The 110854-nt window shown below is 61.1% G+C and carries 116 protein-coding genes, 1 tRNA gene and 2 riboswitches (2 of these 119 cut by a window edge); of the genes, 53 read left to right on the top strand and 64 right to left on the bottom strand.

Translation table 11 applies throughout. From position 1 onward, the window contains the following. The 11 genes from sucD to sdhC all read right to left on the bottom strand — a co-directional run. A protein-coding gene (gene sucD / locus PYR65_RS03230) for a succinate--CoA ligase subunit alpha (RefSeq protein ID WP_060639017.1) crosses the window boundary here: on the bottom strand, positions 1-459 show its 5' portion. Its footprint begins 444 nt before the window's first position; 459 of the gene's 903 nt are visible here — the first part of the coding sequence; it begins with the start codon at positions 457-459; its stop codon lies off the left edge, out of view. A gap of 18 nt (positions 460-477) precedes the next feature. Further along, the gene (gene sucC, locus PYR65_RS03225) at positions 478-1671 is read right to left on the bottom strand and encodes an ADP-forming succinate--CoA ligase subunit beta (RefSeq protein ID WP_060502749.1); all 1194 of its coding nucleotides are present in this window, start codon (positions 1669-1671) and stop codon (positions 478-480) included. A 45-nt stretch (positions 1672-1716) separates the two neighbouring features. After that, complete coding sequence (gene mdh / locus PYR65_RS03220) at positions 1717-2679, bottom strand: malate dehydrogenase (protein WP_060639016.1); 963 nt, start codon at positions 2677-2679, stop codon at positions 1717-1719. A 194-nt stretch (positions 2680-2873) separates the two neighbouring features. Further along, positions 2874-3986 carry a cell division protein ZapE gene (gene zapE, locus PYR65_RS03215; RefSeq protein ID WP_407951300.1) on the bottom strand — a complete coding sequence of 371 codons (1113 nt, stop codon included), beginning with the start codon at positions 3984-3986 and terminating at the stop codon, positions 2874-2876. A 108-nt stretch (positions 3987-4094) separates the two neighbouring features. After that, on the bottom strand, positions 4095-4637 hold the full coding sequence (locus PYR65_RS03210; protein ID WP_276119877.1) for a protease inhibitor Inh/omp19 family protein: 543 nt from the start codon (positions 4635-4637) through the stop codon (positions 4095-4097). 360 nt (positions 4638-4997) lie between these two features. Further along, positions 4998-5777, bottom strand: a complete 780-nt coding sequence (locus tag PYR65_RS03205) for a succinate dehydrogenase iron-sulfur subunit (protein WP_037097354.1) — start codon at positions 5775-5777, stop codon at positions 4998-5000. Next, entirely contained in the window at positions 5770-6228 is a 459-nt protein-coding gene (locus PYR65_RS03200) for a type II toxin-antitoxin system VapC family toxin (RefSeq protein WP_276119876.1), read from the bottom strand. Before PYR65_RS03200 ends, PYR65_RS03205 begins: the two co-directional genes overlap by 8 nt. Beyond that, entirely contained in the window at positions 6225-6461 is a 237-nt protein-coding gene (locus tag PYR65_RS03195) for an Arc family DNA-binding protein (RefSeq protein WP_060639013.1), read from the bottom strand. The genes PYR65_RS03200 and PYR65_RS03195 overlap by 4 nt, the downstream gene beginning before the upstream one ends. A 52-nt stretch (positions 6462-6513) precedes the next feature. Further along, positions 6514-8358, bottom strand: a complete 1845-nt coding sequence (gene sdhA / locus PYR65_RS03190; protein WP_276119875.1) for a succinate dehydrogenase flavoprotein subunit — start codon at positions 8356-8358, stop codon at positions 6514-6516. Between the two features lie 6 nt (positions 8359-8364). Beyond that, on the bottom strand, positions 8365-8745 hold the full coding sequence (gene sdhD / locus PYR65_RS03185) for a succinate dehydrogenase, hydrophobic membrane anchor protein (protein ID WP_060639011.1): 381 nt from the start codon (positions 8743-8745) through the stop codon (positions 8365-8367). 15 nt (positions 8746-8760) lie between these two features. Beyond that, positions 8761-9153 (bottom strand): succinate dehydrogenase, cytochrome b556 subunit, encoded by a 393-nt coding sequence (gene sdhC, locus PYR65_RS03180; RefSeq protein WP_276119874.1) that lies wholly within the window; start codon positions 9151-9153, stop codon positions 8761-8763. A gap of 302 nt (positions 9154-9455) precedes the next feature. Between sdhC and PYR65_RS03175 the strand changes: the two genes are divergently transcribed. Continuing rightward, positions 9456-10112, top strand: a complete 657-nt coding sequence (locus PYR65_RS03175; RefSeq protein ID WP_276119873.1) for a hypothetical protein — start codon at positions 9456-9458, stop codon at positions 10110-10112. 41 nt (positions 10113-10153) lie between these two features. On the opposite strand, the gene PYR65_RS03170 is transcribed toward PYR65_RS03175, so the two are convergent. Further along, complete coding sequence (locus tag PYR65_RS03170) at positions 10154-10753, bottom strand: class I SAM-dependent methyltransferase (protein WP_276119872.1); 600 nt, start codon at positions 10751-10753, stop codon at positions 10154-10156. A gap of 166 nt (positions 10754-10919) precedes the next feature. On the opposite strand from PYR65_RS03170, the gene PYR65_RS03165 reads away from it, so the two are divergent. Further along, positions 10920-11945, top strand: coding sequence for an IS5 family transposase (locus PYR65_RS03165; protein WP_276118622.1), 1026 nt, complete (start codon positions 10920-10922; stop codon positions 11943-11945). 334 nt (positions 11946-12279) lie between these two features. Here the strand turns inward: PYR65_RS03165 and PYR65_RS03160 are convergent, their stop codons facing one another. The 4 genes from PYR65_RS03160 to tsaD are packed head-to-tail and all read right to left on the bottom strand — an operon-like array spanning position 12280 to position 15139. Further along, positions 12280-12711, bottom strand: coding sequence for an EVE domain-containing protein (locus PYR65_RS03160; RefSeq protein WP_276119871.1), 432 nt, complete (start codon positions 12709-12711; stop codon positions 12280-12282). Positions 12712-12713: 2 nt separating this feature from the next. After that, positions 12714-13007 carry a YciI-like protein gene (locus tag PYR65_RS03155; RefSeq protein WP_276119870.1) on the bottom strand — a complete coding sequence of 98 codons (294 nt, stop codon included), beginning with the start codon at positions 13005-13007 and terminating at the stop codon, positions 12714-12716. Positions 13008-13042: 35 nt separating this feature from the next. Further along, entirely contained in the window at positions 13043-14041 is a 999-nt protein-coding gene (locus PYR65_RS03150; protein ID WP_276119869.1) for an NAD(P)H-dependent glycerol-3-phosphate dehydrogenase, read from the bottom strand. Continuing rightward, the gene (gene tsaD, locus PYR65_RS03145; protein ID WP_276119868.1) at positions 14042-15139 is read right to left on the bottom strand and encodes a tRNA (adenosine(37)-N6)-threonylcarbamoyltransferase complex transferase subunit TsaD; all 1098 of its coding nucleotides are present in this window, start codon (positions 15137-15139) and stop codon (positions 14042-14044) included. Between the two features lie 76 nt (positions 15140-15215). Between tsaD and hemC the strand changes: the two genes are divergently transcribed. The 5 genes from hemC to PYR65_RS03120 all read left to right on the top strand — a co-directional run bounded on the left by hemC (position 15216) and on the right by PYR65_RS03120 (position 20558). Next, positions 15216-16145, top strand: a complete 930-nt coding sequence (gene hemC, locus PYR65_RS03140; RefSeq protein ID WP_276119867.1) for a hydroxymethylbilane synthase — start codon at positions 15216-15218, stop codon at positions 16143-16145. A 4-nt stretch (positions 16146-16149) separates the two neighbouring features. Beyond that, positions 16150-16884 (top strand): uroporphyrinogen-III synthase, encoded by a 735-nt coding sequence (locus PYR65_RS03135; protein ID WP_276119866.1) that lies wholly within the window; start codon positions 16150-16152, stop codon positions 16882-16884. A 140-nt stretch (positions 16885-17024) separates the two neighbouring features. Beyond that, on the top strand, positions 17025-18326 hold the full coding sequence (locus PYR65_RS03130; protein WP_276119865.1) for a COG4223 family protein: 1302 nt from the start codon (positions 17025-17027) through the stop codon (positions 18324-18326). A gap of 10 nt (positions 18327-18336) precedes the next feature. Beyond that, on the top strand, positions 18337-20046 hold the full coding sequence (locus PYR65_RS03125; protein WP_276119864.1) for a heme biosynthesis protein HemY: 1710 nt from the start codon (positions 18337-18339) through the stop codon (positions 20044-20046). 26 nt (positions 20047-20072) lie between these two features. Continuing rightward, positions 20073-20558: a tellurite resistance TerB family protein gene (locus PYR65_RS03120; protein ID WP_276119863.1), complete on the top strand. Its 486-nt coding sequence runs from the start codon at positions 20073-20075 to the stop codon at positions 20556-20558. Between the two features lie 148 nt (positions 20559-20706). Here PYR65_RS03120 and PYR65_RS03115 read toward each other — a convergent pair whose 3' ends face one another. Next, positions 20707-21954, bottom strand: a complete 1248-nt coding sequence (locus PYR65_RS03115) for an MFS transporter (RefSeq protein ID WP_276119862.1) — start codon at positions 21952-21954, stop codon at positions 20707-20709. A 130-nt stretch (positions 21955-22084) separates the two neighbouring features. Between PYR65_RS03115 and PYR65_RS03110 the strand changes: the two genes are divergently transcribed. After that, positions 22085-22378 (top strand): YggT family protein, encoded by a 294-nt coding sequence (locus tag PYR65_RS03110; RefSeq protein ID WP_113241811.1) that lies wholly within the window; start codon positions 22085-22087, stop codon positions 22376-22378. A gap of 221 nt (positions 22379-22599) precedes the next feature. Here the strand turns inward: PYR65_RS03110 and ppa are convergent, their stop codons facing one another. Continuing rightward, a complete protein-coding gene (gene ppa / locus PYR65_RS03105; protein WP_060638997.1) occupies positions 22600-23133 on the bottom strand; it encodes an inorganic diphosphatase in 534 nt (177 codons plus the stop codon). 154 nt (positions 23134-23287) lie between these two features. Here ppa and PYR65_RS03100 point away from each other — a divergent pair, with 154 nt between their 5' ends. Next, positions 23288-23902 carry a hypothetical protein gene (locus tag PYR65_RS03100; RefSeq protein ID WP_276119861.1) on the top strand — a complete coding sequence of 205 codons (615 nt, stop codon included), beginning with the start codon at positions 23288-23290 and terminating at the stop codon, positions 23900-23902. Between the two features lie 15 nt (positions 23903-23917). Here the strand turns inward: PYR65_RS03100 and PYR65_RS03095 are convergent, their stop codons facing one another. Beyond that, positions 23918-24424 (bottom strand): GNAT family N-acetyltransferase, encoded by a 507-nt coding sequence (locus PYR65_RS03095; protein ID WP_060638995.1) that lies wholly within the window; start codon positions 24422-24424, stop codon positions 23918-23920. Positions 24425-24943: 519 nt separating this feature from the next. Here PYR65_RS03095 and PYR65_RS03090 point away from each other — a divergent pair. The 3 genes from PYR65_RS03090 (at position 24944) to PYR65_RS03080 (ending at position 28764) form a co-directional block, all read left to right on the top strand. Beyond that, on the top strand, positions 24944-25810 hold the full coding sequence (locus PYR65_RS03090; RefSeq protein ID WP_060638993.1) for an RNA polymerase factor sigma-32: 867 nt from the start codon (positions 24944-24946) through the stop codon (positions 25808-25810). A 482-nt stretch (positions 25811-26292) separates the two neighbouring features. Then, positions 26293-27765: a sensor domain-containing diguanylate cyclase gene (locus tag PYR65_RS03085; RefSeq protein ID WP_276119860.1), complete on the top strand. Its 1473-nt coding sequence runs from the start codon at positions 26293-26295 to the stop codon at positions 27763-27765. Between the two features lie 198 nt (positions 27766-27963). Beyond that, a complete protein-coding gene (locus tag PYR65_RS03080) occupies positions 27964-28764 on the top strand; it encodes an APH(3'') family aminoglycoside O-phosphotransferase (protein ID WP_276119859.1) in 801 nt (266 codons plus the stop codon). A gap of 4 nt (positions 28765-28768) precedes the next feature. Here the strand turns inward: PYR65_RS03080 and PYR65_RS03075 are convergent, their stop codons facing one another. The 5 genes from PYR65_RS03075 to PYR65_RS03055 form a co-directional block, all read right to left on the bottom strand. Then, positions 28769-30280, bottom strand: coding sequence for a M48 family metalloprotease (locus PYR65_RS03075; RefSeq protein ID WP_456238689.1), 1512 nt, complete (start codon positions 30278-30280; stop codon positions 28769-28771). 283 nt (positions 30281-30563) lie between these two features. Then, positions 30564-31286 (bottom strand): thiamine ABC transporter ATP-binding protein, encoded by a 723-nt coding sequence (locus tag PYR65_RS03070; protein WP_276119858.1) that lies wholly within the window; start codon positions 31284-31286, stop codon positions 30564-30566. Further along, positions 31273-32910: a thiamine/thiamine pyrophosphate ABC transporter permease ThiP gene (thiP, locus tag PYR65_RS03065; protein ID WP_276120949.1), complete on the bottom strand. Its 1638-nt coding sequence runs from the start codon at positions 32908-32910 to the stop codon at positions 31273-31275. Before thiP ends, PYR65_RS03070 begins: the two co-directional genes overlap by 14 nt. Positions 32911-33133: 223 nt before the next feature. Beyond that, the gene (thiB, locus tag PYR65_RS03060) at positions 33134-34144 is read right to left on the bottom strand and encodes a thiamine ABC transporter substrate binding subunit (RefSeq protein WP_276119857.1); all 1011 of its coding nucleotides are present in this window, start codon (positions 34142-34144) and stop codon (positions 33134-33136) included. A 40-nt stretch (positions 34145-34184) separates the two neighbouring features. Beyond that, positions 34185-34305: riboswitch (TPP riboswitch) on the bottom strand. A 124-nt stretch (positions 34306-34429) separates the two neighbouring features. Next, a complete protein-coding gene (locus tag PYR65_RS03055) occupies positions 34430-35326 on the bottom strand; it encodes a DMT family transporter (protein WP_276119856.1) in 897 nt (298 codons plus the stop codon). Between the two features lie 160 nt (positions 35327-35486). On the opposite strand from PYR65_RS03055, the gene PYR65_RS03050 reads away from it, so the two are divergent. Beyond that, positions 35487-36374, top strand: coding sequence for a LysR family transcriptional regulator (locus tag PYR65_RS03050; RefSeq protein ID WP_276119855.1), 888 nt, complete (start codon positions 35487-35489; stop codon positions 36372-36374). 39 nt (positions 36375-36413) lie between these two features. Here PYR65_RS03050 and PYR65_RS03045 read toward each other — a convergent pair whose 3' ends face one another. Beyond that, positions 36414-37913: an MDR family MFS transporter gene (locus PYR65_RS03045; RefSeq protein WP_276119854.1), complete on the bottom strand. Its 1500-nt coding sequence runs from the start codon at positions 37911-37913 to the stop codon at positions 36414-36416. Positions 37914-38033: 120 nt separating this feature from the next. On the opposite strand from PYR65_RS03045, the gene PYR65_RS03040 reads away from it, so the two are divergent. From PYR65_RS03040 to PYR65_RS03030, 3 genes are all read left to right on the top strand, one after another. Next, complete coding sequence (locus tag PYR65_RS03040) at positions 38034-38558, top strand: MarR family winged helix-turn-helix transcriptional regulator (RefSeq protein ID WP_276119853.1); 525 nt, start codon at positions 38034-38036, stop codon at positions 38556-38558. 215 nt (positions 38559-38773) lie between these two features. After that, positions 38774-39424 (top strand): thiamine diphosphokinase, encoded by a 651-nt coding sequence (locus tag PYR65_RS03035; RefSeq protein ID WP_276119852.1) that lies wholly within the window; start codon positions 38774-38776, stop codon positions 39422-39424. Between the two features lie 2 nt (positions 39425-39426). Further along, positions 39427-41253 (top strand): ABC-F family ATP-binding cassette domain-containing protein, encoded by a 1827-nt coding sequence (locus PYR65_RS03030; protein ID WP_276119851.1) that lies wholly within the window; start codon positions 39427-39429, stop codon positions 41251-41253. Between the two features lie 191 nt (positions 41254-41444). Here PYR65_RS03030 and PYR65_RS03025 read toward each other — a convergent pair whose 3' ends face one another. From PYR65_RS03025 to PYR65_RS03015, 3 genes are read right to left on the bottom strand one after another with little or no spacing between them, the layout of a single operon-like run. Continuing rightward, positions 41445-42527, bottom strand: coding sequence for a beta family protein (locus tag PYR65_RS03025; RefSeq protein WP_276119850.1), 1083 nt, complete (start codon positions 42525-42527; stop codon positions 41445-41447). A 23-nt stretch (positions 42528-42550) separates the two neighbouring features. Further along, complete coding sequence (locus PYR65_RS03020; protein ID WP_276119849.1) at positions 42551-43054, bottom strand: ImmA/IrrE family metallo-endopeptidase; 504 nt, start codon at positions 43052-43054, stop codon at positions 42551-42553. A 24-nt stretch (positions 43055-43078) separates the two neighbouring features. Beyond that, complete coding sequence (locus tag PYR65_RS03015; RefSeq protein WP_276119848.1) at positions 43079-43480, bottom strand: hypothetical protein; 402 nt, start codon at positions 43478-43480, stop codon at positions 43079-43081. 706 nt (positions 43481-44186) lie between these two features. Between PYR65_RS03015 and PYR65_RS03010 the strand changes: the two genes are divergently transcribed. Further along, complete coding sequence (locus PYR65_RS03010; protein ID WP_276119847.1) at positions 44187-45377, top strand: GGDEF domain-containing protein; 1191 nt, start codon at positions 44187-44189, stop codon at positions 45375-45377. 145 nt (positions 45378-45522) lie between these two features. Here PYR65_RS03010 and PYR65_RS03005 read toward each other — a convergent pair whose 3' ends face one another. Then, positions 45523-45954: a DUF4345 domain-containing protein gene (locus PYR65_RS03005; protein ID WP_276119846.1), complete on the bottom strand. Its 432-nt coding sequence runs from the start codon at positions 45952-45954 to the stop codon at positions 45523-45525. Between the two features lie 143 nt (positions 45955-46097). Further along, a riboswitch (SAM riboswitch) is annotated at positions 46098-46175 on the top strand. A 78-nt stretch (positions 46176-46253) separates the two neighbouring features. On the opposite strand from PYR65_RS03005, the gene metA reads away from it, so the two are divergent. From metA to PYR65_RS02980, 5 genes are all read left to right on the top strand, one after another. Next, on the top strand, positions 46254-47180 hold the full coding sequence (gene metA / locus PYR65_RS03000; RefSeq protein WP_276119845.1) for a homoserine O-acetyltransferase MetA: 927 nt from the start codon (positions 46254-46256) through the stop codon (positions 47178-47180). Beyond that, a complete protein-coding gene (locus tag PYR65_RS02995; RefSeq protein ID WP_276120948.1) occupies positions 47177-47629 on the top strand; it encodes a GNAT family N-acetyltransferase in 453 nt (150 codons plus the stop codon). The genes metA and PYR65_RS02995 overlap by 4 nt, the downstream gene beginning before the upstream one ends. Before the next feature lie 171 nt (positions 47630-47800). Beyond that, on the top strand, positions 47801-48787 hold the full coding sequence (locus PYR65_RS02990; protein WP_456238694.1) for an aldose epimerase family protein: 987 nt from the start codon (positions 47801-47803) through the stop codon (positions 48785-48787). A 144-nt stretch (positions 48788-48931) separates the two neighbouring features. After that, positions 48932-49699: an SDR family oxidoreductase gene (locus PYR65_RS02985; protein ID WP_276119843.1), complete on the top strand. Its 768-nt coding sequence runs from the start codon at positions 48932-48934 to the stop codon at positions 49697-49699. A gap of 78 nt (positions 49700-49777) precedes the next feature. Continuing rightward, a complete protein-coding gene (locus PYR65_RS02980; protein ID WP_276119842.1) occupies positions 49778-50359 on the top strand; it encodes a dioxygenase family protein in 582 nt (193 codons plus the stop codon). Between the two features lie 29 nt (positions 50360-50388). On the opposite strand, the gene PYR65_RS02975 is transcribed toward PYR65_RS02980, so the two are convergent. Beyond that, positions 50389-50463, bottom strand: a tRNA-Gly gene (locus PYR65_RS02975). A gap of 253 nt (positions 50464-50716) precedes the next feature. Here PYR65_RS02975 and PYR65_RS02970 point away from each other — a divergent pair. The 4 genes from PYR65_RS02970 (at position 50717) to PYR65_RS02955 (ending at position 53328) form a co-directional block, all read left to right on the top strand. Continuing rightward, complete coding sequence (locus PYR65_RS02970; RefSeq protein WP_276119841.1) at positions 50717-51226, top strand: prolyl-tRNA synthetase associated domain-containing protein; 510 nt, start codon at positions 50717-50719, stop codon at positions 51224-51226. Between the two features lie 58 nt (positions 51227-51284). Next, positions 51285-52286, top strand: coding sequence for a thioredoxin (gene trxA / locus PYR65_RS02965; protein WP_276119840.1), 1002 nt, complete (start codon positions 51285-51287; stop codon positions 52284-52286). Positions 52287-52446: 160 nt separating this feature from the next. Then, complete coding sequence (locus PYR65_RS02960; RefSeq protein ID WP_276119839.1) at positions 52447-53130, top strand: LON peptidase substrate-binding domain-containing protein; 684 nt, start codon at positions 52447-52449, stop codon at positions 53128-53130. Between the two features lie 9 nt (positions 53131-53139). Further along, the gene (locus tag PYR65_RS02955; protein ID WP_060638452.1) at positions 53140-53328 is read left to right on the top strand and encodes a Trm112 family protein; all 189 of its coding nucleotides are present in this window, start codon (positions 53140-53142) and stop codon (positions 53326-53328) included. A 214-nt stretch (positions 53329-53542) separates the two neighbouring features. On the opposite strand, the gene PYR65_RS02950 is transcribed toward PYR65_RS02955, so the two are convergent. Continuing rightward, the gene (locus PYR65_RS02950) at positions 53543-54757 is read right to left on the bottom strand and encodes a ubiquinone biosynthesis hydroxylase (RefSeq protein WP_276119838.1); all 1215 of its coding nucleotides are present in this window, start codon (positions 54755-54757) and stop codon (positions 53543-53545) included. A 102-nt stretch (positions 54758-54859) separates the two neighbouring features. Between PYR65_RS02950 and tesB the strand changes: the two genes are divergently transcribed. From tesB to PYR65_RS02920, 6 genes are all read left to right on the top strand, one after another. Beyond that, positions 54860-55744: an acyl-CoA thioesterase II gene (gene tesB, locus PYR65_RS02945; protein WP_060638450.1), complete on the top strand. Its 885-nt coding sequence runs from the start codon at positions 54860-54862 to the stop codon at positions 55742-55744. 224 nt (positions 55745-55968) lie between these two features. Next, positions 55969-56319, top strand: a complete 351-nt coding sequence (locus PYR65_RS02940) for a P-II family nitrogen regulator (protein ID WP_060638449.1) — start codon at positions 55969-55971, stop codon at positions 56317-56319. A gap of 29 nt (positions 56320-56348) precedes the next feature. After that, positions 56349-57713, top strand: coding sequence for an ammonium transporter (locus tag PYR65_RS02935; RefSeq protein WP_276119837.1), 1365 nt, complete (start codon positions 56349-56351; stop codon positions 57711-57713). Between the two features lie 277 nt (positions 57714-57990). After that, positions 57991-60666: a DNA translocase FtsK gene (locus PYR65_RS02930; RefSeq protein ID WP_276119836.1), complete on the top strand. Its 2676-nt coding sequence runs from the start codon at positions 57991-57993 to the stop codon at positions 60664-60666. A 149-nt stretch (positions 60667-60815) separates the two neighbouring features. Continuing rightward, the gene (locus tag PYR65_RS02925) at positions 60816-61466 is read left to right on the top strand and encodes an outer membrane lipoprotein carrier protein LolA (protein WP_276119835.1); all 651 of its coding nucleotides are present in this window, start codon (positions 60816-60818) and stop codon (positions 61464-61466) included. 371 nt (positions 61467-61837) lie between these two features. Continuing rightward, positions 61838-62644, top strand: a complete 807-nt coding sequence (locus PYR65_RS02920) for an exodeoxyribonuclease III (RefSeq protein WP_276119834.1) — start codon at positions 61838-61840, stop codon at positions 62642-62644. 77 nt (positions 62645-62721) lie between these two features. On the opposite strand, the gene PYR65_RS02915 is transcribed toward PYR65_RS02920, so the two are convergent. From PYR65_RS02915 to PYR65_RS02905, 3 genes are all read right to left on the bottom strand, one after another. Continuing rightward, positions 62722-63744, bottom strand: a complete 1023-nt coding sequence (locus PYR65_RS02915; RefSeq protein ID WP_276119833.1) for an LLM class flavin-dependent oxidoreductase — start codon at positions 63742-63744, stop codon at positions 62722-62724. A gap of 142 nt (positions 63745-63886) precedes the next feature. After that, complete coding sequence (locus PYR65_RS02910; RefSeq protein WP_060638445.1) at positions 63887-64342, bottom strand: cyclic nucleotide-binding domain-containing protein; 456 nt, start codon at positions 64340-64342, stop codon at positions 63887-63889. Positions 64343-64393: 51 nt separating this feature from the next. Further along, entirely contained in the window at positions 64394-65077 is a 684-nt protein-coding gene (locus PYR65_RS02905; RefSeq protein WP_060638444.1) for a response regulator transcription factor, read from the bottom strand. A gap of 142 nt (positions 65078-65219) precedes the next feature. On the opposite strand from PYR65_RS02905, the gene PYR65_RS02900 reads away from it, so the two are divergent. After that, a complete protein-coding gene (locus PYR65_RS02900; RefSeq protein WP_276119832.1) occupies positions 65220-65768 on the top strand; it encodes a L,D-transpeptidase family protein in 549 nt (182 codons plus the stop codon). Between the two features lie 11 nt (positions 65769-65779). Here PYR65_RS02900 and PYR65_RS02895 read toward each other — a convergent pair whose 3' ends face one another. The 8 genes from PYR65_RS02895 to rplS form a co-directional block, all read right to left on the bottom strand. After that, complete coding sequence (locus PYR65_RS02895; protein ID WP_276119831.1) at positions 65780-66310, bottom strand: SixA phosphatase family protein; 531 nt, start codon at positions 66308-66310, stop codon at positions 65780-65782. Positions 66311-66456: 146 nt separating this feature from the next. Beyond that, a complete protein-coding gene (leuC, locus tag PYR65_RS02890) occupies positions 66457-67866 on the bottom strand; it encodes a 3-isopropylmalate dehydratase large subunit (RefSeq protein WP_276119830.1) in 1410 nt (469 codons plus the stop codon). Between the two features lie 438 nt (positions 67867-68304). After that, entirely contained in the window at positions 68305-69120 is an 816-nt protein-coding gene (locus tag PYR65_RS02885) for an amino acid ABC transporter permease (protein WP_276119829.1), read from the bottom strand. A gap of 10 nt (positions 69121-69130) precedes the next feature. Continuing rightward, positions 69131-69928 (bottom strand): basic amino acid ABC transporter substrate-binding protein, encoded by a 798-nt coding sequence (locus PYR65_RS02880; RefSeq protein WP_276119828.1) that lies wholly within the window; start codon positions 69926-69928, stop codon positions 69131-69133. Positions 69929-70003: 75 nt separating this feature from the next. Then, a complete protein-coding gene (locus tag PYR65_RS02875; protein ID WP_276119827.1) occupies positions 70004-70312 on the bottom strand; it encodes a HigA family addiction module antitoxin in 309 nt (102 codons plus the stop codon). Further along, positions 70312-70626: a type II toxin-antitoxin system RelE/ParE family toxin gene (locus PYR65_RS02870; protein WP_244490161.1), complete on the bottom strand. Its 315-nt coding sequence runs from the start codon at positions 70624-70626 to the stop codon at positions 70312-70314. The genes PYR65_RS02875 and PYR65_RS02870 overlap by 1 nt, the downstream gene beginning before the upstream one ends. A gap of 24 nt (positions 70627-70650) precedes the next feature. Further along, positions 70651-71475: a class I SAM-dependent methyltransferase gene (locus PYR65_RS02865; RefSeq protein ID WP_276119826.1), complete on the bottom strand. Its 825-nt coding sequence runs from the start codon at positions 71473-71475 to the stop codon at positions 70651-70653. Positions 71476-71550: 75 nt separating this feature from the next. Next, positions 71551-72111 (bottom strand): 50S ribosomal protein L19, encoded by a 561-nt coding sequence (rplS, locus tag PYR65_RS02860; protein WP_276119825.1) that lies wholly within the window; start codon positions 72109-72111, stop codon positions 71551-71553. Between the two features lie 306 nt (positions 72112-72417). On the opposite strand from rplS, the gene PYR65_RS02855 reads away from it, so the two are divergent. After that, the gene (locus PYR65_RS02855) at positions 72418-73164 is read left to right on the top strand and encodes a sulfite exporter TauE/SafE family protein (RefSeq protein ID WP_276119824.1); all 747 of its coding nucleotides are present in this window, start codon (positions 72418-72420) and stop codon (positions 73162-73164) included. Between the two features lie 17 nt (positions 73165-73181). Here PYR65_RS02855 and PYR65_RS02850 read toward each other — a convergent pair whose 3' ends face one another. Then, positions 73182-73748 carry a TetR/AcrR family transcriptional regulator gene (locus PYR65_RS02850; RefSeq protein ID WP_276120947.1) on the bottom strand — a complete coding sequence of 189 codons (567 nt, stop codon included), beginning with the start codon at positions 73746-73748 and terminating at the stop codon, positions 73182-73184. A 164-nt stretch (positions 73749-73912) separates the two neighbouring features. Here PYR65_RS02850 and PYR65_RS02845 point away from each other — a divergent pair, with 164 nt between their 5' ends. Continuing rightward, positions 73913-75136, top strand: coding sequence for an MFS transporter (locus PYR65_RS02845; protein WP_276119823.1), 1224 nt, complete (start codon positions 73913-73915; stop codon positions 75134-75136). A 47-nt stretch (positions 75137-75183) separates the two neighbouring features. On the opposite strand, the gene PYR65_RS02840 is transcribed toward PYR65_RS02845, so the two are convergent. The 7 genes from PYR65_RS02840 to PYR65_RS02810 all read right to left on the bottom strand — a co-directional run bounded on the left by PYR65_RS02840 (position 75184) and on the right by PYR65_RS02810 (position 81684). Beyond that, positions 75184-77073 carry a diguanylate cyclase gene (locus PYR65_RS02840; RefSeq protein ID WP_276119822.1) on the bottom strand — a complete coding sequence of 630 codons (1890 nt, stop codon included), beginning with the start codon at positions 77071-77073 and terminating at the stop codon, positions 75184-75186. 127 nt (positions 77074-77200) lie between these two features. Then, positions 77201-77881 (bottom strand): tRNA (guanosine(37)-N1)-methyltransferase TrmD, encoded by a 681-nt coding sequence (gene trmD / locus PYR65_RS02835; protein WP_276119821.1) that lies wholly within the window; start codon positions 77879-77881, stop codon positions 77201-77203. A gap of 3 nt (positions 77882-77884) precedes the next feature. Continuing rightward, the gene (rimM, locus tag PYR65_RS02830; protein WP_276119820.1) at positions 77885-78460 is read right to left on the bottom strand and encodes a ribosome maturation factor RimM; all 576 of its coding nucleotides are present in this window, start codon (positions 78458-78460) and stop codon (positions 77885-77887) included. 323 nt (positions 78461-78783) lie between these two features. Next, positions 78784-79146 carry a 30S ribosomal protein S16 gene (gene rpsP, locus PYR65_RS02825; protein ID WP_060638478.1) on the bottom strand — a complete coding sequence of 121 codons (363 nt, stop codon included), beginning with the start codon at positions 79144-79146 and terminating at the stop codon, positions 78784-78786. A gap of 65 nt (positions 79147-79211) precedes the next feature. Next, the gene (locus PYR65_RS02820) at positions 79212-79514 is read right to left on the bottom strand and encodes a chorismate mutase (RefSeq protein ID WP_037097220.1); all 303 of its coding nucleotides are present in this window, start codon (positions 79512-79514) and stop codon (positions 79212-79214) included. Between the two features lie 13 nt (positions 79515-79527). Next, positions 79528-81090: a signal recognition particle protein gene (gene ffh, locus PYR65_RS02815; RefSeq protein ID WP_276119819.1), complete on the bottom strand. Its 1563-nt coding sequence runs from the start codon at positions 81088-81090 to the stop codon at positions 79528-79530. Positions 81091-81354: 264 nt separating this feature from the next. Beyond that, a complete protein-coding gene (locus PYR65_RS02810; protein WP_276119818.1) occupies positions 81355-81684 on the bottom strand; it encodes a nuclear transport factor 2 family protein in 330 nt (109 codons plus the stop codon). A gap of 147 nt (positions 81685-81831) precedes the next feature. On the opposite strand from PYR65_RS02810, the gene PYR65_RS02805 reads away from it, so the two are divergent. Further along, positions 81832-82833 carry an MBL fold metallo-hydrolase gene (locus PYR65_RS02805; protein WP_407951270.1) on the top strand — a complete coding sequence of 334 codons (1002 nt, stop codon included), beginning with the start codon at positions 81832-81834 and terminating at the stop codon, positions 82831-82833. Positions 82834-82918: 85 nt separating this feature from the next. Here PYR65_RS02805 and PYR65_RS02800 read toward each other — a convergent pair whose 3' ends face one another. From PYR65_RS02800 to ccmA, 5 genes are all read right to left on the bottom strand, one after another. Next, positions 82919-83521, bottom strand: coding sequence for a DsbE family thiol:disulfide interchange protein (locus tag PYR65_RS02800; protein ID WP_276120946.1), 603 nt, complete (start codon positions 83519-83521; stop codon positions 82919-82921). A 2-nt stretch (positions 83522-83523) separates the two neighbouring features. Then, a complete protein-coding gene (ccmD, locus tag PYR65_RS02795) occupies positions 83524-83694 on the bottom strand; it encodes a heme exporter protein CcmD (RefSeq protein ID WP_276119816.1) in 171 nt (56 codons plus the stop codon). A gap of 4 nt (positions 83695-83698) precedes the next feature. Next, positions 83699-84460, bottom strand: coding sequence for a heme ABC transporter permease (locus PYR65_RS02790; RefSeq protein ID WP_276119815.1), 762 nt, complete (start codon positions 84458-84460; stop codon positions 83699-83701). A 110-nt stretch (positions 84461-84570) separates the two neighbouring features. After that, positions 84571-85230 (bottom strand): heme exporter protein CcmB, encoded by a 660-nt coding sequence (ccmB, locus tag PYR65_RS02785; protein WP_276119814.1) that lies wholly within the window; start codon positions 85228-85230, stop codon positions 84571-84573. Positions 85231-85465: 235 nt separating this feature from the next. Then, a complete protein-coding gene (ccmA, locus tag PYR65_RS02780) occupies positions 85466-86107 on the bottom strand; it encodes a heme ABC exporter ATP-binding protein CcmA (protein WP_276120945.1) in 642 nt (213 codons plus the stop codon). Positions 86108-86376: 269 nt separating this feature from the next. On the opposite strand from ccmA, the gene acnA reads away from it, so the two are divergent. The 3 genes from acnA to PYR65_RS02765 all read left to right on the top strand — a co-directional run bounded on the left by acnA (position 86377) and on the right by PYR65_RS02765 (position 90842). Further along, positions 86377-89067, top strand: coding sequence for an aconitate hydratase AcnA (gene acnA / locus PYR65_RS02775; protein ID WP_060638484.1), 2691 nt, complete (start codon positions 86377-86379; stop codon positions 89065-89067). Between the two features lie 206 nt (positions 89068-89273). Further along, positions 89274-90032 carry a DUF1223 domain-containing protein gene (locus PYR65_RS02770; RefSeq protein WP_276119813.1) on the top strand — a complete coding sequence of 253 codons (759 nt, stop codon included), beginning with the start codon at positions 89274-89276 and terminating at the stop codon, positions 90030-90032. Positions 90033-90434: 402 nt separating this feature from the next. Then, a complete protein-coding gene (locus tag PYR65_RS02765) occupies positions 90435-90842 on the top strand; it encodes a DUF2794 domain-containing protein (protein WP_060638485.1) in 408 nt (135 codons plus the stop codon). Here the strand turns inward: PYR65_RS02765 and PYR65_RS02760 are convergent, their stop codons facing one another. The 4 genes from PYR65_RS02760 to PYR65_RS02745 all read right to left on the bottom strand — a co-directional run bounded on the left by PYR65_RS02760 (position 90843) and on the right by PYR65_RS02745 (position 95777). Further along, positions 90843-91400: a GNAT family N-acetyltransferase gene (locus PYR65_RS02760; RefSeq protein WP_276119812.1), complete on the bottom strand. Its 558-nt coding sequence runs from the start codon at positions 91398-91400 to the stop codon at positions 90843-90845. A gap of 130 nt (positions 91401-91530) precedes the next feature. Continuing rightward, positions 91531-92274, bottom strand: a complete 744-nt coding sequence (locus PYR65_RS02755; RefSeq protein WP_276119811.1) for a Bax inhibitor-1/YccA family protein — start codon at positions 92272-92274, stop codon at positions 91531-91533. A 228-nt stretch (positions 92275-92502) separates the two neighbouring features. After that, positions 92503-95055 carry an ABC transporter permease gene (locus tag PYR65_RS02750; RefSeq protein WP_276119810.1) on the bottom strand — a complete coding sequence of 851 codons (2553 nt, stop codon included), beginning with the start codon at positions 95053-95055 and terminating at the stop codon, positions 92503-92505. After that, positions 95052-95777: an ABC transporter ATP-binding protein gene (locus tag PYR65_RS02745; RefSeq protein WP_276119809.1), complete on the bottom strand. Its 726-nt coding sequence runs from the start codon at positions 95775-95777 to the stop codon at positions 95052-95054. Before PYR65_RS02745 ends, PYR65_RS02750 begins: the two co-directional genes overlap by 4 nt. A gap of 72 nt (positions 95778-95849) precedes the next feature. Here PYR65_RS02745 and PYR65_RS02740 point away from each other — a divergent pair, with 72 nt between their 5' ends. After that, positions 95850-96491, top strand: coding sequence for an arylesterase (locus tag PYR65_RS02740; protein WP_407951269.1), 642 nt, complete (start codon positions 95850-95852; stop codon positions 96489-96491). A gap of 133 nt (positions 96492-96624) precedes the next feature. After that, positions 96625-97212, top strand: a complete 588-nt coding sequence (gene thpR / locus PYR65_RS02735; RefSeq protein ID WP_060638652.1) for an RNA 2',3'-cyclic phosphodiesterase — start codon at positions 96625-96627, stop codon at positions 97210-97212. Here the strand turns inward: thpR and PYR65_RS02730 are convergent. Beyond that, positions 97152-97613 carry a low molecular weight protein-tyrosine-phosphatase gene (locus PYR65_RS02730; protein WP_276119807.1) on the bottom strand — a complete coding sequence of 154 codons (462 nt, stop codon included), beginning with the start codon at positions 97611-97613 and terminating at the stop codon, positions 97152-97154. The genes thpR and PYR65_RS02730 overlap by 61 nt on opposite strands. Positions 97614-97731: 118 nt before the next feature. Between PYR65_RS02730 and PYR65_RS02725 the strand changes: the two genes are divergently transcribed. After that, entirely contained in the window at positions 97732-98049 is a 318-nt protein-coding gene (locus tag PYR65_RS02725; protein ID WP_276119806.1) for a 4a-hydroxytetrahydrobiopterin dehydratase, read from the top strand. An 89-nt stretch (positions 98050-98138) separates the two neighbouring features. Next, positions 98139-98516: a YkvA family protein gene (locus tag PYR65_RS02720; protein ID WP_276119805.1), complete on the top strand. Its 378-nt coding sequence runs from the start codon at positions 98139-98141 to the stop codon at positions 98514-98516. 9 nt (positions 98517-98525) lie between these two features. On the opposite strand, the gene PYR65_RS02715 is transcribed toward PYR65_RS02720, so the two are convergent. After that, positions 98526-99098, bottom strand: coding sequence for a sigma-70 family RNA polymerase sigma factor (locus tag PYR65_RS02715; protein ID WP_276119804.1), 573 nt, complete (start codon positions 99096-99098; stop codon positions 98526-98528). Between the two features lie 444 nt (positions 99099-99542). Here PYR65_RS02715 and PYR65_RS02710 point away from each other — a divergent pair, with 444 nt between their 5' ends. From PYR65_RS02710 to PYR65_RS02690, 5 genes are all read left to right on the top strand, one after another. Next, a complete protein-coding gene (locus PYR65_RS02710; RefSeq protein ID WP_060638493.1) occupies positions 99543-100046 on the top strand; it encodes an invasion associated locus B family protein in 504 nt (167 codons plus the stop codon). 287 nt (positions 100047-100333) lie between these two features. After that, a complete protein-coding gene (gene rlmN, locus PYR65_RS02705) occupies positions 100334-101566 on the top strand; it encodes a 23S rRNA (adenine(2503)-C(2))-methyltransferase RlmN (protein ID WP_276119803.1) in 1233 nt (410 codons plus the stop codon). A 93-nt stretch (positions 101567-101659) separates the two neighbouring features. After that, positions 101660-102613, top strand: coding sequence for an ABC transporter substrate-binding protein (locus tag PYR65_RS02700; protein ID WP_060638495.1), 954 nt, complete (start codon positions 101660-101662; stop codon positions 102611-102613). A gap of 165 nt (positions 102614-102778) precedes the next feature. Continuing rightward, positions 102779-103657 (top strand): ABC transporter permease, encoded by an 879-nt coding sequence (locus PYR65_RS02695; protein ID WP_060638496.1) that lies wholly within the window; start codon positions 102779-102781, stop codon positions 103655-103657. After that, positions 103654-104448: an ABC transporter ATP-binding protein gene (locus tag PYR65_RS02690; RefSeq protein ID WP_276119802.1), complete on the top strand. Its 795-nt coding sequence runs from the start codon at positions 103654-103656 to the stop codon at positions 104446-104448. Before PYR65_RS02695 ends, PYR65_RS02690 begins: the two co-directional genes overlap by 4 nt. A 6-nt stretch (positions 104449-104454) precedes the next feature. On the opposite strand, the gene PYR65_RS02685 is transcribed toward PYR65_RS02690, so the two are convergent. Continuing rightward, a complete protein-coding gene (locus PYR65_RS02685; RefSeq protein ID WP_060638498.1) occupies positions 104455-105096 on the bottom strand; it encodes a LysE family translocator in 642 nt (213 codons plus the stop codon). Between the two features lie 195 nt (positions 105097-105291). Here PYR65_RS02685 and PYR65_RS02680 point away from each other — a divergent pair, with 195 nt between their 5' ends. Both PYR65_RS02680 and PYR65_RS02675 read left to right on the top strand, forming a co-directional pair. Then, complete coding sequence (locus tag PYR65_RS02680; protein WP_060638499.1) at positions 105292-105741, top strand: BA14K family protein; 450 nt, start codon at positions 105292-105294, stop codon at positions 105739-105741. Positions 105742-105998: 257 nt separating this feature from the next. Continuing rightward, the gene (locus tag PYR65_RS02675) at positions 105999-107216 is read left to right on the top strand and encodes an argininosuccinate synthase (RefSeq protein ID WP_060638654.1); all 1218 of its coding nucleotides are present in this window, start codon (positions 105999-106001) and stop codon (positions 107214-107216) included. A gap of 216 nt (positions 107217-107432) precedes the next feature. On the opposite strand, the gene PYR65_RS02670 is transcribed toward PYR65_RS02675, so the two are convergent. Continuing rightward, on the bottom strand, positions 107433-108638 hold the full coding sequence (locus PYR65_RS02670) for a multidrug effflux MFS transporter (RefSeq protein WP_276119801.1): 1206 nt from the start codon (positions 108636-108638) through the stop codon (positions 107433-107435). A gap of 8 nt (positions 108639-108646) precedes the next feature. Further along, positions 108647-109126, bottom strand: coding sequence for a MarR family winged helix-turn-helix transcriptional regulator (locus tag PYR65_RS02665; protein ID WP_276119800.1), 480 nt, complete (start codon positions 109124-109126; stop codon positions 108647-108649). Between the two features lie 244 nt (positions 109127-109370). Between PYR65_RS02665 and PYR65_RS02660 the strand changes: the two genes are divergently transcribed. From PYR65_RS02660 to PYR65_RS02650, 3 genes are all read left to right on the top strand, one after another. Further along, positions 109371-109634, top strand: coding sequence for a hypothetical protein (locus tag PYR65_RS02660; RefSeq protein ID WP_276119799.1), 264 nt, complete (start codon positions 109371-109373; stop codon positions 109632-109634). Positions 109635-109752: 118 nt separating this feature from the next. Then, entirely contained in the window at positions 109753-110394 is a 642-nt protein-coding gene (locus PYR65_RS02655; RefSeq protein ID WP_276119798.1) for a LysE family translocator, read from the top strand. Positions 110395-110508: 114 nt separating this feature from the next. Next, a protein-coding gene (locus tag PYR65_RS02650) for a M3 family metallopeptidase (protein WP_276119797.1) crosses the window boundary here: on the top strand, positions 110509-110854 show its 5' portion. The gene runs 1742 nt beyond the window's last position; 346 of the gene's 2088 nt are visible here — the first part of the coding sequence; the start codon lies at positions 110509-110511; its stop codon lies off the right edge, out of view.

Raw genomic sequence — 110854 nt, 5'->3', positions numbered from 1 at the left:
CGAACCCTTGCGGAAGATCGAGCCCGGCATGATGCCGATCTTGCATTCTTCCGGCGTCAGGATGCCCGGGCAGTTGGGGCCGAGCAGGCGCGACTTGGAACGGTCGAGGCGGGCCTTGACGCGAACCATGTCCATGACCGGAATGCCTTCGGTGATGCAGGTGATGAACGGGATCTCGGCTTCGATCGCCTCGATGATCGCGTCTGCGGCACCCGCCGGCGGAACGTAGATCACGGACGCGTCGGCGCCGGTGCGTTCCTTGGCTTCGGCAACCGTTGCAAAGATCGGCAGGCTTTCGCCCTTCGAACCCGTCCAGGTTTCGCCACCCTTCTTGGGGTGGATACCGCCGACCATCTGCGTGCCGTAATAGGCAAGCGCCTGCTCGGTGTGGAAAGTGCCGGTCTTGCCGGTCAGGCCCTGAACCAGGACCTTTGTGTCTTTATTGACGAGAATAGACATACGTTCGGGTCCTTCAAATTAGGCGTTGATCGCAGCGACGATCTTCTTGGCCGCATCGTCCAAGTCGTCTGCCGCCGTGATCGCGAGACCCGATTCATTCAGGATCTTCTTGCCGAGCTCGACATTGGTGCCTTCAAGCCGCACGACGAGCGGAACCTTGAGGCCGACTTCCTGCACGGCAGCGACGACGCCTTCGGCAATGACGTCACATTTCATGATGCCGCCGAAGATGTTGACGAGAATGCCTTCGACCTTGGGGTCGGCCGTGATGATCTTGAAGGCCGCAGCCACCTTCTCCTTGCCGGCGCCACCGCCGACGTCGCAGAAGTTTGCCGGCTCCTTGCCGTAAAGCTTGATGATGTCCATCGTCGCCATGGCAAGACCTGCGCCATTGACCATGCAGCCGATATTGCCATCGAGCGCCACATAGGCGAGATCCCACTTCGAGGCCTCGATTTCCTTGGCATCCTCTTCGGTCTCGTCGCGCAGCGCCTTGACGTCGTCGTGACGGAAGATCGCATTGCCGTCGAACGACATCTTGGCATCGAGAACACGCAGATGATCGTTCTTCATGACGATCAGCGGGTTGACCTCGAGCAGCGCCATGTCCTTCTCGTTGAAGGCCTTGTAGAGGATCGGGAACAGCGACTTGGCATCTTCGGCAGCAGCGCCCGAAAGCTCCAGAGCCTTGGAGATCGCGGCAACGTCCGCATCCGTCACGCCCGTTTCCGGATCGATGGCGATGGTGTGGATCTTCTCGGGCGTGTCATGGGCGACAGCCTCGATGTCCATGCCGCCTTCGGTGGACACCACGAAGGCAACGCGGCCGACCGAGCGGTCGACGAGCAGCGAGAGGTAAAGCTCGCGGGCAATGTCGGCGCCGTCTTCAATATAGAGACGGTTGACCTGCTTGCCGGCTTCGCCGGTCTGCGCTGTCACCAGCGTGTTGCCCATCATTTCCTTGGCATGCGCCTTGGCTTCGTCGATGGAAAACGCCAGGCGAACGCCGCCCTTGGCATCCGGGCCGAGTTCCTTGAACTTGCCCTTGCCGCGGCCGCCCGCATGGATCTGGCTCTTGACCACGTAGAGCGGGCCTGGAAGCGACTTTGCAGCCGCTTCTGCTTCATCCGCCGAGAAGATGGCGACACCTTCCGCAACCGGTGCGCCAAAGGTCTTCAACAGAGCCTTGGCTTGATATTCATGAATGTTCATCGGGAAATTTCCTGTTTCGGCCTGATGGCAATACCGGGAGCGCTCTTACTTGAGGCTCGGAGCGATGGCGACGCAGGCTTCGCAAAGGCTTGCCACCGAAGCGACCGACTTTTCGAAGGCTTCCTGCTCGGCCTTGTTGAATTCGACTTCGATGATGCGCTCGATGCCGCCGGCACCGATGATCGTCGGAACGCCGACATACATGTCCTTGACGCCGTACTGGCCCGACAGATAGGCGGCCGCCGGAAGCACGCGCTTCTTGTCCTTGAGGAAGGATTCAGCCATTTCGATCGCCGATGCGGCCGGAGCGTAGTAGGCCGAACCGGTCTTCAGGAGACCGACGATTTCTGCGCCGCCGTCGCGGGTGCGCTGGATGATCTCTTCCAGGCGCTCCTTGGTGACCCAGCCCATCTTGACCAGATCGGTCAACGGAATGCCGCCAACGGTCGAGTAACGGGCGAGCGGCACCATCGTGTCGCCATGGCCGCCGAGAACAAAGGCAGTCACGTCCTGGACGGACACGTTGAATTCTTGGCTCAGGAACAGGCGGAAACGCGAGCTATCGAGCACGCCGGCCATGCCGACGACCATATTCTTCGGCAGGCCGGAGAACTTCTGCAGCGCCCAGACCATCGCGTCGAGCGGGTTGGTGATGCAGATGACGAAGGCGTTCGGGGCATATTTCTTGATACCGGCGCCGACCTGTTCCATGACCTTGAGGTTGATGCCGAGCAGATCGTCGCGGCTCATGCCGGGCTTGCGGGCAACGCCGGCGGTGACGATGCAGACATCCGCACCTTCGATTGCGGAATAGTCGCTGGCACCCGTGAGATTGGCATTGAAGCCTTCGACGGGAGAGGACTGAGCGATATCGAGACCCTTGCCCTGCGGAATGCCGTCGGCAATGTCGAACAGGACGATGTCGCCCAGTTCTTTCAGGCCGGCGAGATGCGCCAGCGTGCCACCAATCATTCCAGAACCAATAAGTGCGATCTTGTTGCGCGCCATGAAAGTGCTTCCTTTGCGATCCAAATCTGACAAGGCCTGACGTGGCGCCTCGAGCGCGAGCTATGGCAAACCTTCGGCGCAAGGAATTAAACTTCAAAAATTCAAATATCAACCGATACTTTTGCGTAGAGCAATTTCAATCGGTTAGATCATAAAATTCTTACGTAAACGTAATATAATGCGTCGTCAATGTGTCACAAAACAGCAGAATTGCCGTCATGGTTTGCGGCATATTCCTTGCTCTGAAGCTCGATCAGGCGCGATACCGTGCGGTCAAACTCGAACCCTTCGGTGCCTTTTTTTGCCGTCAGCAGATCGACCGGCGCCGCCGCTGCGGAGGCAAATAGCCGCGCGCTGTGATCGTAGATCGTGTCGATCAGCATGATGAAGCGCTTGGTCTCATTGCGCCGCTCCGGCCCCAGATGCGGGATATGCTCGACAAAGATCGTCCGGTACTGCGAGAGAATGGCGAGATAATCCGCAGCCCCGAGCGGCTTTTCGCAGAGATCGGCAAAGGAAAACCGCGCGCATTCGCCGGCAGCCTTGGGAACGACGATCTTTCGGCCCTTGAAGGCAACTTCAGCGGAATTGACCGTCAGCCCGGCCGTTGCCAGCTTCCAGGCATTGTCGAGCTCGGCGTCAGCCTGCGGCCCGAGCGGCGAAGACCAGACCGGCAGGCCCTCGATCTTCGCCAGCCGGTAATCCGTCGCCGTATCCAGCGGCACGATGTTCGCATGCGCCTTCAAAAGGTCGATGAACGGTAGGAACAACCCGCGATTAAGCCCATCCTTGTAGAGATTGCCCGGCTCGACATTGGATGTCGCCACCAGCACGCAGCCCTTGGAAAACAGCTCACCGAACAGCCGCGACAGGATCATCGCATCGGCGATGTCGGTGACAGAGAATTCGTCGAAGCACAGAAGACGGGCCTCCGACAGGATTTCCGCCGCCACGGGTGGCATCGGATCGGCCTGGCGCGTTTCGCCGTTCTTCAACTTCTGCCGGTGCTTGAAGATGCGCTCGTGCACATCGGCCATGAATTCATGGAAATGCGCCCGCCGCTTGCGCTGGATCGGCACCGTCTCGAAAAACAGGTCCATCAGCATGGTCTTGCCACGCCCGACGCCGCCATAGAGATAAAGCCCCTTCAGCGGCGGCTGCTCGGTCTTGCGCGAGGCGAACAGCCAGCCGAGCGCATTCGACTTGCGCTGGGCGCGGCTGGCGGCCAGTTCCGAGGAGAGGTGATCGAGCCGCTTGGCGATGACGAGTTGCGCCGGGTCACGGGTCAGCGTTCCCGCCGCGATCATGGCTTCGAGTTTTCGCGAAATACTGTCTTGTGGATTGGGCACGCGCTTTACCGGTTCTACGTCGGAAACGACGGCAAGAAAAAGCCCGGCTGGAGCCGGGCTGCTGTATTAACGGCTGAGGCTGACCGGCTGGCCGCCATTCGTCGAGCCGTCAAAGCGGGCATCGGCCGTCTTGAACAGGCGGGCGAGCGGATTGCCGTTGCGGTCCTTCAGCACGACCTGCTTGCCGGCCACTTCCCAGGAGCCCATTGCCGTCAGTTCGCCAGCGCAACCGCGCGTGCCGCCGCGCGAGCCGCTGCCGAGATTGGTGAGCGTCAGGAACATGTCGCAGGAACTGCCGCCGTTCGCCACACGCCAGTTGCCGACCATCGATTCCTTGGTCACATCAAGCGCATTGGTCGCCGCTGCAACCTCGGTGCCGCCAGGTGTCGTAACACCACCGACCGCAGCCGTGCCGCTGACGGGCGCTGCCGGAAACTGCGATGTATCGCCGGGTGCAGCCAGCTGGCCCGACGACACCGTCGGCACGGGCTGCGCCTGCAGGGGAGCCGGCGAAACGGGGTTTCCACCGAAATCGCTCGTGGACGTTCTCTGACATCCAGCCAGCGCCAGCACCACGGCCAGTCCCGCCACCGCATGTATTGTCCGCATGTTTTTGCTCCCGATCATCTCTGCTATCGCTTTGTCCAGGGGAATATAGGCGGAATTAGCTTAAAACTAACTTTAAAATCAAGATGCGGCGGAATCTTTGAGACCTGTGGCATGATTGAAACGGTTGGAACCGTGCGTCGCGAGGTTGCCGGATGGAGCGGACGCTTGGAGCGCGCTTTGAGCGTCCAGTGCACGGTTAGCGTATGCGGCCATCCCCCTTTGTCGGCGACGCCGACATTTCCTCCTCAAGGGGCAAGCCCGGGAAAAGAACAATCTCCCCCCTTGCGGGGGAGATGTCACGCAGTGACAGAGGGGGGTGGAAGCCCAGCCCGCATCGCCTCAGTTAAGCAACAACCAAAACTAAACCCGCCGTTCCACCATCATCTTCTTGATTTCCCCGATCGCCTTGGCCGGGTTCAAACCTTTTGGACAGGTCTGGGCGCAATTCATGATCGTATGGCAGCGATAAAGACGGAAAGGATCTTCCAGATTGTCGAGACGCTCGCCCTTGGCCTCGTCACGGCTGTCGATCAGCCAGCGATAGGCCTGCAGCAGCACGGCCGGACCGAGATAGCGGTCGCCGTTCCACCAATAGCTCGGGCACGAGGCGGAACAGCAGGCGCACAGAATGCACTCGTAGAGACCGTCAAGCTTCTGGCGGTCCTCATGGCTCTGCTTCCATTCCTTGGCCGGCGTCGGCGAGACCGTCTTCAGCCAGGGCTCGATCGAGCGGTGCTGGGCGTAGAAATTGGTAAGATCCGGCACCAGGTCCTTGACGACAGGCATATGCGGCAGCGGGTAGACCTTCACCGTACCCTTCACCTCGTCCATGCCCTTGGTGCAGGCCAGCGTATTGGTGCCGTCGATATTCATGGCGCAGGACCCGCAAATGCCTTCACGGCAGGAGCGGCGCAATGTCAGCGTCGGGTCGATCTTGTTCTTGATGTAGAGTAGCGCATCCAGAACCATCGGGCCGCAATCATCGACATCGATATAGAACGTATCGATCGACGGGTTCTTGCCGTCGTCCGGGCTCCAGCGATAGATGCGGAACTCGCGGGTATTGGTGGCACCGGCCGGCTTCGGCCAAACCTTGCCTTCGGTCATCGTCGAATTCTTGGGGAGAGCGAGTTCAACCATTATCGTTTTCCTGTGACGTCGTGACGAGCGCGTAAGCTGCGTCCAAATTCAAAATTTTCTCGCCGTACCCGGCAGCGGTGGCCTTGGCTCTGAACTTTTCATCCACCGTGACCAGCTTTCCATCCGGCTGCACCATCGCGCAGGCCAGATAAAGCGCGTCGTAAACCGAATGATCGAGCTGCGATGCCATGGAAAAGGCATTGTCGATCAAATCCGCACACGGCACGATTCGCCTGAAAGCATCCGGAAGTCTCTGCACCGCCATCGATGCCTGGGTTTCCGATATCAGGCCCTGCCGCACTTTCCGTCTAAGAACATTGCCGACCTCGGGAAAGATAAGGTCAGGGGTAATCAAGATGTTCCCATGTTCGGCAAGCGCCAAAGCTTTGTCGTGCCCCATTTCCTTAATGAACCACATCACGGCCACGGAGGCATCAACCACGAGGATCACCGATCGCGATCCTCTCTGAGCATCTCCAGGCTGCCGGTTTGCGGCACATCCTTCGGCGTCATGGCAGCGATCCTTCGCGCTATGTCGGCAAAGCTCTCCTGGCGGCGCTCATAGTTGACGGCTTTTGTCAGAAGATCGGAAATTTCCGCGTTGAGCGAACGTGCATTGCTCTTCGCCAAATCTTCTATCTTCGTGCGCAGTTCGTCCTCAATTCTGATATTCATTTCACCCATATCAGGGTCCTTCGCGGATCTGGTCCTTGTTTTTATCCTGCCACAAACACCCTCAATACACACGCGCCTTCGGTTCGATCTTTTTCGGATCGATGCCCTCGGCCAGAAGCTCGGTATGAACCGGTCGGTAGTCGAGCCTGACTTCGCCGGCCTCGTTCACCCAGGACAGGGTATGCTTGCGCCAGTTGATATCGTCGCGGCCGCCGAACGGGCCATCGACGAAATCCTCGCGTGCGTGGCTGCCGCGGCTTTCCTTGCGGGCTTCGGCGCCATAAACGGTGACGATGGCATTGGCCATCAGGTTTTCCAGTTCCAGCGTTTCCACCAGGTCGGAATTCCAGATCATCGAGCGGTCGGTGACCTTGACGTCGCTCAGTTCCTGCCAGATGGCGCTCATCCGCTGGCAGCCGCTTTCCAGCGATTCCTGCGTGCGGAACACGGCGGCGTCGTCCTGCATGGTGCGCTGCATCTTTTCACGCAGCACCGCTGTTGGCGTCGAGCCATTTGCAAAACGCAGCTTGTCGAAGCGCGTCATGATCTTTTCGCAGGCTTTTTCGTTGATCGCCGGAATGGGAGCCGCCCGGTCGATGACTTCACCGGCGCGGATTGCGGCGGCGCGGCCGAAGACCACCAGGTCGATCAGCGAATTGGAGCCGAGGCGGTTTGCCCCGTGCACGGAGGCGCAGCCGGCTTCACCGACGGCCATCAGGCCGGGCAGGATGCGCTCGGGATTTTCCCCGTCGGCATTCAGCACTTCACCCCAATAATTGGTCGGAATGCCGCCCATATTGTAGTGAACGGTCGGCAGGACCGGGATCGGCTCGCGCGTGACATCGACACCGGCAAAGATCTTGGCGCTCTCGGAAATGCCCGGCAAACGCTCGTGCAGAACGGCCGGGTCGAGATGGTCGAGATGCAGGTAGATATGGTCCTTGTTCTTGCCGACGCCGCGGCCTTCGCGGATTTCCAGCGTCATGCAGCGCGACACGACGTCACGCGAGGCCAGATCCTTGGCCGACGGCGCATAGCGCTCCATGAAGCGCTCGCCTTCGGAATTGACGAGATAGCCGCCTTCGCCGCGCGCACCTTCGGTGATCAGGCAGCCTGAGCCGTAAATGCCGGTCGGGTGGAACTGGACGAATTCCATGTCCTGCAGCGGAAGACCCGCGCGCGCCACCATGCCGCCACCGTCGCCGGTGCAGGTATGGGCAGAGGTTGCCGAGAAATAGGAACGGCCATAGCCGCCGGTCGCCAGAACGACCATCTTGGCCGAGAAGCGATGGATCGTGCCGTCGTCAAGATTCCAGGCGACGACGCCGGTGCAGCGGCTGCCGTCATCCGACATGATCAGGTCGAGCGCGAAATATTCGATGAAGAATTCGGCATTGTTCTTCAGCGACTGACCATAGAGCGTGTGCAGAATGGCGTGGCCGGTGCGGTCGGCAACGGCGCAGGTGCGCTGTACCGGCGGGCCTTCGCCGTAATTCTGCATGTGGCCGCCGAACGGCCGCTGGTAGATCTTGCCCTCGGCATTGCGCGAGAACGGAACGCCGTAATGTTCGAGCTCATAGACGGCCTTTGGCGCTTCCATGGTCAGGTATTGCATGGCATCGACATCGCCGAGCCAGTCGGAACCCTTGACCGTATCGTAGAGATGCCACTGCCAGCTATCCGGCGTCATATTGGTCAGCGATGCGGCGATACCGCCCTGGGCCGCAACCGTGTGCGAGCGCGTCGGGAAAACCTTGGTGATGCAGGCCGTCTTGAAGCCCTGTTCGGCCATGCCGAGCGTGGCGCGCAATCCGGCGCCGCCGGCGCCGACGACGATCACGTCATAGGCATGATCGACATAATCATAGGCGTGGCCGTTGATAACAGGCGATGAGGTGGGTGCCATTTTGAATTACCCTGCAAACGCGATCTTCAGGATGGCGAAAAGACAGAGCCCGCCAACTGCGATCGCAAAAAATGTATTGAGCATGACGAGGACGACCTTGGCGCCTTCGCCGTGGACATAGTCCTCGATGACGACCTGCATGCCGAGCTTCATATGGATCAGGCCGGAGAGGACGACCAGACCCATGACCACCGCCACGAAGGGATTCGACAAGGCAACGACAACCTCGGCATAGGGCGCGCCTGCATATTTGATCAGGAAGAGCACGAAGAAGATGATCAGCGGCACGTTGGCAACGGCGGTCAGCCGCTGGCGCCAGAAATGATCGGTGCCTTCCTTGGCCGAACCGAGGCCGCGAACCTTGCCGAGGGGAGTACGCATATCCATGGAATTCTTGTCCTCTCAGCGAACCACGTAGCCGACGATCCAGATCAGCGCGGTCACCGCGACCGAGCCGATCAGATTGGCAATGGCAAGCTTGGTCGCAAAATGCTTTTCGTACCCGTAACCGAGATCCCAGACGAAGTGCCGCAGACCCCCGAACAGATGATGCACCAGCGCCCAGGTATAACCAAACAGAATGAGCTGGCCGATGATCGTACCGAAGGCCCACATGGCCCAGTCATAATATTCCGGCCCGCTGGCAGCGGCGATCAGCCACCAGGCGACAAGCACCGTGCCGAAGTACAGGGCACAACCGGTGATGCGGTGCACAATGGACATGACCATGGTCGGAATGGGCTTATAGATTTGTAAATGCGGCGAAAGCGGCCGGCTTTTGGTGACATTCGTCATCTGAACCTCACGGAAGACCCGGAAAGATGCCCAAAAACTGGACTATTTTCATCCGGTATTGCACCTGATTGTGCGCAATTCAGTCAGCCGACGTTTAATCACCATATTGATGAACGACAAGTGTGTTTGCACTGCAAAATCAATTTAATCGATTAGGCGAAAACAGGACGGCCTGGCGGGTGCCTCTGGCCGCCGCGTTAACGATAAGCCGTGAAAATTCAAGGCAATCCGTGACTTTCTCCGGCACCTGCCCCACATTGGTTCTTAAGGATTTGTTAAGAACCATCCGGAGGGCTGCAGGAATGCGTGCAATCATCATGCAGAATGCGACAAAAGTCGTGATTGCGGCGCTCGCCGTGATCCTCTCGTTCGCCAATTTTACCGAAGCGCGTGATCGCAACGGCGAGAGACACCATGTCCGCCGGCCGCATGTCGAACGATCGCATGACCATCGCCCCAACCGCAGCCGCCACGAAGCCATTTCCGGCGTGACTGCCGATCATCATTTCGACCGCCGCGACCGCAGAGCGCGCTGGGATCGCTCCGATCGCCGCCATGACCGGTTCCGGTTCGACCGGCGCCACTCCAATCGCGGTCATTTTGCACCACGCTATGGACGCGACCGCTACGACCCCACCATTCCCGTGCGCGACTACAGAGTGCGAAACGATCGCGTGCGCAACGATCGCAGCCAGCGCCGGAACGGTTGGGACCATTCCTATGGCGAGGACGGTTTCCCGTCGCATGCCAATGGCGGCACCTATTTCGGCGGCCTTTCCGCCTGGACCGATCCCGGCAACGGCACCTATTTCCGCTCGGAGCGCAACGGTTACGGCTATTATTCCGATGATACCGGCATGACCTATCCTGCCGCACGCCCAAAAATCATCCGCGTCACCCCCTCGACCGCCGGCCGCGCCTGCTCCTGGGAATCCGGCGTCTGCGTCATCCGCAGGTGACGGACGGTCAGGATCAGCCGGTGCCGCAGTCTCCGGCACCCCTATAGAAACCGCCAGACCGTGGTCTTCTTGACTTCGCTGTCCTCCAGCGCCCGGGTCACCGGCACCTGGTAGGTCGCCAGCATCTGCATCTGGTCGCGCGGGCAATAGGCGCGGCCGGGATCGCCGACGAGAACATCGGCACCGCTTTTTGCCAGCGCGCTCAGCCAGGGCACGATCCGGTCAGCAAAAGCCTTGTCGTAGAAGACATCGCCCGCCAGATAGACATCCGCATCGCGCCCGGTGCCGATCATGTCCAGTCCCGCCGAGGAAACATCAACGCCGTTCAGTCCGGCATTGAGCCGGATCGCCGTTTCGGTCCACGGATCGATATCGACGGCCAGCACGGACGCCGCCCCCGCCTTCATCGCCGCGATTGCCACGAGACCCGAGCCGGAGGCAAAGTCGATCACATGCTTATCCGCAACCAGGTCCGGATGATCGAGAACATGCCGCGCCAGCCCCTGCCCGCCCGCCCAGGCAAACGCCCAGAACGGCGGCGGCAAACCGATCTCCTCCAGCTCCTCCTCCGTCTTCAGCCACAGATCATGGGCTTCGCTCGCCAGATGCAACCGGATTTCCGGCACATGCGGCGGCGCCATGATGTCCGTATTGTCACGGATGAAGGTTTCGGGATCGGTTTTCGCGCGTGATCAGTCTTCCGGTTGATTGGCCGATGGGGTGACGGTCCCTCTTCTCCCCAGCGGGAACCGTTGCAAAATTCTGTGGTTGTGATTCTCTGTTGTTACGAGCAGCGGAGATGGTGCGATGTCGGTTCGGAATGGTGGCCAGTTCAGTTTTGTGGATGCGCTGATGCCGCAAGGCAAGGGTGCCGGTCGTCTGGAGCGGCTGTCGTCGCTGGTGAAGTGGTATCGTTTCGAGAAGCATCTCAACCGTCTGCGTGACGACAAGAGCGCCGGCCGTCCGGCCTACAAGCCGATTGTGATGTTCAAGGCGCTTTTGCTGCAGTCGCTTTACGGATTGTCCGACATGGAACTTGAGGAAGCGCTGTGCGACCGGCTGTCGTTCAAGCGTTTCGTCGGCCTTGCGCTGGATGAGACGGTTCCCGATCATTCGACGCTTTGCCGCTTCCGCAACCTTTTGGTCAGCCAAGCGCTGCTCGACACGCTGTTTGCCGAACTCGACCGGCAACTGGATGCCGCCGGCCTGATCCTGCGGCGCGGCACGATGCTGGATGCGACCGTTATCGAAACGACGGCGGCAAGGCCGCCCGAAGGCCGCAATCGCGACTTCGATGCCGCGATCTCCGGCATGGACCGCGACGATCCTACCGGCCGGTTGAAGCGTGCGGCGCCGAGCGATCCGGATGCCCGCTTCACCCTGCGCAAGGGCAAGGCCGGTTCGGCCTATGGCTACAAGGCCCATGTCGGCGTCGATGAAGGTTCCGGCCTGATCCGCAGGATTGTCACCACGCCGGCCAATGTCAACGACACCATCGTCGCTGACCGCCTGATCATCGGCGACGAGGCCTGCGTGATGGCCGACAGCGCCTATCATACCCATACCCGCGAACAGACCTTGAAGGACAAGGGCATCAAGCCACGGCTGATGCGCCGGCCCAACCGTCACCATCGCGCTCTGCCGCCGCGGCTTGAACAGTTCAACCGGCTGATATCGCGGCGGCGGGCGGCCGTCGAGACGACGTTCGCCACGCTCAAGCATCGCATGGGTCTTGGCCTGATCCGCTATCGTGGCCTTGCCAAGGCGGAAGCGCAGGTGCTGATGGCCGCCATCGCCTTCAACATGCGCCGCTGGGTGACAATGGCCACCTGACCAAGGCCGCACCGCGCCCAGAAACTGAAAAAACCACCCCTAACCGGCCCAGAACCTGCTCAGGCGACCGAGCCAGGGCAAAAGAACTCGCTTATCCTGCGGCCACATCAGTCAATTCGACGATTATGCAACGGTCCCCAGCGGGGAGAAGGTGGCCCAACGGGCCGGATGAGGGGGGCCGAAGGCCACCTCCATAGGCTTCTGAGTTTGCCGAAACGCCCCCTCATCGCCTCGCTACGCTCGGCACTTCTCCCCGCTGGGGAGAAGAGGAAATCGCCGGCTTTCCCCGTCCATAGGGAATCCTGTCCCAGCCATCATAGCCGATCGCAAAAAGTCACCGCGGCGGATTATCCAGCCCGCCCAGCCGGCAGATCTCCAGATATTCCTCCTCGGTGACCGGCTGGACCGACAGCCGCATCGACGTCACCAGAGCCATCTTTTCGAATTTCGGATTGGCCTTGATGTCCTTGAGCGAAATCGGGGTCGGCAGGTCGCAGACGGCGCGGATATCGACGCAGTCCCATTTCGGATCGCCCTCGGCGGTCGAATCGGGATGCGACAGCGCGCAGACTTCGGTGATCCCGACGATCTCCAGCCCCTCGTTGGAGTGGTAGAAGAAGCCCTTGTCGCCGATCTGCATCGCCCGCATGTTGTTGCGTGCGAGATAGTTGCGCACGCCGGTCCATTCGGTCCCCTTGGCGCCCGCGTCCTTCTGCATCGCCCAGGACCATTTGAACGGTTCGGACTTGTAGAGCCAGTAACCCACGCTCAAGCCTCCGGCTTGTTGAAGACCCAGTTCCAGGGCTTGATATCGACATTGGCAAACAGGCCGGCCTTGGCATAGGGGTCGGCGTCCGCGATTGCCCGCGCATCGTCGATCGTCTCGGCCTGGATAACCACCAGGCTGCCGTTCGGCTTGCCGGCATCGTCGAGGAATGGTCCGGCAAAGGCGAGTTCGCCCCTGGCGTTGAGATCGTTCAGAAACGCGACGTGCTCGGGACGGGCGTCCATCCGCACCTGCAGGGCATTCGGCTTGTCCGTGCACAGAACCGCAAACAGCATGGTCTTCTCCTTGGTTGTCCGTTTTTGAGAGGTGATTATTCCTGGGTGATTGGCCGCGACATCAGCTGTTCCAGCGCCGTCCTCACATCCATCTTTCCATCGATGATATCGGCAACCGCCCCGGTCACCGGCATATCGACGCCGAGACTGCGGGCGACATCGGCGGCGACCGAGGCGGCAAACGCGCCCTCGACCAGCTCTCCCGAATGCCCTTTGGCGCTGCCGCTTTGCCCGAGCGCGATGCCGTAGCGCAGATTGCGCGACTGATGGCTGGTGGCCGTCAGCACGAGATCGCCGAGCCCGGAAAGACCTCGCACCGTACCGGCCTCGCCGCCACGCGCCGCCACGAAGCGCGACATTTCAGCGAGCCCTCGCGCAATCAGCGCCGCCCGGGCCGAATCCCCAAGGCCTGCGCCTTCCACAATGCCGCAGGCGATTGCCAGCACGTTCTTCAACGCGCCGCCAAGCTGCACGCCGATGCGGTCAGCGGACGGATAAAGCCGGAATGTCGCGCCCGACAGCGCTTCGGCCAGAACTGCGGCCCGCTCGATCGTGCCGGCCGCAATCACCATCGCGGTGGGCAGACCCTTGGCGATATCGGCGGCAAAACCCGGCCCGGACAGCACGGCGACATTCTGCAGATGCAATTCTTCCTCGACGACATCGGTGAGCAACCGGCCGCTGGCACGCTCCATGCCCTTGGCGCAGATCACCACATCGGCACCCTTGCCGATGAAACCATGCAGCGAACGCCCGGCCTCACGCTGCGCCTGCGATGGCATAGCGAAGAGCACGATACCGGCACCCTCCAGCACCACCGGATCGTCGGAAACATCGAGCGTGCCCGGCAGGTCGATGCCCGGCAGGGCGCTGTCGTTGCGGCCGGTTTGCCTGAAATCCTCGACAATGCTTTCGCGGCGGGTCAGCAGCGTCACAGGCACCTTGCCGGATGCGGCAGCAACCGCCGCCAGCGCAGTTCCGAACGCGCCGGAACCGACGACGACGATACGATCTGTCCGCGCAAGGTCCGCCATCTAAGCCTTTGCTCCCCGCTTGCCGAAACCGATCAGGGCCTTTGCATCCGCATCCAGCGGCCAGCGCGAGCGCGGCGCCACATCGAGATCATCGGCCGGCAATCCCGCCGCCATGCGCTCGGCGCCCGCCCAGGCGATCATCGCCGCATTGTCGGTGCACAGCTGCAAGGGCGGCGCGATGAAGCGGAAGCCGTTCGTGTCGCAGAGTTCCTGCAGCGTGGATCGCAGCGCCTGGTTGGCGGCGACCCCGCCTGCGACCACAAGTGCGGGATGCGCCACAGTCCCGGAAAACTGCTCCTTGAAGCGCGCAAGCCCCCGGCCGATCCGGTCCTTCAGCGTGCGCGAAATCGCCTTCTGGAAAGAGGCGCAGATATCGGCGATGTCCTGCTCGCTCACCGGCGCGATCGACTGCGCGGCCTGGCGAACGGCGGTCTTCAGGCCGGAAAACGAAAAGTCGAGCCGCGCCTCGCCGACCAGCGGGCGCGGAAAGGAAAACCGGTCCGGATTGCCACTTTTTGCCGCACGTTCGACCGCCGGTCCGCCCGGATAGGGCAAGCCGAGAAGCTTTGCCGTCTTGTCGAAGGCCTCGCCCAGCGCATCGTCGATCGTCGTGCCCCAGCGCTCGTAGGAGCCGACATCCTTCACCAGGATCAGCTGCGTATGGCCGCCGGAAACCAGAAGCATCAGATAGGGAAAGGCCAACCCGTCGGTCAGCCGCGCCGTCAGCGCATGGCCCTCCAGATGGTTGACGGCATAGAGCGGCTTTCCCGAAGCGCGCGCCATCGCCTTGCCCGTCATCAGGCCGACCAGCAGCCCGCCGATCAGGCCGGGCCCGCTTGTGGCGGCAATCGCATCGATATCCGAAAGCGTGACGCCGGCGCGCAACAGCGCCTCCTCGATCAGCGTATCCAGCGCCTCGACATGGGCGCGCGCGGCGATCTCGGGCACGACGCCGCCATAGGCGCTATGCTCTTCCAGCTGGCTCAAAACCACGTCACCCAGGATTTCGCCATGGCCGTTTTCATCGCGCGATACGACGGAAGCGGCGGTTTCGTCGCAGCTTGTTTCGATACCGAGAATGCGCAAGGGGGCGGGCATGGGCGATGGGACTCGAATATTGCGGTCACGGGGAAAGGCGGTTACACGGAACTCCGGTAACAACGGATCGCAGTGGATGCAAACAAAACCTTTCCGGATCGGCACGCGGGGCAGCCCGCTGGCGCTGGCGCAGGCCCATGAAACACGGGACCGGCTGATGGCGGCGCATGGCCTTCCCGCTTTAATGTTCGAGATCGTCGTGCTCTCGACCATGGGCGACCGGATCACCGACCGCTCGCTGTCGGAAATCGGTGGCAAGGGCCTTTTCACCCAGGAACTGGAGGATATGCTCATCTCCGGCGGGCTGGATTTTGCCGTGCATTCCTCCAAGGACATGCCGACCAAACTTCCAACAGGCCTGTTCCTCTCCGCCTACCTGCCGCGCGAAGATGCCCGCGATGCCTTTGTCGGCCGCACCGCCGCTAAGCTGCTCGACCTGCCTGAGGGCGCCACCATCGGTTCCTCGTCGCTGCGCCGCCAGGCTTTGATCAAGCGCCTGCGCCCGGATATCAACGTCATCACCTATCGCGGCCTGGTCGATACCCGGCTAAGGAAACTGGCAGAAGGCCAGGTGGATGCGACGCTGCTTGCGTTTGCCGGGCTGAAAAGGCTTGGCAAGGAAGACGTGCCGACCGAACTGCTCGATCCCGAAAGCTTCCCGCCTGCCCCGGCGCAGGGCGCCATCTGTATTGAGAGCCGCATCGGCGACGCCGCCATCAATGCGCTGCTCGAACCGGTCAACCACCTGAGAACCCACGAAGCCGTCACTTGCGAACGGGCATTTCTGGCGACGCTTGACGGCTCCTGCCGCACGCCGATCGCCGGTTACGCGGTCTCGGACGGCGAATACATCCGCTTTTCCGGCATGGTCTTGACCCCGGACGGGCGCGAATATTTCCGCGTGTCCACCGAAGGCAAGGCGTCGGATGCCGAACAGCTCGGCGCCAAGGCCGGGGACGATATCCGCATCGATGCGGGACCGGATTTCTTTTCGAGCTGGGCCTGAGCCCATGCCTGTCGCCGCACCGGGTCCCTTGCGCATTCTCGTCACCCGGCCGCAGCCGGCGGCAGCGGTGACGGCGGCAAGGCTGGAAGCAATGGGCCACACCGCCATTCTCCTGCCGGTCATGGAAGCCACCCATCAGCCCCTGGCCGCGCTGGAGGCGCTCAGCCATCCCCACAGCGCCATCGCGATCACCAGCGCCGAAGCCTGCCGGGCACTGGCACCCTATCGTGACCGTGTCGCGCCGCATGGTGAAACACCGGTCTATTGTGTCGGCAAGGCGACGGCGCTGGCGGCGCAGCGCCTGGGCTTCCGGCAGGTGATCACCGGCGATGGAACCGGAGTGTCGCTGGCAGGCATCGCCGCCGGTGCATCGGCAAGCCTTCCCGCCGGCCTGGTCTATCTCGCCGGATGGCCGCGCTCTCCAGCGTTCGAAGAAGGCTTGGAGGCCGCAGGCATTACCTGCCGCACAGCCGAAACCTACCGCATGTCAGCCATCGCCCACCCGCCTGAAATGGTCGGAAAGGTGCTGCGTCCGCCCGTACCGGATCTGGCTTTGCTCTATTCGCATGAAACCGCGCGGCATTTTTTCGCGCTGCTGTCTCCGCAAACGGCAGCCACGCTGTCCAGCATGCGGCTGATCTGCCTCAGTCAGCATGTGGCAGACGCTGTACCGCCCGGTTTCGGCCCGGTTGCCGTCGCCTCGCAACCCTCCGAAGACGCCCTTCTCGCCCTGCTCTGATTGCGTCAGCACCAAGCGGTCTGCGGCGCGTTACCACAGTCCGGTCAAGGAATTGTCGCTTGGGGGCTTTCCCTATCCATGCCGCGTGTCTAGGTTTAAGACAGTACGCCAAGTTCATGCGATAACGGAAAGAGATCATCATGGGACCGGAAAATCCTCCGCGCCGCTCGAAGTCCGGGCAGGAGCCGTTGACGATCGACCTCGATGCCACCGCTGTGCCACCGGAAGGATCCGATGACAGCAACGCAGCCGCAGAGCGCGAAGCGGCCGCAACGGACATTCATCCCGCTGAGATAAAGGACGAACCGGATCACGCCCAGACCGCTCTCGGCGAAACCGCTGCGCCGGTGCGCGAAGATATTCTGGATGCCGCAACTGCGAGAGCCGAAGCGGAACAGGAAGAAGCCCGCGCCGAAGCCGCTGCGGCCGCCTTTGCCGAGGAACCGGCACCGGCTGCAACCGCAACGCAACACTCCGCAGGCCCGGCCTATTCCGAGCCGCGCCGCGTGTCGAATTCCGGTGCGCTTGCTGCCGGCATTCTCGGCGGCCTGATCACGCTTCTGGGTGCTGGCGGCCTGCAATATGCCGGCATCCTGCCCTCGCTTGGGCCGGGCAATAGCGCCGTCGAACAGAGCCTTGTCGGCGATATCGAGGCGCTGAAGGCGCAGCTGGCATCCGCCCCGGCAGCGACGGCCGATCTCGGCCCGCTGGAAACCCGCATCACCGACCTGGAAAAGAAAACAGCCGAAGCCGGCAATGGCGCGGCCGCCGATGTCTCCGGCCTGGATGCCCAGATCACCAACCTGACGGGCGAGATCGCTACGCTGAAATCGGCGCTTGCCGATGCGCAGCAATCGACGCAAGCCGCTAAATCCGAGCTTTCGACCCGCCTCGATGCAGCCGAAAAGAAGATCGACGAACCGGCAAGCGACGTGCAGCTCGCGCGCGCCATCGCCGTCACCGCGCTGAAGACGGCGATAGACCGCGGCGGACCGTTCTTGGCCGAACTCGATGCACTGAAGAGCATTGCCGCCACAGACGCAGCCGTCACGGGCCTTGCCGAGGATGCCAAAACCGGGGTCGTGCCGCGCGCCGATCTGGTCCGCGATTTCCCGGATGTTGCCGATGCGATGCTTGAGGCGACCCGTCACACCGATCCCAACCAGGGCGTTTTTTCCCGCCTAATGGACAGCGCCTCTTCGGCCATCCGCGTCCGCCCGGTCGGCAGCGTCGAGGGCGAAGGCCCCGAGGCCGTCGTCGCCCGGATCGAGGACAGGCTCACCAATGGCGATCTCAAGGGCGCGAGCCTGGAATGGGATACCCTGCCGGAGCCTGCCAAGGCCGCCGGTGCCGATTTCAAGACCAAGCTGGACCAGCGCATCCGCGTCGAGGGTCTGATCGACGCCACCGTTGCCGGCGCGATGACGGCCAACCAGGGCTAAGGAAGAGTTCATGATCCGTATTCTGTTCTATGTTCTCATCGTCCTTGCCCTTGGCGCAGGCTTCGCCTGGCTTGCCGACCGTCCCGGCGAACTGTCGCTGATCTGGCAGGGTCAACGCATCGAAATGAGCCTGATGGTGGCGGCAACGCTGCTTGCCTCGCTGATCGCAGCCATCCTGATTGCGGTCTGGCTCGTGCGCGTCGTCTGGCTCTCGCCCCATTCCATCTCCCGCTATTTCCGCGCCCGCAAGCGCGACCGTGGCTATCAGGCGCTCTCGTCCGGCCTGATTGCCGCCGGCGCCGGCGATAGCGCCCTTGCCCGCAAGATGACCGCCCGCACGCGCGGACTGTTGAGCGCCGACCAGGAACCGCTGATCCATCTGCTCGAAGCCCAGACCGCGTTGATCGAAGGCAAATATGACGACGCCCGCAAGAAATTCGAGCTGATGGCCGACGATCCGGAAACCCGGGAACTCGGCCTGCGCGGTCTCTATCTCGAAGCCAAGCGGCTGGGCGCCAACGAGGCGGCCCGCCAATATGCCGAGCGCGCCGCCGACAAGGCGCCGCACCTGCCCTGGGCAACGCTGGCTGCGCTCGATTACCGCAGCCAGACCGGCCAGTGGGATGAGGCCATCCGCCTGCTCGACCAGAGCCGCACGGCGCATGTCATCGAACGCAAGGAGGCCGACCGCAAGAAAGCCGTGCTGCTGACCGCGCGCGCCTCTGAAAAGCTGGAGGCCGATCCGAAGGGGGCCCGCGACGATGCGCAGGCCGCCTTGAAGCTGGCCGAGGATCTGGTCCCCGCCGGCCTCATCGCCGCCAAGGCGCTGTTTCGCGAGGACAACCTGCGCAAGGGCGCCGGCATTCTGGAAAAGCTCTGGAAGCAGGACCCGCATCCGGACGTGGCCAAGCTCTATGTCCGCGCCCGCAGCGGCGATTCCGCCACCGACCGGCTGAAGCGCGCCAGCAAGCTGGAGGCGCTGCGCCCCAACAACGCGGTTGCGCTGGCAGCCGTTGCCGAAAGCGCGCTCGAGGCCCGCCAGCTGCCGCTTGCCCGCTCCAAGGCGGAAGCCGCAGCCCGGATCCAGCCGAGCGAAAGCATCTTTCTGCTGCTCGCCGATATCGAGGAGGCCGATACCAATGATGACGGCCGGATCCGCCACTGGATGAACCAGGCACTGAAAAGCCCGCGTGACCCCGCCTGGACCGCAGATGGCGTCACCGCACCCGAATGGCTGCCGGTCTCGCCCGTCAGCGGCCGCCTCGATGCGTTCGAATGGAAACAGCCGGTCGCCCAGATTGCCGGTCCGATCGAGGACGGCACGCCGGATGCCGCCGATGAGGCGATCCGCAGCCTGCCGCCGGTGGCCATCGTCCATCATCGCCCGGAACCAAAGGACGAGCCGCAGCCGGAACAGGACGTGACCTCCGCCTTACCCAGCGACGCCCCCCGCCACGTTATCGAAGTCGAGGAAAAACCGGAGGAGCCGGTGGTCAAGACCATCGCCGTTCCGGCCCCGAGCGAATCGGTCATCGTGCCGCAGACGGTGAAGACGGAGCCAAAACCGGTCCCGGCCAAGGTTAGCGACGGCAAGACGACTGCAGATGGCAAGCCGGTGGAGACGGTCGTCGAGCCCTTCTTCGGCCGCCCGCCGGATGATCCCGGCGTGCGCGAAGACGCCAGCAAGCCTTTGGAAAAGACCACATTTCGCCTGTTTTGAGAAACCCCGATCTTTAACGGAAAACCATGTTTGAACGTTTTCGAACTTTCCTCGACGGCCTGACCGGCAGTGGAACGCCTGTTATCGAGCCCGGTGATCCCCGCATTGCCATCGCCGCCCTCTGCATCCAGGTGATGGAGGCCGATGGCGAGGTCCATGAGAAGGAGCGCAAGAAAATACGCTCGATGGTCAAGGACCACTATCAGCTGGACGATGCGTCGCTCGACGCCCTGATTGCCGCCGGCGAGACCGCCGAAAGCCAGGCCATCGATTTCTTCCGCTTCACCTCCGACATCAAGCGGCATTTTTCCGAGGAGCAGCGGATAGACCTGATCGGTATGCTGTGGGAGATTGTCTATGCCGATGGCAAGCGCAGCGAGATGGAGGATCATGTGGTCTGGCGGATCGCTGACCTGCTCGGCGTATCCGGCAGGGACCGGATCATCAAGCGGCAGGAGGTGGCCGCCAAGCTCGACGTCGTGGAGGAGGCAACCGCGCACGAGGAAAAGTGACATGCTTTTCGACGACAGGACCTATGATCGGCGCACCATCGCGGCGGCCTGACCGGTCATAAAAGCGTGCCGCCACTCTCCGCCCTTGCGGTGGAGATGCCGGCAGTGCCGGCAGAGGGGGTGCCAACCACGCACGCAAACGCGATGATCACCCCGAAACAGAACGATCCGGCGCATCCAGCGAATCGATCTTGCGCAGTCGCGGAAAGCCGAGCGCCCAGATCACCGCGACCGCCAGCGTACCGGCACCGCCGATGACGACGGCCGGGACAGCCCCGATGAAATGCGCCATCGTACCGGCGCGGAATTCGCCCAGTTCGTTCGACGCGCCGACAAACACCATGTTGACCGCATTGACCCGGCCGCGCACCGCATCCGGCGTCCACAGCGCGATCAGCGTTTCGCGCACATAGACGGAAATCATGTCCGCCCCGCCCATCAGCATCAGCGCCATGATCGACAGCCAGGCAACCTGTGACAGGCCGAAGATCACCGTGCCGAGACCAAACAGCGCCACTCCGGCAAACATCAGCCGGCCGGCATGGTGGCGGATCGGGTAGGCTGCGAGCGTCACCGCCACGAGGATCGCGCCGATGCCGGGCGCCGCCCGCAACAGGCCAAGACCGAGAGGCCCGAGGATCAGGATTTCGCTGGCAAAGACCGGCATCAGCGCCACGGCACCGCCCAGAAGCACCGCAAACAGGTCGAGCGAGATCGCCCCCAGCACGATCTTTTCCGAGCGGATGAACCTGAACCCGGCCAGAACCGAGGTCCAGTCGCGCGGTTCGCTGAGACTATGCTGCGCCGGCTTCTCGATCATGAAGACGAGGACGGCCGACAGGACGAGGAAGGCAAGCGCTACGGAATAGGCGACTAGCGCGCTCAGCCCATACAGCAGGCCCCCGGCGACGGGGCCGAGAATGGCAGCCGTCTGCCAGGAAGAGGAATTCCAGGCGATGGCGTTGGCGAGATCCCGGGCTGGAACAAGGTTGGGCGCCAGCGACTGCACGGCGGGCGCCATGAAGGCGCGCTCGATCCCGAAGACGATCAGGATGGCAAAGACCGGCCAGGGCGAAAACGCATCCGCGATGGTCAGCCCCAGCAGCGCCGCCGCGCAGAGTGCGCTGATGATTATGCAGATGGAGACAATCATGCGCCGCGAATGCCGGTCGGCCACCGATCCGGTGATCAGGATCAACAGCAGCGACGGCAGGAACTGAAAAAGGCCGATCAGGCCGAGATAGAGCGTGTTCTGTGTCTGCTCGTACATCTGCCAGCCCACCGAGACGCTGATGATCTGGATGGCGAAGGATGCAAGGAAGCGGGCGAAGAAGAAACGGGCGTAGGAGACATGCCGGAACGCGGCGAACCGGTCAGCACCCTGAAGGACGGACATGCGGCGATCTTTCCGAACAACGGCAGGCTATCCCGCCGTATTAAACATGTTTGGCCCATAGCGAAAGCACGGACTTGCCGGTTTAGTCGTCAATGTCTACATGTCTGTCAACAACGAATTGGAGACCGGCATGCTTGCTGTCATTGCGACCCTGAATTTCATCATCAACATTGCGTGGTTCCTGGTCATCGCCTCGGCGATTTTTTCCTGGCTCTATGCCTTCAACGTCATCAACGTGAACAACAACGCCATCAACATGATCGGCCGCTCGCTCTATCAGCTGACGGAACCGCTCTACCGGCCGATCCGCAACGTGCTGCCCAATATGGGCGGCGTCGATCTCTCGCCGCTGGTCGTCTTGGTCATCCTTTATTTCCTCTGGTATTTCCTCAACACCACCGTTGCTGCCGCCCTGCTCAGCTAACCGTTCCCAAGCCTTCGAACCCAAGCTTGAACCCCTAACAACAAAAAACCTCCGGATCACCCAATCCGGAGGTTTTCTTTTACGGAGCGGCGGCCACCCCACCCTCCCTCTTCTCCCCACCGGGGAGAAGGTGGCCCGCAGGGCCGGATGAGGGGGCCACGCGCCCAAAACTCACAAAAAGCCCCTCTTAAACGAAAGAGGCCGCATTCCCAGCAGGGTTGTTACTTCTCGCCCTTGGCGCGCTCGACAGCTTCGAGGATCAGCTGTTGGGCAACGGTGACATCCTTCCAGCCATAGATCTTCACCCACTTGCCGGGCTCCAGGTCCTTGTAGTGCTCGAAGAAATGCTCGATCTGCTGCAGGGTGATTTCCGGAAGGTCCGTATAGTCCTTCACCTTGTCGTAGCGCTTGGTCAGCTGGTAGTTCGGCACGGCGACGATCTTTTCGTCCTTGCCGGAATTGTCTTCCATCATCAAGACGCCGATCGGGCGCACGTTGATGACGCAGCCGGGAACCAGCGGACGGGTGGATGCGATCAGCACATCGATCGGATCGCCGTCTTCCGACAGCGTGTGCGGCACGAAACCGTAATTTCCCGGATAGGTCATCGGCGTGTAGAGGAAACGGTCGACCACCAGCGTACCGGCTTCCTTGTCCATTTCATACTTGATCGGATGCCCGCCAACCGGAACCTCGACGATCACGTTGATATCTTCAGGCGGATTCTTTCCAATCGAAATTGCATCAATACGCATGAGTTTTCCCCCACGGGCCAGTTTTTCGGATGGCAAGTCCGATAACGGGAAACATGACGCGGCGCAACATGACTTTCGTTTTCGTCCGAAAAATGCGACGTTTCAGCGGATATTCGTGCCGGATATGAAGGATCGGTGAACAGGAGCATCCAGGATGAAGCATGTCTGCATTCTCGCATCGCTGGCCCTGATCATCGCCGTGCCGCAGGCTGCCCGCGCCAATGAGAGCGTCTACACGACACTCGATACCGATCACTGCAAACAGCTGTCGGGCGACGACGAACCGGGCGGCGCCATCATGCTGATGTGCAAAGGTTACACCGATTATCCCGTCTATTATACGGAGGTCGAACTGCGCCAGGCCATTCTTTACGGCAAGGTGGCTCAAGCCTTTATCAAAGGCACGTTCGAGACCTTTGGCGCCTACAACTATACGGGACGGACGATCGAATGGCGGTTGAACGTTAGCGGACTGCCGGTGGCAGCCATCCAGCGCTGGTTCATCTCCAATTCCGGCGTCATGCAGCCTGGCCCCGCCCCCGCCGATACCGGCCAGGTTCTCGTCATTTCGAAAGTTGCTGCAAGCGATGGCAAGGGCTGTGTCGTCGGCTATGTCGATGCGCTGTCAAATCCGGAGCCGAACCTGCTGGCCCGTCAGGTCGCCGATGCAAATGCTGCGGGTTTTGTTTGCGCTAAAGATAAGGCGGTTTTTCATGGGGTGCGCGGCGCGCTCGCAACCGATCCCAGCCATTCCTTCCGAAATCCCTGAAGACCGGCAAAAATATCAATCCCAGATATAGCCGATCTTTTTCAGGTTCTTCTCGCCGAAATCCTCCATGCCCTCGCAGATATCGCGGCCACCGGCCATGCGGAAGAAACGGTCGGCATGGTGGCTGTCTTCCAGGCACCAGACGACCAGCCCCTGGCAGCCCAGCGATTTCAACAGGCTTTTGGCTTCGCCGAACAGGATGCGGCCAAGGCCGATGCCCTGATATTCCGGCCGCAGGTAAATCTCGTAGACCTCGCCTTCCTGCGGCAGCGAGCGGGAACGGTTGAGGCCCAAGGTCGCATAACCGGCGATGACGCCGGCCACTTCGACGACCAGCAGCGTCGAGGGTCCGCGCGTCGCCTTGCGCCACCATGCATGGTCGCGCCGATGCACCATCTGGGTCAGCGGCTTGTGTGGAATGAGGCCGCCATAGGCTTGCAGCCACGAGACGCGGTGCACGTCCGATATGGACATGGCGTCCCTCGGCTCGCCCGGGCGCACCTCGATGGATAGTGTTTTCATAACGCGACTCTAGACCCGTGCCGGACAAACAGGAATCCCGTCCAAGCCCTGTCTTTAACTAACTCACAGGCAACTTATGGGGACAACCATCAAAAGTTAACGCTTTTTTAACTTTTCCGGCAAGCAGCAATCATCACGTCACACAAGATTTGCCCGCCATGCTGAGGCTAAATGCAGGACGGATTTCACTTTTTGCTTCTCAAGGTGATTCGAGCGGACCAGGCAACGCGCGCTGGTTGTGCTGTTCGCCGCGAACACAGCCACGCAGCAAAAAAATGCCCGCCGCCGCAAAAATACGGCAGCGCAGCAGGGAACCTTTTCGTCAGGTCGCGCGTTTGAAAGCGTCCGGATTATGTGCCTTGCGCAAATCCGGGCAGCCGCGGCCACTCTCTCCGGCCTCGGATCTTAACGGGAAGTAGGGCGGTTCGAATTCTGGTCAAGCACCAGGCGTTGGAAATCCCGAATTACCTATCGACCTATCGTTCAGCGGCACGCCTCGTGCCCGTCATGGAGTAGCCGATGAAAAATCTCTCAGCAGACCGGCGGATGATCAAGATCGCCATGGCGGCACCCTATCTCGCACGGGATGAGGAACATGCGTTGGCCTTGGCCTGGAAAGACCACCAGGACCAGGATGCCCGCAACAAGATCGCCATGGCGCATATGCGCCTGGTGATTTCCATGGCCTCCAAGTTCCGCAATTTCGGCCTGCCGATGAGCGATCTCGTCCAAGAAGGCCATATCGGCCTTCTGGAAGCCGCAGCCCGGTTCGAGCCGAGCCGCGACGTCCGCTTCTCCACCTATGCCAGCTGGTGGATCCGTGCCTCGATGCAGGATTATGTGCTGCGCAACTGGTCGATCGTGCGCGGCGGCACCTCGTCGGCGCAAAAAGCCCTGTTCTTCAATCTGCGCCGCCTGCGCGCCAAGCTCGCCCAGGGCGACCGCCAGCTAACGGCGCGCGCCGTGCATGAGGAAATCGCCGTGGCGCTCGGCGTCAGCCTTGCTGATGTGCAGACCATGGACGCGCGCCTCTCCGGCAATGACGCATCGCTGCAGGCGCCGATTTCATCCTCTGGTGAATCCGACGGCGGCGAGCGCCTCGACCTTCTCGCCTGCGACGCCCCCCTGCCCGACGAGCAGGTCTCCGACATGATCGACAGCGAGCGCCGCCGCACCTGGCTCAGCCACGCGCTTTGCCAGCTGAACGAGCGCGAGATGAAGATCATCAGCGCCAGGCGTCTCTGCGAAGACAGCGCCACGCTGGAAGAACTCGGCGCCGACCTCGGCATCTCCAAGGAACGCGTCCGCCAGATCGAAACCCGCGCCCTGGAAAAGCTGAAAGTAGCCCTGGTCGCCGAAGCCCCGGTGCTGGCCATGCGCCACTAGACAACGCGGCGCTCACCGCCAAGAGACAAAGCGGCGCTCACCGCCAAGCGTGAGCGCACCTACGGCGCGGTGAAAGCTCCCCACCCTCCGTCATCCTCGCCCCTGTGGCGGGGATACAGTGATCCGACGTCCGTCGGGTCAAAAGACTATTTCAGATCAATGACTTGGCTGGCTTGAGTCTAGTTGTGAGCTTGCCCTGGATCCAAGGGGAGAAGGAAAGGGAGAATTTAGCAAACCGTTCAGTTTCCAGCATAAGCTGCAGGAAAGTTAGAAAATAGCCTTTCGGTAATCTCAACCCCTCCTCTGCCGGGTAAGGCTATTCAACCCGAGCTGTAAGGGCCAAATTCGGCCACAACGCACTCCCACCCTCAAATGTTGTGATGCAGCAATCAAGACGCGGTTTACCTTTCGCGGGTAAGACTGTGGATACGCATATCTCTGCCGGTTGCACATCTTTAACCGGCTCGCTTTCAGGTGGCACAATGCAAGACACATTCGAGTCCAGCGTCTTCAATCTTGCGCCGATTGCCATGTGGATTGAGGATTTCAGCGAGGTCAAATCGCTGTTCGATATCTGGCGATCACAGGGGATCACCGATATCCGTACCTTCCTGCGCGACGACGTTTCGCGTATCGCGCAATGCTCCACGCTGATCTGCGTTATCGATGTCAACCGGAAGACGCTCGAGCTCTTCGAGGCCGATGACGTCGATCATCTTCGCGCCGGTGTGGCGCAGATCTTCCGCGACGACATGCTCGAAACCCATATCAACGAACTGGCCGACCTCTTCGACGGAAAGCTGGCGTTTTCCAGCACCACCGTCAACTACACGCTTTCAGGCCGCCGGCTCGATATTCAGCTTCGTGGCGCCGTCATGCCGGGCCATGAGGGCTCGCTTGCCAAGATATTGCTGACCACCGAAGACATTACCGCGCGCGAAGATGCGCGCCGGGCCGAGATCACACAGAGGCTCTATGCCGAAGGCATTTTCGAGCATTCGCCGGTCTCGCTGTGGATCGAGGATTTCAGCCGCATCAAGACGTTGATCGAGGATATCCGCGCCCGCGGCATCGTCGATTTCCGCACCTTCATGGATGTCCATCCGGAATTCGTCACGCAGTGCATGAGCGAAATCCGCGTCATCGACGTCAACCAGGCCACGCTCGACCTCTTCTGCGCATCAGACCGCATGACGCTGCTGCAGCGGCTCAGCGACATCTTCCGGGGCGACATGGAAAAGCCGTTCCGCGAGCAGCTGATCGAACTTTGGAACGGCAACCTATTCCACCACCGCGAAGTCATCAACTATGCGCTGGATGGGTCGGAGCGGCACATTCTGCTGCATTTTTCGGTCTTCCCCGGCCGCGAACACGACTGGGCCCGCGTCCAGGTCGCGCTCACCGATATCACCGCGCGCAAGAAGGCCGAGGCCTATCTCGAATATCTCGGCAAGCACGATGTGCTCACCAAGCTCTACAACCGCGCCTTCTATGCCGAGGAGATCAACCGGCTGGAGCGCAAGTCGCTGCGCCCGATTTCGGCGATCATCATCGATCTCAACGGGCTGAAAGAAGCCAATGATCAGCTCGGCCATGATGCCGGCGATGCCCTGTTGCGCCGGTTCGGCGAAATCCTCAATGGCGCGGTGTCACAGCCCAACCATGCAGCCCGCATCGGCGGCGACGAATTCGCCGTCCTCTTGCCGGGCGCTGACAACAAGGCAGCGGCCGCGATCATGGACACGATCAACGAGCTCCTGAAGATCAACAACCAGTTCTACTCGAGCGCGCCGCTCACCATGTCCTTCGGCGTCGCCACCAGCGAACAGGGCGAATCCATGGAATCCCTCGTCCAGCGCGCCGACACGCTGATGTACGAGCACAAGCGTGCATTTTACGCCGCCAGGGGCACCTTGAGCGCAAGCGGCAGCCGCATTGCACGCCGGACCTCATAACCGCAATACTCCGGCATCTCGAAGGCAAACGTTAACAAAGACCCAAGCTCCGGGTCTCAGCTTTAAATGTAGATAACAGCATTCCCCCTCTCGCCCGCAGCCTGTCGCACGGCTTTGCACGCATGGCATTGATCCTCAAACGGAGCATTCCTAAATCAAAGACCTTCCTCGGAAGCCTTCGCTCAGGACATTCCCGCCATGCCGCTTCACCTCCCGTCTTTCCTGCCTTCAAGCGCCGGATGGCAGCCCGTCAGCCATGGTGAATCCGGCGATGCCGTTTTTCGCAGCGATGATGCAAACCGTTATGCGAAAATTGCCGGCCCCGCCCGCCGGAAAGCGCTGGCGCAAGAGCGGCGGCGGGTCGAATGGCTGTCAAAGACCAACATTGGCGCGCCGCGCGTGCTGGACTGGATCGAAAACGACGATGGCGCAGCCCTTATCCTCTCGGCGGTTCCCGGTATTCCCGCAAGCGCGCTTCCGGCAGCAGACCTGTTGAAAGCCTGGCCATCGATGGCCGAAACGTTGAAAGCCCTGCACGGCCTGCCGGTAGCGTCCTGCCCCTTTTCCCGCCGCCTTGCTGACATGGTGGCGACCGCGCGCGATGTTGTCGGCCGTAATGCCGTCAATCCGGAGTTCCTCTCCCCGCAAGACAAAGGCCGTCCGCCTGCAGGACTTCTCGCCGAGATCGAGACGGAGGCGCCGCAGCGGCTTGAGCAGGAAAAGGCTGATCTCGTGATCTGCCACGGCGACGCCTGTATGCCGAATTTCATGGTCGATCCTGAGACCCTGCGATGCACCGGCCTCATCGATCTCGGCCGTCTCGGCCTTGCCGATCGCCATGCCGACTTTGCGCTGATGCTGGCCAATGCGCGGGAAAGCTGGGAGACCAGAGAGCAGGCCGAAAGCGCCCGGCAGATCCTGTTCGGCATTAACGGCCTGACGGAGGACGACGGCCGCCTCGGCTTCTATCTCCGGCTCGACCCGCTGACCTGGGGCTGAGCCCTCATTCCGAAATGATCTTCACCCTGTCGCCGGGCTTCACCGTCGAGGTCACCTGCATGGCATTGATCAGGCGGAAGAGGTCGAGCTTGCGGTCGGTGCCCATCATCCGGGCCGACAGCGTTGCCAGCGTATCGCCGGGCCGTGCGGTGACGACACGGATACGCAACGGTTTCAACGCCGCCGCTTCCTGTGGTGTCATGCGGCGGAAGGAGGTTCGCAGCACGTTGGCGGTTGGCTCCAAACTCGGTGCGCCCTTCGGCACGGCGGTGAGGAAACGGTAGATCTGCGTGTCGATGCGGATCACGGTCACGTCGAAATCCCAGCGCTCGGCCGATGCCCGCGCCGTTGCCGCCTCCAGCCCGTTGATCTCCACGGCGCGGATCGTGTCCGGTTGCAGGCCGGTTACCCAGCCGCTGGCAATATAATCGGTCAGGCTGCGCTTCTGGCCATCGGCCACGCCGTCGAACCGGACCGCCGTCTCATCCGGCCCGGTCGCCAGCACCGCTTCCGCCTTGTTGTCGATCTGGAAGCCTGCGGGCACGTCAAAGCGGATGCCGAGCTTGCCATGCAGGAATGTCTGGCCGCGCACATAGCCTTCCTGCGGGCTGTCGCCATAGAGCAGGCCGTCGATACCGGCGAGATAATAGTCACGGCCCCGGTCGCCCACGGCCCCTTCCGCCCCAAAGGCGCGGGCATGGCGGCGGGCGAGATCGACGCGCTGCGGCGCGCTCGGATGGCTCGACAGGAAGTCCAGGCTCTGGTCGCTGTCGGGATCGACCGAGGAGAAACGGCTATAGGCCGCCATCGAATCCAGGAAACGCGCCGCCGCATAGGGGTCGTAGCCGGCTTCGCCGAGCATGCGCACGCCGATCACATCAGCCTGCAATTCCTGATTGCGCGAAAAGGCCGCCAGCCGCAGTTTGCCGCGCGCCAAGGCCTGCTTGCCCGCCAGATCGCTCGACAGAACTTCGGACACGACGCGGCTGGCAATGACCTCCGCCTCTTCACGCTGCTGGCGCTCGATGCCGTGGTTGGCGGTGACATGCGCCATTTCATGGGAGAGCACGGCAGCCACTTCCGAAGCATCATTGGCGAGCGCCAGGAGACCGCGCGTCACGTAGAGATAGCCGCCCGGCAGCGCAAAGGCGTTGATGGCGGGGGAATTGAGGATGGTGATCCGGTAGGACTGGTTCGGATTTTCCGAAACCGCCGTCAGCGCGCCGGTGATACGGGCAACCAGGCGCTCGGTCTTTTCATCCTGATATTCGCCGCCATAGCTTGCGACGATGCGCGGATGTTCGCGCGCGCCGACCTGCGCACGCGGGTCGTTCTTCTGCACTTCCTCGACGATTTGCGGATTGGAGGATGGCGAAACCTTGGGCTCGTAGGTCTGTTCGATCACCGATTGGCAGGACGACAGCAGCATGCAACCCAGGAGCGCTGCGACGGCGCGTGAAGACACGCCGGCGCCTGCGCGCGTTACCCGCCTTTGCGTGCCTGTCGTTGTGCTCATCGCCTCAGCTCATTTCCAGTCTTCAAGCCAGCCGTGCAAACCGTTCAGGCCCTCGCACGCGTGCAAATTCAGTATTCATTACAGCCGTATAAATAGGTCCGGCGGCCGCTACGGCAATGACCTGCTGTAGCCTTTCGCGCCATATATGCCTAGCTTACCAGCACAGAAATAGTTTCCCCGTGATATCCCGGCCACGCCGCCCATAACAGGGTGGCGCGGGACATCGAAATCGCCGTCGCACAGGCTATCGTTCAAATTGTGGCAAGAGCATCGCAGGCGATGCTCACCGTCCGAGAAAGCGGTCGACAGCCGCAAGGCCGGAATGCGCCAGAAACTGCGCCTTCGGCTCGTGCAGAATGATGCGGCCCTTGTCGAGAAAGAGCACGCTGTCGGCCATCATCCGGACATCGTCGGGATGATGGGTAATGACCAGGATCGTGTGGCCTTCCTGCCGGTGCAGATCGAGAAGCAGATCGATCATCCCGGCGCGCAAGCCGGGATCGAGCGCTGCAAACGGCTCGTCGAGCAGAAGCACCGGCTTGCGGCGCACCAGAGCGCGCGCAAGCGCCACGCGCTGGCGCTCGCCCCCCGATAATGTCGGCGGCAAACGCTTGCCGAAACCGTCGAGCCCGACGCGGATGAGCGCGCTCGCGATCTTTGCCTTTTCCTTGAGGCCAAGCTTCAGCGCCGGATCGATGCCGAGACCGATATTGGTAGCGACGTCGAGATGGGCAAACAGGTTATGCTCCTGGAAGATCACCGAGACCGGCCGCTCCGCCGGATCGCGCCCGTCCACATCTTCTCCTAGAATATCAACCCTGCCCGCATCCGGCGTCTCGAACCCGGCAATCACATTGAGCAGCGTCGATTTGCCGGACCCGGATGCGCCGGTAACGGCCACGATCTCACCCTTGCCGATAGCGCAATCGAACTGCAACTGCGTTGCCCCGAACCGCACCCGCACATCGCTGAGGCGAACCGCAATAGTCGTATCAGGCGGCGGCATTTTTTCTCCTGTCAGCATCGGCGCGCGGCGTCCCGGCGATCGTCAGCACCAGGCAGACGAGGCCGAGAAACAGCGCCAGCCCGGCCGCATCGGTCGAGCGGTATCCGGCCATACGGCTATAGAGCAGCCAGGGCAAGGTCACCATATCCTGCGAGCCAAACAGCGCCACCGCGCCAAGATCGCCCAGCGACAGAGCGCAGGCAAAGGACAGGGCCATCATCAGCGGCCTGCGCAAGCCCGGCCAGTCGATCAGCCGCAAACGGTGCCAGCTGCCAAGGCCGAGGCTGACGGCAAGCCTGCCGGTGCGCGCCGCATGGGTGGCCATGGCCGGCTCCAGCACGCGGTAGACGAAAGGTAGCGCCATCAGCGCATTGATCAGGATAACCAGGAGCGGCGCAAACCGGGCGACATCGCCGAGCGGCCGCAACAGGAGGAACCAGCCGGCCCCCAGAACCACGGGCGGCACCAGAAGCACCAGCGACGAACTGGCAAAGATGCCGGCCGCCAGCCCGCGTTGCACCAAGGCAGGCCGCCGTGGCGACAGCGCTGCCTGCCGCGCCCGGATCATCACGGCCGCCGACAGGACGCAAAGCAGGCCGGAGGTGAGCGCGATGACGACGCTGGTAAGCAAGGCCCGCTGCACCATCGGATCGCTGGCAAGCCGGACAAGGTCGGAGCGCAGACCCGAGGCGACAACGGACCCAAGCGGCAGGACGAGGAACAGGACAGCCAGCGCGATCACCAGTCCGTCGGCCACCCGCTGAAACCCGCGGCGCCCATCGAACCGGCGCACCCGGCGCCCGCCGCCATGGCCGTCATCAACAGCCGGCGTCATCAGCCGTATTGCAACCAGAAGCGTTGCGGTCACCGAAATCTGCAGCAGCGACAGGGCGATGGCGCGCGGCGGATCGAAATCGAACCGCAGCGCCTGGTAGATCGCCACCTCGATCGTGCTGGCCGCAGGCCCGCCGCCAAGCGTCAGGACCAGGGTAAAGCTGGTGGCGCAGAGCATGAAGATCAGCCCGGCGATCCCCGGCAACAGTCCCCGGATCGCCGGCCATTCGATGAAACGGAAAATCGACAGCGGCCGCATACCGAGATTGGCCCCGGCAAGCCAATATTCGCCGGGAATACGCTCCAGCCCGCCCAGCATCAGCCGCGCGGCCAAGGGCATGTTGAAGAAGACATGCGCAACGAGAATGCCCGACAGGCCATAGATGCTGACGGGTTGATCAAGCCCCAAAGCCACCAGCCCCGTGTTCAAAACCCCCTGCCGCCCCCAGATCCCGATCAGCCCGAGCGCCGCCACCAGCGCCGGCAACCCAAGCGGCAGCGCCATCAGCCGGATGATCCAGACCCGGCCGGGAAAATCCACCTGCCGGGCCAACGCAAGCGCCACGGGAATGGCAAAGGCAATGGAAAGCACCGTGGACAGCGTCGCCTGCAACAGCGTGAACCGGGCCACACGCCAGACATAGGCATCAAACAGCGCCCCATCACGGGCGGATCCCGGCTCGTCAAACGCCAGAAGCGCAGCCGCCGCCAGGCAAACGAACAGCACGATGCCCCCAAGGCAAAGCGCCCCGGCGGTCAATGTCCATCGACGTTCAATACGGCCGATCATCATGGCTTTATATCGTTTACAGCCGGCGCCTCGCTCCCTCTTCTCCCCAGCGGGGAGAAGGTGGCCCGCAGGGCCGGATGAGGGGGCCGAAGGCACCATTGTCTCGCTCCGGCTTCGCCGGAGCCCCCCTCATCGCCTCGCATCCGCTCGGCACTTCTCCCCGCTGGGGAGAAGAGGAAACCCTTTCCGTGCGGCCACGATCCAGCGATCATCTCTGGCGCTGTCAATTCCGGCTCATCGCCGCCAGCCACTCATCGATCCAAGCCTTGCGATTGGCCGCCACCGCGTCCGAAGACATCAAAAACGTCTTTTCCGGCGTCACCAGCTTGCCGAAAGCCTCCGGCAACGGCTCCCTGGTGGCGGCAACAGGCATCATCCAATTGGTCGTCGGGATGATCGACTGGAACTCTGGCCCCGTAACAAAGGAGAGGAACTGTTTGGCGAGCGCCGGATCCTTGGCAGCCTTGGTGATGCCAGCCACTTCGATCTGGATGTAATGCCCCTCGGAAAACGCGGCCGCCTGATAGCGGTCGGTGTTTTCGGCCACCATGTGATAGGCCGGCGAGGTCGTATAGGACAGGACCATCGGCGCCTCGCCCTTGGTGAACAGGCCGTAGGCTTCCGACCAGCCGGGGGTGACGGTCAGCACGCGGTTCTTGAGTTTCGCCCAGGCGGCAGGCGCCTCCGCACCATAGACTGACTTTACCCACAACAGCAGTCCGAGGCCCGGCGTCGAAGTGCGCGGGTCCTCGATGACGATCTTCTGGTCCGGATCGCCCTCGACCAGCTCCTTCAGGCTCTTGGGCGGCTGTTTCATCACCTGCGTGTCGTAGATCACGGCGAAATGGCCGTAGTCATAGGGCACGAACGTATCGTCGGAAAACCCGCCGGGCACCTTGATGGCGGAGGTATCGATGCCATGCGGCGCAAAGAAGCCGGTCGCCTTGGCCTCGGAGACCAGATTGGTATCGAGCCCGAGCACGATATCCGCCTTGGAAGAGGCGCCCTCGAGCTTCAGCCGGGTTAGAAGCTCGACGCCATCGGCAACGCTGACATAGGAAAGCTTGCAGCCGCAGGTCTTCTCGAACGCTTCCGCCACCTTGGCGCCGGGGCCCCATTCGCTGGTGAAGCTCTCATAGGTATAGACCGTTAGCACCTTGTCTTGCGAAAGCGCCGGAAACGGCGCAGCAAACACAGCCAAAGCCCCGATAAATGAAATGATCGCCTTGCGCATCCGCGCCTCCTTATAAATCCAAAAATTGGGAATAGGGCGCTGGAATGTGCCGTCTAATCCCTCCGCCGGTACAAACCGGATCAGGTTCTTCGGGTTGGCTTTGAAAAAGCCTCTCAGCCAAACGTTCTCATAAAGAACGGCCGGCACCCCGTTAGAGCAGGAGGAGGTTTAGCCCTGCGTGAAATGCTTGGCAAGGGGGCAGCATTGGGAGCGCGGCGTCATCGAAGGGCTCAAAGCAGATATACGCAGCCTCGGCGGTTCGTCAAAACCACAGACTTCACGTCGTCACCCGCGCGATGTCATCCACACGCCGGCCAGCGTCACCGCCAACCCGGCAAACATTGCAGCCGTCAGGGGTTCTGAAAACAGCATCCAGGCCCAGAGCATCGTCACGGGCGGGCTGAGATAGATCGCCGCGCTGACTTTCGCCACCGGAAACAGCCGCAGACTGGTATAGTAGACGGCATAGGCGAGGAATGTCGAAATCAGAACCAGCCAGATCATCCCGATTGCGAAATCGCGGCTCATCGGTGGCGCCAGGCTGCCCTGCGTCCACGCACACAGGCCGAAGAGAACCGACCCCATCAGGGTCTGGATGCAGAGGCTCTGATGAACCGGCATATGCTGCGTCCTGCGGCGCCGGTGCAAAACCGAGGCGACGGCGAATATCAGCATGGAACCGGCGGTCAGCCCGTAGGCCCAGGCTGGAGCCGTGCCGAAACTGAGGCTGTCGAAAGACACGATTAAGACACCAATGACGGCAATCGCCGTGCCCAGCCATTGCCGCCGCGTCAGCCGTTCGCCGAGAACCGGTTGGGACAGGGCGGCGATCGCCAGTGGCAACAGGTCGGCGATCAGCGCGACCAGCCCCGTTGGCACCTTCTGCTCAATGGCGAGTGCAAAGCCGCCGAGATACAGGAATACGGACATGATGCCGAACAGGGCCTGATCTCTGATCGCACGCCAGGATAGTCGGGGACCGATCGCCAGGGCGAAAGGCAGAAGGATCAGCCCGGAAAGCAGCGTCCGCCAGAACAGCAGAAGCATGACGCTTGCCTCCTGGTTTGCATACCGGATGCCCACGAAACCCGAACTCCATCCGATGATCAGCAACGTGGCGAGCAATGGCCATAGCAAAGGGTGGCGATTGACGGTGACGGAAGACGGGGAGATGCCGGACATGAGATGCTCTGCTGCGAGAAAGATGACTGATCCATAGGGGGATCGAGCAAAACCTGCACATGACAAATTTCGATGACAATATGACTTTACGCATATTCATGTCATGCGCCGCATCTTTTGTGATAGACCGTTTGTGGAAGTGATGAGAACGGAGATGGCCATGAACGAACTCAACAGCCGCCGGCTGGAGATCGACGCATTGCGGGCGCTTGCCGCGATCCGCCAACATGGCGGCATTACCCGGGCAGCCGCCGCTCTGGGGCTCTCGCAATCTGCCGTCAGCCACAAGATCAAGAGGCTGGAAATCAGTCTCGACTGCGAGTTGCTGTGCCGCAAGTCCACAGGTCCGGCGTTCACGGCGGCGGGCGATGACCTGCTCGACTATGCCAGCCGTATCCTCGGCCTGCACGACGAGGCTTTGCTCAGCCTGTCGAAGACCCCGCTGGCGGGGCGGCTTGCCCTCGGCCTCACCGAAGACACGGCGTGTACGGACCTTGCCCGGATTCTCGGGCGGTTTCGCCGTCTGCATCCGAATGTTGCGGTGCGCACCAAGGTGCGCATGAGCCTTGTCCTGCGTGCCATGCTTGAGCGTGGCGAACTCGATGCGGCCATCATCCAGGTCTTCGACCACGAGGTACGATCCGCCGACGTCGTGCTCTACCGTGAAGGGCTGCACTGGGTGAAGCATCCGGATCTGGCGCTCCCGCAGGACGGCCCGATCCCGTTTCTCTCGTTTGATGACGAGTGCTTCTACCGGCAGTGGGCGCTCGACATCGGTCAGGACGATGCTGTTCTCGAAACCATCTTCGAATGTTCCAGTGCTGCCGGGATCGTCTCGGCCGTCAACGCGGCCATGGGGGTGGCCCTGTTGAGTGACCGCCATATCAGGGGAGAGATGCATATCGTCACTGAGCGGCTTCCCCGGCCGCCATCCCTGACCTATGTCGTGCGCCGCGCACGGAAATCACGAAACCCGGCGCTCGACAGTCTGGTCGGCGAAATCGAACGGGACACCACCCGCCACGGAGGCCTTGCCCTCGCCGGCTGACGGCAATTCCCGTTTCTGTCCAGGAATCGCCTTCCGCCGTCAAACCGGCTTTTGCGGCAGCCGCACTGCCTTCAGGCTGATCGCCGCAATCAGCGCGATCAACGCGATGCCGCCAGCCGTCAAGAACAGCGGCAGGAAAGCGGCCGTATAGCTCTCAGCCACCAGCTGGCGCGTTGCCTCCGGCAGCGTCGAAATCACCAGCGGCGTCAGTTTCTCGATGTCCTCGATCCCTGGGATCGCGGTCGTTCCCCGCGCCAGGCCCGCTGCGATGATGGCGCCATAGATCGAGATGGCGATCGAGGCGCCGCCCATGCGCGACAGGGTGACGGCGCCGGTGGCCGCCCCGACATCGCCACGCGCGGCAATATTCTGCACCGCGACGATCGGCACCTGCTGGCCAAAGCCGATGCCGATGCCATGCAGCGCCATGATCGCGCAGATGATGTAGAGCGGCGTGCCCGGCTGGATCTGCGTGAAGATCAGGAGCGACATGACGGTCAGGCTGGCGCTGAGGATGGCAAACGGCTTGTAACGGCCCGAGCGTGAAATCAGCCGTCCCGCCGTCAGCGAACCGCACACGATGCCGCCGGTCAGCATGATGAACAGCATGCCGGCGATCGACGGCGTCAATCCGGTCGTCGTCTGCAGGTACAGCGCGAAATAATTGACCATGCCGATGCCGACGGCGCCGCTCGCCAGCGAAATCACCAGCATGAGACTGAAGGTCGGGTTGCGGAACAGCGTCAGCGGCACGATCGGCTCCGGCGCGCGGCGCTCGACGAACACCCAGGTCGCCGCGCACACCGCGCCCAGCACAACAATCGCCAGGCTGCCCAATGAAAACAGCGATCCGAACAGCTCGGCGCCATCGCCGAGAAGCACGACGCAGGTCACGGCGGCAGCCAGAAGCAGCGCCCCGGCATAATCGATGGTCGGACGGCGCGTCGGGCGGCGATAGGGCAAGAAGAAGAACAGGCCGGTCAGCACCGCAATGCCGATCGGAATATTGATGAGAAAGATCGAACGCCAGCCGAACAAGTCGCTCATCGTGCCGCCAAGCACCGGGCCGACGGCGCCCGACGCCATCAGCACCAGGCTGGAATAGCTCTGGTAGCGCGCCCGCTCGCGCGGCTCGAACAGGTCGGCATTGATCGAGAAGATCGACACCATGATGCCGCCGCCGCCGAGCCCCTGCAGCACGCGCGCCGCAATCAGCGTGTTCATCGACACCGCAAGCCCGCAGGCGATCGAGCCCAGCGTGAAGATCGTCACCGCAGCCAGCATCACATATTTGCGGCCAAAGAGGTCGCCGAGCTTGCCATAGAGCGGCATGACGGCGCAGGTGGCCAGAAGATAGGCCGAGCCGATCCAGCCGAACCGCTCCATCTGCCCGAACTCGCCGACAATGGTCGGCAGCGCCGTCGCCACGATCTGGTTGTCCAGGGTCGCCATGAACAAAGCCGTCATCAGGAAGAAGAAAAGCGTCAGGCGAAGGGCCGGGTTCGAGACCAGCGGCGCCGGGGTGACATGCATGTCCATGAGGGATATCCGGTTGCGTTGGGCAATTTATGTGCTGTTAGCATATAATTGTCAACAGCACATTTGTGCCATTAGCATATTCATGCTTTATGAAGCACGCGTGTTTTGCTAGGATGAGCCATGGATCACGGACATTTACCCTTGGAATGCACCGCTGAGACCGGAGACCCGGAGACCAGCCGCCTGCGGATCAGCCAATCGATGGGGCGCTGGCGCACCATGATCGGACGGCGGGTGCTTGCGCGCCTTGCCATCAGCAATGTCGCCCCGAGCCTTGAAATCACCCATCTCGACGTCCTCGACAGCATCCGGCGGGCCGAGCCGGAGGGCGAGGTGACCGTCGGGATCATCGCCGAGATGATGCGCATCGACCCCTCGCGCGCCAGCCGCATCGTCGGCGAAATGGTCACCCGTGGCGCGCTCCGCCGCGAAGCCTCTCAGGCCGACGCCCGCCGGATCATCGTCGTCATGACCGACACGGGACAACAGCTGATGGCCGAAATCCAGTCCGTCAAACGCAGCGTCATCGACAGCGTGCTGGCAGACTGGCCCGAAGACGACGTCGCCACCTTCTCCCACCTCTTCGACCGCTTCGTCACCTCCTTCGAACAGGTCTGCACCACCCGCGAAAAGAATACGGTTTAATTCCCGTCACGCCCCGCGCACTCCCCCTTCTCCCCCCGGGGAGAAGTGCCGAGCAAAGCGAGGCGATGAGGGGGCGGCAAGGCACATTCGGATCCGTCGCCCCCTCATCCAACACCTTGCGCCACCGTCTCCCCGCCGGGAGAAGGGAACCATCGCCACCAAATCCACGCCCGCCCCTTCCCCTCCTCCCCCTGTTTACGCTATGGCCTTGCGCCATGAGCAAACAGGCTTTCGTAATCTTGATGGGCGGCCCGCTGACGCCGACGGGCAGGCTGGCAGCCCAGCTATCCGGCGCCCGCGTGATTGCGGCCGATGGCGGCATGCGCCATGCGAGCGCGCTTGGCCTGACGCCCGAACTCTGGGTCGGCGATTTCGATTCCACGCCGCAATCCCTGATCGACGCATGGCCGGAGGTTGCCCGCGAGCCCTATCCCGCCGCCAAGAATGAGACCGACGGTGAAATCGCCGTCGCCACCGCCCTGGAACGCGGCGCGCAAAAACTCGTGCTGGCCGGTGCGCTCGGCGGCGAGCGCAGCGACCATGCCTTCATGCACCTGCTTTATGCGGCGAGACTTGCCGAGGACGGCATCGAGGTGCTGCTGACGTCGGGCGAGGAGGAAGCCTATCCGCTCTTGCCCGGCAGCGTCGAGATCGGCCTGCCGAAGGGCAGCCTGTTTTCCATCCTCGGGCTCGATACGCTGACCGGCCTCTCCATTACCGGTGCCCGCTATCCGCTCACCGATTTCCATCTGCCGTTCGGCTCCTCGCGCACCGTTTCCAACGTCGCCGAAGGCACCGTCCGCGTCACCCTTTCCTCCGGCCGGGCGCTGATCCTTGCCCGTCCCCAAGACTTTTCGGGAGCCTGACCATGGCACCACCCATTTTGAAACTCGACAATATCTTCCTGTCCTTCGGCGGCACGCCGCTGCTTGCCGGCGCCAATCTGCAGGTGGAGCCGGGCGACCGCATCTGCCTGGTCGGCCGCAACGGCTCGGGCAAATCGACCCTGATGAAGATGGCGGCCGGCCTTGCCGAACCTCAGTCCGGCGATATCTTCCGCCATCCCTCCACCACCATCCGCTATCTGCACCAGGCGCCCGATTTCGACGGTTTCGACAGCGTGCGCGCCTATGCCGAGGCCGGCCTTGGCCCCAGCGACGATCCCTACCGCGTCGCCTATCTCCTGGAACATCTCGGCCTCACCGGCGACGAGGACCCCGCGCAGCTGTCGGGCGGCGAATCCCGCCGCGCGGCGCTCGCCCGCGTCATGGCGCCCGAGCCCGATATCCTGCTTCTCGACGAGCCGACAAACCATCTCGATCTTCCCACCATCGAGTGGCTGGAAGGCGAGCTGATCAAGAGCCGCTCGGCGCTTGTGGTCATCTCGCATGACCGGCGCTTCCTCGAAAAGGTTTCCAATTCCACCGTCTGGCTCGATCGCGGCCAGTCGCGCCGCCTCAACCAGGGCTTTGCCTTCTTCGAGGCCTGGCGCGATAAGGTGCTGGAGGAAGAAGAGATCGAACAGCACAAGCTCGGCAAGGAGATCGAGCGCGAGGAACATTGGCTGCGCTATGGCGTGACGGCACGGCGCAAGCGCAACATGCGCCGCCTCGGCGCGCTGCAGGACCTGCGCGCCAAGCATCGCGGCCATAACGGCCCGCAAGGCTCGGTCCAGGCGACCGTGTCGGACGCCCGCGAATCCGGCAAGCTGGTGATCGAGGCCGACCAGATCACCAAGACCTATGGCGAGCGCACCATCGTCGCCCCCTTCTCGATCCGCGTCCATCGCAGCGATTGCATCGGCCTCGTCGGCCCGAACGGTGCCGGCAAGACCACGCTCTTGAAGATGCTCACCGGCCAGATCAAGCCCGACAGCGGCTGGGTCAAGCTCGGAACCAACCTCGAGATCGCCACGCTCGACCAGCGCCGCGAGGACCTGAACCTTGAGGACACGCTGGCGCATTACCTTACCGACGGGCGCGGCGACAACCTGCTCGTCAATGGCGAGCAGCGCCATGTCACCGGCTATATGAAGGAATTCCTGTTCCAGCCCGAACAGGCGCGCACCCCGATCAAAAACCTCTCCGGCGGCGAGCGCGCCCGCCTGATGCTCGCCCGCATCCTGTCGCGCCCGACCAACCTCCTGATCCTCGACGAACCGACCAACGACCTCGATATCGAGACGCTCGACCTGCTCCAGGAAATCGTTGCGGGCTTTCCCGGCACTGTCATCCTGGTCTCCCACGACCGCGACTTCCTCGACCGTACCGTCACCTCGACCATCGCACCCGCCAATCCCGACGCCCCCGACGGCCGCTGGATCGAATATGCCGGCGGCTATTCCGACATGATGGCGCAGCGCAAGGGTGCTGCCGACGAAAAGAAGCGCGCCGACAAAGCCGAAAAAGCCAGATCCGCACCCGAGAACGGCACGTCCTCCGCGCCCAGAACCGGCAAGGGCAAACTCTCCTTCAAACAGAAATTCGCCCTCGAAAACCTGCCAAAGGAGATGGAAAAAGCCGAAGCTCAGATCGGCAAACACGAACAGGAAATGGCCGACCCGAACCTGTTTGCAAAAAACCCCTCCCGGTTTTCCGCGCTCGCCTCCGAGCTGGAGAAACTGCGGGCCTCGATTGCAAAGATGGAAGAGGAATGGCTGGAGCTGGAGATGCTGCGGGAGGAGATTGAGGGGTAGGCTTTGCGATAACGGAGACCGCTTTGTGGCGGTAGAAGACGGGCACTTAAGACGGTGATAATCTTAGGGCTAAAAGTCTCTTGCTGGAGTTGCATGCGATGAGAGCGGAGAAACAAACATTGTGGCCATTTTCCAGCATCGTCTCAGAGCAGCGTTTTACCGTTCACAAAAATTCGCTCGCAGGAGACACATTAGTCTTCCCACTGTTCGTCAAGGTTAATACCTCGAATATCGCCATCGTTGTAGAATCCCTGAATATGCAGATGCAAATTCACCCTGACCGAAACGTTCTTTTGCGGAGAGTTTATTCCTAACGACGGGCTGATAGCTGTTTGGCGAATCATAAATTCGCCCCAAACCCCTAGACCAGCTACCTGCTCCCACTGCTGAGAATTCATCACCACTTGCGCAGCATCATCAAAATCCCAGTCTTCAGACTTGTTTCGGGCAGATAGCCACCCACTACGCAATGCAAGATCGATACGAGGTTTTGGACGGCTCGCCATGCCATGTTCACGGGGCCTGGTGCTGCCCCAGTCACCGTAGGTAATGCGCTGCCGGTTCGTAAGATGACCGAGTTCCGCGAGAAATTCACGATTGTCGAAGGCCGTGAAGTCAGCTCCCTCGACCTCAGCGAACCCCTTTGGAATGGTTGTATAGGAGACAACAAATGGGATCTGGGCATCAACACCGCTAAGCTGTGTTGTAATAAGATTAGCAATACGCAGGCGAGAGGGCTGCGTATCAGCGATCCAGCCGCCATCGACGATTACCACGTAATCGGCGGAACCAACCTCATTGAGGGCCGCTATAGCTTCGCTGAGATTTGAAGGAAACCTCTGAAGTTCAATTCGGAGAGCATATGTCCTCCCCATTTCTTGGAAAGCTATAATTTGGTTCACAATCTCTGCGCGGCTCAAACCTGTGATCTGCAAGCAAGGGCTGGCGTTCGGTACGGTTTCGATGAATCGCACCCAGTTCGCAAAACAATTTGCAGGGTCCTGAAGCTCAAGCCATTGCTGCTGGCTCAAAACCTCGATGTTCGTGATTTGATAGTCTCGATCGATATCCAAGAAGAAGGAACGTGCTGGAAATGCCTTGTTAATGCGATCGATAGACCGCATTAACTCGGTGGCGTTGGGCCATGGGGCCAGTAGGAAGTTTGGCTGAAGTCGATCTTTCGAAGCCGAAGGCAGCCTCTCTAAGCCGTTCATTTCGCTCGATCGCACCGCGAGCGTTGGGACATAATTCAGATTAGACACTTCAACTGCCATCGCCCATCATCACCCTTTAACCGCTAAGCTGCCATGCGAATTTCCATTGCGGCTTTCGACACCCCAAACTCTTCTGCCAAGAGTTCAACCGCGCTCTCACTAATGTTTTCGCCAAATCTCGAATATGCCGCTCTCAAGGCATGCTCGGGCATGACAATCTGGGACGCTAGGCGGTTTGCCTCGTATTCAATACTTTCAGACGCGCCGGACCTGTAAAGCACGCTGTCCGTAAGTGTCCCACCCATCCGCTCTATGACGTCCCGGTGGATGAGGAAATGAGCAATCTCGTGCGCTAGTGTAAAGCGTTGACGTTGGCGGCTTTCATGCCTATTGATTTTAATCTCAAATCCAGTCGGCGTTTTTGCAATTTGCCCTGAAACGTTAAGCGGGAGAGACGAAAGCTTTACATCTATCCCTAAGTCTTTTGCTAGGGCCCCAAGCTTTACCGGCAGCTCATTCAGATGCTTCGCCACGGTTTCCCGATCTGCCTGTTTAATTTTTTGCCACTCTTTTGTTACCGCTGTCATTTTGTGACCCCTTACTTTCTTTATTTAGGAGGCTGATTTTCCTCCATCATCCTCCTCCGAGCCACCAGAGTACAGCGCTCGTTCCAACGCGCTGGTGAGTTGGCCGTTTTTTTCCATCCGCCCGAGCTCGCGTTTCAGTATCTCCGGCATCTCTTCCAAGACGCGCTTTTCCGCGTTTGACACGGACTCCGCGCGGATGATCTGGAAACCGAATATGGCAACAACCCCGACGATTAAAGCTACAGCGCCTAATACCACTGTGGCCACGGTCAAGTTGATTGCGGCTAGGTCGGCATAGCTCATGCCAATCGTCTGTACCGCAGCTCCGCTGTTAAATAGGTGGAGATTTACATTGAGAAATACCACAAGACCCGCGCCGACGACAACGCCAATCACGATTTTAAGCAGCTCGTATAGCTTCCGCATAGTGAACCCGTTCCCATAGGTTGAGTAATACGATTCTCGCCTTAACACCTAGGGTTTTTATTTCCTCCCGAAAAGGTGGAGTTTCTATTTGTAAATGTGTTCTCGAAATCCGCTTCGGCTGATCTCCCAACCAAAAAAATTTCATCCCCAAAATCCCCGCTCCCCAAAACCCGTGCCATACTCACTTCGTCCCATCACGGATACACCGGTTTGCGTTGCCGGCGAGGTGGGGCCGGTGCCCGGACGGTTTTGCGGAACGCGCGCAAGATCCCCGGGGCTGCGTGAAAGGTGGTTCTCCTCCGGTTCGCCAATGAACCGGGCGTGCCGGGTTCGTCACGCCGTCTTATGACAGCCCAGGGCGAAACCCCGCCACATTGAAAAGCCTGGCGGATAAGCGGCCGGGCTGGGGCATTGGAGGCCTCTCGGTCAAACGGGAGGCGCAGAAGAACCTGAGAAGCGCGGCAAAAGACACCGAAACGGGGCACATCGTGTGTCGCCTACACTAAACTCTCTGAGGCACCCGATGTGCCCCGGCCGACCCTGCCGTACTTAAAAGCCGGCAGACATTGCAGATGAGACAAACCACGGGCGAAAACCGCGCCGCGTGAAGGCCGCGCCATGGCCGCAATCAGAGCTGCCACCCGAATATACGGGAGATGAAATCTTAGGAGACGCCAGCTATAGTGCCGCACAAAAGGGGAACGGGATGGCCAAAGCCATACATCGGTTTCAAAGCGGGACGGATGTGCTCGCGCTGCAGATGGACGCGCTTTACAAGGCTGCACCGGCATCGGTGCTGACCATCTTCGGCGGCTTGATCGCGATATCAGCCTATTGGTCGCCGCAGGCGAAAACAGGGCTGTTGATCTGGTTTTTCTGCATCTGCGCCCCGGCTGCCGCCTATGCCGTCGGCGCCATGGCCCGTCGAAGCGGCCATCCCAAAGGCTGGGGGCCGGTCGCGTGGTCGCATATCAGCAAAGCTATTTTCCTCATCTCCGGTTTGGCCTGGGGCATCGGCGGCGCCTGGATGCTCAGCATCGGCGACCACAGCCAGACGCTGGTGATCTGCTGCGTGGTCATGGGCGCGATCACCTGCACCTTTCCCAATGTCGTCTATGAGCCGGCTCACTTTCTTTTCCAGGTGCCGATCCTGGCGACTTTCACCATCACGCTTGCCGCCAGCGATGTCGAATTCGGTGGCCTGCTCGCGATCGCCGCAGCCCTTCTGTGCCTTGCCCTGGTGGTGATGGCGCGGGCCGTGGGATCGCAGCTGACGCTCGCCCTGCATCTATCGCTGGAAAACAAACAGCTCGCGGAGGATCTGGCCGAACGCGGCGCCGCCCTGGAGCGGGCCAACCGGCAGCTCTCCGTCGAAGCGCTGACCGATCCGCTGACGGGCATGGCCAACCGCCGCCAATTGATGAATTTCATCCGCACCAATGCCGGCCGCACGGCACTTTTGATCGCCGATATCGACCATTTCAAATCCTATAATGACAGCTTCGGCCATGTCGATGGTGATATCTGCCTGGTGCTGGTGGCGGGCGCCCTGCAAAACGCCATCCGGCCCGGAAAGGACCTTGCCGCCCGCCTCGGCGGCGAGGAATTCGCCGTCATCCTCAGCGATCTCTCGCAGGACGAAGCGATCGCCGTGGCCGAGCGGGTCCGCGGCAATGTCCAGGCGCTCATCGATGCACATCCGCGCCAGATCCGCCGCCCGGTGACGATCAGCATCGGCCTTGCCTATCGCAGCAGCGAGCGGGACAAAACCCATGCGAACCTGATGGAGGAAGCCGATACCGCCCTCTATGAGGCCAAGAATTCCGGCCGCAACCGCGTCTCCGCCCACGCTTCGCCATCAGGCGATCTGCCCGGTGCAGCCCCGGCCCGCGCATGATCGGACGTAAAAGGAACGAATTGGGAAAGCTCTACCATGCGGCAAAGGGTGAGACGGCCCTCCCAGCCACGCCTAGGACCGCCCCACCCGCCGCTTGCGGCAATCGCCTCCACCCGTTTCAGATGAAGGACGCCGCGCGACCTTTTCAGCCCCGGCCCTGGCTCAAGGCCGAAACGCGGCCGTGCCAGAAGACCAGGCAGGGCACGACCACAAGCTCCATGCCGAGCCCCAAAAGATGCCCCGCCGAAGGCACGCCATCTGCAATCAGCGATACGAGCCGCGCCAGCCCGCCGGCAAAAGTCAGGATCGCCAGAAGCCGGATCCGCGCCGCTTTCGTCTCGATTGCGGGAATGCAGCTGTACCAGGCAATTCCAAAGGCGAAGAAAAGCCCGGAGAGGAACCGCACATGGCTGCTGAGATCCACAGGCGGCATCTTTTCCCCGAGAAATGCCGGTCCCATCACCAAGCCGCCCAGTCCTGCAAACACCGGCAGCATCGCAAGTATGGCGATGGTCGCCTGCAACAGGCGCCGCTGGCGGAAATCGGCCGGGCTGATCTGATAGGCAAGACTGGGCATCGCGCATCCTCCTGTAATCGTGAGGGTTACGGATGAAAGAGCGGCCAAGTTTCAAAAACGCCGGACACAACAGCGTGAAAAAGCGCGCGGCGCACCTGCCGCAGAGGCACTGCATATTGATTCGCAGCCGCACAGGCGCTATTTAGGAAGCTCGTGGTGATTTGGCCGGCCGGCTTGCAGCCACGTTAAATAAGTCGCTAAAGGGCCGTGCGAGCGCAAGCAAGCGGGCCCGGTAGCGATTCTGTCGTTGCCGGTTTTTTTATGCCGGCCCCGCGAGTTCGTAGATCCGAGTGTTGTCCATGCCGATCAAGATTCCCGATACGCTGCCCGCCTATGAGACCCTCGTCAAAGAGGGGGTGCGGGTGATGACCGAAACTGCGGCGATCCGTCAGGATATCCGGCCGCTGCAGATCGGCCTGCTCAATCTCATGCCCAACAAGATCAAGACCGAAGTGCAGATGGCGCGCCTTGTCGGCGCCTCGCCGCTGCAGGTCGAGTTCTCGCTGATCAGGCTCGGCGGCCACAAGCCCAAGAACACGCCGGAGGAACATCTGCTTGCCTTTTACCAGACCTGGGACGAGGTGAGGCACCGCACGTTCGACGGCCTGATCATCACCGGCGCCCCGGTCGAGACGCTGGATTATGAGGACGTCACCTATTGGAACGAGATGAGCGACATCCTCGACTGGACCCATACCAATGTCCATTCGACGCTCAACATCTGCTGGGGCGCGATGGCGGCGATCTACCATTTCCATGGCGTGCCGAAATATACGCTGAAGGAAAAGGCTTTCGGCGTCTATCGCCACCACAATCTCAACCCGTCCTCGCCTTATCTCAGTGGCTTCTCGGATGATTTCCAGATCCCCGTCTCGCGCTGGACCGAGGTGCGCCGCGCCGATATCGAGAAAAATCCGGCGCTGGAAATCCTGATGGAATCGGAGGAAATGGGCGTCTGCTTCGTACACGAAAAGGCTGGCAACCGGCTCTATGTCTTCAACCATGTCGAATATGATTCGACCTCGCTCTCGGACGAATATTTCCGCGACGTCGATGCCGGCGTGCCGATCAAGATGCCGCACAACCATTTTCCCCATAATGATCCGACGCTGACGCCGCAGAACCGCTGGCGCAGCCACGCCCACCTGTTGTTCGGCAACTGGATCAACGATATCTATCAGACGACATCCTTTGATCTCGCCGATATCGGGAAGGACAGACGCTGACCGCAGATCTCATCATCCGCCCCATCGAACCCGGCGACGAACAGGATTGGCGCCGCCTGTGGAAGGCCTATCTCGCCTTTTACGAAACCAGCCTGCCGGAGGAGATCTACGTTCTCACCTTTTCACGGCTGCTGACGGGTGCGGCCCATGAATATGCGGGATTTCTGGCCGTTCTCGATGGCAGGCCGGTCGGCCTTGCGCATTATCTCTTTCACAGATCGTGCTGGCACGAGAATTCCATCTGCTACCTGCAGGACCTGTTTGCCGATCCGGATGTGCGCGGACAGGGGATCGGCCGGGCGCTGATCGAGGCTGTCTATGCGAAAGCCAACGCGCAAAAAGCGGATGAAGTCTACTGGATGACCCAGGATTTCAATGGAAATGCCCGCAAGCTCTATGACCGGATCGCCGAAAAGACGCCCTTCATCATCTATCAGAAGACGTTTTGAAACGAATCTGCTGTGGTCACGGCCACGCGATGCGCTGGAACGGAAAAGGCCGGCGGATCGGCGTAATTTGTATGACTTTTCGGTTGCCGCCATCGGCGAAATGACGCAGTTTGCGGCCGGATGAGTGGAGGAAGAAAATCCGTGCAGACAGAGACTGAAGTGTTCGGCCATATGCCATCCGGCGAGCCCGTGCATCGCATCGTGATCAAGGGCGGTGGACTGACCGCGCATATCCTCACCTGGGGCGCAGTCATCCAGGACCTGCGCCTGAACGGCCACGCCGCGCCTTTGGTGCTCGGCTTTGAGAATTTTTCCGATTATCTCGCCCATTCTCCCTATTTTGGCGCGACACCCGGCCGCAACGCCAACCGGATCGGCGGCGGACACTTTGACATCGACGGCGTTTCCTATCAGCTGGAATGCAACGAAAAAGGCGTGACACACCTGCACGGCGGCAGCGACGGTATTGCCAAGCGCCTGTGGAGACTGGTCGAGACGGCGCAGGACCGCGTCGTGCTTGAGATCACCGATCCTGATGGCCGCGCCGGCTACCCCGGCAACTGCACCATCACCTGCACCTATACAGTCAGCGATGGCGGCGTGCTCAATGTTCTCTACGAGAGCACGACCGACCGGGCAACGATCTGCAATGTTTGCCAGCACAGCTATTTCAACCTCGACGGCACCGCCGATGCGCTCAGTCATGACGCGATGATCGCCGCCAACAGCTATCTTCCGACCAACGATCTGCAGGTTCCGACCGGCGAAATCCGCGCCGTTGAAAACACCGCCTTCGACCTGCGCGCCATGACCCCGCTTCGCCGCCAGCTGGACGGCGAAAAAATCGGCTATGACCATAATTTCTGCCTGGCCGAGAGGCGCGGTCCAAAACAGCCGGTCGCTCTGGTCCGCAGCATCAATTCCGGCATTTCGCTGGAAGTCCGCACCACGGAGCCCGGCGTGCAATTCTACACCGGCTTCAAGATGAACATTCCCGTGCCCGGCCTCGAAGGCCGCCAGTACGGCCCCTTCGCCGGTTTCTGCCTGGAAACCCAGATCTGGCCGGATGCGGTCAATCACGCCAATTTTCCAGAAGCCATCCTGCGGCCAGGCGAAACATTGCGGCAGGAAACAGACTACGTCTTTACCTGGACCTGATTGGCTCTCCCGGCCCCCTTCGTCCAGGCTTGCACAACACGTCCCAGCATCACGCTGCGATATGCAACACCAACCCACTGGGCTTTTGCGGCAAAACCGGTTTTGATGTCCCTGCCGATGATGCGGCAGGAGAAGGACGTGGCCATGGCTGAAGCGAGTGTATCCAAGATTGCCCTGGTCACGGGCGGCGGCACCGGGATCGGCCGCGTCATTGCTCTCGCGCTGCTGAAAAACGCCTATACGGTCGTCATTTCCGGACGCCGCCCTGATGTTCTGCAAAGGGCGGCAAACCAACTGTCCGCTGAGACGGGCGGCGCGGCACACGCCTTTGCCGCCGATGTCGGCGATCCGCAGGCGGTCTCCGCATTGTTTTCCACCATCCGCCGGGATTTCGGCCGTCTCGACCTGCTCGTCAACAATGCCGGCATGGGTCTTCCCGCCGTGCCGATGGAGGACATCACCTTCGAACAGTGGAACGCCATCGTCAGCGCCAACCTGACCGGCGCCTTCCTCTGTACCCAGCAGGCGATGAAGCTGATGAAGGCGCAGACACCGCGCGGCGGCCGGATCATCAACAACGGCTCGAATTCCGCCTCCACACCCCGCCCGATGTCGGCTCCCTACACGGCCACCAAACATGCGATCGCCGGCCTCACCAAATCGACCGCTCTCGACGGCCGCCTGTTCGACATCGCCTGCGGCCAGATCGATATCGGCAATGCCTCGACGGACATGACGGCAAAGATGAGCGGCGGCGTCCTGCAAGCCAATGGCGAAATCGCCCCCGAACCCACCATCCCGGCCAACCTGGTGGCCGACGCGGTCATCTACATGGCGGGACTGCCGCTCGACGCAAACGTGCTGACGATGACCGTAATGGCGACGCAGATGCCGTATGTGGGGAGGGGTTGATGGGGCAAGAATATCGCCTCACTTCCGCCTTATGAAGCCGCAAGGATTTTGATATCCACAAAGGGGAGATACAGCGCAATGCCCACCCGGCGACATTTCCTGATCGGCTTCGCTGCCGCCCCGATTGCGCTGCCGGGACTAGCTCAGGCAAGCGATGCGCCGGCACAACTGTCGCTGACACCAACGTGCAGTGACGATGACGATCTGACGCAAAGGCAAACGGAGGGCCCGTATTTCTCCCTGGAAAGCCCCGAAAAACAGGACTTCGCGAACGACGCACCCGACGGTGAAAGGATGACACTCGCCGGGTACGTGTTGACCCAGAACTGCCGGCCCGTTTCAAAAGCGCTGATCGAGTTATGGCATGCCGACGAAAAGGGGCGCTACGACAACAGCGGCTACAAACTCCGCGGACATCAATTCACCGATGCTGAAGGAAAATGGTGGTTCGAGACGATCGTTCCAGGCCTATATCCTGGCCGCACCCGGCATTACCACCTGAAAGTCCAGCGGCCCGGCGGGAGCGTGCTGACGACGCAACTCTACTTTCCAAACGAGCCACTCAACGAGCGCGACCGGATATTCAACGAAACTCTGTTGCTCGATGTCAGCCCGACTGACGACGGCAAATTCGGCCGCTACGACTTCATCGTCGCGTAATGCAAAGTTCTGCTGATCTTAGAAGAAAATGGAGCGGGTGAAGCGATTCGAACGCTCGACCCCAACCTTGGCAAGGTTGTGCTCTACCCCTGAGCTACACCCGCTCATCAGCCTCGGTCCGGGGGTAGTCGGTGGACCGTGGCGCCGCTGCGTTGTTGTTTGCTGCGACGACGGCTATATGGCCCAGACGATTTTTAAATGCAACAGGGAAATGACGGCCGATCCAAAAAAATTTCATGCGCATGTCGCAAGCCCCTGAAAACAAGACGTTTTACAGCCTGCTTTCTGTGGAAGATTGCGATTTTTTGCCCTTCGGCGTAAACAGGACCGCCATTTTCAAGCCAGAAGGATGCCGCCATGAGTGAAATGCAGCCGAAAACGCCGGACGAATTATTCCAGTTTCTCGACAGCCTCGGCATCGCGCATCAGACCCTGCGGCACGAGCCGGTTTTCACCGTCGCCGAATCGGTGGCGCTGCGCGACGCCATTGCCGGCGGCCACACCAAAAACCTGTTCGTGAAGGACAAGAAGGACAATTATTTCCTGCTCACCGTCGAGGAAAACGCCACCGTGGACTTAAAGACGGTGCACACGATCATCGGTGGCGCCAGCAAGGTTTCGTTCGGGCGGCCGGAAAAGCTGATGGAATATCTGGGCGTCATTCCCGGCGCCGTCACCGCCTTCGGTGTGATCAATGATACCGACCGGAACGTGAAGATCATCATCGACGAAGAGCTGATGAAGGACGAGATCGTCAACTGCCATCCGCTTTCCAACGATGCGACGACATCGATCGCGTCAAAGGACCTCCTGCGCTTTATCGAGGCGACGGGACATGAAGCCCTTGTCTTGAAAGTGACGTCCTGACATACGATCTCTGACGGGAAGACAGTCAGACGGACGAGGATGTCCGCGAGGAGACATGATGAGCGGCAACGACAATCCCTATGCAGCATCCTACGGCAACCAGATGACGGCAACGGCGAGCTATGGCGGCGCCCCGGCACAGACGCCCGTGACGGCGCCAGCGGCCACAGCCGCACCGGCCGGCGAGCTAATCAAGGAGACGACGACCGCCAACTTCACCCGCGACGTGCTGGAAGCCTCCCGTGAGCAGCCGGTGCTCGTCGATTTCTGGGCGCCCTGGTGCGGCCCGTGCAAGCAGCTGACCCCGGTGATCGAAAAGGTGGTGACCGAAGCCCAGGGCCGCGTCCGGCTGGTCAAGATGAATATCGACGATCATCCCTCGGTTGCGGGCCAGCTCGGCATCCAGTCGATCCCGGCCGTTATCGCCTTTGTCGGCGGCCGGCCGGTCGATGGTTTCATGGGTGCCGTTCCCGAAAGCCAGATCCGCGAATTCATCGACAAGGTTGCCGGCCCGATGATCGATGACCAGCAGGCGGGGATCGATGCGGCGCTCGCAGACGCCAAAGCCTTTGCCGAACAGGGCGACCTTGAGAATGCCGCTGGCCTCTTTGGCGCCGTGCTGCAGGCCGATCCCGAAAATGCCGTGGCGCTTGCGGGGCTTGCCAATTGCCTTGTTACCGCTGGCGAAGTGGAACAGGCGCGCGAGGTTCTGTCTGATCTCAGCGACGAGCTTGCCAAGGATGCCGGCATCGCCGCTGTCGTGAAAAAGCTCGACCAGATCGAGGAAGCGCGCAAGCTCGGCGATCCGGATGCACTGGAACAGATCCTCGCTGCCGATCCCGACGATCACGGCGCGCGCATCAAGCTTGCCAAGATCCGCAATGTCGAAGGCGACCGCGAGGCGGCGGCAGACCACTTGCTCAAGGTGATGAAGCGCGACCGCACGTTCGAAGATGATGGCGCGCGGCGCGAGCTGTTGCAGTTCTTCGACGTCTGGGGGCCGATGGATCCTGCAACCCTTTCGGCACGCCGCAAACTGTCCTCGATCCTGTTTTCATAATCACTTTTCAAGGGAAGTCTTTATCGTTACGGCTTGGTGACGATCTCCCTTGAGATTTGAGTTTGGCGCCCCATTTCTTGTCTTTAAGCGGCACGGCCCCCCTGGCCATCACAAAGTGGGCCGTCATAAGAGCGCTGACAGCGACGGGGTGAATTGAGACATGCAAGTTGGTAACGCACGTTATCTGAGGCCTCAGGACCTACCGGAGATGCTTCCGGTATTCCCGCTGACGGGCGTGCTCCTGCTTCCCGGCTCGCAGCTGCCGCTCAATATCTTCGAACCGCGCTATCTTGCCATGTTTGACGATGCACTGGCCGGAAACCGCCTGATCGGCATGATCCAGCCCTCCTTCGGTGAAATTCGCGACGAGGCGGGCCAAGCGCATGTTCAGGCGCTCTGCCAGGTCGGCTGCGTCGGCCGGATCACGTCCTTTGCCGAGATGGAAGACGGCCGTTATATTGCCTCGCTTACCGGCATCTGCCGGTTCCGGCTGTTCGACGAGGTGCCCCTGTCGAAAAAGGGCTATCGTAACTTCAAGATCGTTCCCTTCGCCACAGACCTCACCGAACCCGATGACGAAGCGCAGGTCGATCGCGATGCGCTGCTGGCCGCCTTCAAGGCCTATCTGGATGCCAACAAGCTGGAAGCGGACTGGGAGAGCGTCGAGCGCGCCAGCAACGTGACGCTCGTCAATTCCATGGCGATGATGTCGCCCTATGGCCCGGCCGAAAAGCAGGCGCTGCTGGAGGCCCCGGATCTCAAGACCCGCGCCGAAACGCTGATTGCCATCACCGAGATCGTGCTCGCCCGAACTTTCGGCGACATCGAAACCATGCTGCAATAGGCCGATCAGATGGAAGACAGGACCAGCCGGGTCGATCCCAAACTGCTTGAACTTCTGGTCTGCCCGCTGACCAAGGGCCGTCTCAGCTACCACGCTGCTGACAACGAGCTGATTTCGGAAAAGGCAAGACTTGCCTACCCGATCCGCGACGGCATCCCGATCATGCTGATTTCCGAGGCACGCAAGATCGAGGATTGAGGCGACCTCCGCACTTCCGCGCAGGCTGGCGAGATCGGCGAGACACCCCCCTCTGTCGGCTACGCCGACATCTCCCCCTCAAGGGGGAGATGTCCATTGGCTTTGGGCACAAGGAAAAAGAACGATCTCCTCCCTTGAGGGTAGATGTCACGATAGTGACAGAGGGGGTAAGTTTCCACACGCTCTGACAATGCGACGAGGACCGGCGCCCCGTTCAAATCGCTTGCCCACCCAGCATCTTCGGTTCGGTCTGCCCGCCGAGCCCCGACGCCTGGCGGATGAAGAACGATTTGACCGATGGCATGCGATCAACCAGCCCCAGCCCGAAATCGCGCAGGGCGCGCACCGGCGTGACATCGTTGGAAAACAGCCGGTTCAGCACGTCGGTGGTGACGCCCATGCGGAATGTGTCGAAGCGGCGCCAGCTCTGGTAGCGTTCGAGCACGGCGAGCGAGCCGATATCGAGACCGAGGCGGTCGGCATCGACGATGGTTTCGGCAAGGGCTGCCACGTCCTTGAAGCCGAGATTGAGGCCCTGGCCCGAAATCGGGTGAATGCCATGGGCGGCATCGCCGGCAAGGGCAAAGCGCGGCGCGATGAAATCGCGTGCCAGCGTCAGCCCCAGCGGAAAGGCGCGGCGTCCGCCGACGACCTTCAGCGTGCCGAGCTTGTGGCCGAAGCGGCGCTCCAGCTCTTCCTCGAACACCAGGTCGTCGCTGGCGATCAGCCGGTCGGCATCGCGCGTCCGCTCGGTCCAGACCAGCGAGGAACGGTTGTTCTTGAGCGGCAGCGTCGCGAAGGGGCCGGCGGGCAGGAAATGCTCTTCCGCTGTGCCCTCATGCGGCCGCTCGTGCTCGACTGTCGTGACGATACCAGACTGGCCATAATCGAAATCGACGGTCTTGATGCCGGCGGCATCGCGCAGTTTTGAGCGCACGCCATCGCAGGCCACCAGCAGCCGCGCTTCGATCGCCCCGCCCTTCGCAAGGTCGATGGAAACCGAGTGATCGCCGCTCTTGAAGCCTGTAGCCGCCGTCGATTGCCGGATCTCGACGCCGAGCTCCAGGGCAGCCCTGCGCAATGCGCCGACCAGGGCGACATTCGGCACCATATGGGCAAAGGGCCGGCCCTCGACCTTTTCGTCCTCGAAGGTCAGGAAGACCGGGCGGACCGGATCGGCGGTCTTTGAATCGGTAATGACCATGCGCCGGATCGGTTCGGCCTCCGGCTCGATCTCGCTCCAGACACCGAGCACGTCGAGCATCTGCGAAGCCGCCGCGATGATCGCCGAGGCGCGCTCGTCCTTTTTCCAGGCGGTTTCCGGCGCACCGTCGATCAGGCTCACGGACAGATGCGGGGCGGCCTTCTTGATGGATACGGCCAGCGACAACCCGACATAACCGCCGCCCGCAATCAGCACATCGATCATCTCTCATTCTCCCGTCGCTCTTGAGCATTGCTTATGGCCTATATAGATCATTGATGCGCTCGTTCCTACCGCTTGGGCGCTCGACCCCAGGAGATTGCCGAAATGCCGCGCCCTGCCGAAAACCCCGCCCCGATGGACGTCCTGTTGCAGACGCTGGATCTGGAGAAGCTGGAGGAGAACCTGTTTCGCGGCCGCTCGCCGCAGGTCGGCTGGCAGCGCGTGTTCGGCGGACAAGTGATCGGCCAGGCGCTGGTGGCAGCCCAGCGCACCGTCAGCGAAGGCCGCTATGTGCATTCGCTGCACGCCTATTTCATGCGGCCGGGCGATCCCGCCGTGCCGATCATCTACGATGTCGACCGCATCCGCGACGGATCGAGCTTTGCCACCCGCCGCGTCGTTGCCATCCAGCATGGCAAGGCGATCTTCTCGCTCTCGGCCTCCTTCCAGTTCGACGAGGAGGGCTTCGACCACCAGATCACCATGCCGGATCTCGCGCCGCCGGAAACGCTGATGGGCGAACAGGATATTAAGGAAAAATATCTCGCCAATGCGCCGGAAGCCGTCCGCCGTTACTGGGAGCGGCCAAGGCCGATCGAGATCCGCCCGGTTTCGCTGAAACACTATTTTTCGCGCGACAAGCTGGAGCCGTCGCAGGACGTCTGGGTGAAAGCCGTCGGCACCGTTCCGGACGAGCGCCATATCCAGGCGGCGGTGCTTGCCTATATCTCCGACATGACCCTGCTGGATACCGCACTTTACGCGCACGGCACCTCGGTGTTTGACCGCGACCTGCAGGTGGCGAGCCTCGACCATGCCATGTGGTTCCATCGCCCCTGCCGCATGGACGACTGGCTGCTCTACACGCAAGACAGCCCCAGCGCTTTCGGTGCACGCGGTATGACGCGTGGCAGCCTTTTTGATCGCTCCGGGATGCTCATCGCGTCCGTTGCCCAGGAAGGCCTGATCCGGAAAAAGGCATCTGAATAAAAAAGCGCCAATTTTTCGATTCAGCCTATTTTTTCATCTTTTAATTTGACAAATTTTTGACATTCCGCCGCAAGTCACCGGCGGAATGTGGCATTTCCGTGTCTTTTCATGGACTTACCCATCCACTCCCAAACTGGCACGCCCCTTGAATAGCTAAGAGCAGTCGTTGGGGAAATGTGCTCGGCGGCAAGGAGAGACGGCCCCGAGCCGAAAGTGGAACAAGGATGGGAAACCAGATGAAAATTGTGATGGCCATTATCAAGCCGTTCAAGCTCGATGAGGTTCGCGAAGCCCTCACTGCCGTTGGCATCCAAGGCCTGACCGTGACCGAAGTGAAGGGTTACGGACGTCAGAAGGGACATACGGAAATTTACCGCGGCACCGAATATGCCGTGAGCTTCCTGCCAAAACTGAAGATCGAAATCGCCGTTGCCACCGAAATCGTCGACAAGGCCGTGGAAGCGATCGCCACGTCAGCCAAGACCGGCCAGATCGGCGACGGCAAGATCTTCGTCTACTCGATTGACCATGCCGTGCGCATTCGTACCGGCGAAACCGACACAGAAGCGCTGTAAGTCACGGCCGTTCAGGGAGCTACATGTCAATGTCTTCATTTAAACTTTCTACCTCTCTTGGACGCGTGGGCGCTGCAGCCGCAGCTCTTCTCGCTCCGGCCGTCGCCTTTGCGCAGGAAGCCGCCCCGGCAGCAGCCGAAGCAGTCGCCGCCGCACCGGTTCCGGACAAGGGCGATACCGCCTTCATGTTCGTCTGCACCATCCTCGTCCTGTTCATGCTCATCCCAGGCCTTGGCCTGTTCTACGGCGGCCTCGTACGCGCCAAGAACATGCTCTCGGTCCTGATGCAGTGCACCGTTGCCGGCTCCGCCGTCATGCTGATCTGGGTCATCTACGGCTATTCCTTCGCCTTCGGCGGCTCGACATCGCCCTATTGGGGCGGCACGGCCAAGATGTTCCTCTCGGGCGTCACCATGGATTCCACCGCCGCCACGTTCTCTGATGGCGTCGTCATTCCGGAAATGATCTTCATCATGTTCCAGATGACCTTCGCGGCCATCACGCCCGCCCTGATCGTCGGCGCCTTTGCCGAACGCATCAAGTTCTCGGCTGCGGTCCTGTTCTGCGTCCTGTGGGCAACCTTCGTCTACTTCCCGATCGCCCACATGGTCTGGGACGCAAACGGCCTGATCTTCGGCTGGGGCGCGCTCGACTTCGCCGGCGGCACGGTCGTTCACATCAACGCCGGCGTTGCCGGTCTGATCGGCGCGATCATGGTCGGCAAGCGCACAGGCTTCGGCAAGGACATGATGGCTCCGCATTCCATGACACTGACGCTTGTCGGTGCTGCCATGCTCTGGGTCGGCTGGTTCGGCTTCAATGCCGGTTCCAACCTCGAAGCCTCGGGCGGCGCAATGCTGGCCACCGTCAACACCTTCATCGCGACAGCCGCTGCCATCATCTCCTGGTCGCTGGTTGAAACCTTCACCCGCGGCAAGGCGTCCATGCTTGGTGCCGCTTCCGGCATGATCGCCGGCCTCGTCGCCGTCACCCCCGCCGCCGGCATTGTCGGCCCGATGGGTGCGATCGTCATGGGTCTAATCGTTTCGCCGCTGTGCTACTTCTTCGTCTCCGTGGTGAAGAACAAGTTCGGCTATGACGACACGGCAGACGTGTTCGGCGTCCATGGCATCGGCGGTCTGTTTGGTGCATTGGCCACCGGCATCTTCGCCTCGTCCTCGCTCGGCGGCATCGGTTATGCCGACGGCGTCACCATGGGCGGCCAGTTCATGACGCAGCTCTATGCCGTTCTCGTCACCATCGCCTGGTGCGGCATCGGCTCGGCGATCCTCTACAAGATCGTCGATGTGGTCGTCGGTCTGCGTGTTCCGGTCGAAGCCGAACGCGAAGGTCTCGATCTTTCCTCGCACGGCGAAGCCGCCTACCACTCGTAAGCAACCTGCGGAGCCGGCAAACCGGCTCCGCAACCAGTCCCGTCGCGGTTTCGCCTCGTGCGCGACCGCTTTTGACCCGGACCTCCCGTCCGGGTCTTTTTTTTGCTCTCAGACGGTCTTCGCCCGCCGCAAAACCGGTTCCAGTGGTGAAAACTGGCCTCTCAGCCCTCTTTCACGTAAACGAAGCGTCAAGGTTAATAGGGCTTTAACCCTCCTCTGCTTACCTTGGAAACATGCGCGCATGGCGTTTTTCCGGAATAACAGGCAGCAGGTCATCATGAGCAGAAGCAATCAGGCGGTATACGACAACCGTTCCAACCGGTTTGTGCTTTCCACATTCGTCTGGAAGCAGATCGCCGCCCTGGCGGGGTTTGCAATTTTCGCCGCGCTCGGCTTCGCAATCGCCGCTCTATCGACCTGGAATGTCGCTGACCCCAGCTTCTCCTATGCGACCGCCGATGCCCCGACCAATCTGCTCGGCTATACCGGCGCTGCCTTTGCCGATATCTTCATGCAGTTCTTCGGCATTGCCAGCGTCGTGTCGCTGCTGCCCGTGGTTGCCTGGGGCCTGGTGCTGATCATGGCCAAGCCCTTCGATCATATCGTCAAGCGTGGCGGTGCCTGGTTCTTGGGCTCGGTCTTGGCGTCCGCAGCGCTCAGCTGCATTCCGGCCCCGGTCACCTGGCCGCTGCCAAACGGCCTTGGCGGCGTCTTCGGCGACATGATCCTGCGCTTTCCGGCCCTTTTCACCGGCACCTACCCGAGCGGCACGTTCGGCACGGTGCTCGCCGTTCTCTTCACGCTTCCTGCCGCCTATTTCCTGATCTACAGCGCCGGCCTCATCGGCGTATCCGATCCGCAGGACGAGATCGACGTTAAGGCACCCGCGCCCAGCAAGGCCCGCACCGTCAGCGACGAATCGGAAGACGACGAATCCGAAGGCATCATCATGGTGATGGCCGGCGCGCTCACCCATATGCGCTTTACCGCCCAGGCCCGCATCCGCCGCCTGTTCGGCCTGACCGGCCGCCGCAAGCCGGCAACGCGCGACTATGACGAACCCTATGATTTCAACGGTGATGAATTCGGCACGCTGAACGAGCCGTCGCGTCCAAAGCCCATTGCCCGCTCCGAGCGGGTCGAACCGTCTCTCGACCGCTCCGAGCGCCGCGCCGTGGACGCCCCTCCGATGTCGATGGATGATGAGGACGATGATTTCCCCGTTCTTGACAACCGCCGCGCCTCCACCGACATCATGCCCGACGACGACGATGACATCGATCCCGCCGCCGACTGGGCGCCAGTTCCGGCACCGCGCAAGCCGGCGATGCCGCAGGCGACCGCCCGCGTCGTTCCGGCCGCCCCGCGCCCCAAGACCGGCCAGCGCATCGAGCGCGAGGCGCAGGCCTCGCTGGTTTCCGATGATGACGATTTCACCCTGCCGCCGCTGCATTTCCTCGCCGAGCCGAAAAATGTCGCCCGCGACGCAACCCTGTCTGCCGATGCGCTGGAACAGAATGCCCGCATGCTGGAAGGCGTGCTGGAGGATTTTGGCGTCAAGGGCGAGATCATCCATGTCCGCCCGGGGCCTGTGGTCACCATGTACGAGCTTGAACCCGCACCGGGCATCAAGTCGTCCCGCGTCATCGGCCTGGCCGACGATATCGCCCGCTCGATGTCGGCGATCGCCGCCCGCGTCGCCGTGGTTCCCGGCCGCAACGCCATCGGCATCGAACTGCCGAACCAGCGCCGCGAGACCGTTTACCTGCGCGAGTTGATCGGCTCGCGCGATTTCGAGACCAGCAAGACCCGTCTTGCCATGGCGCTCGGCAAGACGATCGGCGGCGAACCCGTCATCGTCGATATCGCCAAGATGCCGCATCTGCTCGTTGCCGGTACAACCGGCTCGGGTAAATCGGTTGCCATCAACACCATGATCCTGTCGATCCTCTACCGGCTGAAGCCGGAGCAGTGCCGGTTGATCATGATCGATCCGAAGATGCTCGAACTCTCCGTCTATGACGGCATTCCGCACCTGCTCTCGCCTGTCGTCACCGATCCGAAGAAGGCGGTCGTCGCGCTGAAATGGACCGTGCGCGAGATGGAAGAGCGCTACAAGAAGATGTCGAAGATCGGCGTGCGCAACATCGACGGCTTCAATTCGCGTGTCGAGCAGGCCATGGCCAAGGGCGAGCAGATCAGCCGCACCGTCCAGACCGGCTTTGACCGCCAGACCGGCGAGGCCGTCTACGAGACGGAAGAATTCGACCTGCAGCCGATGCCCTATATCGTCGTCATCATCGACGAAATGGCCGACCTGATGATGGTGGCCGGCAAGGATATCGAAGGGGCCGTCCAGCGCCTGGCGCAGATGGCGCGCGCCGCCGGTATCCACGTGATCATGGCAACGCAGCGTCCGTCGGTCGATGTCATCACCGGCACGATCAAGGCCAACTTCCCGACCCGTATCTCCTTCCAGGTCACGTCGAAGATCGACAGCCGCACCATTCTCGGCGAACAGGGCGCCGAACAGCTGCTCGGCATGGGTGACATGCTCTATATGGCCGGTGGCGGCCGCATCCAGCGTGTGCATGGCCCGTTCGTTTCCGACACCGAGGTCGAGGATGTCGTCAAATATCTGAAGACGCAGGGCTCGCCGCAATATCTCGACGCCATCACCGAGGATGACGACGATGACGGCGAAGGCGGCAGCGGCCCGGCCGGCACCGCCAACCTTGCCGAATCCGACGACCCCTATGACCAGGCGGTCGCCATCGTTCTGCGCGACGGCAAGGCGTCCACATCCTATGTCCAGCGCCGTCTCGGCATCGGGTATAACCGGGCGGCCTCGCTGATCGAGCGCATGGAGCAGGAAGGCATCATCGGTGCCGCCAACCATGCGGGCAAGCGCGAAATCCTGGTGCCGACCGAAAGCGACATCACCGGCCGATAAATCTTGAAGCAAGCCGTTGACGGCAAAGCGGCATTCCCGGCGAAGCCCTGCCGGGAATGGCCTCACGGCGAAATGACGATGCGCGCGGCAAAGGCCTTGAAGGTGCCGTACTTGCGCTCCACATGAGACTGGAAATGAAGGAGATTGCGATGACAGACACCGGAACCGGCCATTTTGAACAGGATACGAAACGTCTGTCTTTGTCACGCCGCACCTTCGTCGGCGGTCTTGCCGTTGTCGCTGCCCTGGCCTTCATCGGCATGCCCATCGAACCCGCGCAGGCGCAGCAGTCAGTTGTCGCGCAAAAGATCGCCAACCATTTCGCCTCGGTCAAAACCATGAGCGGCGAGTTCGTACAGTTCGGCCCGCGCGGCGAACAGACCGGCGGCAAGTTCTTCATCAGCCGCCCCGGAAAAATCCGCTTCAACTATGATGCCCCCTCGCCAATGCGGGTGATTTCCGACGGCCGGACCGTGGTCATCGGCAACCAGAAAATGAAGACCTGGGACGTCTATCCCCTGTCAAAGACCCCGCTGAAGCTGCTCCTGTCGGACGAGATCGACCTGAGCGGCAAGATGGTTCGCGATGTCAAGGAAGAGCCGGACCTGATCACCATCGTGCTCGGTGACCGCACCATCTTCGGCGATGCGACGATCACCCTGATGTTTGACCCGAAGACCTACGACCTGCGCCAGTGGACCATCACCGACGCGCAGAAGAAGGACACCTCGGTGATGATCTTCAACGTCAAGAACGGCGTGCCGATGGACGACAAGGTCTTCCAGATTCCCAAACAGTGATTTTACAGCTCCTGTCCGTTCAGGGGTCTTGAGGTTCAAAGCCACCCGTCCGGTGCGCCGCCTTTGTGCGGCGCACCGTCATGACGTCATCGACATCCCTGCCTTCGAGCAGAATGCTGCTCCGAACATACGGACGGTCCGGGCAAACCCCTCGCGGTGATAAAACCGCAAGGCCACCGGGTTTTACGCGCTGCGCAAAGCTGCATCCTGAAGCGGGATCGCGGCAATTGAAAAGCTGAGCGGCAACAGATATCACCGTTAGCGGCGATCAAAACGGGCTTGAGCGCAGATGAACGCCTCCAAGACCTCTTAGGCGAATGCGCAAGGCGGCGTTCGTTTTCACGCAGCATTTTCACGGAAAGAATCCTTGCATGGCATTGTCGATCGCGACCTGGAACATCAATTCGGTGCGCCTGCGCATGCCGCTGGTCGAGCATCTCCTGAAGACGGCAGCCCCCGATATTCTCTGCCTGCAGGAAACCAAGGTCACCAACGACCTCTTCCCCTTCACGCCGCTCAGGGCGCTGGGTTACGAGCACATCGCGATCCATGGCCAGAAAGGCTATCACGGCGTCGCCACCATTTCCCGGCTGCCATTGCATGAGCTGACCGACCGGCGCGACTATTGCGGCGTCGGCGATGCCCGGCATCTCTCGGTGGTGTTTGAAAAATCCGGCAAGAGAATCCGCCTCCACAATTTCTATGTACCGGCCGGAGGCGACGAGCCGGACCGGACGATCAACCAGAAATTCGGCCACAAGCTCGATTTCATCAACGAGATGAAGCTGCTGCATGCCGAAAGCGAGGCGGGAATCTCCTCCATCCTCGTCGGCGATCTCAACATCGCGCCGCTGGAGCACGATGTCTGGTCGCACAAGCAACTCTTAAAGATCGTCAGCCATACGCCGATCGAGACCGAAGGCCTGACGGCAGTACTCACCGGCGGCGGCTGGGTGGATCTGATGCGCCAGCATACGCCATCGCCGGAAAAGCTCTATACCTGGTGGAGCTACCGCGCCAAGGACTGGGAAGCGGCCAATAAGGGCCGCCGCCTCGACCATGTCTGGTCATCCGCCGACCTTTCCCCGCACCTGACCCGCGTCGACATCCTAAAGGAAGCCCGCGGTTGGGAACGCCCTTCCGACCACGTCCCGGTCATCGCTCATTTCGATCTTTAGAGCCTCGTACAGAGGCTGAATCGGGCGCGGCTTTCCTGATGGATAAGGCCGCGCCTGATCAATGCCGGTAGCAGATCCTACCGCCAGCCCAGCGCCGGGGCGATATGCTTCAAGACCGCCTCGATGACATGGGCGTTGTAATCCACGCCCAGCTGGTTCGGGACGGTGAGGAGCAGGGTATCAGCCTCCGCGATTGCCTCGTCCTCAGCCAGCTGCCGGATGAGCGCTTCGGGTTCTGCGGCATAGGAGCGGCCGAAGATCGCCCGTGTCTGGTCATCGATATAACCGATCGTATCGCTTTCCTTGCTGGCGCCACCGAAATAGGCGCGGTCGCGGTCATCGACCAGCGGGAAAATGCTACGGCTGACCGACACGCGCGGCGTGCGCGCATGGCCCGCCTCCTGGAAGGCCTGGCGGTAGGCGCGGATCTGCGCGGCCTGCTGGACGTGGAAGGGCTCGCCGGTTTCGTCGTTCTTCAACGTCGAGCTCTGCAGGTTCATGCCGAGCTTGGCAGCCCAGATCGCCGTGGCATTCGAGCTCGCACCCCACCAGATGCGCTCGCGCAAGCCTTCCGAATGCGGCTCAAGCCGCAGCAGGCCCGGCGGATTGGGAAACATCGGACGCGGGTTGGGCTGGGCAAAGCCCTGGCCTTTCAAAACCTCCAGAAACGCTTGCGTATGCGCGCGGGCCATGTCGGCATCGCTTGCGCCGTCCTGCGGCTCAAATCCGAAATAGCGCCAGCCGTCGATCACCTGCTCGGGCGAACCGCGGCTGATGCCCAGCTGCAGGCGGCCGTTCGATATCAGGTCGGCGCTGCCGGCATCTTCGGCCATATAGAGCGGATTTTCATAGCGCATGTCGATCACGGCCGTGCCGATCTCGATCGACTTCGTCCGGGCACCGATGGCGGCCAGAAGCGGAAAGGGCGCGGCAAGCTGCCGGGCAAAATGGTGGACGCGGACATAGGCGCCGTCGGCGCCCAGCTCTTCGGCGGCAACAGCCAGATCGATCGACTGCAGCAGCGCGTCACCAGCCGAGCGCGTGCCCGATTGCGGCGAGGGCGACCAGTGCCCGAACGAAAGGAATCCGATTTTCTTCATGATTGTCTATCCCGCTAATGGCGATGTGTTGTCCGATAGATGGGGAAGAACTACCGCGCGCGAAAGAGCAAGTCGCGGCTGCGGACGCGCGACAATCGAAACACACTGTCTCCTCAAAGGAAACGCTCTTGCAAGGAAACGCCTATCCGAATTTCGGCGCGAGCTTCTGCATGGCGCTGATCATCGCCTGCAGGTTTGCCTTGATCCGGCCCTCGACGACGACCGCGACCTCCGGATATTCCTCCAGCATGCGGCGAAACAACGGCCGGTTGATGCGGATGACTTCGCTGTCTTCCTCGGCGGTCGCCGTGAACTTGCGCTCGACAAAGGAAATCATCGCCAACTCGGACAACAGCGTGCCGCGCCCAACGGTGTCGACCACCTCGACACGGCCATCGACGAGATGGCGCGTCAGCGTGACGGAGCCGCTGGCAATGGCATAGGCGCAATCGGCCGGCGCGCCCTCGCGAAACAACTGCTGCCCCCTGTTGAGGCGCCGGCGCTCGGCACCGAAGGCGATCAGCCGCAGCTTGTCGTCATCGATATTCGCAAACAGCGGCACGAGGGACAAAAGGGCGATATCGTCGTTCAGCGACAAAGGGATACCTCGAAGCGAGGCATGACACCGGATGGGATCAAGCCTCAGGCGTTAGGGAACTATCTTGTAGCCGCCATTCTCTGTCACCAAAATCTCCGCATTGGAAGGGTCGCGTTCGATTTTCTGGCGCAGCCGGTAGACATGGGTCTCCAGCGTATGGGTGGTAACGCCGGAATTATAGCCCCAGACCTCTTCCAGGAGCACATCGCGGGTCACGACCTTCTGCTCGGCGCGATAGAGATAGCGGATGATCGCCGCTTCCTTTTCGGTGAGCCGGATTTTCTGGCCGTTTTCCAGCGTCAGGAGCTTCTGGCCGGGTTTGAACGTGTAGGGGCCGACAGTGAAGGTGGCGTCTTCGCTCTGCTCGTGCTGGCGCAGCTGCGCCCGGATGCGGGCGAGAAGCACGGCAAAGCGGAAGGGCTTGGTGACATAGTCGTTGGCGCCGGCTTCCAGGCCGAGGATCGTATCGCTGTCGGTATCGTGGCCGGTCAGCATGATGATCGGCGGCTTGAACCCGCCCTTGCGCAGAAGCTTGACCGCCTCGCGGCCATCCATATCCGGCAGGCCGACATCCATCACCAGAAGTGCGATCTGCTGGTTGCGGGCGGTATTGATGCCCTTGGCCGCCGTCGATTCCTGCAGAATGGTGAATTCCTCGTAGAGGGCAAGCTGCTCCACCAGTGTTTCGCGCAGGTCGTTGTCGTCATCGACGAGAAGAATGGTGCGGGCCGACATGGGTCTTTCTCCTTGCTTCCGGTTGAAACTAACCCAATCGGTGCTTTTGACAAGCAGCGGAAGCTTTCACCCGGTTGTTACATATTGTGTAGTGCTATTGTTATGTTTCAGATCACGCACAACGCAAAAAACTGTGAGCAAAATGCGATTGAAACCCCGAAAGGTTGCGAGGTCCGCCCGCACCATCACCGTCAGGACCAAGCCCGGAAATCCAACGCGCGCGCTCGTGACCTTTGCCGGACGCACCGAGGAGGCCGCCATCGGCCGCAGCGGCACGACGGCGCGCAAGCGCGAAGGCGACGGCGCCACCCCGATCGCGCCCATGCGCCTGATCGGCGGCTATGTCCGCCATGACCGCATCACCCGCCTGCAAACCGCCCTGCCGCTGCGCTTCACGCCGAAGGACTTGCTTTGGTGCGACGAACCCCGCCACGCGCTTTATAACCGTCCCGTCAGCGTGCCATTCACGCCAAGCCACGAAAAGATGTGCCGGGATGACAAGCTCTATGATGTCTGCCTGGTGATGGACTGGAACCTGCGCAGCCGCAAACGAAATGGCGGCTCGGCGATCTTCTTCCACCTTGCCAAACCAGGCTATCCGCCGACGGAAGGCTGCGTGGCGGTCAGCCTGCCGGCCATGAAGCGGCTCTTGCGGTTCATGCGGCGGGGCACGGTGGTCAAAGTCCTGTAGCGCGAGCGCCGTCAGCCCAGAAAACGCGGCGTCACGAACCGCTCAAGATACCCGGTCCCTGCTGCAACCGCATCCCATCCGCCGATCTCGAAATCGATCACCGCAAGACCGGCCGTCGGGAATTTTTCGCGTATCCTGGCGACAGCACCGGCATCGCCATCTTTCACGAGCAACGACGCAAGGTCCTCCAAGCCCGGATTATGCCCGACAAGCAGCAGGGTGCGGATATTTTGTTCGGTAGCCTGGATCACCGCAAGAATATTGTCTGCAGGAACCTCGTAAAGACCGGCAGCCGGACGCTCCGCTACGCCGTCCGGCAAAGCCTCATGGACAAGCTGCCAAGTCTCCCGTGCGCGGCGGGCCGGTGATACGAGGGCGAGATCGGGGATCAGTTTTTCACGTGCCATATAGGCGCCGATGACGGGGGCCGCCTTGCGTCCGCGATCAGACAGCGGACGCTCCTCGTCGATGACACCATCGGGCCAGGCGGACTTGGCGTGGCGGAGGATGATGAGGCGGCGGTGGTTGGAATTCCGGGTCATTGTCGTCTTTCCGCCTCCCCCTTGAGGGGGGAGGTCGCAGCAAAGCTGCGGGTGGGGGTGACGACCGCAAACGTTGAGGCAGGCGGCAGATCACCCCACCCCGGACCTGCGGTCCGACCCTCCCCCTCAAGGGGAGGGTAGAAACCTCATTTCCAGTCGCGGATATCGACGAAATGGCCCGAGACCGCCGCCGCAGCAGCCATCGCAGGCGAGACGAGGTGTGTGCGGCCCTTGAAGCCCTGGCGGCCTTCGAAGTTGCGGTTGGAGGTGGAGGCGCAGCGTTCGCCGGGCTTCAGGCGGTCGTCGTTCATGGCGAGACACATGGAGCACCCGGGCTCGCGCCAGTCGAAACCGGCTGCCTTGAAGATCACGTCGAGACCTTCGGCCTCCGCCTGTTCCTTGACGAGGCCGGAGCCGGGAACGATCATCGCCGAAACCGTCGAGGCAACGGTCCTGCCTTCGACGACCTTGGCGACTTCGCGCAGGTCCTCGATGCGGCCATTGGTGCAGGAGCCGATGAAGACGCGGTCGATCGTGATATCGGTGATCTTCGTGCCCGGCTTCAGGCCCATATAATCGAGCGCGCGCCACTTGGAGGTGCGCTTGTTTTCGTCGGCGATTTCGTCCGGGTTCGGCACGATGCCCTGAACAGAAATGACGTCTTCCGGCGAGGAACCCCAGGACACGATCGGAGGAAGGTCGGCGGCATTCAAAACGACGACGCGGTCATAATGCGCGCCTTCGTCGGTCTGCAGCGTCTTCCAGTAGGCGATGGCCTTTTCGAGATCCTCGCCCTTCGGCGCGCGCGGTTTTCCCTTGATATATTCGAAGGTCTTTTCGTCCGGCGCGATCAGGCCCGCACGGGCACCGCCTTCGATCGTCATGTTGCAGACCGTCATGCGGCCTTCCATCGACAGCGCGCGGATGGCTTCGCCGGCAAATTCGATGACGCTGCCGGTACCGCCGGCCGTGCCGATCTCGCCGATGATCGCAAGAATGATATCCTTGGCGGTGACATGTTCCGGCAGAACGCCATCGACACGCACCAGCATGTTCTTGGCCTTCTTCTGGATCAGCGTCTGGGTGGCAAGCACGTGCTCGACCTCGGACGTGCCGATACCGTGGGCCAGTGCGCCGAAAGCGCCGTGCGTGGACGTGTGGCTATCGCCGCAGACGATGGTCATGCCCGGCAGGGTAAAGCCCTGTTCCGGCCCGACAATGTGGACGATGCCCTGGCGGATATCGCTGGCCGAATAATATTCAACGCCGAAATCGGCCGCATTCTGGGCGAGCGCCTCGACCTGGATCCGGCTTTCCTCGTTCTTGATGCCAAGATGGCGATCCGGCGAGGTCGGCACATTGTGATCGACGACTGCCAGCGTCTTTTGCGGAGCCCGGACCTGACGGTTCGTCAAGCGAAGGCCTTCGAACGCCTGCGGGCTCGTCACTTCGTGAACGAGATGGCGATCGATATAGAGAAGACAGGTTCCGTCATCCTGCTGATCGACCAGATGGTCGTCCCAGATCTTGTCGTAGAGGGTACGCGGTGCGCTCATGGCTGTGCATCCATTGTGAAGTTTGGGCATTGTGAAGAAGTTCGGGCATTGTGAAAAAGGAAAATTCCGGCGAAGGCGCCGGTCACCCGGCCGGGTCAAGCCCCGGCGGTCAGATAAGCCGGCTGCTCAACGCGCCGGAAACGCACGCAAAAAACCGTGCCGGCAGACGCTTGTGGTCCTGCAGCACGACGATTTTCTGCTCGTAACATCCGAATTTGGATTCCATGGAGGCGGATATAGCAATATTTTGACGGTTCGGCAATTAGACAGATGAAAGTGGTGGTGCACGCCATCTCCCCCTTCTCCTCAGCGGGGAGATGTGCCGAACGCAGTAAGGCGATGAGGGGGTCTTTCCACGAAATCGGAGGCGTTCCGCCCCCTCATCCGCCCTTCGGGCACCTTCTCCCCGCTGGGGAGAAGAGGGTTGCGGCAGTCAACCTATGCCCTCTGCCCTTTCCGTAGTCTCTGTTCCAGCCGCCGCAAACCGAGCGACAGGCCGACCGTCAGGATCAGATAAATATATGCCACGATCGAATAGGTTTCGAAGAAGCGGAACGAGCCGGATGCGTAGATCTTGCCTGCCTGGGTGATATCGGCGACGCCGAGGACGGAGACCAGGGAGCTATCCTTGACCATTGCCACGAAATCATTGCCGAGCGGCGGCAGGATGATGCGGATGGCCTGGGGGAAGACGACCAGCCGGAAGCGTTGATAGCGCGACAGGCCGAGCGCCTTGGCCGCCTCGATCTGCCCCTTGTCGACCGACAGGATGCCAGCACGGAACACTTCGGCGATGAAGGCAGAATAGCCGATCGAAAGCGCGATGATCGCCCGCCACATCAGGGAGAGGTCGCGCACCACCATCGGCTCCATGGCACCGGCGGAAATCAGCGGCGAGAGGAGAAAATTGATGGCGGCGACCAGGGCGGGGGCGCCGGCAAAGGCGATGTAGAACAGCAGAACCAGAATCGGGATGCCGCGGATCACCTCGGTGTAGAAACGGGCGATCTGGCGCAGCGTTGCCCGGTCCGACAGCGCCATCAGCGCGATGGCGAGCCCGAGCACCGTGGCGAAGAAAAAGCCGCACAAAGTGACGAAAATGGTGATGCCGATACCGGTGGAAACAATGGCGAAGACCTGGCGGTACACACCACTGGACATGATCACCACGGCCAGCGCCACGGCGATCACGGCAAGGGCGACCAGCCACCAGGGATAGTCGCCCTTTTGAGATGTGTCGTGCGCAGGCGTCATCGGCGGGCGATCATTCGCCCATCTTGTAATCGACGAACCATTTCTGGTTCAGCTTGTCGAGCGTGCCATCCGCCTTCAGTGCCGCAATCGCGGCATTAACCGGCGCGACCAGATCGGAACCCTTTTTGAAGATGAAGCCGAAATCCTCGGTTCCGAGCGGCCCGCCGACCACCTTCAGGCCACCGGCCGAGGAATCGACATACCCCTTGGCGGCAACGCTGTCAGTCAGCACGACATCGACATCGCCGGCCTTCAGGGCCTGCACCGTCGCGCCGAATGTCTCGAACAGTTTGACGCGCGGGTTTTGCTCGTTGCCATCAAGCATCTCGTAAACAGCGGTGTAGAACGGCGAGGTGCCGGGCTGGGCGCCGACCAGGCCGTCCGTGAAAGCACCAAATGTCTTGGCATCGGTGAAGCGGCTCTCGTCGCCGCGCACCAGCATGAACTGCTGCGAGCGCATGTATGGATCGGAGAAATCCACCTTCGCCTTGCGCTCGTCCTTGATGGTGATGCCGGTCATGCCGATATCGTATTGGCCGTCGGACACCGACTGGATCATCGCATCCCAGGACGTGTTCTGGATTTCCAGCTTGAAATTCAGCCGCTTGGCGATCTCTTCCATCGCATCATATTCCCAGCCGGTCGCCTTGCCACTCTTCGCATCGACGAATTGCAGCGGCGGATAGGCATTCTCGGTGACCACGGTGACAGTGCGTCCGCCAAGATCCGGCAGACCGGCGGCCACAGAATTCAAAGGAGAAAGAACAAGGGCGGTCAGGCCGGCGAGAAGGGTGCGGCGGAAAAACATGGGCGGCTCCAGAATTGTGGCGACCGGAACCTGTCACAGATGCCAGCGGGCTGGCAAGACTATTCGCGGTCCCGTTCAATATCTCGGGCTGTAACGCTCCACCCGAATTTCATCGGCGTGCTGACGCATGGTTACGGTGTCGTACCAGGCTTGCATTTTCAATAGCGTATCCATGCTCACGCCGAATGCTTTTTCGATCCGCAATGCCATTTCAGGCGATAGCGAGGCTTTCTCGTTTACGAGATCCGAAAGGGTCGCGCGGCGCACGCCAAGCACTTCTGCCGCTTTGAGAACCGATAGACCGAGTTCGTCCAAGATTTCCTCGCGAATGAACGCACCCACATGCGGTGGCGTCATACCGATTTTTTCAACGATTTCAGTCATCAGTGATAGTCCTCCAAGTCCAGACTTCCTATTTCGCCATCTTCAAGCTCGAACGTGATCCGCCAGTTTCCAGAGGCTGAGATACTCCAAGTTCCCGCGCGGTCCCCGGTCAGGCGATGGATGCGCCAGCCGGGCGGACCGTTTATGCCGTCAATATCTACAGCTGAAATCAGCATGGCCAGAATATTGCGCACACGGTTGATCAGGTCCGGCCGGATACCCTTCGCATCATCGTCCTCGATGTAGCGCTTTAATCCCTTGTGTCGGACGGAACGGATTTTCATCAGTGATAAATGTACGGTAATGCCGTACATTTATCAAGATGGTCAGCCGATCGATCACCGCACCTTCGTCGCCCCGATCGAAAACGACAGCGGAATACGCGGCAGGCCCGGCGCCTGTTCGAACTGGTCTTCGCCGGTCTCGATCATGGCCGGATAATGCCGCCAGGTGAGGATTTCGTGTTCGTTGAGGAAGTCGAGAGTCATTCCGGCTTTCAGGAGCGCGTTGACGGTATCGCTGACCGGGTGCAGCCATTCATACATGCGTTGATGGGTGAGCGGTCTCTCGTCGCCGGTATAGGTATGGGTTTCCTCAAACAATAGCGGCTGATCGGCGGGCGTGCGCCAGCCATAGGCAAGCGACAGGCGGCCGTTCTCAGCGCCTTCGTACTGATACATCCTTGGATGACCGTCGAGCAGATAGAGCCGGCCGCCCGGCCGCAGCAGGGTGGAAACGACACCAGCCCATTTGAAAATATCCGGCAGCCAGTGGATGGCGCCCCAGGTGACGAAGACGATATCGTAGGTCCGGTGTTCCAGCGCTTGCGGCGCGTCATAGACCGAGGCCTCGACGAAGGTTGCCTCGGTCTCTGCCCTTTGAGCAAAATCCCGCGCCGCAGCGATGGCGACCGGGGAAAAATCGAGCCCGGTGACGGAGCGTGCACCCAGATGTTTGAGGCTCAGCGTATCGAGCCCGATATGACATTGCAGGTGGACGATGTCCTTGCCCGCGATATCGCCGATCTCGCCGGCTTCCAGCGCATGCAGCGACGAGCCGCCGGAAAGCACCCGGTCAATGCGGTAGCTTCCGGTCGTATCGGTGGCGTGCAGTGACGCCCGGTCGTCCCAGTTCAAAAGGTTTGTCTTGAGATAATCGTCCATTCCCATTCCCCCAAAGAAAAAGGCGGCCCGAAGACCGCCTTTCAAAAATGTCCGACAATCCCAAGGGATTGAAGCTTATTCTGCTGCCGGCTCGGCGGCGGCTGCAGCAGCTTCCTCGGCTGCCTTGGCTTCAGCAGCCTTGGCTTCTGCAGCTGCGGCTTCGGCGGCTGCCTTTTCGGCGGCCAGAGCCTGTGCTGCTGCGACCTTTTCAGCTTCCAGGCGTGCCTTTTCTTCCTGAACGGCGGCGCGTTCGGCGTCGTTCAGCTTGCGGGCGCGAACGCCGGTGTCTTCAACGATACGAGCCGACTTGCCGCGGCGATCGCGCAGGTAGTACAGCTTGGCGCGACGGACCTTACCGCGGCGAACGATTTCGACGCCTTCGACCATCGGGGAGTAAACCGGGAAAACGCGCTCGACGCCTTCGCCGTAGGAAATCTTGCGGACCGTGAAGCTTTCGTTGATGCCGCCGCCGGAGCGGGCAATGCAAACGCCTTCATAGGCCTGGATACGGGTACGGGTGCCTTCCGTGACGCGAACGTTGACGCGGACGGTGTCGCCTGCCGAAAATTCCGGAAGCGTACGCTTGGCGGCAATCTTGGCGGCCTGTTCGGCTTCCAGCTGCTGGATGATGTTCATGGGCCTAACCTTCTCAAGTTCTTCTGCAACAGCCAGAGCGCTCGATGAACCCGTCGGACCAGACCTCGCAAGAGGCGCCTCAGGGTTTTGCTTCTCACCGAAGAGAAACAGGAGCGAATTCACCATTCTTTGTTTTCGGCTGACGGGATTTTTCCCGAACCGGTCGGGCGAATACACCAAAGCGCAGCGTTTGTCATCCCCGCACGACAAAAATTCTCCCTGCTGCAAGCCGGCGAAGGATGATTTCCGCGTCTTGCCGCCGGTGAAACTGCGCGCTATGCCGGATTCAACCGCTGGAGGAGCGCCATGTCCATATCCACTGCCATCCTGCTCTTCATGGCAGGCTTCCTGTCGAGCGCCGTCAATGCGGTGGCCGGCGGCGGCATTTTTCTGACATTCGGCGCCATGACGCTGGCCGGACTGCCGCCGATCGTTGCCAATGCCACCTCCTCCATCGTCCAGTTTCCAGGCTATGTTACATCAGCACTCGCCTATTCAAAGGAAATCTGGGCGGACCGGCGCGAGGCCGCCATTCTGGGCCTGCTGTCGCTGATCGGCGGGCTTGCTGGTGCGCTGATCCTTTTGTCGCTGTCCAATCCGTCCTTCCGGGCGCTGGTCCCCTGGCTCCTGATCGCCGCGACGCTGATCTTCGCCGCCGGTCCGCTGCTGCGGCCGAAAACGGCGGCAGACGGCGCCCCGGCCGGTCCGCTCGGCCTTCTCGGCCAGTTTGCTACCGCCATCTATGGCGGCTTCTTTGGCGCCGGCATGGGCATTATGATGCTGGCCGTGCTTGGCCTGTCCAAGGGCGGCGATTATCACCGGCTGAACGCGCTGAAGAATTTCCTCGCCATGGTGATCGCCGGTGTCGCGATCATCGTCTTTGCCGGCGGCAATGTCGTTGGCTGGCTGCAGGCCGCCGTGATGATCCCGGGGGGTGCGCTTGGCGGTTATGCCGGCGTCTGGCTGGCCCGCCGCGTGCCGCAGGCGCTGATCCGGGGATTGGTGGTCGCTGTCGGGCTGTTGCTGGCGGTCTATTATTTCGTCACGGGGTAGGCTCCCGGCATCCGCGTCTACTTTACCCGCAAAGCCTCCAGCAGGGTGCGAAATCCCGCCACCGCACGCTGAGAGGTTTCCTGCGGGTCGTCGGAATTGGCGATCCACAGCGCGGCATGGCTGCTGGCGCCATTGATCAGGCGCGCCGTCACTTCCTCATCGACATCGATGATGACGCCATCCTGCTTAAGTTCGCGCAGACTTTGCTTGAGAGCGGCGATACAGCCGTTGGTGGTCGGCCATTGCGAGATATCGCCAAGCACGGCCGGGCCGTCGCGGAACATGATGCGCTGGATCTCCGGCTCCAGCGCCATCTGGATATAGGTCGAGCATTCATCGACAAACCCCTGCCAGCGTGTCGGGGACACGGAAGAGACCTGATGCAGGCGCTCCGTCATTTCCGCATCGATTTCCCCGATCACCGCCTGCAGCAATCCCTTTTTGTCGCCGAAATGGTGGTAGAGCGCACCGCGCGTCAAGCCCGCCTCTGCGGTGAAATCATCCATCGAGGATTGCGCATAGCCGATGGTGCCAAAGGCTTGGCGCGCTGCCGCCACGAGCTTGGCGCGCGTTTCTGCGATCATTTCCGGGCGAGGCTTCTTGACCACAAAAACTCCTGTTTACATACGCGGCGTATTTATTTTTACATACGGCGCGTATTTTAGTTGACATACGCGAGGTATGCAACCACGTTAAGACATACGCCACGTATGTAAGTGGTTCACCGGACGATTTCAGGAGCCTTCCCATGTCCAACCCCTACAAGGAAATATTCAGCGTTCCCGGCGCAAAGAGCTTTTCCGCAGCCGGCTTCTTTGCCCGCTTGCCGATTGCCATGGCGCCGATCGGCATCGTTGCCATGCTGTCGCAGACGCGCGGCGAATATTGGATCGCCGGCGCAGTTTCGGCCACCTTCGCGCTAACCAACGCGCTGATTGCGCCGCAGATATCACGCCTGGTGGACCGGTTCGGGCAAACAGCCATCATCGTACCCGCAACATGCGTCTCGGTCATCGCCTTTGCCCTCCTCATCCTGTCGGCCAACCAGAACTGGCCGGAATGGACGTTGTTTGCCGCAGCCCTCCTTGCCGCCGCCATGCCCAGCATGCCGGCCATGCTGCGGGCGCGCTGGACCGAGCTCTTTCGCGACCGGCCGGAGTTGAACACTGCCTTTGCCTTCGAATCCGCAGCCGACGAACTGGTCTATATTGCCGGCGCTTCGCTCTCTGTCGGGCTGGCGGTCTCGCTCTTCCCAGAAGCCGGCATGCTGATCTCGACGATTTTCCTTGCTATCGGCACCGCCGCTTTCGCCCTGCAGAAATCAACCGAACCCGCCGTGCGCCCGGCTATCGCCGGAGCGGTCCGGACATCGGCCATCCGCCTGCGCCCGGTGCAGATCATCACGCTGGCGCTGATCTTCGTCGGCTCGATGTTTGCGACCGCCGAGGTCACCACTGTGGCCATGACCAAGGAACTCGGCCAACCCGGCGCGGCCAGCTTCGTCATCGGGGTCTATGCCATCGGTTCTTTCGTCCTCGGCCTTGTCCTTGGCGCGCTGAACCTGCGCACGCCACTGCACAAGCAATTGCTGATCGCCGTCAGCACGCTGGCGGTCACCGCGCTGCCGCTGCTGATCGCCGATACGGTTCAGTTTCTTGCTCTTGCCGTCTTCGTCAGCGGCATCGCCATCTCTCCCACGTTCATCACAGCCTTCGGCCTGATCGAACGCCGGGTGCCGGAATCGATGCTGACCGAAGGTGTCACCTGGGTCACGACCGGCATTGGCATCGGCATGGCGCTCGGCGCCTTTCTGGCGGGATGGGTGGTCGATACTTTCGGTGCCGAGAATGGCTTCTGGCTTTCGGTGGCCGCCGGCGCCGCAGTGGTCGTCACCATCGCGCTGGGCCAGAAGACGCTTTCCGGCGGCAGGCCGGAAACCACAGGCTGCGCGCTGCCGCAGGCTGCCGAATAAGATAGGAAAGACCATGGCGCGCCCTCAAGTGCGCCATGCTTTACCGGCTAACGGCGTCTCGCCTTTGCCTCGGCGCGGAATGTCTCCACCCGGTTGCGGCCCATCTGCTTGGCGCGGTATAGGGCTGCATCCGCGCTTGCCACCAGATCCTGTGGCGACAGGACATGGGTTCCCGCCGCAAATGTTGAGACGCCGATGCTGGCAGTCACGACCTGGAACCGGCTGCCCGCATGGGCAAGGGCACGGTGCTGCAGCGCCATCCGGAAGATTTCGGCGAGATGCACTGCCGCCGTCAGGTCCGTTCCCGGAAGCACTATGGCAAACTCCTCTCCGCCGTACCGTGCAACGAGATCGCCGGGCCGCATGCTGATCGCGCTCAGGCACTCGCTGACTTCCTTCAGGCAGGCGTCGCCAGCGGGGTGGCCATATGTGTCATTAAAGGATTTGAAGCGATCGACATCGATCATCAGCAGGCTGAGCGGGGCCGACAGGCGCAATGCATTGGCACATTCCGAGGCCAGGGTTTCATCGAAGACGCGGCGATTGGCAAGCCCGGTCAACCCATCGGTCTCGGCCAGATCCCGCATCTGCTCTGCTAGCTGCCGCAAGGACAATTCGGCATGTTTCATCGCCGTGATATCGGAAACCACCACCAGGGCCGAGCCATCCTCCGTCAGACGAGTACGCAGGCTGAGCCAGCGATTGTCGCAGAGCGGAATTTCCGTATCGCGGGTGACGTGCAGATGCTTGACGGTTTCTTGTATCCACTCTTCGGAGACATCCACCGCAATATCCTTGCGCTCGCCGTTGCGGGCAGATGCGCGCATGATGTCGGCAATATGAGCGCCGGGCTGGCGCGCATAGGCCGAGAGCGGAAATGCGCTCCGGTAACGCTCATTGCAGAACAGGAGGTATCCGTGCCGGTCGAACATCGCCAGCCCGTCCGACATTTCGGTCATCGCCTGCGACAAGAGGTTGCGGCTGTCCGTCAACTCCTGCTCGAGCTGTTTGCGCCGGGTAATGTCACGCGTGACGCCCGCCAGCCCCACCGTATCGCCATGCCTGTTTCTCAACACCACTTTCGTGGTCGAAAACCAGCGCGGGGCGCCGTTTTCATCCTCAAGCGCCTCTTCGAAATCAATCAGCGGCTCGCCCGATCGCATGATGCACTGCTCGGTATCGAACAGCGCCTGCGCGCGGGCAGGCACGAGATCAAAATCGGTCAGGCCAACCATTTCCGATGATTCCTGACGGCCGCTATGAACGGCGACGTTGAGGTTGGTGATGACGAACTGGCTGTCGAGGTTCTTGACGTAGTGAAAGTCCGGCGCCTGCGTCAGCGCCGCCCGCAGGATATCGCGCTCCAGCGTGGACTTGTGCACATGGGCCATGACCGAGCCGGCAATGGCCGCAGCCATCATGTTCAAGGAGGCGGTGATCAGGCTCATCTGATAGACGGCCGGCGCCGTGTCCGGGTTTGTAAATATGAAGATCAATGCGAACGACGACACCGGCAGCAGAAGCACGGCCGCCACGATGCCGCGAAAGCCCGATGCGTGTTTTCCCAAGGCGAGATGCGCGATCAGGCAGAGAGCCGATACGGTGGCGATGGAGATGATACCGATCATGGCACCGGCGCCGCCCATGGCCAGGCGGAACAACACCGCCATGGGGGCCGTAATCGCGATCGCCAACGGCCCACCGAACATCGCGGAGATCGCCAGCAGCGAGTTTCTAAGGTCGAAATAGATGCCTTTTTCAAGCTCGACCGACAAAAGCATCGAAATAACGACGCCAAGCCCCATCATCGCCCCGAAACCCAGCTTCAGCTGCGTCAGGGAGAACCGGTAAAACCGGTAATATAAGTGCATCCAGAGAGAGATCAGCAACGCCACCGAAGCCAGATTGCCGACCAATACCTGCCAGGCTGAAGTCATCTCGTTTTTTGCCGTCCTAATCGAATTGACGACTGATACCATCAAGACGTTACATAAAGCTTATTCCGGGCAAAAATCCAAATCCGCAGGCAGCGCCCATTGTGACCGGGAAAGGGACAGCCGGACGCTATTTGCGCAGGAGGTCCGGCCGGCGCTGCGCCGTCAACCGTCGTGCTTCCGCCTCGCGCCATTTGGCGATGTCGCCATGATGGCCGGAGGTGAGCACCGCCGGTATCTCCTCGCCTTCGAAGACCTGCGGCCGGGTATAATGCGGATGCTCCAGCAGTCCACCCTCGAAACTCTCATGCACACCGGAGAGGTCATTGCCCATGACACCTGGTAAAATACGTACGATGGCGTCGAGCAGGATCAGCGCGGCCGGTTCGCCGCCGGAGAGAATATAGTCGCCGATCGAAACCTCTTCGAGTTCCCGCCCGTCGATGACCCGCTGATCCACACCTTCGAACCGCCCGCAGACGATGATGGCGCCGGGACCGGCCGCCAGTTCGCGAACGCGTTCCTGCGTCAACGGTTTGCCGCGCGGGCTCATCAGCAGCCGGGGACGGTTATCGCCATCTGACGCGTGATCGATCGCTTTTGCCAGAATATCGGCCCGAAGCACCATGCCCGCGCCGCCACCGGCGGGCGTATCATCGACGGTGCGATGCTTGTCTCCAGCAAAATCGCGGATCTGCAGCGTATCGATCGCCCATTGACCACGCTCGAGCGCCTTGCCGGACAGCGACTGGCCGAGATGCCCCGGGAACATGTCCGGATAGAGCGTCAGGATGGTGGCGTGGAAGGGCAATTCTTACTTCGCCTTCGGCTTGAACTGCTTGGTCGGATCCTCGTCCTTGTCTTCGGTCAGGCCGGCGGCAAGCGGATCGACCAGCATCGTGCCGGCTTCCAGATCGATTTCCAGCACCGACCATTCGGTAAACGGAATGAGCACCGGCCGCTTGCCGGGGCCTTTCAGCTCCAGGAGATCGCCAGCGCCAAAGTCGAATACGCCGGTCACAGTGCCATAGCTCTTGCCGTCGGCATCGAGCGCCTCCAGGCCCTCCAGGTCAGCATAGAAGAATTCGTCCTCGTCCAGATCGTCATCCGGCAGGTTGTCGCGCTCGACATAAAGCTCCAGCCCGTTCAGTGCTTCGGCGGCATTGCGGTCGTTGACGCCGCGAAACCGCACGACGACGACATTCTTCGCCTCGCGCACTTCCAGGACCTCGAACGTACGCCCGTCTTCAGCATGCAGATGACCATAATCACCGATCGCCGTCGGCTCTTCTGCAAACGACTTGACGCGCACTTCGCCGCGCAGGCCCTGAGCGCCGCCGATCGTTCCCATATGGACAGGATTTTTGAGTTTATTTTGGCCAGCCGACATTGCGCTTGATATCCGTGTGCCAGAGAAGTTCTGGTGCAAGTTTATGATTATCGAATTCCGTCAGAACAATCTGCAATCCGGAAATTCGTGCATATTTCATAGCAGGTACACAATCTGTGTCGCCTGTGACAAGAACGATTCGATCAACGGACCGCTCATTGGCGAAGTTTGCGATATGCCGCCATCGATCAGAACCGCTACTTTCATATGTTGCCCTACAAATGAAAAGCCCCCGCATCGAGATGCAGGGGCCGCATATAATACCCGCCTACGGGCGTACCGGATAGAGGTCGAAGATAGGACCAGCGGTCCTATTTGTCAACTTATTCGGCAGCAGCGGCGGCTGCGTCTTCAGCCTTCTGCTTGGCTTCGGCGATGCGCTCGACAGCCTTCTTGCCCGGCAGGCCCTTGGTCGGGTTGACGCGTGCTTCGCGGGTTGCGATGCCGGCTTCGTTGAGGAAGCGCAGGACGCGGTCTGTCGGCAGCGCGCCGTTCGAGATCCAATACTGGATGCGCTCGACATTCAGTTCAACGCGCTTTGCGTCGTCCTTCTTGAGCATCGGGTTCCACGAGCCGACCTTTTCCAGGAAACGGCCGTCGCGCGGCGAACGCACGTCAGCGATAACGATCTGGTAGAACGGGCGCTTCTTGGAACCACCGCGGGCGAGACGAATTTTCAGTGCCATGTCATGTACTCCTTGAGATATCAAACCGTCTGTGACGGTGTTTTTTGTGTATGCGTTAAAGCTGATCAATCCTTGAGATCGGCAGCGATGGCTTCATGATGCCGGATGACTTCGTGGATGATGAAGTTCAGGAACTTCTCCGCGAAATCCGGATCCAGATTGGCATCCCGCGCCAGATGGCGCAGGCGTTCGATCTGGTATTCCTCGCGCGCCGGGTCTGCCGGCGGCAAATTGTATTTGGCCTTCAGGACGCCCACTGCCTTGGTGCAGCGGAAACGTTCGGCCAGCATGTGCACGAGCGCCGCGTCGATATTGTCGATCGACTGGCGATAGCCCGAGAGTTCCTGTTTGACTGCTGGATCAATCATTAGGCTCCAGTCCTCACTTTTTCTTCGGCAGGCCGGGAAGCCCCGGGAACCCGCCACCAAGACCGGGCAGCTTCATGCCGCCGCCCAAACCGGGCAGACCGCCACCGCCCATCCCAGGCATGCCGCCCTTGCCGAGGCCCGCGGCCTCCGCCTGCTTCTGCAGCGCTTCGAGCTGCTTGGGGTCCATCTTCGACAGATCGGGCATGCCGCCCATGCCTCCAAGACCCATCTTGCCGGCAAGACCGCCCATCATCTGCTTCATCATGCCGCCCTTGCCCTTGCCGCCCATCATTTTCATCATGTCGGCCATCTGGCGGTGCATTTTCAAAAGCTTGTTGATTTCGGCCGCATCGGTACCGGAACCGGCCGCGATGCGCTTCTTGCGGGAATGCTTCAAGATATCCGGATTGGCGCGCTCGGCCTTGGTCATCGAGGAGATGATGGCGAGCTGGCGGCCGAACATGCGGTCGTCAAGACCGGCGGAGGCCATCTTGTCCTTCATGCCGGCCATGCCGGGCATCATGCCCATGATGCCGCCCATGCCGCCCATCTTCTGCATCTGGCCGAGCTGATCGGCGAGATCGTTCAGATCGAACTTGCCGGTCTTCATCTTGGCGGCCATGGCCGCCGCCTTCTCGGCATCGATGTTTTCGGCAGCCTTCTCGACGAGCGAGACGATATCGCCCATGCCGAGGATACGGTCGGCAACGCGGCGCGGGTGGAACTCTTCAAGCTCCGCCATCTTTTCGCCGACACCGATCAGCTTTATCGGCTTGCCGGTGACGGCACGCATCGAAAGCGCCGCACCGCCACGGCCGTCGCCGTCCATGCGGGTGAGCACAAGGCCGGTAATGCCGACGCGCTCATCGAAATTGCGGGCGAGATTGACGGCGTCCTGGCCGGTCAGCGCATCGGCGACCAAGAGGATTTCGTGCGGATTGGAGCGGCGCTTGATCTCGGCCATCTCGAGCATCAGCGGCTCGTCGATATGGGTACGGCCGGCGGTGTCGAGGATGACGATGTCATGGCCGCCGAGCTTGGCAGCCTGCACGGCGCGCGCGGCAATATCGGTCGGCGACTGGCCGGCAATGATCGCCAGCGTATCGACGCCGGTCTGGACGCCGAGCTGGCGCAGCTGCTCCTGCGCGGCCGGACGGCGCGTGTCGAGCGACGCCATCAGGACCTTCTTCTTGTCCCGCGTCTTCAAACGAAGCGCAATCTTGCCCGTCGTCGTCGTCTTGCCCGAGCCCTGCAGACCGACCATCATGATCACGACGGGGGCAGCGGCATTCAGATCGATCGGCACGCCTTCGGAGCCGAGCATGTTGATCAGCTCGTCATGGACGATCTTGACGACCATCTGGCCGGGCTTGATCGACTTCAGGATTTCGGCGCCAACGGCCTTTTCGCGCACCTTGTCGGTGAAGGAACGAACGACTTCCAGCGCGACGTCGGCTTCCAGGAGCGCACGGCGAACCTCGCGCAGGGCCGCCGAGACATCGGCTTCCGATAGCGCGCCACGGCCGGTCAATCCATTCAGGATTGATCCAAGGCGGTCCTGGAGACTTTCAAACATCGCTTCATCCTTGTCGTTTCATGGCGTCTGGTTTTACGCGGATGCCCGAAACGTTGTGCTTTTCCTTGACGAAAACAAGACGCAAAGCCAAAAAGCACCCGAGGGCGCAACGCGCTGTCGGGTGTTGACCTCCGGGATCTCCGCAAGGGGTCCGGGTCGGTGGCTACAAGTCTTGTTCTTGTCGCAGATTGCGGGCGGTAAACACGATATGGCCGGGAAAGTCAAGGCGAGGCGGCAATTTCGCAGTTTCGACTGCCGGGCCTCTCAGGCATCGCGGCCGAAATAGACCTCCACCGAAGCGATGCGGTCGCCGTGAAACCGGATGACCTCGACATTGCGAAACGCGCCGCCGTCCAGCTTTTCAGCGCGGTAGCGCACCAGCGCTTCATTGTCCTCCAGCGACACACGCTCGATGTGGATGGCGCGGAAGACAGGCGGCTGCGGCCAGCACCGTTCGAAATAGGTTGCCTTATCGATATGGTCGTCGCGCGGACTGGAAAAGGTGAAATTCTCCGTGAGCATATCGGAAACCTCGTCCTTCCGGTTGGCTAGATAGGCTGCAAAGAGGCCGCGAACGGTTGCTTCCCTATCCATGTCATCCTCCTGTGACTGGTTGTATGGCGCAATCCGTTATAGCCCAAACGTCGGCCCGGCACCAGAAACGGCGCGCGCCATCCTTGGATTGAAGGAATGGAGTCACGGCCCCATGTTAAGGTGCAGAACCCAAATGAAAGAGCCGCAGTGAGCCAGACCAGAAATCCTTACTATACCGGCCCCGTCTCCGATCATTTCGACGGCACCCATTTCTTCAACCCGCAGGGCGAGGCGCCGCTTGGCTTTCGCGAACTGCTGCGCTGGCAGTTCGGCGGTGGCCGCATGGCCTGGCCAAAGACGATCAAAAGCCCGTTCCCGCAGGCAAAGCCCGATGATCGCGCCGGCGCCCAGTCCTTGCGCGTGACGATGGTTGGACATGCGACACTCTTGATCCAGGTCGCCGGGCTCAACATCCTGACCGATCCCGTCTGGTCGAAACGCACCAGCCCGTTTTCCTTTGCAGGTCCACAACGCGTGGTCGCGCCGGGCATTGCCTTTGATGACCTGCCGCCCATCGATATCGTTCTTGTCACCCACAATCACTACGACCATCTCGACCTTGCTACCCTCAAGCGCCTGCAGGAGGCGCACAGCTCCCACATCATCACCCCGCTCGGCAACGACACGATCATCCACCGCGCCATTCCCGGCGCCAAGATTTCCGACATGGACTGGGGCGAGCAGATCTCCTTCTGGGACGGCGTCACCATCGACTGCGAACCCTGCCATCACTGGTCGGCGCGCACTGCCCGCGACCGCCGCATGGCGCTCTGGGCCGCCTTCGTGATCTCGACGCCATCGGGAAAGATCTACCATATCGGCGATACCGGCTTTCACGACGGCATCAATTACCGGGCGGCGGCAGAAAAACACGGCGCGTTCCGCCTCGCCAACCTGCCGATCGGCGCCTATGAGCCGCGCTGGTTCATGAAAGCCCAGCACCAGAACCCGCAGGAAGCCGTCAACGGAATGCAACTCTGCAACGCCGCCTATGCGGCCGGCCACCATTTCGGCACGGTGCAGCTGACCAATGAAGGGATCGAGGCGCCGGTAGAGGCGCTGGAAGTGGCGTTGAAGGAGCAGGGCATCGCGCCGGAGCGGTTCCGGGCGCTGCGGGCCGGCGAGGTGTTCGACGTGCCTGGGGTATAGGCAATCCTCTATTCTATGCCTGCCGTGGGGTGACGGAAAAACAAGTTTATCCGACACAAGAAATTAACGGTTGCCGCCCGGTCGCCTACTTGCCAGCCACTGCCTTTTCGATCGCCGGATAGAGACCTTCCTTCAGGCTGCGATCATCGAACGGCCCGACCCGTTTGTAGACGATCGTGCCGGATACATCGACGAGGTAGGATTCCGGGATGCCGTAGACGCCCCAGTCGATCGCCGCCTTGCCGCGCGGATCGACACCAACGGCGGAGAAGGGATTGCCGAGTTCACCGAGGAACCGCAGGGCATTTCCGGTCTGGTCCTTGTAATTGATCCCGACCACGGTCAGCCGCGAATCCTTCGCCAGTTCCAGGATGATCGGATTTTCCTCGCGGCAGGGCACGCACCAGGATGCCCAGACATTGACCAGCGTCAGCTTGCCCTTGATCGCGGCATCGGTCAGCGCCGGCATGGCGGCGCCCTTAAAGGTCGCGCCCTCAAGCGGCGGCATGTCCAGGGAGGGCGCCTTGGTGCCGATCAATGCCGAGGGGATTTCGCTGATACTGCGGCCGGAATCGAGCTGGGACCAGAAGATCACGGCGAGCCCGGCAAAGATCAAAAGCGGCAAGAGCGCAAGGACGATACGCACCTTGCCCGGCCGGTTGCTGTCCGCAGGGGCGGGGGTCTCGATGCTCACGGCGTGTCTCCGGCCTGCGCCGAGCGGCGGCGGATACCGGCAGCGTCGAGCGCCTGCAATTCGCGGCGCCGCGCCCGCCCGTCACTCCAGACCCAGAGTACGAGCGCAAGCACGGTGACCGCTGCAACGCCGTAGCTGGCAAGAACATAGGCTGTGTGGGTCATCATCGGCTCAGACCTCCCGGCCGGTGCTGCGCGCGGCCTGGCGGCGCATCGAGGTCACCCGGCGGCGCCAGATCTCGTTGCGCATGGCGGCAATATGCAGGGTGAAGAACAGCATGGTGAAGGCAACCGCCATAACGAGCAGCGGCCGCAGAAACTCCGGATCGATCGCCGAGCCGCCGAGCCTCAGCACGCTGGCCGGCTGATGCAGCGTGTTCCACCATTCGACGGAGAACTTGATGATCGGAATATTGACGAAGCCGACCAGGATCAGAACGGCGGACACCTTGGCCGCCTTGCCCGGTTCGTCCATGGCGCGGTTGAGCGCGATCAGCCCGAGATACATGAGGAACAGCACGAAGACCGAGGTCAGCCGCGCATCCCAGACCCACCATGTGCCCCACATCGGCTTGCCCCAGAGCGAACCGGTCACCAGCGCGAGAAAGGTGAAGGACGCGCCGATCGGGGCAGCGGCACGGGCCGCGACATCGGCCAGCGGATGGCGCCAGACCAGCGTGCCGAGCGCCGAGACCGCCATGACGGTATAGCACATCATCGACAGCCAGGCGGATGGCACATGCACATACATGATGCGCACTGTCTCGCCCTGCTGGTAATCGCCCTCGGTGGTGAAGGACAGATAGAGCCCGGCGGCAAACAACAGCACCGTCACCCCGGCAAACCACGGCAGGACGCGGGCCGCCAAGGCCAGAAACCGGGTCGGATTGGCTAGATCACTGAATTTTCGAATGGCCAGACTGTTTTCGCTCATGATGGTTCTTTAACGCTGAAACGGCTTCTCTTCAATGAAGGGGCCACAATCACATTTGCGTCAGAGCGTCACGCGTTGAAATGGCACGCGAAGACCGCCCCGGCACCCTTTTAATCCGATGCCGCGCGGAGCGCCAACGCCGCCGCCAGCGGGCCGATGACGGCAAAGAACAGCGTGATGGCCAACAGGATCATCAGCGGCGGCAAAAACGGCGCCGGGTCCTGGACTGCGGCATAGGCGGCACTGACGCCGAAGATCAGCACGGGGATGGCCAGCGGCAGGACCAGGATCGACACCAGCAATCCGCCGCGCGGCAGCGTTACCGCAACCGCAGCGCCCGTCGCGCCGATAAAGGTGATGGCCGGCGTGCCCACCAGCAGCGTCAGCATCGTCGCACCGATGGCCACCTCGCTCATATTCACGAACAGCCCGAGCAACGGCGCGGCAATCACCAGCGGCAAGCCGGTCGCCGTCCAGTGCGCCAGGCATTTGACCAGCACCGTCAACACCAGCGGCGCTTCCTGCATCAGCATCAGATCCAGCGACCCATCCTCCCGCTCCGCCTGAAACAGCCGGTCGAGACCCAGCAGCGAGGCAAGCAGCGCCCCGATCCAGAGGATTGCCGGGCCGATGCGGGAGAGGAGATTGAGATCCGGACCTACGGCAAACGGCACGACGGCAACAACGGTCATAAAAAACAGCACCCCGATCAACGCGCCGCCACCGGCCCGGACGGAGAGTTTGAGATCGCGCAGGAAGAGGGAGATCATAATGTGAGCTCCGAACCAGGACGCGAAGTCCCCCTCATCCGGCCCTTCGGGCCACCTTCTCCCCGTTGGGGAGAAGAGGGGGTCTGTGGAAAATGCTGCGCAACATAGAAAACTGGAGACCGGATAGTTGGCTGGGATCGACGCAGCCGCAGCGCGCTGCCTCTTCTCCCCGGCGGGGAGAAGGTGGCCCGAAGGGCCGGATGAGGGGGGACCACACGGAAAAATGTCAACGGCATCAGGACGATACCTCCTCAAATACGCCCGCAAACCCCGTCATCCGCAATTCCCGAGCTTCCACCCCCAATGGCTGATGCGTCGCCGCGACCGCAATGCCCCCCTCACCCAGATGGCGCTGCACCAGTCCGGCAAACATCCGGTCCGCCGCTGCATCCAGCGCTGCCGTCGGCTCGTCGAGGATCCAGACCGGCCGGTGGGCGACGAGGAGCTTGGCCATGGCGATACGGCGCTGCTGTCCGGCCGAGAGATAGCCGAAAGGCAGATGCGAAATTCCACCGAGACCGAGGGCTTCCGTTGCCTCCTCGATGCCGATGCCGGACCCACTGGGCGAATCACCCATGAAGGATTTCCAGAAGGAGAGATTTTCGGCAACGGTCAGCTCGCGCTTCATCGCATTGCGGTGGCCGAGATAATGGCAGAGCTCGCGCGGATGGCCAAAGTCGGCGGATGTATCGTCCAGCCGGACGCTGCCGGATTCCGGCGTCAAAAGTCCCGCCAGCACGCGCAGCAATGTCGATTTGCCGGACCCGTTCGGACCTGTGACGATCAAGGCTTCCCCCGCTTCGAGAACGAACGAAATATCGTGGAAAATCAGGTCCTCGCCCCGTTTCGCACTGAGGCCTTCGACACGCAGGCGGATCGGCATTCACATTCCTTTTACGACGTTCGTCGCAGTGCAAAAAAATTGTCTCAAATTGAGGACGGATGGTCTGGCACGTTCCGGAGAAATTATCTATAACCGCCCCAACACGCCAGCGGTCGGCGTGAATTTCATCCTAGCGCCGAACATGGAATGATTTCCACGTACGGACAGCGGAAATGGCCGTACCCGCATCCCATATCGCGCTTTAAATGCGTTCGGGCGTTCGTGCGTCACGTTTTGGCGATCTAACGGAACGGGGTATTCCAGTGTCCAAATCCCTAGACAGTTTCAATTGTCGGTCGACGCTCTCGGTCAATGGCGTAGACTATGTCTATTACAGCCTGCCGAAGGCAGAAGAAAACGGCCTCGCCGGCGTTTCAAAGCTGCCCTATTCGATGAAGGTTCTGCTTGAGAACCTCCTGCGCTTCGAAGACGGCCGCTCGGTCACCAAGGAAAATATCCTGGCCGTCGCCGAATGGCTCAACAACAAGGGCCGCGAAGAAAACGAAATCGCCTATCGCCCGGCCCGCGTGCTGATGCAGGACTTCACCGGCGTTCCCGCCGTCGTCGATCTGGCTGCGATGCGCGACGCGATGGTCTCGCTCGGTGGCGACCCGGAAAAGATCAACCCGCTGGTTCCGGTCGATCTCGTCATTGACCACTCGGTCATCGTCGATGAATTCGGCACGCCGACCGCCTTTGCCCGCAATGTCGAGCTTGAATACGAGCGTAACGGCGAGCGCTACCGCTTCCTGAAGTGGGGCCAGCAGGCCTTCAAGAATTTCCGCGTCGTCCCGCCTGGCACCGGCATCTGTCACCAGGTCAATCTTGAATATCTCGGCCAGACGGTCTGGACCAAGGAAGAAGACGGCGAAATCACCGCCTATCCCGATACCTGCGTCGGCACCGACAGCCACACGACCATGATCAATGGTCTCGGCGTTCTCGGCTGGGGCGTCGGCGGCATCGAGGCCGAAGCGGCCATGCTTGGCCAGCCCGTTTCCATGCTTCTGCCTGAAGTCATCGGCTTCAAGCTGACCGGCAAGCTGAAGGAAGGCGTCACCGCGACCGACCTCGTGCTGATGGTCGTGCAGATGCTGCGCAAGAAGGGCGTGGTGTCCAAGTTCGTCGAATTCTTCGGTTCCGGCCTCGACAACATGACGCTGGCCGACCGCGCGACGATCGGCAATATGGGCCCCGAATATGGTGCGACCTGCGGCTTCTTCCCGGTCGATTCCGAAACCATCAACTACCTCACCATGTCCGGCCGCGAAGAACAGCGCATCGCGCTGGTCGAAGCCTATTCCAAGGCGCAAGGCATGTGGCGCGACAATGACGGCGCCGATCTGGTCTTCACCGACACGCTCGAACTCGACCTCGGCCAGGTTGTGCCTGCCATGGCCGGCCCGAAGCGTCCGGAAGGCCGCATCCCGCTGGAAAACATCGCATCCGGTTTTGCCGGTTCTCTGGAAGGCGAATACAAGAAGCCGGGCCAGCTCGACATGCGCTACGCCGTCGAAGGCGCGGATTACGACATCGGTCACGGCGACGTGGCGATTGCCGCCATCACCTCCTGCACCAATACGTCCAACCCCAGCGTTCTGATCGCTGCCGGCCTTCTTGCCCGCAACGCCGTCGCCAAGGGCCTGAAGACCGCGCCTTGGGTCAAGACATCGCTGGCCCCTGGATCGCAGGTCGTTGGTGAGTACCTGTCGAAATCCGGCCTGCAGGATTCGCTGGATGCGCTGGGCTTCAATCTCGTCGGCTTCGGCTGCACGACCTGCATCGGCAATTCCGGCCCGCTGCCGGCGCCGATCTCCAAGACGATCAACGAGAAGGGCCTGATCATGTCCGGCGTTCTCTCGGGCAACCGCAACTTCGAGGGCCGCATCTCTCCGGACGTTCAGGCCAACTACCTGGCTTCGCCGCCGCTGGTAGTGGCTTACGCGCTCGCCGGTACGGTGCAGAAGGACCTGACAACCGAGCCGCTTGGCATCGGCAGCGATGGACAGCCCGTGTTCCTCAAGGACGTCTGGCCGACCTCGCAGGAGATCCAGGAATATATCCTGAAATACGTCACCCGCGCACTCTACGCATCGAAATATGCCGACGTGTTCAAGGGCGATGCCAACTGGCAGGCGGTTCAGGTTCCGGCCGGCCAGACCTATGCCTGGGACGACAATTCGACCTATGTCCAGAACCCGCCTTACTTCGTCGGCATGGGCAAGACCGGCTCTGGCATTTCCGACATCAAGGGCGCCCGCGTCCTTGGCCTGTTCGGCGACAAGATCACCACCGACCACATTTCGCCTGCCGGTTCGATCAAGGCAGCATCGCCTGCCGGTGCCTATCTGATCGGCCATGGCGTCGGCGTTGCCGACTTCAACCAGTACGGCACGCGCCGTGGCAACCATGAAGTGATGATGCGCGGCACATTCGCCAATATCCGCATCCGCAACCACATGATGGGTCCGAACGGCAAGGAAGGCGGCTACACGATCCACTATCCTTCGAAGGAAGAGATGTCGATCTATGACGCGGCCATGCAGTACAAGGCCGAAGGCGTTCCACTGGTCATCTTCGCCGGTGTCGAATATGGCAACGGCTCGTCGCGTGACTGGGCTGCCAAGGGCACCAACCTGCTTGGCGTCAAGGCCGTGATCGCCCAGTCGTTCGAGCGTATCCACCGCTCCAACCTCGTTGGCATGGGCATTGTGCCTTTCGTCTTCGAGGAAGGCACGACCTGGGAATCGCTTGGCCTCAAGGGCGACGAGAGCGTCACGATCGATGGCCTGTCCAACGTCCAGCCGCGCGAAAAGCGCGTTGCCAAGATTACCTATGCCGACGGCACGGTGAAGGACGTTCCGCTGATCTGCCGCATCGATACGCTCGATGAGGTCACCTACATGAACAATGGCGGCATTCTGCAGACGGTTCTGCGTGATCTCGCGGCCTGATGCATCCTTGATGCTGATAGGAACGAAGCCGGGGCTTTCACGAGCCCTGGCTTTTTTGTGATCGCGGCTGCTCAGGCCTCACTCCAACGTGATTTTCCGTTGAAAGAGGAGCGGCGTATGAAGGAGGCCGACAGAGACTGTACGCCTGTACAACACCGTGAAATACAGACCGTTCAATGCCGAAAGCCCTTGCCATGGAAGTGCCGATGTCCGCATCAAGTACCGTTTGCCGTATCATGCTCGCCTGTGGCCTTGGCCTCTTGGCGATGCCGGCGGTGGCGCAGGACGCGGGCAAGCCGGCCGGCGTCGTTGAACTGTTCACCAGCCAGGGCTGCTCGTCGTGCCCGCCGGCGGATGCCGCCTTGAAGACGCTGATCGACGACGGCAAGGTCGTGGCGCTGTCCTATCACGTCGATTACTGGAACTATCTCGGCTGGGCCGATACGCTGGCTTCCAAGGACAACACCGCCCGGCAATATGCCTATGCCAGAATGTTCGGCCGCAGCGGCGTCTATACGCCACAGGCCGTGCTCAATGGCCGCGATCATATCAATGGCGCGGATCTGAACGGAATCAACAACCGGCTTTCATCGATGGATGCCGCCGGAAAAGGCCTTGCCGTCCCGGTCTCGGCCAGCGTCAACAAGGATGAGATGACGATCAAGATCGGCGCCGGTACCGGCAAGGCCAATGTCGTCGTTGTCTATTTCAACCGCGAGAAGCTGGTCGACGTTCAGAAGGGCGAAAACAGCGGCAAGAAGATTTCCTACTGGCACTCGGTGCGCGACATCCAGACGATCGGCATGTGGGATGGCAAGCCCGCCGACTTTGTTCTGCCGGCCTCCGTCCTTAATGAAGGCGAAAATGGCGGCTGCGCCGTGCTGTTGCAGAAGATGAAGGACAGCGAGACGCCCGGCGCCATCGTCGGAGCGACGACAGTGATGGCGGAGACGACCGCCAACTGACGGTCAGGGCGCTTTTGACGCCGATATGGTTCGGCCCGGCAGCATCGAGGGGCTGGGGCTGAGGGTTCGAAGATGCCGGACCGAACCGGCCATGTTTTGCAGATGCAAGCAGCACCCGAGCCACACGGCGTCTGGAGCAGCCGCGCCCGAAGGACGCTTGCCGCTCCATTGCTGCACCGCTTAAGGCAGAAAAATCCTCAAACAGACATGCAGGCCGGTCACGAGGAAGGACTTCCCAGTGCCAACGAGCGCGAGTTTCCGTGTCAATTGGGGCGACGATTTGTTTGAAATGCGGCACGCTGAAAAAAGTCTCCCACAATTGCGCAGGGCGTTGCGGCTTGCTTTTCGCCCAAGGTCAGGCAAACTGTAACCGTCCTGTCACAAAAAAAGGCCGGAGTACCGATGACTGATCAGCCGGATTTGCCGCAAGGCGAGACCCGTTCCGAAAGGCAGAAATCATCCGATGTGGTTGTTAACCTGCAGGAATATCGCAGCAGCAATCAGGACCAGCTCCCCATCACCTTCCACCGCCGCGAACTCGATATGATCCTCAGGGTCTACGGCCGCATGGTGGGCGAAGGCGAATGGCGCGATTATGCCATGGACCATCTGCGCGACAAGGCCGTGTTCTCGGTTTTCAAGCGGTCGGGGGAAATGCCGCTGTTCAGGATTGAGAAAAACCCGAAACTGTCAGCCAAACAGGGCGCCTTCAGCGTCGTCAACACACATGGCATGATTCTGAAACGCGGCCATGACCTGCAGCAGGTTCTCAAAGTCTTCGACAAGATGCTCAAGGTCATCAAGAGCTGATCAGCTGCGATAGAGCGTATCGGGATAAAGGCCGGGCTCCGGATCGCTCGTCAGGCCTTCGCCGAGCGGCAATTGCATGATGATCGTATCGAGCCAGCGGCCATGCTTGAAGCCCGTGCCCCTCATCAGCCCGCCATGCTCGAACCCCGCAGCACGGTGAACCGCGACGGAGGCCGGATGCGCTGCGCCTATAACGGCGACCATCTGGCGGAAACCGAGTTGCGTGCAGCGCCGGATGAGTTCTGCAAGCAGCGCCTTGCCCACACCCTGCCCGCGCGCCTCCGGCGCCAGATAGATCGAATCCTCGACCAGGAAACGGTAGGCGGTGCGGGTGCGGAATGCCGAAGCATAGGCATAGCCCAGCAGCAGACCACCCGCATCGACAGCAGCGATGTAAGGATAGCCATTGCCGGTGATGAGAGAAAAGCGCGCGGCCATTTCGGCTTCGTCCGGCGGCGTCATTTCGTAGGATGCCACCCCGTTCAGCACCGATTCGCGGTAGATATCAGTTATGGCCGGGATGTCGGATGAGGTCGCGTCGCGCAGGGTGAAGGACATGGGCAAACCTGTCTGGGAGAATAATCCCGTTTGCCATATCGCATTCAGGCATTCAAGCGTGCAGCTTGCAGAAACTGGGCAACAAAAAAGGCGGCCGAGGCCGCCTTTTCAGATCTATGTCCGTTCCGGACTATTCTTTGTTTCCAAGGAAACGCAGCATGAACAAGAACAGGTTGATGAAGTCGAGATAGAGGGTCAGCGCGCCCATGATGGCCTTGCGGCCAGTGGCTTCAGCGCCTTCTTCTTCGAAATACATTTCCTTGATCTTCTGGGTATCGTAGGCGGTGAGGCCTGCGAAGATCAGAACACCGATGGCCGAGATCGCAAAATCAAGCGCCGAAGAGGCGAGGAAGATATTGACGATCGAGGCAATGATCAGGCCGAACAGGCCCATCATCAGGAACGAGCCCATGCCCGACAGGCTACGCTTGGTGGTGTAGCCGTACAGCGACAGGGCACCGAACGAAGCGGCCGTGACAAAGAACGTCTGGGTGATGCTCTGGCCGGTGTAGATCAGGAAGATCGACGACAGCGAGAGACCCATCAGACCGGCATAGACCCAGAAGGTCGTCTGCGCGGCGGATACGCTCATCGAGTTGATGCGGAAGCTCATGTAGAACACCAGAGCCAGCGGCGCGAGCATGACAACCCACTTCAGCGGGCTCACATAGATCGCCTGACCGAAAGCTGTCAGCTGTCCGTCTGCAAAAGCGAACTGGAACGCAGCAAAGGCCGCGATACCGGTGATCGCCAGACCGAGGGCCATCAGGTTGTACACCTTGAGCATATAGGTGCGCAGACCTTCGTCGATTACGGCCCCCGCCTGTGCGCCGGCAGGCGACATTCGGGTTTGGTAGTTTCTAAGATCAGCCATTGTTTCCTCTTTAAAAGCCCCGGTTAAGTTTACGGTGTCGGGCGGTAAGGGCGCATCCCTTTTTTAAAGGTGCCAGCCACTTAACCCAGGCGCCGCTGCGGGGCTCCAGCATGCCTAAAGGGAATATGATGTCGAAATACGACTTGCACAAGACCGGCAGCCCGCAGAATCCGCCAAAATGCGGATTCTGCGGGCTTTCGAGGGGTAGCGTTAACGGTTAACTGCCCTTCACAGCTCGCGCAGGACGGGTGCAGCCTTCTGCCCAAGCACTCGCCAGGTGCCGGCCAGACCGAAACCCACCGTGACGATCAGCGCAACGGCCATGGTGACAAGCGCCACATCGGGCAGGAAGGAGGACGGCAGCTTCATGATGTTACTGACCACGAACCAGGCCGCAACCCCGCCGGCAAACAGCGCGAAAATCGCCGTCGACAGTCCAAGCATGGCGTATTCGTAGCAGAAGGCGCGGATCAGCGTCGAGCGTGTAGCGCCCAGCGTCTTCAAGACCACGGCATCATGGGTGCGGGCCCGGTTGCCCGCCGCGAGCGCTCCGGCAAGCACCAGGATGGAGGCAACCAGCGCCACGGCGGCTGCGGCACGGATCGCTGTCGCCAGCTGGCCGACCAGCACATTGATGATATCGAGCGCATCCTTGACCCGGACACTGGTGATGGTCGGATAGGTATTGGTGACGGCCTTCAGCGTCGCCGCCTCCTCTGCAGCCGTCGCACCCGGATCGATCACCGTGGCAAGCCAGGCATGCGGCGCGCCGGCAAAGGTATTGGGCGAGAACACCATGACGAAATTGATCGACAGGGATTCCCACTCGACCTTGCGGAAATTGGCGATCTTGGCCGTCAGGCTGCGGCCGAGCACGCTGACGGTCACGGTATCGCCGATCTTCAGGCCAAGTTCGCCAGCCTCTTCGGATGAGAACGACACCAACGGTTCGCCGGTATAGTCCGGTGCCCACCAGTCGCCTTCGGTCAAAGTCGAATTTTCCGGCCGGTTCTTGGCATAGGTGATGCCGCGGTCGCCGCGCAGCACCCATTGACCGGCAGGCGGCACATTCATCTTGGTGACGTCCTCACCGTTGAAGGCGAGGATACGGCCGCGCAGCATCGGCACTTCGATGACCTTGCCCTCCGGCAGGCTTGTCTGCAGAAGATTGCGGAACCCCTCGACCTCGGCGCCCTGAATATCGACGAAGAAGAAATTCGGCGCCCGTTCCGGCAGGTTGCCGGTCAGCTCGCGGCGCAGGTTGCCGTCGATCAGCGCCAGGGTGACCAGAAGCGCCAGGCCGAGGCCGAGCGACAGGACGACCGAGGGGGTGAGCGCGCCGGGCCGATGGATATTGCCGATGGCCAGCCGGAGCGCCGGCGAACTGACGCGCGGCGCACGGCGGGCAAGCGCCGCCACCAGAATGGCGACACCGCGCAACACGACGAATGAAAAGGCGATGGCCCCGAGGAAGGTCAGCGAAATCGTCCGGTCATAGGCCGTGAAGATCGCAAGACCGGCAAGCGCGCCAAGGCAGATCGCCGCCGCCACGAGATAGGGCCAGGACGGCAGCCGGGCCCGCTCGAACCCCTGCTCGCGAAACAGCGCGGTTGCCGGCACTTCGCGGGCATGGCCGAGCGGCAGGATGGCAAAGGCAAGCGACGTCAACAGGCCGAACACCGCAGCAAGGCCAAGCGCACCCGGATAGAGCTGGAACGCCGTCGAAACCGGCAGGACGCCCGCCAGAAACTGCGCTGCAATAAACGGAATGAGCGCGCCGAGCACAAGGCCGATGCCGATGCCGATGAAGGCGATCAACAGGATCTGGATGAGATAGATCGTGGTGACCATCGAAGCAGGTGCGCCGACGCACTTGAAGGTGGCTATGACGCCGCGCTTGGAATCGAGATAGGCGCGCACCGCATTGGCGACGCCCACACCGCCGACGATCAGCGCCGTCAGGCCGACCAGTGTGAGGAACTGCGAAAAGCGGGTGATATTGGCCGTCAGCGCCGGAGCGGCATTCTGGCTGGTGCGAATGGACCAACCGGCCTGCGGAAACTTTTCCTCCGCCTGCCTGCGCAAGGCGGGCACACTGGTGCTATCTGCGACCTTGACCTTGTAGGTATGCTCCACCAGGCTTCCCGTCTGCACCAGTCCCGACGCGTCGAGCGCCTGTTTCGAGATCATCAGGCGCGGCGCAAAACCAAAGCCGTCGGACAGCGCATCGGGCTCGCGCACGATCGTGCCGGCGACGCGAATGCGGGCGGTTCCGAGCAGAATTTCATCGCCGGTCTTAAGCCCAAGCCGCTCCAGCAAAAGCGGCGCGGCCAGCGCGTCGTAGACACCATTGTTTTCAGCCAGCGCCTGGGCCAGCGGCACCGCCGGTTCGCTTTCCAAGGTTCCGTAAAGCGGATAGGCAGCATCGACCGCTTTCAGCTCCACCAAAGCCTGGTTTGAGCCATCCGGCAGCCGGGCCATCGAGCGCAGGCCGGATGAGACGGCGACCGTGCCGAGGCTGTCGATAAACGTTTTTTCCTCGTCGGTGGCGACACGGTTGTTGAGCTCGAAGCGGATATCGCCGGCCAGAAGCTCGCGGCCCTGGCTGGCGATCGAGCCGGTGATCGACTGCGATAGGGAATTGACCCCGGCAATGGCGGCCGTTCCCAGCGCCACGCAAGCGAGGAAAATGTAAAAACCCCGAAGGCCGCCGCGCATTTCGCGCAGCGCCAGACGGAGGGCCAGACCAAGACGGAAACGACCGGATATAGCGGCCCTCATGCGGACACGGCCTTGGACAGCGGCGTGGCAGCGGGTTGTTCATGCCCCGACCCGGAGACGATCTCGCCAGAGCGGACGCGCACTTGGCGCGAGCAGCGGGCGGCGAGCGACGCGTCATGGGTCACCAGAACCAATGTCATGTCGCGCTCGGCCTGTTTGGAAAAGATCAAGTCGGCAACCTGCTTGCCGGTTTCGCCATCGAGATTGCCGGTCGGTTCGTCGGCGATCAGAAGCTTGGGCGACGGCGCCAGCGCCCGGGCGATGGCAACGCGCTGCTGCTCGCCGCCCGACAGCTGGCCGGGATAATGCGACAGCCGCTCGCCAAGACCAACGGAGATCAACTCCTGCCGCGCGATCTCGAAAGCATCGCGGACATTGGCAAGCTCGAGCGGCACGGCGACATTTTCCAACGCCGTCATGTTGGGGATCAGATGGAAGGACTGGAAGACGATGCCGATATTGCGGCCGCGAAATTCCGCCACCCGGTCTTCGCTCAAATTATGCAGCGGCGTGCCGTCAATGATGATCTCGCCGCTATCCAGGCGCTCCAGCCCTGCCAAAACCATCAGCAGCGTCGATTTGCCCGATCCGGACGGACCGACGATCCCGACGGATTCGCCGGCATCGATCGTAAGCTGCATTCCCTTGAGCACATGAACGGACGCAGCGGCCTGGCCGAGGGTCAGATCCGCATTTTTCAGGTCGATCATGGTTTTTGCCAAGGGAAACTGTCCTATATGTACATTATGAAGGTTGCCGGAACGGCTGACTTTTACCGATTTAAGGGCGCGTTCATGCGAATAAAAGGTTTCTGTACATTTTTGTTGGCGATCACGGCGATTGTGATGATGCCCGTGATCAGCCGTGCCGAGCCGCTCAGCCTGGTCGGTTTCGGCGATAGCCTGATGGCCGGCTACCAATTGCCAGCGGCAGACGCCTTTCCCGCACGGCTGGAAAAAGCCCTGCGCGAGAAGGGTCACGATGTGACAATCGCCAATGCCGGCGTCTCCGGCGACACCACATCGGGGGGCCTTGCGCGGATCGACTGGTCGGTTCCGGACGGCACCAAGGGCGTCATTCTCGAACTCGGCGCCAATGATGCCCTGCGCGGTATCGCGCCCGAGGAAAGCCGCAAGAACCTGATCGCCATGATCGAGAAACTGAAATCGCGCGGCATCGCCGTGCTTCTCGTCGGCATGATGGCGCCGCCGAACATGGGCGCAGACTATGCCGCCCGGTTCAATCCGGTCTATCCGGAGCTTGCCAAGACTTACGGTCTCGAACTCTATCCGTTCTTCCTCGATGGTGTGGTCGAGGATGCCAAGCTGAAGATCGAGGACGGCATGCACCCGAATGGCGATGGCGTCGGCGTCATGGTCGAACGTTTCCTTCCTTCGGCGGAACGGTTCCTCCAGTCACTCGCGACCGGAGGCTAGGCGGGAAGAAATATCCCGCTGTTCAGCGCCTGTTAATCGCGTTGGATAAATATTGCAGGTGCGAAATTGTATTTGCTTCTCGCAGGCAAGCATGATTCGCTGGGTTATCTTCAAGAGATTCGGGGAGCTCGTCATGCCGAGACTTTTCACCGCCCTCGAGATACCACGGAATGCCGCAATGAGCCTTTCATTGTTGCGTGGTGGTCTTCCCGGTGCCCGTTGGATCGATGTGGAGAATTACCACATCACTCTTCGCTTCATCGGAGACGTCGACAACCGCACCGCCGACGAGATCGTTGACCGGCTGGACCGGATCGAACGTCCGGAATTCCAGCTGCAACTGACAGGAACCGGCGCTTTCGGATCGAAGAAGCCGCATTCCGTCTGGGCGGGCGTCAGCAACCCGCCGGAACTCTATGCGCTTCAGGCGGAAATCGAACGCATCTGCCAGAGGCTCGGCCTGCCCGCCGATCCCCGCAAATTCACCCCGCATGTGACGCTTGGCCGGCTGCGGTCGTCGCGGGTGGAGGATGTGGTCAACTATCTCTCCGGACGAGGCGGCTTCTACACCAATCCGTTCACCGTCTCTCGCTTCGTGCTGTTGTCATCACGCGATTCAGTCGGCGGCGGCCCCTATGTCACCGAGGAAGTCTTTCCGCTCTACGAGCGCTCCCTGAGCGTGCCGGCCAGCGAGCTGCACCCCTCAAAGAGCATGCTGTAGACTGTCTCGAACCCTTCCGGCCCCTCATAATAGGGGTCGGGCACATCGATTGCGGTCCCCTTCGTATAGGCGAGAAACAGGTGCAGCTTGTGGCGCGCCGGCAGTGGAGCCATCGCGCGCAGATCGGCAAGATTGCTGCGGTCCATCGCAAAGATCAGATCGAAGGCGTCGAAATCGCCCGGATGAACCTTGCGGCACCGCTCTGAGGCGATATCGATCCCATGCTTCAGCGCGACGGCGATCGAGCGGCGATCCGGCGGATTGCCAATATGCCACCCGCCCGTCCCGGCCGAATCGACATCCACCGGAATATCCCCTGCCACATGCCTAAGAATACCCTCAGCGAGGGGTGAGCGGCAGATATTGCCGAGACAGACGAAGAGAATTCTGACAGGCTTCATGACTATCCCAGCGGCTCTGGCCAAGCGGCTCTGGAAAAGGTTGAACCTATCTGCGGCCGCTGCGTTTTGAAACTGGAACCGGTTACCGCCATCAAAAAAATCTGGAAGGGGAAGCCCCATGAAACAGGAAAAGCTCACCAAGGAGGCCGTTGCCGAAAACCTGTCTTCCATGGACGGCTGGGTGCTTGCCGAGGACGGCGCGTCGATCTGGAAAGCCTTTCGTTTCAAGAGCTTCATTGAAGCTTTCGGTTTCATGACCGAAAGTGCGATCAATGCGGAAAAACTCAACCATCACCCGGAATGGTTCAATGTCTACAATAAAGTCGATGTGACGCTTACAACTCATGATTCGAAAGGGCTAACCGAACTAGACTTCAAGCTCGCCGCGAAGATGGACAAGGCGGCGGCGGGCCGCATGCCCGAGCATCTGAAATAGGGCATCTGAAATAGCACATTTGAAATTACACATTTGAAATCGCGGGCCTGCTCACCATATGATTTTCCATGACGGATGGGACAAGCAAGATGGATAACATCAAGATCGGCGAGATTTTGCTGCCTGGCGAGGAAAGCGAGCAGGAAGCGAAAGCCCGCAAGGTGAAGCGCCGTTTCTGGCCGACCCTGAAACGGGCGATGCGGCAGATCCCGTTCAGCCGCGACGTGGTTGCCGCCTACTATTGCGCAATGGATCCGGCGACGCCGCTGCGCACACGCGGCATCCTTTTGGGCGCCCTTGCCTATTTCGTCATGCCGTTCGATGTCATTCCCGACGTCCTGGCCGTCGTCGGCTTTTCCGACGATATCGCCGTTTTGACGGCGGCCTTTGCCGCGATCAGCGGCCAGATCAAGGAAAAGCATTATATCGAGGCCGACGAGACGCTGAAGGACAAGCTTCCGGGCTGATCACCGAGTTCAATAGGCGCTATCGATCCCGCCCTCTTCGAGCATGGCCCGCAACTTGCCGAACGCAAGGCGGATGCGTGACTTGACGGTCCCCAGCGGCAGGCCGGTGGCTGCCGAAATCTCCGAATGCGATTGGCCAAAGAAAAACGCCATCCTGATCAGGGTCACCTGCTCGACGGGCAGCTTTGCCAGCGCCGTGCGGACGATCTGTTCGCGATCTTCGCTTTCGATCAACTGATCCGGCGCGGGCGGTGCGGTGGGCAGCAGCAGCGGTTCGTGCGCATCCAGCGTGCCGTTACGCTGGCGGCGGGCAACGTCGATGCGCCGGTTGCGGGCAATGCGGAACAGCCATGTCGAAAGCGAGGACTTTTCCGGATCGTAGAGATGCGCCTTTTGCCACAGGATAACCATCACTTCCTGCACAACCTCTTCCGCTTCCGTGACGCCGGCATTCTGCCGCATCAGGAAGGATTTCAGCCGTGGCGCGAAAAAGTCGAAGAGCTCCGAAAAGGCGGTCTGATCACGATCGCGTGCGACGGCCACGGCAAGGGCGGTAAAATGCTGTCTCACTTCAACATTCATTCCGCTTTTGATGGCCTCCCGCCCTGTTTTTTGCAGTATTGCACCAGAGGTACAGCGCTTTTGCCAAAGGTCAAACTCTTGCCTGATTCTTTGTGACATAAAACGAACGCCGGGCACGCGTCGGCTGATCGGGCAGCTGCCCGGCAAGCGAAACGTGCATGGCGGACGGAATTCGGGAATTTTTCCGAAGCACCCGTTCTCTGGGGTTTTCGTACACCGTGGATCAAGGCAGGCTCGCAGAGTTCAGGCGCGTTATCGAAGCCTTGAAACCGGAGCGGGGTTTGCGCCGTACTTTGTTCCATATTAAAGCGGATAGCGCAGTAAGTTCAGGGAATGTTGACGGTTTAGTAACCTGAATTAAGTCAAAATAAATCAAATCGTGACCAAGCGTTGCCCGGCTGATGCTGATCGGGCTTTGGGCGCTCAAGAAACCGGCAGGACAAGATGTTTGTAAGAAAGCTCAACCTCGCACTCGCACTCGTGCTGGCATTTGCCGGCGTTGCTTCGGCCCAGTCGCCGACCCGCATTCAGCAGTTCAATGCCTGGGGCGCCTATTCCTATCAGGCCGGCGCCGGCAAGGTCTGCTATGTGCTGTCGGTTCCGAAGGAAAAGAGCCCGGCCAATGTCGATCACGGCGATATCTTCTTCCTCGTGTCGCAGCGTCCCGGCCAGAACATTTCCTACGAACCGCAGGCGATGATGGGCTATCCGCTGCAGGAAAACTCCAAGGTTACCGTCACCATCGACGCGAAGAACTTCACGATGTTCACCAAGGGCAACTCCGCCTGGGTGGAGAACGCTGCGGAAGAACCGGCCCTGGTTGCCGCAATGAAGACCGGCAAGGCGATGTCGATTGCCGCAAAGTCCCGCAAGGGCACGCCGACGGCCTATTCCTATTCGCTCTCGGGCATTTCGGCTGCACTGAAGCAGATCGAAAACTGCAAGTAAGCGCAGCCAGACACCATCATTATCGCAAAAGGCCGGTTCATCCGGCCTTTTGGCGTTGACGCCGTCGTCTTTTTGCAGATCTGCCCTGAGGCGCCGGAGGGTGACGCCGGGCGAAAACCGTGCTAAAGGCCCGCTTGACGATAGCTGCGTGGATCGTTGACGACCCCGGGGTATCTGGCAATCCCGATGCGCGGCAAACGAATTCTGATCTCAGCATTGACGCAACCGGCTACAGGCAAAAGCGCTTGAACGGGCCTTGCGCATCGCAAACATGGGAAATGGCGAGAATGGCCGCGACTGAAGCACTCGATCTGGACCGTCCCGTCAAGGCAGCTGTCCGCACGGCAATCGCAGCCGAAAAGCCGACGCTGATCGGTCTTTCGCGCGAAGACATGGGCAAGGCGCTCGCCGATGTCGGCGTTCCCGCAAAGCAGGTCAAGATGCGCTCCAGCCAGCTCTGGAACTGGCTCTATGTGCGCGGCGTTTCCGATTTCGACCACATGACCAATGTGTCGAAGGACATGCGCGAGCTTCTGAAGAAGCATTTCACCATCGCCCGGCCTGAAATCGTCGAGGAGCAGATCTCCACCGACGGTACCCGCAAATGGCTCCTACGCTTTCCGCCGCGCGGTGCCGGCCGTCCCGTCGAGATTGAAACGGTCTATATCCCCGAGGAAGGCCGCGGCACGCTGTGCGTTTCCAGCCAGGTCGGTTGCACGCTGACCTGTTCCTTCTGTCATACCGGCACCCAGAAGCTGGTGCGCAATCTGACGGCCGAGGAAATCCTTTCGCAGCTGCTGCTTGCCCGCGACCGGCTCGGCGATTTCCCGGACCGCGACACGCCGGTCGGCACCGTCGTCCCCAATGAGGGCCGCAAGGTCACCAATATGGTGATGATGGGCATGGGCGAGCCGCTCTACAATTTCGAAAACGTCAAGACTGCACTGCTGATCGCGACCGATGGCGACGGCCTGTCGCTGTCGAAGCGCCGCGTCACGCTATCGACCTCTGGCATCGTTCCGGAAATCTTTCGCACCGGCGAGGAAATCGGCGTCATGCTGGCGATCTCGCTGCATGCGGTGAAGGACGACCTGCGCGATATGCTGGTGCCGATCAACAAGAAGTATCCGCTGAAGGACTTGCTTGACGCCTGCCGGAAATATCCGGGCCTGTCGAATGCCCGCCGCATCACCTTCGAATATGTCATGCTCGAAGGCGTCAACGACACGCTGGAAGATGCCAAGGAACTGGTGCGCCTGCTGAAGGGCATTCCGGCGAAGATCAACCTGATCCCGTTCAATCCCTGGCCGGGCACGAACTACCAGTGTTCGAAATGGGAGCAGATCGAGAAATTTGCCGATTTCATCAATGCGGCCGGCTATGCCTCGCCGATCCGCACACCGCGCGGCCGCGACATTCTCGCCGCCTGCGGCCAGCTGAAATCCGATTCCGAGCGCATGCGCAAGGTCGACCGCATGGCGTTCGAGGCGATGATGATTGCCAATCACGGTGAGGATTGATCAGCAAATTTGATGGATGCTGGTCCGCAATTCGATTGATTTAAACCTCGAGCCTTCCTAAGACTGCCTAAAAATCAGTCTTGGAGGACACCCATGCGTTCGCTTCTCATCGCCCTGGCGGCAACTGCCGCCCTTACCCTGCCCGCCCGTGCGGAAGATGTCACGGTTGCGGTTACCGCGATCGTCGAGCATCCGGCGCTCGATGCCGTGCGTGACGGGGTCAAGGAAACCCTCGCCGCTGCCGGCTACAAGGAAGGCGAGAACCTCAAGTTCCTCTACGAATCCGCGCAGGGCAACCCGGCAACCGCAGCCCAGATCGCCCGCCAGTTTGCCGGTGAGGCACCGAATGTGATCGTGCCGATCTCGACCCCATCGGCCCAGGCCGTCGTCTCCTCGACGCGCGACATCCCGGTCGTCTTCACCGCCGTGTCCGACCCGCTCGGCGCGCAGCTGATCAAGGACATGGACAAGCCCGGCGGCAACGTCACCGGCCTGTCCGACCTGTCGCCAGTTGCCGAACATGTGGCGCTGATCAAGGAAATCCTGCCGAACGTGAAGTCGATCGGCTATCTCTACAATTCCGGCGAGGCAAACTCCGTATCGCTGCTCGCCGTTTTGAAGACTGAAGCCGAAAAGGCCGGCCTGACGGTGGTTGAATCGGCTGCGACCAAGTCGGCCGAAGTCCAGGGTGCTGCCCGCGCACTGGTCGGCCGTGCCGACGTCATTTACATCCCCACCGACAACACGATCATTTCGGCGCTCGAAGGTGCTGTAGCCGTGGCCGTCGAAGCCAAGCTGCCGCTGTTCACCGCCGATACCGATTCCGTATCGCGCGGCGCCGTGGCCGCCCTCGGCTTCAACTATCACGATGTCGGTAAGCAGACCGGCGATATCGTCGTTCGCATCCTGAAGGGTGAAAACCCCGGCGATATCGCCGTCAAGGTTGCCGCCGGCACCGACCTAGTCATCAACAAGGGTTCAGCTGCCAAGATGGGCGTGACCTTCCCGCAAAGCGTTCTTGACCGCGCCACCCGCGTTGTCGAATAACGCCAAGCCACCCGAAATTTGCACAATCCGATTGATTTTGAGCCGCCCTCCTTCCATACGGGGGCGGTTCATTTGTAAAAAAGACCTGGGTTAGGCGGCGCGCCTTGCAAAGCGCCTGAGTGCCGCAGCGGGTTTGAAGACGTAAAAAGAAGAGGACCGACAGCGGTGAGCCAAATTGCCTTCTGGGGAGCAGTCGAGCTTGGGCTCGTCTATGCCTTCGTCGCCATCGGTGTATTCCTTGCCTTCCGCGTGCTCGATTTTCCCGATCTGACCGTGGACGGCTCCTTTCCGCTCGGCGCCGCCGTTGCAGCCGTCCTGATCATCGCCGGCGTCAATCCCTGGCTGGCCTCGGGCGTTGCCATGATCGCTGGCGCGGCTGCAGGCATCGTCACCGCCATCCTCAACGTCCGCTTCCGCATTCTCAATCTGCTCGCTTCGATCCTGACGATGATTGCGCTGTTCTCCGTCAATCTACGGGTCATGGGCAAGCCGAATGTCGCGCTGATCAATGCCGACACGATGCTGTCTCCCTTTTTCGGCCTCGGTCTGCGGGACTTTTACGTGCGGCCTCTGTTCATTGGCCTTCTCGTCATCGTCGCCGTCATTGCCGTCTGGCGCTTCCTTGAAAGCGATGCCGGTCTTGCCATGCGGGCAACCGGCGCCAATGCGCGCATGGCAAGGGCGCAAGGGGTTGATACCAGCCGCCAGATCTATCTCGGCATGGCGCTCTCCAACGCGCTGGTTGCGCTTGGCGGCGCGCTGTTTGCCCAGACCAACGGCTTTGCCGATGTCACCTCGGGTGTCGGCACCATCGTCGTCGGCCTAGCGGCCGTCATCATCGGCGAAACGCTGCTGGGAGCGCGCGGCATCCTGATCGCGCTGATCGGCTGTGTGCTCGGCTCGATCCTCTATCGCATCGCCATCCAGCTGGCGCTCTCCACCGATATCCTGGGCCTGCAGGCCTCCGACCTCAATCTAGTCACCGCAGCGCTTGTCACGGTCGCCCTCGTCCTTCCCCGCCTGCGCCGCGGAGGTGCCGCATGATCAAGCTCGACAATATCCAGGTGATCTTCGGCAAGGGAACGCCGCTGCAGAAGCAGGCGCTGAACGGCGTCAGCCTGACCATCGAGGAAGGCACCTTCGTGACCGTCATCGGCTCCAATGGTGCGGGCAAATCCACCGTGCTCGGGGTTCTCGCCGGTGACGTCATTCCGGCGTCGGGCCAGGTGACCATCGGCAATACAGACGTGACCCGCAAGGGCACGGCCGCCCGCGCCGGGCTCGTTGCCCGTGTCTTTCAGGATCCGCTGGCGGGAAGCTGCGGCGCCCTGTCGATCGAGGAAAACCTGGCGCTGGCCGCACGGCGCGGCGAAAGCCGGGGGCTGACACGGGCCCTTGGCCCCAAGCGCCGCGAACATTTCCGCGACCGCATCGCCGAGCTCAACCTTGGCCTTGAAAACCGCATGCGCGACCGGATGGACCTGCTCTCCGGCGGCCAGCGGCAGGCGGTTTCGCTGGTCATGGCGACGCTCGCCGGTTCCGAAGTCCTGCTGCTCGACGAGCATACCGCAGCGCTCGATCCCGGCATGGCCGAATTCATCATGAACCTCACCCAGAAGATCGTCTCCGAGCGCAAGCTGACGGCTTTAATGGTGACCCACTCGATGCGCCAGGCGCTCGATTTCGGTCACCGCACTATCATGTTGCATGCGGGCGAAGTGGTGCTCGACGTCTCCGGCGACAGCCGCAAGACGCTGCAGGTCGAAGATCTCATCGCCATGTTCCGCAAGATTCGCGGCCAGACGCTGGATGACGATGCGCTGCTGATCGGCTGATCCTGTTCAGCGCGTCTGCGTGAACAGGATTTTCACCGCAAAGATCGAAAAGACGCCGGCAAACGTGTAGTCGATGCCGCGCATGACGCTTTTGCGGCGCTGCAGCCAGCCGGACAGGCCATCGGCCGTCAGGATGACCAGCACATTGACCGGCATCGCCGCCACGATGAAGAAAAAGCCGAGGAACAGCAGCTTCTGCGTTACGGCCGGATCATGGGCGGTGACGAACTGCGGCAGGAAGGTCATAAAGAAGATGATGACTTTCGGGTTGAGCAGATTGACCCAGAGCCCGGTGGATATATTGGCCAGCGCCGAGGCACCGGTGTCATCCACCTTCTTGACCGTCAGCGTCGATCCATAGCGGATCGCCTGCACCGCCAGCCAGAACAGATAGGCGGCACCGCCTGTCTTCAGGATCATGAAGGCTGTCGGCGAAGCCGTGATCAGCGCCGAGATCCCGAAGGCGACCAGGAGCGTGTGTACGACGCAGCCAAGGCTGGTTCCGACGACAACGAAAAAGGCGGCGGCCTTTCCCTGGCTCAGCGCCCGGCTGATCGACAGCGTCATATCCGGACCCGGCGTCGCCGCGAGCAGCAGCGTCGCTGCGGTGAAAGCCAGAAGTGTCGGCAGGCTCGGCAGGAAATCCATCTTTCAATCCTATGGAAGGTTCACGCATTCGGTGGATCAGCAAACATTGAATGACTGAAATGGCCCCTGAAAGCAATTCTGCTTTTCCGCACCCATAACGCTGTCCAGACAACCAATCCGATCACCAAATGGTGAAGACGGCGACGGAACGAAATTCAAGCCTATCCGTTCTTGTGGTGAAACGAGGAAACATTCATGAGAAAACTTGCAGTACTCTTCATCTCCGCCGTCACAGCTTTGACCAGCTTTGCGCCTGCCCAGGCATTTCCGTCCGCGCCGGTAAAGGCTGCGACGGCTCAGACAGATATCGTGCAGGTGCGCGACCATCGTGAGCGCCGGATCATCCGCAACAATCACCGCCGCCACGGCTGGGACCGTAACCGTCATAGCAACCGCTGGGACCGCCGCCACAACAACCGTCACGGCTACTACCGCAACGACTATCGCCGTCACCGGAATAACAATGCCGGTGCCATTATCGGTGGCCTGGCCGCTGGTGCCATCATCGGCGGTGCCATCGCATCGCAGCCGCGCTATTCGAATGGCAACTCGCACACCCAGTCCTGCTATGCACGTTACCGCTCGTACCGCGCTTACGACAATACCTACCAGCCAAATTACGGCCCGCGCCGTCAGTGCAGGTAACAGTTTGCAGGAGGGGCGATAGCCACACCGCAGACAACAATTGTTCGATCAAGCCCGCTGCCCCTTTGGGACGGCGGGCTTTCCGTTTTTCAAATCCTTTGAAAATGCAGAATGGCGAGGCGTGAGTCCTCCTCGAGATGCCGCCCGCGCAATTCTGGCCGCGAAAGGCTTGCACGCACCGGCAATCTCGCTAAAAGTGCCGCAGAATTTTCTTGGGCGCGATCCCGCGTCTTTTCGGACAAGACGGACAGACAAACATGGCAAAGCAAGTGAAAAAGGTCGTTCTCGCCTATTCCGGCGGTCTCGACACCTCGATCATCCTGAAATGGCTGCAGACCGAACTCGGCGCTGAAGTCGTCACCTTCACCGCCGACCTCGGCCAGGGCGAAGAGCTGGAGCCGGCCCGCAAGAAGGCTGAGATGATGGGCATCAAGGATATCTATATCCGCGATGTGCGCGAGGAATTCGTGAAGGATTTCGTCTTCCCGATGTTCCGCGCCAATGCCGTCTATGAAGGCGTCTATCTGCTCGGCACCTCGATCGCCCGTCCACTGATTTCCAAGCACCTGATCGATATCGCCCGCGAAACCGGCGCCGATGCGATTGCGCATGGTGCGACCGGCAAGGGTAATGACCAGGTCCGTTTCGAGCTTTCGGCCTATGCGCTGAACCCTGACATCAAGATCATCGCCCCCTGGCGCGACTGGTCGTTCAAGAGCCGCACCGACCTGCTCGCCTTTGCCGAACAGCATCAGATCCCGGTTGCCAAGGACAAGATGGGCGAGGCGCCGTTCTCCGTCGATGCCAACCTGTTGCACTCCTCCTCCGAAGGCAAGGTTCTCGAGGACCCGGCCGTCGAAGCGCCGAACTACGTTTACATGCGCACGATTTCGCCGGAAGAAGCGCCGGATGTGGCGACCACCGTCAAGATCGGCTTCCGCAAGGGTGATGCCGTTTCGATCGATGGCAAGGAAATGAGCCCCGCCTCGATCCTGACCGCACTCAACGCGCTCGGCCGCGACAACGGCATCGGCCGCCTCGATCTCGTCGAAAACCGCTTCGTCGGCATGAAGTCGCGCGGCGTCTACGAGACCCCCGGCGGCACGATCCTGCTCACGGCCCACCGCGCCATCGAATCGATCACGCTCGACCGGGGTGCGGCCCACCTCAAGGACGACATCATGCCGCGCTATGCCGAGCTGATCTATTACGGCTTCTGGTTCTCGCCCGAACGCGAAATGCTGCAGGCACTGATCGACAAGAGCCAGGATCATGTCGAGGGCGAAGTGACGCTGAAGCTCTACAAGGGCAATGTCATGGTCACCGGCCGCGAAAGCAACAAGTCGCTCTATTCCGACAAGCTGGTCACCTTCGAGGACGACCAGGGCGCCTACGACCAGAAGGACGCCGCCGGCTTCATCAAGCTCAACGCACTGCGCCTGCGCACACTGGCCGCCCGCAACCGCGACAAGTAACAGCCGGCTGATCCGTATTTCGAGGGCCCGCTTCCGCAAGGAGGCGGGCTTTTTTCGTTGGTACCCTCACCGCTCCGTCATGCTCGGACCTGACCCGAGCATCCACCCGCCACGTCCGACGCCGGAGCGAGGATCCTCGGGTCGAGCCCGAGGATGACTCAAGAGGGGCCGGCAACCCATGGCCCATCGAGGGACCTTGAAACAACGCCGGCTTCCTTACTCGTCCTGCGTCCTGTCCGTATCCAGAACCTGCCGCCGCGTCGCATGTTGAAACCAGGCATAGCTGGCAACCGACGTGAACAGCATCGCCGGGATGATCACACCGAAGGCGGTGAGGGGGGTGCCGAGGAGGGCGGCCGCGAGGCCGCCGAGAAAGCCGCCGGCCATCTGGATGAACCCCATCATCGCCGATGCGGAGCCGGCAATATGCGGGAAGGAATGCAAAGCCGCCGTGGTCATATGCGGTGTCAAAAAAGCGATGCCGAAGCTGGAAAACGCAACCGGCAGCATGACCGACAGATAGCTCGGCGCGACGAAAAGCACGGACAATATGATCAGCAGTCCGCCGGTGGCACACAGGGCAAGCCCTGCGCGAACCGATCCTTCGCCGCCAAGTTTTGCAGCCGTCAGCCTCAGACAGACCGAGCCTGAAAAATAGCAGCCGCTCTGCATCAGCATGCCGATCCCGAAAGCCGTTGGCGTCATGCCGACTTTGTCGATCAGGATGAAGGACAGCATCGTTGACTGCGCATAGAGCGCGCCGACCGAACCGCCAAGCACGATGGCAGCGGCGACGAAACGGGAATCGCGGATGAGGTCGCCATAGGCCGAGAGAAGCGGCCCTGGCCGCGCGCGGCGTGGATCCGGCGTGGTGGTCTCGCGCATGAAGACGAGGACGGCGGCGATGGCGATCAGACCGAAACCAACCAGCAGGAAGAAAATAGCCTGCCAGCCGAAGGCCGCGAGCGCCAGCCCGCCGATGGTCGGCGCCATGGCCGGGCCGATGGCCAGCATGATGCCGATCAGGTTCATGATCCGCGACGCCTCGGCACCGGTAAATTGATCGCGCACGATGGCGCGTGCAACGGTGATCCCCACGGACGCGCCAATCCCCTGGATCAGCCGCCCGGCCAGCAGCCAATCGACGGTGGGCGCAAACGCGCAGATGAGGCTGCCCATAAGATTGATGCCGACGAAAGCGACCGTCGCCCGCTTGCGGCCAAACGCATCCGACATCGGTCCGGCAATCAGTTGCGCCACCGAGAAGCCACCGAAATAGACCGACAGCGTCAGCTTGATCATCGATTCCGTGGTGGCGAAGGCCTTTACCAGTTCGGGCATGGCCGGTGTGTAGATCGACATGGAGATGGGCCCAAGGGTCGCCAGCAAGGCACCGAGCATGCTGGTGCGCCGTTCGCTCATCCGCAGGTTCATTCGCCGATACTTTTCTTGTCGGAGGAGACGCAGCGGTCGAGCTGGTGCAAGTTTTCGCGCAGGCCCTTGAGGCTCGCGCGCAACGCTTCGCGGCCCTGCGCACCGAGCCCCGACGTGACCTGGTCCATCAGGGTGCGGACCTCGCTGCGAAGAGCGAGAAGCAAGGGATCCGCCGCATCGGTGACGACGACATTCTTTGCCCGGCGATCACCGGGATCCGGCACCCGCTCCACCAGCCCGAGCGCTTCCAGACGATCGAGATAGGTGGAGAGCGTCATCGGTTCGATGCCCATCCGCACCGCAATGTCGGCCTGCTTGATGCCTTCGGTCGCCGCCACCTGGATCAGCGCCCTCGCCTCGCCCGGCGTCACGCCAAGAGCCGATGCCGTGATGCAGCGATCGAAAGCGCCGCGCAAAAGCCGGGACACATCGGTGAGCAACATGCCGATCGTATCGGTTTCCAATCTGACCGGCATGGGAACTCGCCTTTTAGGATATCGTAAGCATTACTTATCAAGCGCGAGATAGTCCGGCAAGACCCGGAAAACGCCGCTTAAATATGCGAATTACGTAATAAATCGATCACGAAAATATCAACTAAAAGCACGGGTTATGACAACCGCGTGCATCGCGCATGCGTGAATTGAACGTGTCCGCGCTGCAGGCGCAGAGTTCGTTGCGGGAGCAATGATGCTCCCCGCATTCACTGGGAGAGAAACTATGTTCAAGATGATTTTTGCAACCGCCGCGCTGGTTGCCAGCCTGTCGGCCCCGGCCTTTGCCGCCGGCATGATGGCCTGCGACGACGCCTCGATCATGAAGACAGAGGAAATGGCCAAGGGCATGACCGATCCGATGAAAAAAGATCAGATGATGATGGCCATGAAGGAAGTCGACAGCGCCAAGATGGCGATGAAGGATGGCAAGACGAGCGACTGCTCCATGCATCTCGACAATGCCATGAAGGCAACCGAAGCCAAGTAGATCGCCGCCTTTCGCGCGGGGCAGAGCCTTGCCTGGCCCTGCCCCGCACCTTTCCTTGGGCATCTTGACGGAATCACCTGCGCAGGGTCGAATGTGCTTTCACGCGCGAGGAGATTCCATGACGCAGACCCTGCTTTTCGGCGCCTTCCTGGCCGCCCTCCTTTATGTCCTCATTCCCGGTCCGGCCTTTCTGGCGCTGCTTGGCATCGGTGCCGGACAGGGCCGCAAGGCGGGTGCAATGTTCATGGGCGGACATCTGGCCGGTGACCTGCTCTGGTCGTCGCTGGCGCTCGTCGCGATCGTCGGCGCCAAGACGATCGGCAGCACGGTGTTCGACATTCTCGGCCTCTTCTGCGGCTTCTATCTCGCCTGGATCGGCTGGAACGCGCTGCGGGCCAAACCGCGCGGCGAAAACCAGCCGCTGATCAGCGTCGAGCGGCCCTACCGGCGCGGCCTGATTTTCGGCCTGACCAATCCGAAGGGCTATCCGGTGGCGCTGGCGACCTTCACGGCGCTGCTTGCCGGTTCTTCCAATGCGCTGGATTTTCATGCGCTGCCGGCGCTGCTTGCCGTTTCCTTCCTCGGGTTTCTGGTTGCCGATATCATTCTGATCGGCATCATCGGCGCGTCTGTGGTGCGGCGTTTCTACCGCCGCCATGAACTGGCAATCGTGCGGCTCTCCGGCGTCCTGTTCATGGGCTTTGCCGTGCAGGCCATCTGGCATGCAGCACCCGGACTTTTAGGCCTGCGCAAGCCTTGACCGGCGGCTCGCAAACGCCCACCTGACACTCTGAATATTTCCAAAATCGCTGCCAGCAAATGTGGGCGGCACCCGCCACCTGCGGGATAGACCGGACTGCGAAAGGACTGCCTTATGACATCGAGCCCCGCGCTGAACCCCGCCATCACCGACTGGAACGGCCCGGAGGGGCTGCCGCGCTTCGAAGCGGTCAGCGACAGCGATTTTGCAGCGTCCTTCGAGGCGGCCCTTTCCGGCCACGAAACCGAAATCGCTGCCATCGCCAACAATCCGCAACCTGCCACGTTTGAAAACACCATCGTCGCCCTTGAGACCGCAGGCGAAGCGCTGTCGCGGGTTTCCTCGCTGTTCTGGAACCGCGCCGGCGCCCACACCAACGATACGATCCAGGCGCTGGAACGGGATATTTCGCCGAAGATGTCGCGGCACTATTCCAAGATCGGCATGAATGCCGCGCTGT

It is taken from the genome of Pararhizobium qamdonense, from assembly GCF_029277445.1.
Lineage (GTDB): Bacteria > Pseudomonadota > Alphaproteobacteria > Rhizobiales > Rhizobiaceae > Pararhizobium > Pararhizobium qamdonense.
The sequence above is the reverse complement of the archived record's forward strand: the minus strand, read 5'-3'. Positions and strand labels throughout refer to the sequence as shown.

Coding starts and splice junctions, on each gene's coding strand:
- PYR65_RS02895 (WP_276119831.1), bottom strand. CDS start 66,310: ATGACCCGGAATTCCAACCACCGCCGCCTCATCATCCTCCGCCACGCC.
- PYR65_RS02935 (WP_276119837.1), top strand. CDS start 56,349: ATGTCTTCATTTAAACTTTCTACCTCTCTTGGACGCGTGGGCGCTGCA.
- mdh (WP_060639016.1), bottom strand. CDS start 2,679: ATGGCGCGCAACAAGATCGCACTTATTGGTTCTGGAATGATTGGTGGC.
- thiP (WP_276120949.1), bottom strand. CDS start 32,910: ATGATCGGCCGTATTGAACGTCGATGGACATTGACCGCCGGGGCGCTT.
- PYR65_RS02940 (WP_060638449.1), top strand. CDS start 55,969: ATGGGAAACCAGATGAAAATTGTGATGGCCATTATCAAGCCGTTCAAG.
- PYR65_RS02685 (WP_060638498.1), bottom strand. CDS start 105,096: ATGGATTTCCTGCCGAGCCTGCCGACACTTCTGGCTTTCACCGCAGCG.
- rlmN (WP_276119803.1), top strand. CDS start 100,334: ATGGCCGCGACTGAAGCACTCGATCTGGACCGTCCCGTCAAGGCAGCT.
- PYR65_RS02680 (WP_060638499.1), top strand. CDS start 105,292: ATGAGAAAACTTGCAGTACTCTTCATCTCCGCCGTCACAGCTTTGACC.
- sdhD (WP_060639011.1), bottom strand. CDS start 8,745: ATGGATATGCGTACTCCCCTCGGCAAGGTTCGCGGCCTCGGTTCGGCC.
- PYR65_RS03070 (WP_276119858.1), bottom strand. CDS start 31,286: ATGCCGCCGCCTGATACGACTATTGCGGTTCGCCTCAGCGATGTGCGG.
- PYR65_RS03115 (WP_276119862.1), bottom strand. CDS start 21,954: ATGTCCGTCCTTCAGGGTGCTGACCGGTTCGCCGCGTTCCGGCATGTC.
- PYR65_RS02765 (WP_060638485.1), top strand. CDS start 90,435: ATGACTGATCAGCCGGATTTGCCGCAAGGCGAGACCCGTTCCGAAAGG.
- PYR65_RS03010 (WP_276119847.1), top strand. CDS start 44,187: ATGGCCAAAGCCATACATCGGTTTCAAAGCGGGACGGATGTGCTCGCG.
- PYR65_RS02755 (WP_276119811.1), bottom strand. CDS start 92,274: ATGGCTGATCTTAGAAACTACCAAACCCGAATGTCGCCTGCCGGCGCA.
- PYR65_RS03130 (WP_276119865.1), top strand. CDS start 17,025: ATGGGACCGGAAAATCCTCCGCGCCGCTCGAAGTCCGGGCAGGAGCCG.
- hemC (WP_276119867.1), top strand. CDS start 15,216: ATGCAAACAAAACCTTTCCGGATCGGCACGCGGGGCAGCCCGCTGGCG.
- PYR65_RS02660 (WP_276119799.1), top strand. CDS start 109,371: ATGTTCAAGATGATTTTTGCAACCGCCGCGCTGGTTGCCAGCCTGTCG.
- PYR65_RS02675 (WP_060638654.1), top strand. CDS start 105,999: ATGGCAAAGCAAGTGAAAAAGGTCGTTCTCGCCTATTCCGGCGGTCTC.
- thiB (WP_276119857.1), bottom strand. CDS start 34,144: ATGCGCAAGGCGATCATTTCATTTATCGGGGCTTTGGCTGTGTTTGCT.
- PYR65_RS02700 (WP_060638495.1), top strand. CDS start 101,660: ATGCGTTCGCTTCTCATCGCCCTGGCGGCAACTGCCGCCCTTACCCTG.
- tsaD (WP_276119868.1), bottom strand. CDS start 15,139: ATGCCCGCCCCCTTGCGCATTCTCGGTATCGAAACAAGCTGCGACGAA.
- PYR65_RS02960 (WP_276119839.1), top strand. CDS start 52,447: ATGCAAGTTGGTAACGCACGTTATCTGAGGCCTCAGGACCTACCGGAG.
- PYR65_RS03100 (WP_276119861.1), top strand. CDS start 23,288: ATGAAGCATGTCTGCATTCTCGCATCGCTGGCCCTGATCATCGCCGTG.
- PYR65_RS02725 (WP_276119806.1), top strand. CDS start 97,732: ATGAAACAGGAAAAGCTCACCAAGGAGGCCGTTGCCGAAAACCTGTCT.
- PYR65_RS02865 (WP_276119826.1), bottom strand. CDS start 71,475: ATGGACGATTATCTCAAGACAAACCTTTTGAACTGGGACGACCGGGCG.
- PYR65_RS03155 (WP_276119870.1), bottom strand. CDS start 13,007: ATGCTGTTTGCGGTTCTGTGCACGGACAAGCCGAATGCCCTGCAGGTG.
- ccmB (WP_276119814.1), bottom strand. CDS start 85,230: ATGATCTCCCTCTTCCTGCGCGATCTCAAACTCTCCGTCCGGGCCGGT.
- PYR65_RS03015 (WP_276119848.1), bottom strand. CDS start 43,480: ATGCGGAAGCTATACGAGCTGCTTAAAATCGTGATTGGCGTTGTCGTC.
- PYR65_RS02810 (WP_276119818.1), bottom strand. CDS start 81,684: ATGGATAGGGAAGCAACCGTTCGCGGCCTCTTTGCAGCCTATCTAGCC.
- sucC (WP_060502749.1), bottom strand. CDS start 1,671: ATGAACATTCATGAATATCAAGCCAAGGCTCTGTTGAAGACCTTTGGC.
- PYR65_RS02850 (WP_276120947.1), bottom strand. CDS start 73,748: ATGATCGCAGAAACGCGCGCCAAGCTCGTGGCGGCAGCGCGCCAAGCC.
- ccmD (WP_276119816.1), bottom strand. CDS start 83,694: ATGATGACCCACACAGCCTATGTTCTTGCCAGCTACGGCGTTGCAGCG.
- PYR65_RS03195 (WP_060639013.1), bottom strand. CDS start 6,461: ATGGGTGAAATGAATATCAGAATTGAGGACGAACTGCGCACGAAGATA.
- PYR65_RS03175 (WP_276119873.1), top strand. CDS start 9,456: ATGCGTGCAATCATCATGCAGAATGCGACAAAAGTCGTGATTGCGGCG.
- leuC (WP_276119830.1), bottom strand. CDS start 67,866: ATGAGCGCACCGCGTACCCTCTACGACAAGATCTGGGACGACCATCTG.
- PYR65_RS02690 (WP_276119802.1), top strand. CDS start 103,654: ATGATCAAGCTCGACAATATCCAGGTGATCTTCGGCAAGGGAACGCCG.
- PYR65_RS02790 (WP_276119815.1), bottom strand. CDS start 84,460: ATGAGCGAAAACAGTCTGGCCATTCGAAAATTCAGTGATCTAGCCAAT.
- PYR65_RS02750 (WP_276119810.1), bottom strand. CDS start 95,055: ATGAGGGCCGCTATATCCGGTCGTTTCCGTCTTGGTCTGGCCCTCCGT.
- PYR65_RS03165 (WP_276118622.1), top strand. CDS start 10,920: ATGTCGGTTCGGAATGGTGGCCAGTTCAGTTTTGTGGATGCGCTGATG.
- PYR65_RS02900 (WP_276119832.1), top strand. CDS start 65,220: ATGCGATTGAAACCCCGAAAGGTTGCGAGGTCCGCCCGCACCATCACC.
- PYR65_RS03135 (WP_276119866.1), top strand. CDS start 16,150: ATGCCTGTCGCCGCACCGGGTCCCTTGCGCATTCTCGTCACCCGGCCG.
- PYR65_RS02915 (WP_276119833.1), bottom strand. CDS start 63,744: ATGAAGAAAATCGGATTCCTTTCGTTCGGGCACTGGTCGCCCTCGCCG.
- PYR65_RS03150 (WP_276119869.1), bottom strand. CDS start 14,041: ATGGCGGACCTTGCGCGGACAGATCGTATCGTCGTCGTCGGTTCCGGC.
- PYR65_RS02820 (WP_037097220.1), bottom strand. CDS start 79,514: ATGATTGATCCAGCAGTCAAACAGGAACTCTCGGGCTATCGCCAGTCG.
- PYR65_RS02845 (WP_276119823.1), top strand. CDS start 73,913: ATGTCCAACCCCTACAAGGAAATATTCAGCGTTCCCGGCGCAAAGAGC.
- PYR65_RS02715 (WP_276119804.1), bottom strand. CDS start 99,098: ATGAATGTTGAAGTGAGACAGCATTTTACCGCCCTTGCCGTGGCCGTC.
- thpR (WP_060638652.1), top strand. CDS start 96,625: ATGCCGAGACTTTTCACCGCCCTCGAGATACCACGGAATGCCGCAATG.
- PYR65_RS03040 (WP_276119853.1), top strand. CDS start 38,034: ATGGATCACGGACATTTACCCTTGGAATGCACCGCTGAGACCGGAGAC.
- PYR65_RS03090 (WP_060638993.1), top strand. CDS start 24,944: ATGAAAAATCTCTCAGCAGACCGGCGGATGATCAAGATCGCCATGGCG.
- PYR65_RS02930 (WP_276119836.1), top strand. CDS start 57,991: ATGAGCAGAAGCAATCAGGCGGTATACGACAACCGTTCCAACCGGTTT.
- metA (WP_276119845.1), top strand. CDS start 46,254: ATGCCGATCAAGATTCCCGATACGCTGCCCGCCTATGAGACCCTCGTC.
- PYR65_RS02950 (WP_276119838.1), bottom strand. CDS start 54,757: ATGATCGATGTGCTGATTGCGGGCGGCGGTTATGTCGGGTTGTCGCTG.
- PYR65_RS03005 (WP_276119846.1), bottom strand. CDS start 45,954: ATGCCCAGTCTTGCCTATCAGATCAGCCCGGCCGATTTCCGCCAGCGG.
- PYR65_RS02980 (WP_276119842.1), top strand. CDS start 49,778: ATGCCCACCCGGCGACATTTCCTGATCGGCTTCGCTGCCGCCCCGATT.
- PYR65_RS03075 (WP_456238689.1), bottom strand. CDS start 30,280: ATGAGCACAACGACAGGCACGCAAAGGCGGGTAACGCGCGCAGGCGCC.
- PYR65_RS02920 (WP_276119834.1), top strand. CDS start 61,838: ATGGCATTGTCGATCGCGACCTGGAACATCAATTCGGTGCGCCTGCGC.
- PYR65_RS02760 (WP_276119812.1), bottom strand. CDS start 91,400: ATGTCCTTCACCCTGCGCGACGCGACCTCATCCGACATCCCGGCCATA.
- tesB (WP_060638450.1), top strand. CDS start 54,860: ATGCCGCGCCCTGCCGAAAACCCCGCCCCGATGGACGTCCTGTTGCAG.
- PYR65_RS02840 (WP_276119822.1), bottom strand. CDS start 77,073: ATGACTTCAGCCTGGCAGGTATTGGTCGGCAATCTGGCTTCGGTGGCG.
- PYR65_RS03080 (WP_276119859.1), top strand. CDS start 27,964: ATGCCGCTTCACCTCCCGTCTTTCCTGCCTTCAAGCGCCGGATGGCAG.
- PYR65_RS02670 (WP_276119801.1), bottom strand. CDS start 108,638: ATGAGCGAACGGCGCACCAGCATGCTCGGTGCCTTGCTGGCGACCCTT.
- PYR65_RS03170 (WP_276119872.1), bottom strand. CDS start 10,753: ATGGCGCCGCCGCATGTGCCGGAAATCCGGTTGCATCTGGCGAGCGAA.
- PYR65_RS03095 (WP_060638995.1), bottom strand. CDS start 24,424: ATGAAAACACTATCCATCGAGGTGCGCCCGGGCGAGCCGAGGGACGCC.
- PYR65_RS02855 (WP_276119824.1), top strand. CDS start 72,418: ATGTCCATATCCACTGCCATCCTGCTCTTCATGGCAGGCTTCCTGTCG.
- ffh (WP_276119819.1), bottom strand. CDS start 81,090: ATGTTTGAAAGTCTCCAGGACCGCCTTGGATCAATCCTGAATGGATTG.
- PYR65_RS02710 (WP_060638493.1), top strand. CDS start 99,543: ATGTTTGTAAGAAAGCTCAACCTCGCACTCGCACTCGTGCTGGCATTT.
- PYR65_RS03050 (WP_276119855.1), top strand. CDS start 35,487: ATGAACGAACTCAACAGCCGCCGGCTGGAGATCGACGCATTGCGGGCG.
- PYR65_RS02905 (WP_060638444.1), bottom strand. CDS start 65,077: ATGTCGGCCCGCACCATTCTTCTCGTCGATGACGACAACGACCTGCGC.
- PYR65_RS03055 (WP_276119856.1), bottom strand. CDS start 35,326: ATGTCCGGCATCTCCCCGTCTTCCGTCACCGTCAATCGCCACCCTTTG.
- rimM (WP_276119820.1), bottom strand. CDS start 78,460: ATGTCGGCTGGCCAAAATAAACTCAAAAATCCTGTCCATATGGGAACG.
- PYR65_RS03125 (WP_276119864.1), top strand. CDS start 18,337: ATGATCCGTATTCTGTTCTATGTTCTCATCGTCCTTGCCCTTGGCGCA.
- PYR65_RS02665 (WP_276119800.1), bottom strand. CDS start 109,126: ATGCCGGTCAGATTGGAAACCGATACGATCGGCATGTTGCTCACCGAT.
- PYR65_RS03120 (WP_276119863.1), top strand. CDS start 20,073: ATGTTTGAACGTTTTCGAACTTTCCTCGACGGCCTGACCGGCAGTGGA.
- PYR65_RS02875 (WP_276119827.1), bottom strand. CDS start 70,312: ATGACTGAAATCGTTGAAAAAATCGGTATGACGCCACCGCATGTGGGT.
- PYR65_RS02970 (WP_276119841.1), top strand. CDS start 50,717: ATGAGTGAAATGCAGCCGAAAACGCCGGACGAATTATTCCAGTTTCTC.
- PYR65_RS02720 (WP_276119805.1), top strand. CDS start 98,139: ATGGATAACATCAAGATCGGCGAGATTTTGCTGCCTGGCGAGGAAAGC.
- PYR65_RS02885 (WP_276119829.1), bottom strand. CDS start 69,120: ATGACGCCTGCGCACGACACATCTCAAAAGGGCGACTATCCCTGGTGG.
- PYR65_RS02770 (WP_276119813.1), top strand. CDS start 89,274: ATGTCCGCATCAAGTACCGTTTGCCGTATCATGCTCGCCTGTGGCCTT.
- sdhA (WP_276119875.1), bottom strand. CDS start 8,358: ATGGCACCCACCTCATCGCCTGTTATCAACGGCCACGCCTATGATTAT.
- rpsP (WP_060638478.1), bottom strand. CDS start 79,146: ATGGCACTGAAAATTCGTCTCGCCCGCGGTGGTTCCAAGAAGCGCCCG.
- PYR65_RS03030 (WP_276119851.1), top strand. CDS start 39,427: ATGGCACCACCCATTTTGAAACTCGACAATATCTTCCTGTCCTTCGGC.
- PYR65_RS03045 (WP_276119854.1), bottom strand. CDS start 37,913: ATGGACATGCATGTCACCCCGGCGCCGCTGGTCTCGAACCCGGCCCTT.
- zapE (WP_407951300.1), bottom strand. CDS start 3,986: ATGATCGCGGCGGGAACGCTGACCCGTGACCCGGCGCAACTCGTCATC.
- PYR65_RS02730 (WP_276119807.1), bottom strand. CDS start 97,613: ATGAAGCCTGTCAGAATTCTCTTCGTCTGTCTCGGCAATATCTGCCGC.
- PYR65_RS03020 (WP_276119849.1), bottom strand. CDS start 43,054: ATGACAGCGGTAACAAAAGAGTGGCAAAAAATTAAACAGGCAGATCGG.
- PYR65_RS03205 (WP_037097354.1), bottom strand. CDS start 5,777: ATGGTTGAACTCGCTCTCCCCAAGAATTCGACGATGACCGAAGGCAAG.
- PYR65_RS03035 (WP_276119852.1), top strand. CDS start 38,774: ATGAGCAAACAGGCTTTCGTAATCTTGATGGGCGGCCCGCTGACGCCG.
- trxA (WP_276119840.1), top strand. CDS start 51,285: ATGAGCGGCAACGACAATCCCTATGCAGCATCCTACGGCAACCAGATG.
- PYR65_RS03210 (WP_276119877.1), bottom strand. CDS start 4,637: ATGCGGACAATACATGCGGTGGCGGGACTGGCCGTGGTGCTGGCGCTG.
- PYR65_RS02880 (WP_276119828.1), bottom strand. CDS start 69,928: ATGTTTTTCCGCCGCACCCTTCTCGCCGGCCTGACCGCCCTTGTTCTT.
- PYR65_RS03110 (WP_113241811.1), top strand. CDS start 22,085: ATGCTTGCTGTCATTGCGACCCTGAATTTCATCATCAACATTGCGTGG.
- PYR65_RS02870 (WP_244490161.1), bottom strand. CDS start 70,626: ATGTACGGCATTACCGTACATTTATCACTGATGAAAATCCGTTCCGTC.
- PYR65_RS02925 (WP_276119835.1), top strand. CDS start 60,816: ATGACAGACACCGGAACCGGCCATTTTGAACAGGATACGAAACGTCTG.
- PYR65_RS02655 (WP_276119798.1), top strand. CDS start 109,753: ATGACGCAGACCCTGCTTTTCGGCGCCTTCCTGGCCGCCCTCCTTTAT.
- PYR65_RS02955 (WP_060638452.1), top strand. CDS start 53,140: ATGGAAGACAGGACCAGCCGGGTCGATCCCAAACTGCTTGAACTTCTG.
- rplS (WP_276119825.1), bottom strand. CDS start 72,111: ATGAACATCATCCAGCAGCTGGAAGCCGAACAGGCCGCCAAGATTGCC.
- ppa (WP_060638997.1), bottom strand. CDS start 23,133: ATGCGTATTGATGCAATTTCGATTGGAAAGAATCCGCCTGAAGATATC.
- PYR65_RS02740 (WP_407951269.1), top strand. CDS start 95,850: ATGCGAATAAAAGGTTTCTGTACATTTTTGTTGGCGATCACGGCGATT.
- PYR65_RS03085 (WP_276119860.1), top strand. CDS start 26,293: ATGCAAGACACATTCGAGTCCAGCGTCTTCAATCTTGCGCCGATTGCC.
- sdhC (WP_276119874.1), bottom strand. CDS start 9,153: ATGACGAATGTCACCAAAAGCCGGCCGCTTTCGCCGCATTTACAAATC.
- PYR65_RS03025 (WP_276119850.1), bottom strand. CDS start 42,527: ATGGCAGTTGAAGTGTCTAATCTGAATTATGTCCCAACGCTCGCGGTG.
- PYR65_RS02990 (WP_456238694.1), top strand. CDS start 47,801: ATGCCATCCGGCGAGCCCGTGCATCGCATCGTGATCAAGGGCGGTGGA.
- PYR65_RS02985 (WP_276119843.1), top strand. CDS start 48,932: ATGGCTGAAGCGAGTGTATCCAAGATTGCCCTGGTCACGGGCGGCGGC.